Here is a 115,343-nt window from a genome sequence, read left to right as displayed (position 1 = left end):
GCATAGCCACCGGCCTCCACCAGCACCTCGCGGCGCACCAGCCAGTGCCGTGCCATCAGCGCCGGGTGGCTTTGCAGCAGGTCGAGGTTGAAGCCCGGACGCAACAGCTCACGCCAGGCACCATCGGCCTGACGCTGGATCTCGTCGACGGCGACCGCGCGGCAACCGCCAGCATTGCGCAGCTCCAGGCTGGCACGCAGCAATCCGGTAGCCGTGAACTCGTCGCCGGCCTCGGCCAGCAGCAGCCAGTCGCACGACGACTGCTGCGCCACCTGGTTGAGCTTGGCCACGTAGTCGTCCTTGCTCACCCGGACGAAATGCAGGGTGTTCTGTGCCGTAGTGAGCGTGGCCGGCACGCCGGTGGTGAACACGACAATGCGGAACGCCTTGCTCAGGCCACCGAGCAGGCTGTCGAAGGTGGCCTGGAGTTTTTCCTGGTTATTGTCGAGATCAAGCAGCAGCAGGCCGAACTGCGGCCCACCCTGGAACTGCGCCAGGTGCGCGTCGATCAGCGCCTGGGTGCCAGCCGCCGGACGTCGGTTGGCCAGCCAGTTCAACAGACGCCCGGAACGCATGCGGTCAAGCACGTCGCGGCTCTTTTCGATCGACACGGCCTCCAGGCGCTGGGCCCAGGCGAATAGCGGTGCGGCCTCATCCGGCTCACCGTGGTCGCGCAGGTGCTCGGCCAGCCGGCGTACCACGTCACGGTTGAAGGCGTTGGTTTCCAGCGCCTCCACCAGCCGGCCCTTGATCGTCGCCGGGGTGTCGGTGACGCGCACCTGCAGCAACTGCTCCTGATGCAGCAGTACTCCCTCCAGGCGCTGCAGTTGCAAGCGCCCGGCCGGCATGGCATGGATGAGGAATTCGAAGCGGGTCAGCTGGTCGAAGAACGCCTGGTTGTAGAACGGCATCTCGACGTACTGCACCGGCAGGAAACGCCGCGACGGCCCTGCCTCGATGTCGATCCAGCGCGAGGAGAATACGGTTTCCATGGTGAGCGACTTGCGCTGCCGCAGGCACTCGGCCATGGCCTGGAAACTATCCAGCGCCAACTGCCGCACCTGCGGCCCCTGCATACCTTCGATCAGCCCCGGCACGCCGGCCAGGAAGCCGGCGAAGTGTTCGCGCTCGGCCACCGACTTGGGGTCGGTGAAGCTGAGCACGAAGATCACTTCGGTCTTGTGCTCGGAAGTGCCGTAGTTGGCTTCGCGCACCGCATACGGGATCGGCAGGATCCGCGCCTTGGCCCGCGCCAGCAGGTAGAACACATGGCCGATTTCCTGCCATTCGAAACAGGTGCCCTCGGGCAGCAACTCGAACCAGTCGCGCAGCAGTTCGGTGCGGGTGACCGCGAAGAACGGCGGAATGAACTGGCCCATGTAATCGAGCACGCGCTGCGCACCGCTGTCGGCGGCGTAGTCTTCGCAGACCTTCTTGTCGCGACGGTAGTAGTTCACGTGGGTGGCTTCGGCCAGGTACATCATGCTGTAGCCATGGCACATGCCGTAGTCGGGGTTGGCTTCAAGGAAGGCCACCGACTGCCCAAGGGCATCGTGCAGAAGGAAGTCGTCATCGGCGGCAAAGGCCATGAACGGCGTGCGCACGCGCTCGACGCCGTACTTGAGCTTGGCCTGGAAGCCCAGGTAGGAGAACTGCGGCAGATGCAGGTACTCCACCCCCGGGAACTCGGCGGCGATCTGCGCGGCCGACTCGCTGGACGAGTCCAGCACCAGCAGCGTGCAGGGGAAATCGCGGTAGTACTGCAGTGTCCGACGCAGGAACGCCGGACGGTTGTGGGTCATCAGTACCAGCGTGAAACGCTCGCGCAGATCTGCCCCGTGATCAATTCCTGTAATGCCTTGCATAAACTTCCCCAGCACTGGCCGAACGCCCGATGAACTCAATTGAAGTGAAACGGCTCAGCGCACCCGGCGCAGGTAGCCATCCGGTGCCACGGTGACCAGCAGCTTGTGCTGCACTTGGTAGTCGATCTCGAAATCGCGGTTCTCTTCCAGGTAGGCCCAGACGGCGGTTTTCGGGTTGTCGCCCGGCCCCCATGGACGGTCCGGGAAGAACTCGGCCGGCATGTCTTCGACCACCGTGTCCATCACCACGCAATAGCTGCCCAGCGAGACCAGCGGTGCGTAGAGGCGCAGCTCTTCGAGCACGTGCTCGTGGGTGTGGTTGGAATCGAGGACCAGGATGACTTTTTTCCCGGCCGCCGCAGCACGCACCTGCTCGACGATGGCGGCGTCGATGCTCGAACCTTCGATCATGCTGATGCGCTTGCTCATCGGGTGCGACTCGATAGCCTCACGGTTGTGCGGGCGAATGTCACGGTCGATACCCAGCACTTCGCCATGGCCCTGCAGTTCCAGCAGCGAGGCGTAGTAGATGATCGAACCGCCGTGGGCGATGCCGCACTCGATGATCAGGTCCGGCTTGACCTGCCAGATGATCTCCTGCATCGCCATCATGTCCTGCGGCAGCTGGATGATCGGCCGGCCCATCCAGGAGAAGTGGTAGCTGTACTTGTGCTTGGCCGATTCGTTGAAGAATTCGCGGGCCAGGCCCTTGAGTTTTTCATCCTGGCCCTGCGCGGCGATTTCGGCCTGGCATTCGGCTTCGAAGGCTTTGATCGGAGTGTCGGTCATTGTTCGGTCTCTGCTTGCTGGTCAGTGAAAGTCGCGCTGTCGACGGCGTGATAGACATAGCGTCCGGCCGTCATGCGGCGAATTTCTTCGAGGTAGTTGGAATTCATCACGAACAGGTTGGCGCCCTCGGGCAGGGCGTCGAGCGCCTCCTGCGGCGAGGACACGCGCAGCCCGCTCAGCGGCAGGTAGCGCCCCTGCTTGGCCGGGTTGATGTCGACCACCCGATCGACAGCAGCCCCGGCCCGCTGCAGGAACAGCGAATAGATCACGCCCTTCGACGACGCGCCCCAGATGGCCGCAGCACGGCCGCTGTCGGCCTGGATGATCTGCACGGCACGCGCCAGGCTGGCGCTGAAGTCGTCGGGCAGGGTCAACGCTTGCCCCGGCGTGTGGTTCGGCGCGCGCAGGCTGGCCAGGTCGGCAACGATGTACAGGTACTGGCCACCGAACAGGTGACCGGCCTCCAGCACCGTACCGAACAGCCGTTGCAGGTCGGCCAGGCGGAAATAGTTGACGTGTTCGTAGAACAGGTCGAACCAGGCCTTGTGCTCGATGATCCAGTCCAGGCACGGCACTTCGATGTAGATCAGCCCGGCGCCACCATTGGCGGCCGCGATCTCGCCGAGGAAGCCCACCGGGTCGGCGATGTGTTCGAGCACATGGCGCAGCACGATGGCGTCGGCCGAGAGGTCCAGCGCACGGGTAAACGGCGCCTTGATCACCTGCGGGTTGTCGCCTTCGTAGGCCGGGTCGATGCCGGTGACCGCGTAGCCACGCTCACGCAGCAGCTCAAGGAAATAGCCTTTGCCGCAGCCGACTTCGATCAGGCTCTGCCCGCGAAAATGCCGGGCGACCAGCGCCTCGACATCGTCCAGGTGGCGCTGGAACTGGCCAGAATGCGCCTGCTCGTTCTGGTAGTCGCTGTCGTAGCTGAGCTTGGCGGCATCGAAGGCATCGTTGTACACCAGGCCAGTGTGCAGGTCCTGCACCAGGCGCATCTCGGCACTGGCCGAGGCCCGTGCACTCGCGGCGTCGGCAAAGGTGCGGTTCTGCAGCACCGGCAAGCCGGTGGCACGGTACAGCTCATGCTTCATGTTCTGCTCCCAGCAAGGCCTGCAAACGGCTGGCATCGCCCCAGAAGGCCATGGGTTCGTAGGTTGGATAAGGGTAGTGGCCGAGGTTCAGGGCCATCTCGACGCCACGCGCCGCACAATGCGCCTCGACCAGCCGGCGCACCGACACTGGCTGGCCGCTGCAGCAGTTCACGGTGCCGCTGAAGTCGTGCTGGAGCAGGTTGGCCAGGTAGCCGGCAGCACGCTCTATCGGCAGGAAGTCGCGCAGTTGCTCGCCGCCGGACATGTCGAACCGCGTCTGGCCGCTGTCGATCGCCCGATCGAGGGCGGCCAGCAGGCTGCTCGGGTTCTGCCCGCGGCCATGCAGGTAGAACAGCCGCACCCATTGCAGGGCGAACGGCATTTGCTCGCGCAAGGTTTCCAGGAACAGGTGCAGACTGTGCTTGGCCAGGCCGTACGGCGTATCCGGCTGGCAGCTCAGGGTTTCGCTCAGCGCACCACTGTGCTGGCCGTACTCCAGGCAGGTGCCGCTGACCTGCACCCGCGCGACCCCGGCTTCGACCGCGCGCTTGATGAAGGCGTAGTCGGCCATCAGGTTGTGTTCCAGATGGAACAGCCCGCGGTAGTTCGGCAAGCCCGGCCAGGCCAGGTGCACCAGCGCGTCGGCGCCGTCGCACAAGGCGCCGACGTCCAACTGCGGGTCGTGGATATCGGCAGCGACGAACTCGACCCGTTCGAACCAGCCCTGAGCCTGGGCCGGTGCCAGGCGCCGGGCCACGGCGCGCACCTCGCAGCCACGGGCCAACAAGGCGTCCACCACATGGCTGCCAACGAAGCCGCTGGCACCGGTGACCACTACTTTGCGCACCCTCACAGGACGGTCAGTTCCGGCACGGCGATCACCAAGCGCCCGCCCCACTCACGCACCTGCGCCTGCTGCTCGCCGACTTCCTTGAGCAGGTTCCACGGCAGCACCAGCACGTAGTCCGGTTGCTCCAGCGCCAGGCGCTCGGGGGCAACCACCGGGATCCGGCTGCCCGGCAGGTACTTGCCCTGCTTGTGCGGGTTGGCATCGGCGACCCAGGCCAGCAGGTCGGCTTTGACCCCGGCGTAGTTGAGCAAGGTATTGCCCTTGGCCGCCGCCCCATAACCAACCACACGCTTGCCTTCGGCCTTGGCCTGCAACAGGAAACGCAACAACTGATGCTTGATGCGCTCGGCGGCCGGCGCCAGGGTGCTGTAGAAGCCCGGCGTCGCAACCCCGACCTGGCGCTCGATACCAAGCAGGCGCTGCACCGCGGCGTCGATCGGCTGCGCGCCACCGCTGCGCTGCACCAGCACGCGCAACGAACCGCCGTGGGTCGGCAGTTCCTGCACATCGAAGATTTCCAGGCCGTTGCGCGCACAGAGGATGTTCACGGCCGTCAACGACAGGTACGAATAATGTTCGTGGTACAGCGTGTCGAACTGGTGTTCGGCTATCAGGCACAGCAGGTGCGGGAACTCGAAGGTAGCCACCCCGCTCGGCTTGAGCAGCGTGGCAAAGCCGCGCAGGAAGTCGTTGATGTCCGGCACATGCGCCAGCACGTTGTTCGCCGCCATCAGGTCGGCCGCCCAGCCCTCCTCGACCAGCGCCTGGGCGCTGTGCTCGCCGAAGAACACTTCGCGAATCTCCAGGCCCTTGTCGCGCGCGGCGGCAGCGGTACTGCGGGTCGGCTCGACGCCCAGGCAGGGAATGCCGCGCGCCGCCACGTACTGCAACAGGTAGCCGTCGTTGGCGGCGATTTCCACCACGCGGCTGTCGGCATTCAAGGCAAAGCGCTCGACCATCTCGCCCACATAGGCCTGGGCATGCGCCAGCCAGGACGACGAGTAGGAACTGAAGTAAGCGTAATCGGCGTCGAACAGTGCATCGGCGCGGGTGTAGTCCTCGGTCTGCACCAGCCAGCACTGCTGGCACACGGCGACCTTCAGCGGCACCCAGGCCTCGGCCTCGGCCAGTTGCGCTTCGCGCAGGTAGGCATTGGAAGGTGGCGCTGTACCCAGGTCGATCAACGGCAGACTCAGGCGCGTACCACAGCCACGGCAATTCATGGGTGCACTCCGGTGAAATGTGGGTCCAGCCAGGGATGGCCTGCATCCCGGGCCGACAGATTCTTGACAGCTAGCGGCCAGCGGATCGCCAGGCGCGGATCGTGCACCGACAGCCCGGCCTCGACACCCGGCGCGTAGTCGGCACTGTGCAGGTAAAGCAGCTCGGCTTCGGCACTGAGCACCTGGAAGCCGTGGGCGAAGCCGGCCGGGATCAACAGGCTACGGCCATCGCCGGCGCGCAGGTGCTCGGCATGCCAGTGCAGGAAGGTCGGCGACCCTGCACGCAGGTCCACCGCCACGTCCCAGACGTCACCGCGCAGGCAGGTGATCAGCTTGGCCTCGGGCTGCGCGCCGAGTTGGTAGTGCAGCCCGCGCACACTGCCCTCGCCGACAGTGTGCGAATGGTTGATCTGGCGCACATGGAACGGCGCACCAAGCGCGCCCAGGCTGCCTTCGCAGAAGAGCCGGGCGAAGCGCCCGCGGGCATCGCCATGCGCCTTGTGTTCGACGCTGAAGAGACCGTCCAGAGCCAGCGGATGCAGGTGCAGATCGCTCACGACAGCTCCGCATACAGGTTCAATTGATCGAGGCTGATCGCGCGCATGTCATCGCCACGCTTCCAGGCCAGGTGCCACTCAAGGGTGTGTTGCAGGCATTCAGCCAGCGACCAGCGCGTGCGCCAGCCCAGCAACTGGCGGGCCCGCGCACTGTCCAGACGAAGCAGGCCGGCTTCGTGCAGTTCGCTGGGCTCAACGCGCACGCCCGGCGCTTCCGGCCACTGCCGGGCGAGGCGCGCGACCACTTCGCCGACGCTGCACATGTCGCCCTCGCCCGGGCCGAAGTTCCACGCGCCGGCACTGGCCGGGCCTTCGCGGTACAGCCGCTCGGCCAGTTGCAGGTAGCCGGCCAGCGGCTCCAGGGCGTGCTGCCAGGGGCGTACTGCCTGCGGGTAGCGCAGGGTCACCGGCTCGTTGGCCGACCAGGCCTTGAGCACATCGGGAATCAATCGTTCCGGGGCGAAGTCGCCACCACCGAGGACGTTGCCGGCCCGCGCGGTCGCCAGGGCCAGACCGTGCTCGGCATAGTCCGCCGCCGGGAAGAACGACGCCGCATAGGACTGCGCCAGCAGCTCGCAACAGGCCTTGCTGCTGCTGTACGGGTCATGCCCGCCCAGCGCCTCGTTTTCGCGGTAGGGCCATGGCCATTCCTGGTTGGCGTAGACCTTGTCGGTGGTCACCAGTACGCACGCGCGCACGCCACCGACCTGGCGGATTGCCTCCAGCAGGTTGAGGGTGCCCATGACGTTGCTCGAATACGTACCGAGTGGGTCGCGGTAGGCTTCGCGCACCAGCGGTTGCGCGGCCAGGTGCAGGACGATTTCCGGCTGGGTGTCGGCCACCACGCCGAGCAAGGCGCCGAGGTCACGCAGGTCGCCGCGCACGTCGTTCAGGTCCTGGCCGACACGGGCCAGTTCGAACAGGCTCGGCTCGGTGCCGGGGTCCAGCGCGAAGCCGGTCACCTCGGCGCCAAGCTGGCGCAACCACAGTGCCAGCCAACTGCCCTTGAAGCCGGTGTGGCCGGTCAGCAGCACCCGCTTGCCACGCCAGAAACGCTCGCTCAGGCCCATTGCTTCCATGGGGCCTCCCCACTCTGCCACAGCTGTTCGAGGTGATTCTTGTCGCGCAGGGTGTCCATCGGGTGCCAGAAGCCGTCATGCTGGAACGCCTGCAACTGCGCCTCGGCGGCCAACTGGCCGAGCGGCTCGGATTCCCACGAAGTCTGGTCGTCGGCAATGTAGCCGAGCACTTTCGGCGACAGCACGAAGAAGCCGCCGTTGATCCAGCCGCCATCGCCGCGCGGTTTTTCGATGAAGCCACTGACGCGGTCGCCATCGCGCTCCAGGGCACCATAGCGGCCCGGCGGCTGCACGGCGGTGACGGTGGCCAGCTTGCCGTGCTGCAGGTGGAAGTCGACCAGGGCGCCGATGTTCAGGTCGGAGACGCCATCGCCATAGGTGAAGCAGAACGCCTGCTCCCCTTCCAGGTAGCGCGCGGCACGGCGCAGACGGCCGCCGGTCATGGTGTCTTCACCCGTGTCGACCAGGGTCACTCGCCATGGCTCGCTGTAATTCTGGTGCACGTCCATGCGATTGTTGCACATGTCGAAGGTGACGTCGGAGGTATGCAGGAAGTAGTTGGCGAAAAAATCCTTGATGGCGTAGCCCTTGTAGCCAAGGCAAATCACGAAATCATGGATTCCGTGCGCGGAGTACTGCTTCATGATGTGCCAGAGAATTGGCTTTCCACCGATCTCGATCATCGGCTTGGGCTTGAGATGCGACTCTTCGCTGATACGCGTGCCCAGTCCGCCGGCCAGAATTACCGCCTTCATGTCATCCCCTCTTGTTCGTCACCGGGCCTGCCGGGAGCAGACCCGCCGGATAAACCGAGACAGCGCTCGATTTATGGCGATATGACAGGGGACTAGCAGGAAACGGGCCAGCTCGCACGCGTCGAGCTGGCGTCGTGCAACCCCGGGGCTGACGCCCTCAGTCAGGCATCCAGCCGGTGTACCAGTGCTGGCAGTTGTCGGCGCGCAGCACGTAGTCGCGCAGCACTTCCTCGCGCAGACGATCGCCCATGCGGTAACTGGCATCGGGGTCGGCCAGGTGCATGCGGATCGCCTCCAGCCATTCCTCGGTGGTGTTGCGCTTGATCCGCGTGCACGGCAGGTAGCCACGGTACGCTGCGGTGTCGGTGACGATCACCGGGTAGCCGCAGGCGCCGTACTCGAGCAAGCGCAGGTTGCTCTTGCAGTCGTTGAAGATGTGGTACTCCAGCGGCGCCAGGGCCAGATCGAGGTTGAGGCTGGCAAGCTTGGCCGGGTACAGCTCCAGCGCCACCGGCGGATGGAACTCGTGCAGGTACGGCCGCAGCTCCGGCGGGCACATGCCGAAGAACACCCACTCCACCTCATGCGCCAGGGTCTTGACCACCTCGGCGATCACCTCTAGGTCGCCGGTGTGGCTGGTGCCGCCCCCCCAACCGATGCGCGGCTTGCGCGAGGTGCGGCGCTGGCTGCGCAGGTGGGTCCAGAGACGCTCGGCGAGCATGTTCGGCACCACGCGGATGTCGTGGTGGGTGTCGGCCAGGGCATCGGCCAGCGGCTGGGTCGACACCACCAGGCGGTCGCAGCGCGCGATACCGCGGCGCAGCGAGCCTTCGAGGTCACGCGGGGTGTGTTTGAGGTGGCCGTTCTTCTTCGGCACCTTGATCACATAGTCGTCCAGCTCGTAGATGCAGAAACCCTTGGAGTAGGTCTTGAGTCGCTCGATTTCCTTGACGAAGCCTTCGGTGTAGCGACCCTGCAGCACCACCACGTCCGGCGACGAACGCTCCAGCTCGACGCTGGTGGGGATCTCGAAGAACTGCTGCTCGGTTACCCAGCCGGCGGCCTCCAGCTCGACCAGCGGCTGGATCACCCGATAATGGCCGACCGCGGTCTTGTTCATCGGCAGGGCCAGCACATGCGGCAGCGAGCGCCCGACAAAGGGTTTCCAGCCAGCCTTCAGGCCAGGGTCGAGGCAGAAGCTCGAACCGTTCAGTGCCAGGTTGATGTTGTACGCCGGGTCGCGGGCGACCACCGGCATCCAGGTCTTGAAGAAGGTTTCATGCTGCTCGGCCAAGCGGCCCTGGCGCTCGGCCTCCTCCTGCGCATCGACGGCGCGCCCGGGCTGGCTGTCGAGCACCATCCGCGCCTCGGGCGTCCAGACCACCAGGTAGCCGGCGTCACGCAGGCGCAGACCAAGGTCGACATCGCTGAAAGCCAGGCTGTAGACGCTATCGTTCAGCCCGCCAAGGTCGAGGAACACCTGCTTGCGCACCAGCATGCAGTCGGCACCGACCACCGAATAGTTCTGCGCCACTTGCAGGCGCTGCATGTAGCCACCCGCCTCCAGCGCTTCGCCGACGAACGGCGAGCCGACCGCCCCGCGCAGGCCGAGCACACCACCGGCATGCACCACCAACCCCTCGGCGTTGTACAGCTTGGCGCCGACGATGCCGACTTCCGGCCGCTGCGCCTGACTGAGCATGGCGTCCAGCCACTCCGCCTCGGTGACCACGGTGGCCGGGTTGAGCATCAGCAGGTAATCGCCCTGGGCATGCCGCGCCGCTTCGTTCTGGATCGCAGCGAAACTGGTTTCCTGCGCCAGGCTCAGCACCCGCAGCTTGTCGCTGCTCAGCTGCTGCATCGCCGCCACCCAGGCACGGGCCGCCTCCCCTTGGCTGGCGTTGTCCACCACCAGCACTTCGTAATGCGGGTAGGCGGTCTTTTCCAGCAGCGCTTCCAGGCACCGCTCCAGCACCGGCAGTTGATCCTGGACAGCAATCACTACGCTGACCAGCGGCTGGCTGGCATGCAGGTAGCGCACGCGGTTGATCGGCCCCCCATGGTTATCCAGGCGATAGTTCACCCCCAGGCGCTGCAGGTGCGCATCGAGCAGGCGCGGGTTGTCCTCGCACACCGCCGCCGACGACAGCCAGGCGGCAAAGGTGCAGGACGACTCCACCAGCACTTCGGGAATATGCTCGATGGCCTGCGGGCCGTCGCGCTCCAGCAGTCGCCAGATCAGGTCGTGCGGCGCCAGCTCCTGATAGCCGGCACTCAGCCCGCCGAGCGCGAGGCAGCGCTCGCGGGAGAAGGCCAGTACCCGCCCGGTGTAGGGGTAGCCACGTAGCAGGTCGAGGTTGAAATCAGGCTTGAACACCGGCTCCACCGACTCGCCGTCGAGCAGCCCACCCTCGTCGCCGTAGCAGCAGGCCATCGCCGGAAGGCTGACAATGCGCTCGGCCAGCAACATCAGGCTGAACGCGCCAAGGCGGTCGCCGGCACGCAACAGGTAGAACCAGTCGCCGTCCAGTTGCTGCACCACCTCGTTGAGTTGCTGGCCCCAGTCGGCCTGCAACGCCTGCACCTGCAAGCGGCCATCGAGGCTCGACGGCAGGCGCGCAGTGGACAGTACCCGAATGGACTCGGCCGGATAGCTTTGCCCGGCCAGGCTGTCGAGGGTCAGTTGCAGCGCTTCGCTGTCGCCGTCGCGATCAATCACCACCGGCACGATGCGCGGGCGCCAGGCCCAATGCTGGCTCAGGCGCATCAACCGGGCCAGTACCAACGGGTCCTGGCGGCAGGCCAGCCATTGCCGGTACAGCTCGGCGAAACTGTCGCTGTGACTGCCCACCTTGGATTCCTGGATAGCCTGCAGGCCGCGCAGTACGTGCACTAGGAACAGGTTCTCCCAGACCCGCTCGACCGGCCCGGCATCGGGCTGGAAGATCTGGATACGCACCCAGCCGGAGAACGCGTCGCGCTCGCCCGTGCGCGCGGCGAACATCTCGCGCAGCCACTGCGCCTCGCCCGGCGCCACCGCCTGCACTTCCGGCTGGCGCCGCAACTGCGCAGGGTGCAGGCGCTCCATGCACAGCACTTGCGCGGTCACCAGCAGGTGACCACGGCGCAGCAGGCAGACGAACAGGACGAAGTCGAGCATGGCGACGAAGCCCTGCCCGACCTGGGCCAACGCCGGCAGCAGCTCGCGCAGATCGCTGGCGCGCAACAGCACCCCGCTCAGGCCGCCAATGAAGTTCAACTGGCGGGTCTCGAAGAAATCCAGCAGGTCGTCGCCGTTGAACAGCGTGTCGCCAAAGGTGAACGAGCTGTTCTCCAGGCGCTGCGGCAGAATGTGATCCTCGGCATCGATCAGGTGGCGCCGACAACCGACCAGGCTGACATCGGCATGCGCCTGGAACAGCTGCACCTGGCGGCTGACACAGTCGGCCAGCAAACGGTCGTCGTCGCAGAGAAACTTGACGTACTCGCCCTGGGCCTCTTCCAGGCCACGCAACAGGTTGCCGCTAAAACCCAGCGGTTGCGGGTTACGGTAGTAATACAGCGGGCAGCGCGCCTGCACGGCCAGTTCGTTGACCAGCGCTTCGATCTGCCCGTCGCGGCTGTCGTCGCAAACGATGATCTCGAGCGGATCGTAGTTCTGCGCCAGGGCACTGACCAGTGCGGCGCGGAAGAAGCGAGGGTTGCAAGCAGGGATGACGAGACTGACAAGAGGCGCTGGGTTCACGGGGATAACTCTCGACCGGCGACCGCCGCGCAAGGCGCGCAGCAGTCAGGACCGTAGGGAAAACTGCTCGCCGCGCCGCCAAACCCGGACGGGCTGGCGGCAACGGCGCGAAGGGCCATCAGAGGCGGTTGAACAGGCTAAGCTGACTGACCTTGCTGAAGGTCAGTTGCGAGGCCTGCAGCATGGCTTGCTGCAGGGTCAGGCGCACGGCCACTTCGGCCGGGTCCGAATCCCTGATCGAGGCGGCGGTGTTGGCGTTGGCGATGCCCAGGCTTTCGTTGGTCGCCTCCTGCACTTCCAGCGCCTTGCCGCGCGCACCGATCGAGGTGACGGTGGTGCCGACCTGTTTCATGCCACTGGAAATGTTGGCGATGGCCGAATCCAGGTCCGCGCGCAACTGCTGCTGCGCCGCCTCGCTACCATCGATCGGCCGCTCCAGCGCTTTGCGCAGTTGCGCAATGGTGTCCAGCGGGTTCTGGGTCTGATGCTTGTTGACCTGCACCGCGAACTGATCGCCGTCGGTTGGCAGCGGCGGGTTGCTGAAGGTGAACTCGACGCCAGCGGCCGTGATGGTCGAACCGCTGAGCGCACCAGTGGCCACTGGACGGCTGTCGGCGGTCATCGGCTGCGCATACAGCTCATAGTTGCCGCCGGTAGTGAACTTGACCACCGCACCACCGCCCGGGAACATCGCGTTGTACTTGCCAGCGTCAGTCACGGTAGCCCCGGTAACCTGCGACAGCGAGGTATTGCCTGGGCTGCGGCTGCCGCTGATGGTGTCCGGCTTGCTCTCCAGCTTGAAGCTGTACTGGTTGATGGTGGTGACGTCGTCGCCTTCCTTGCGGTTGATGTTCAGCCGCAGGTCGACGCCACGGAAGGTCACCATCGAGCCACCCGCGGTGTTCGGGTTGAACGTGCCGTTGCCGGTCGCCTCGCTGGTGCGATCGTTACCGTCCTTGTCGACGATCTTGAACTGGGTGTCGCTGACCATCTGCACGGTGTACGGCTCGCCGCTGCGGAAACGGTCGTTGTAATTGACGCTCTCCGAGACCTGGCCGTTGGACAGGTTGACCATGCCGGTGTCCGGGGTTGGCCCGCTGATCTGCGAGGTTTGCGAACGGCTGGTGTTCAAGGCCTGCTGGAAGGCGCTGAAGCCGCTGTCGTTGCTGGCCATGGTGAGCATGTCGCCGACCTGCAGTTGCAGCGTGGTCTGGTCGCCCTGGTAGCTGAACGAGCCATCGCTGTTACGCACGAACGGCTGGGTGTCGCTCTTGGAACCGGCAAACATGTACTGACCGCTTTCGTCGCGGCTGTTCATCAGGCTCAGCAGCTGCTCTTCGAGCTGGCCCAGCTCGGTGGCGTTGGCCTTGCGCTCGGCGTCGGTATAGCCGGCGTTGCCTGCACCCAGCGCCAGTTCGTTAACCCGCTGCAATACGTTGTTGATCGCGTTGAGCACCGACTCGGATTGCCCCAGGGCGTTCTTGACGGTGTTGGCATTGGTCTTGAACTGGGCCAGCATCGAGCTTTGCTGGTCGAGCTGCAACAGCCGCGCGGCACCGACCGGGTCGTCGGCGGCGGTGCGCACGCGCACATAGTCGGTGGCTTCTTCACTGGTCTTGACCAGGTTGCTGTAGTTGCGCTGGTAGCTGGCAGCGCTGGACTCGTAATACTGGGAAGTGGAAATACGCACGGTCTACGTCTCCTTAAAGCGCGCTGATCAGCGTGTTGAATGTGTCCTGGGCCGCCTTGATGATCTGCGACGAGGCCGTGTAGTACTGCTGATACTTGACCAGGTTGCCGGCCTCTTCGTCCAGCTGTACGCCCGACAGCGAGTCACGGGCACCCTTGGCCTGACTAAGAATGGCGCCGGTGGCCTGGCCATCCATCTGGCTCTGCTTGGTCTTGGCACCCACACCTTCGACCAGCTTGCCGTAGGCATCGGTAAGGCTCAGACCCTTGGTGGTGCCGACATCGACGGTCTGCTTGGTCTGCAGTTCGATGGTCGACAGCGCGTTACGGTTATCCATCGAGCCCGCGCCGGTCATGGCCACGGTGAAACTGTCGTTCTGCTTCGGCGCGCCGTTGACTTCCATGCTGAAGCTGAAGGTTTTCTGCACCCCGGCAGCGTCCTCGATCGGCGCCCCCGAGGCATCGACCATCGGCACGTTGATCTGCAGCTTGTTCGCCTGACCCGGCAGGAAGCTGCCAGTGCCGATCGAAGTACCCTTGGAATCGAACACTTCATAGGTTTGCGGGGTGACGGTTTCGTCGCCGAACACCAGGCGCACCGGGGTCGAGTACTTGATACCGGTTTGCAGTTCCAGACGCTGGGCCGGGTCGGCGATGTCGAACACCGAGGCGAGGTCGGGTTGCTTGATGATGCCAGTGCCGGTGTTGCTGCCACCCGTGGTGGCCTGCAGCGGTGCCGCCAGCGCCAGGCGCTTGGCGTCGGTCATGACCGTGTCGATGTCGCCGGCACCATTGCGGGTAGGGGTGATCTTGAAGCTGTCGCCGGCCTTTGGCGTACCGCCGTTGACACTGAGGCTGAAGCCGTCGATGACCGGCGGCGGACTCTGCGCCGGGTCGAAGGTGCCCATGTCGGTGCCGTCCGGCTGTTTCTTGACGTTGTAACGCAAGCCGCTCGGCGTGTTGATGTAGGTGACCTGGTAGTCGCTGGTGGTCAGCTTGCTGGTGTCGTTGATGGTCACATTGAGGTTGCCCGAGGCCGGGTCGTTGCCGGCCTTGGCAATGCTGCGCCCGGCCATGGCCGCGGCGCTGTTGATGTCGCTGAACAGCGCGGCGCCGAACTCGCCGTTCTTGTCGATGCCCTGGGCCAGCTGCGAGTTGATGCGCTCGGCCAGCACCATGGCGACCCGGCCCAGCTCGTTCATCGCCGGGTTGAGGGTTTCGCTGCGATAACGCAGCAGGCCGCCCATCTCACCGCCGGTGATGGAACTGGTGACGTCCATCGAGGTGATGCCGTTGTTGATCTTGACCGAGAACTGCGTCGGATCGGTCGGGCTCGGCGCGGTTTCCAGCTTGCCCAGGCTGTTGCCCAGCACCAGCGGCTGACCGTTCTTCAGGTAGATATCGATGCTGCCTTCGCGCTCGACAGCGTTCACCCCGACCAGTTCGTTGAGCTGGCGCACGGTTTCGTTGCGCTGGTCGAGCAGGTCGTTCGGCGCGCCGTTGACCACGCCGACCTTGGCGATCTGCTCGTTGTACTGGGCAATGGTCGCGGTCAGCTTGTTGACCTGCTCGGCCATCGCCGTGAGGTTGCCGTTAAGGTTGTTGTTCTGTTCCTTGAACTGCGACTGCAGGCTGTTGAAGCGGTTGCTCAGGGCTTCGGCGCTGCTCAGCAGCAATTGCCGGCCGGCGTCGTCGGTCGGCTTGGACGCCGCCCCTTGCATGGCCGAGAAGAAACTCTTCAGGGCGCCGGCGATGCCGGTGTTGGCATCGGAGAGCAATTCGTTGGTTGGCGTGATCTGCTTGAGGTACGCAGCCGAGTCGCTGTTGAGCGAGGTACTGGTGTTGAGCTGCGCATCGAGGAAAGCGTTGTATACCCGGCGCACATCGGCCAGCGTGGTGCCGGTGCCGATGAACACATTGCCGCTGCGGATCGAACCCGCGGTGGTTTGCACGTTCTGCTGGCGCGAGTAGCCGGCAACGTCAGCGTTGGCAATGTTGTTACCCGTGGTATGCAGACCGGACGAAGCGGCTCCCAGCCCCGACATCCCGATATTGATCAAACTCGCCATGGTTTACACCTTATAGTTTCGAAGTACTTGGGAGAGCCGCATAGCTCTCGTATGACTTCATCTGTTTTGCGATCTGAGAGATCTTGCTGGCGTAGTCCGGATCCGTCGCATAACCCGCCTTTTGTAGTTCACGCACGAACTGTTCTGGCTTATCGGCCGCTTTTACCGCTTCTTGATACCTTGAATTGTTCTGCAGCAGGCTGACCAGGTCATGGAAACTGTCCTGGTAGGAATCGTAGGAACGGAACGCCGCCGTTTCCTTGACGAACTGGCCATTGCGGAACTCGCTGGTGATCGCCCGCGCCTCCCCACCCTGCCAGTTGCCGGTGGCCTTGATGCCGAACAGGTTATGGCTGCTGCTGCCGTCGGCCTGACGCATCACCGACTTGCCCCAGCCGGTTTCCAGCGCGGCCTGGGCTACCAGGTAGCGTGGGTCGACACCGATGCGCTTGGCAGCCTGTTCGGCCATCGGCAGCATGGTAGCGACGAACTCGTCGCTGGAACCGAAGGCTTTCTTCGCCGGCGCCAGCGGCGGCTGGGCCACGGCACGGCCGTAAATGCGCATGCTGCCTGGCGCGGCAAAGGCCTGCGCCGGCTGCCAGTCGCCCTTTTGCGCGGCGTCGGTGATGGCCGTGGTGCGTTGCGGCAGCACTGCAGTGTTGGTGGTGGCGGCCTGCGCACCCGCCGTCGGCACGATCCCGGCCAGCAGGCGGTCGGTGAGCTTGCCCGGCAAGTTCAGGCGCCGCGAATTGAGTGCCGCCATGTCGTTGCGGGTGCTGGCGGTGCCGACCTCGCTGCGCACCGGCTCGGCGACCTTGGTCGCCCACAGTGCGCGCTGCTGCACATCAACCCGCGGGAACGGGCTGGTGTTCGGCACGGCACTGGCCTTCTGCTTGGACAACTGGCGCATCAGCACGTCTTGCAGGCCGATACCGCCACCCTCGCGGGACATGCTCACCGCCAGCTGCTGGTCGTACATCTGCTGGTATTGCTTGGTGGTCTCGGTATTGAGCGGGTTGTCCTTGGCCAGCACATCGCTGGCCGAACGCATCGACTTGAGCATTTCGTTGAGGAACAGCGACTCGAACTCCTGCGCCACCTTGCGCAGGTTGGCGTCGCTGTCCTTGTCGCCGACCTTCAGCGAGTTGAGCCGGTTGAGGTCGGTGTAGGCACCGCTGTCGGCCGCGTTGAAGCTGCTTTTAGGCATATCCATGGCCAGTGCCTCAGATCACGATCAGGTCGGCTTGCAAGGCGCCGGCCTGCTTGAGTGCTTCGAGAATCGCCATCAGGTCGCCGGGGGCTGCGCCCACCTGGTTGACGGCACGTACGATCTCGTCGAGCGTAGTGCCCGGACCGAACTTGAACATCGGCTTGGCTTCCTGCTCGGCGTTGACCCGCGAACGCGGCACCACGGCCGTCTCGCCATTGGAGAACGGCCCAGGCTGGCTGACGATCGGGTCTTCGGTAATGGTCACGGTCAGGCTGCCGTGGGTAACCGCCGCCGGCGATACCTTGACGTTCTGGCCGATGACGATGGTGCCGGTACGCGAGTTGATGATGACCTTGGCCACCGCCTGACCCGGATCGATTTCCAGGTTTTCCAGAATCGACAGGTAGTCGACCCGCTGACTTGGATCGAGCGGTGCAGTCACCCGCACGGAGCCGCCATCGACCGCCTGGGCAACGCCCGGGCCGAGCAGCTCATTGACCTTGTCGACCACCCGCTTGGCGGTGGTGAAGTCGGGGCGGTTGAGGTTCAAGGTCAGGCTGTTGCCCTGGTTGAAACCGCTCGGCACCGCGCGCTCTACCGAGGCGCCGCCAGGAATGCGACCGGCCGACGGGACATTGACGGTGATCTTCGAACCGTCGCGCCCCTCGGCGTCGAAGCCGCCGACCACCAGGTTGCCCTGGGCGATGGCGTAGACGTTGCCGTCGATACCCTTGAGCGGGGTCATCAACAGGCTACCGCCGCGCAGGCTTTTCGAGTTGCCGATGGACGAGACGGTCACGTCGACCACCTGCCCCGGCTTGGCGAACGGCGGCAGGTCGGCATGAATCGACACCGCTGCGACGTTCTTCAGTTGCACGTTGCCCGAACCCGGCGGCACCTTGATGCCGAACTGCGAGAGCATGTTATTGAAGGTCTGCAGGGTGAACGGGGTCTGGGTGGTCTGGTCACCCGTACCGTTGAGCCCCACCACCAGGCCGTAGCCGATCAGCTGGTTATTACGCACGCCGGAAATGCTGGCGATGTCCTTGAGCCGCTCGGCGTGGGCACCAAAGGCGGCGGAGATCAGGAGCGCGGCGGCAATCAGCTGCTTGAAGTTGAACATGGGCATCCGAACCTAGAAAGGCCAAAGCGGGCTGATGAAGAAGCGGTCCAGCCAACCGGGCTGGCTGGCATCGGCGAACGAGCCGGTCCCCGAATAGGTGATGCGCGCATCGGCGACGCGGGTCGACGGCACGGTGTTGTCCGTGGCGATGTCGTCGGCGCGAACCATGCCGGCAATCCGCACCAGCTCGTCGCCAGTGTTGAGGGTCATCCATTTTTCGCCGCGCACGGCGATGATGCCGTTAGGCAGAACGTCGGCCACGGTAACCGTGATCGAACCGGTCAGGGTGTTGCCCTGGGCCGCCTTGCTGTCGCCCTTGGTGGCGCGATCGCCTTCGTAGCCGGCACTGAGGCTGAGGTCGTTGCTGCCGATCGGGTTGTTGGTGACCATGCTCGAGCCGAACAGCGAGGTCAGGCCGATATCGGCCTTGCTGTTCTTGGCGATCTGCGAGTTGGCGTTCTTGCTCGCCTGGGTCCGCTCGTTCAGGGTGATGGTGATGATGTCACCGACCCGGAAAGCCTTGCGGTCGCTGTACAGGTTCTGTTCGAAACCGGCCTGGTAGATCGAGCCATTGTTGGCCGCCGCCGGCAACGGGGTACGCGGCAATACTGGCGCGTAGTACGGGTCGTTGGGCTTGGGCGTCGGCGCGACGCAACCCGCCAGCAACACCACCCCACCCAGGGCGAATACGGATAACAAACGGCTCATGACTCTGACCTCACGGTGTAACAGGCGCTGCAACAGCGACCTCGAAGACTTCACTTACAGGTTCTGGGTAACGAACGAGAGCATCTGGTCGGCGGTGGAAATCACCTTGGAGTTCATCTCGTAGGCACGCTGGGTGGTGATCATGTTGACCAGTTCTTCCACGGTGCTGACGTTGGAGTTTTCCAGGGTCTGCTGGGCGATGGGGCCGAAGCCGTTGAGGCCTGGGGTACCGATTTGCGGCGCGCCGCTGGCGGCGGTTTCCAGGAACAGGTTGCCACCCATGGCCTGCAGGCCGGCCGGGTTGATGAAGTCGGCGGTCTGGATGTTGCCGATGATCTGCGCGGCCGGGTTGCCGGCGGTGGTGATCGACACGGTGCCGTCCTGGCCGACGGTGAAGGTTTGTGCGTCTGGCGGCACCACAACGGCCGGCTCCAGGGCAAAGCCGTTGGCGGTGACCACCTGGCCGTCGGAGTTCAGGTGGAAGGTGCCGTCACGGGTATAGGAAACGGTGCCATCCGGCTGCAGGATCTGGAAGAAGCCACGCCCGTTGACCGCCATGTCCAGCGGGTTTTCGGTGGTCTGCAGGCTGCCGGTGCTGAAGTTTTTCTGGGTACCGACAATACGCACACCGGTACCGACCTGCAGGCCCGACGGCAGTTCGCTGTCCTGGGTCGACTGGGCACCCGGCTGACGCTTGATCTGGTACAGCAGGTCCTGGAATTCGGCGCGATCACGCTTGAAGCCAGTGGTCGAGACGTTGGCCAGGTTGTTGGAAATGGTGGTCAGGTTGGTGTCCTGGGCGGACAGGCCGGTTTTACTGACCCAGAGAGCCGGAAGCATGCTGTTCTCCTCGCGCGCCTGTTTTACGGCGCTACGTGTATGTGATTAGCCGATTTGCAAAACACGCGCCATGGCTTCGTCGCCTTCCTTGGCCGTGGTCATCATCTTGATGTGCAGTTCGAATTGCCGGGACAAGGCCAGCACCGAGGTCATCTCTTCGACGGCATTGACGTTGCTCGCCTCAAGGAAGCCCGAGACCACCTTGACGTTGGCATCGGCGACTGCCGGCTGCCCGTCTTTGGTGTGGATCATGCCGTCCAGGCCTTTGGTCATGGTCTTCAGGTCCGGGTTGACCAGCTTGATCCGGTCGACCTCGGCCATCACCCGCGGGCCTTCGCCCATGGCGCGGATGCTGATGGTGCCGTCATCGCCGATTTCGACCTTCTGCTCGGGCGGCACGGCAATCGGGCCACCGTTGCCCATCACCGGCATGCCGTTGCCGGCGCGCAGCACGCCGAGAGCGTCGATGTTCAGGCTGGCGGTGCGCACGTAGGCCTCACTGCCGTCCGGGGCCTGCACGGCAATGAAGCCGTCGCCGCCGATGGCGACATCGAGGTCGCGGCCGGTTTCCTGCAACGCGCCAGGGCTGAAATCGGTCGCCGGGCGCTCGGTCATCGCATAGGCGCGCGCCGGAAAGCTGTCACCGAACACCGGCATCGAGCGGGCCTGTTCCAGGTCACGCTGAAAACCGCTGGTGGAAATGTTCGCCAGGTTGTTGGCATGGGCCTTTTGCGCCAGCGCGTTCTGGCTGGCGCCGGTCATGGCCACGTAAAGCATCTTGTCCACTGTCATCCTCCGCTGCGCTGGCGAACACTTGCCGTCCGCCGCTGCTCTGGGCTGGCTGTAGCAATTTTCGAACCAAGTGTTGTCGGGCGCGACGAAGTGCCGTGTTTGCGGGGCTTTGTCGGAAGAGGCGGCGAATGCCGGGGGACAGGAAGACAATTTTTCGGCGGCAAACTGCCGCTGGCGGCAAATTTTCGCCTCGGCACTGAAGCTATCGCGGGACGAGTCGGGTCGCGATGGGGCCAGCAACGCTGGCCCCTGGTGTTGCATCAACTGATGGTGAAGGTATCACCGTTGTTGGTCTGGAACTGCTCGATGGTGTTCGAGCCGGCATACCAGTTGGCCAACATCACCCCACTGTCGAGCTGGCCAATGTTCCAGTTCAGCTTGGAGAAGATGTAGGCGTCGTTGCCGTCGCGATGCAGGTACACATCGTTGGCGGTCTGGATGTTCTTCAGCACCACCACGTCCTGGCCATTGTCGGTACCGCTGTCCTGGATCAGCACCATGGTCTTCGACAAGACGTTGTAGGTGTCGCCATGCTGACCACCGTCCGCGCCACCGCTGCCCATCAGGGTCAAGGTGTCCCAACCCGAACCGCCATACAGCTCGTAGCCCTTGCCGGTGCCGACCAGGTTGTCGTTGCCCAGGTCGCCATACGCCTTGCCGGCGGCCGTGCTGACGAAATCGTTGCCGGCATCGCCATGCAGGATCGAACCGCTATCGAAGCGGGTGCCACCAACGATCGAGTCGTCGCCATCGCCACCGTTGATGATGTCGCTCTGGATTACCCCGTTCTCGGCCCGCGCATACGCCCCGAAGACCTTCTCGGAGATACCGTCGCCGTAGAGGTTATCGTTGCCGGTACCGCCGTTGATGATGTCGTTGCCCTCGCCACCATAGATGCTGCTGCCGAAGTTCAGCGCGGTCAGCACGTCGTCATAGGCCGAACCGGCCACGCCCTCGATGCTGATCAGCACATCGCCGTCGGCGTCGCCGCCGCTGGCCGTCGCGGTCTGCAGGTTGACCTGCACGCCGGTGTGGTTGTTGATGTACCAGACCGCATCCCTGACCCCGCCACCGCCATTGATAGTGTCGGCACCGGCGCCACCGATGAAGTTCTCGTCCTTGTTACTGCCGACGAACGTGTCGTTGAAGGCTGTGCCTTCAAAGGTTTCGATGTTGGCGTAGGTGTCGCCGGCCGCGATGCCAACGATTGCCGGCTTGCTCATATCCAGCAGAATGCCCGTGGTTTCGCCGGCAAAGCTGACCGCGTCGACCCCAAAGCTACCGTCGAAATTGTCGGCGCCAGCGGTGCCAATGAACAGGTCACCGTCATTCGAGCCGATCACCTTCTCGATGCTGTGATAGACGTCGCCAACGGCCGCGCCACCATGCACACCGGTCTGCATGTTGATGAGCACCGACGTCGTGTCGGTATAAGAGGCCGTGTCGATGCCATCGCCACCGAAGAACTGGTCGGCACCCGCGCCACCGAGGAAGGTATCGTTGCCGACGCCTCCGATGATGATGTTGTCGCCGCTGTTGCCGTAGCCGGTGAAGTTCGCACTGCCGACATAAGTCAGGCGCTCGACTTCGTTGGCCAGCTTGAAGTTGCTGTTATTGGTGCGCACCTCATCGTCGCCGCCACCGGCCAGCTCGATGATCTGCGTGTTCGGCCAGGTGACCACATAGACATCGTTGCCCGCACCACCTTCGATGGCGGTGATGTTGGAGTGGGCGATGTTGAAGGTGTCGTTCTGCGCCGTGCCGATCAGCCGCTCGAAGTTGACGAAGGTATCGCCTTCGGCATCGCCGCCGGCGCCAACCCCCTTGGCGTCGGTGCCGACGGTCAAGGTCACCGCCTCTGCCGACCCCGAGTAATCCAGGGTGTCGGTGGCCGTGCCGCCATCGAAGTTGTGCGCGGTGGCGTCGCTGATGAACAGGTCGTCGCGACCGGTACCGACGAAGCGCTCGATACTGTCGAAGGTGTCGCCGGCGGCGATGCCGCCATGCACACCGGTCTTGAAGTTCAGGGTGATCGCGGCGTAGCTGGAGTCCCAGTAGGACACCAGGTCGTCGCCAGCCCCCCCGAAGAACTGGTCGGCACCCGCGCCACCGGACAACTGGTCGTTGCCGTTGCCGCCAACGATGATGTTATCCAGGGCGTTGCCATAGCCGATGAAGAAACTATTGCCAACATAGGTCATGCGCTCGACGCCATCGGCCAGGCGCAACTGGGTCAGTGTGGTCCGCACCTCGTCGACACCACCGTTCTGCGCCTCGACCACCACCGAACCGGCATGGTTGATGAAGTAGACGTCGTCGCCGGCGCCGCCTTCGAGGCGATAGGCGGTGGACGCCGAGGTGAAGGTGTCGCCCAGCGCGCTGCCGATCACCCGCTCGAATTGCGAGAAGGTATCGCCCTGGGCATCGCCGCCGCTACCGGTGGCCACGCCGGCGGCGTCGACGGTGATGTTCACCGCCTCGGCCGAGGTCGAGTAGTCCATGGTGTCGGTACCGGCGTTGCCGTAGAAGGTGTGCGCGGTGGCATCGCTGACGAAGGTGTCGTCGCTGCCAGAACCGACGAACAGCTCGATGCTGTCGAAGCTGTCGCCGGCAGCGATGCCGCCATGCACGCCAGTCTTGAAGTTCAGGGTCACGCCCTGGTTACCGGTGGCATCGAAGTACGACACCGTATCCAGGCCATTGCCACCGTAGAAACGGTCGCCGCCGGCCCCGCCATACAGGGTGTCGTTGCCGTTGCCGGCGGTGATGATGTTGTCGCTGGCATTGCCATAGGCCAGGAAGGTCGACGTGCCGGTGTAGGTCAGGCGTTCGACGTTGTCGGCCAAGCGATAACCGCCCAGCGCGGTGCGCACTTCGTCGTCGCCACCGCCTGCGGCCTCCACCACCAGCGAGCCGGTGTTGTTGATCACATAGACGTCGTCGCCGGCACCGCCCTGCAGGCGATAGCCGGTGGCACTGGAAACGAAGGTGTCGTTGAAGGCCGTACCGTTGACCTGCTCGAACAGGCTGAAGGTATCGCCTTCGGCATCGCCACCCCGGCCGCTGCCGGCACCGCTAGCGTCGATGGTGATGGTGACCGCGTCGGCCGAGGCCGAGTAGTCCAGCGTGTCGGCACCCGCGCCGCCGTTGAACTGATGCGCGGTGCCATCGCTGACGAAGGTATCGGCCAAGCCGGAACCGACGAACTGCTCGATGCTGTCGAAGGTATCGCCGGCGGCGATCCCACCGTGCACGCCGGTCTTGAAGTTCAGCGTCACGCCGGCAGCGCCAGAGTCGATGTAGGTGACGGTATCGTTACCGGCACCGCCGATGAACTGGTCGCCGCCAGCACCACCAGACAGGGTGTCGTTGCCGGCGCCGCCAGTGATGATGTTGTCGGAACGGTTGCCGACGCCATAGAAGTTGCCGTTGCCAACGTAGGTCAGGCGCTCGACGTCGGCCGACAGCGAATAGCTGGCCAGCGCCGTGCGCACTTCGTCGTTACCACCCATGGCCGATTCGATGACCTGGCTGTTGGCGTGGTTGATCACGTAGACGTCGTCGCCGTTGCCACCCTGCAGTTTGAAGGTCGTGGCCGAGGACACGAAGGTGTCGTCGAAGGCGCTGCCGATGACCCGCTCGAACTGGCTGAAGCTGTCGCCTTCGGCGTCGCCGCCAGTGCCGAGACCATTACCGGTGCTGTCGAGGCTGATGCTCACCGCCTGGGCCGAGGCGCTGTAGTCCAGGGTGTCCTGGCCGGCGCCGCCGATGAAGCTGTGGGCAGTGGCGTCGCTGACGAAGGTGTCGTCGTAGTTCGAGCCCATGAAGCGCTCGATGCTGTCGAAGCTGTCGCCGCCGGCAATGCCGGTGTGCACGCCGGTCTTGAAGTTCAGGGTGACCGCGCCGCTGCTGCTGTCGCCGTAGGACACGGTGTCGAGGCCGGCGCCGCCGAAGAACTGATCGCTGCCCCCACCGCCGAGCAAGGTATCGTTACCGTCGCCACCGCTGATGACGTTGTTGCTGGCGTTGCCGTAGCCGACGAAGTTGCCGGTACCGCTGAAGGTCAGTTTTTCCACTTCGGCCGACAGCGAGTAGCTGGCCAGCGCGGTGCGCACTTCATCGATGCCGCCACCCGCGCTTTCGATGACCTGCGAGCCGGCGTTGTTGATGATGTACACATCGTCGCCAGCACCACCCTGCAGCTTGAAGGTCGTCGCCGAGGACACGAAGGTGTCGTTGAAGGCACTGCCGATGACCTTCTCGAACTGGCTGAAGCTGTCGCCCTCGGCATCGCCGCCCGCGCCGCTACCGTTACCGCTAGCATCAAGGCTCACCTGCACGGCCGCTGCCGAGCCGGTGTAGTCCAGGCTGTCCTGGCCGGCGCCACCGATGAAGGTGTGGGCGCTGGCATCGCTGACGAAGGTGTCGTCGTAGTTGGAGCCGCTGAAGCGCTCAATGCTGTTGAAGGTGTCGCCGGCGGCGATCCCGCCGTGCTGGCCGGTCTTGAAGTTCAGGCTGATCGGGCCGCTGCTGGTATCGACGAAGGAGACGGTGTCGATGCCCGCACCACCGAAGAACTGGTCGGAGCCGGCGCCACCGAGAAGGATGTCGTTGCCGTCGCCGCCGCTGATGATGTTATTGCCGCTGTTGCCATAGCCCGTGAAGTTGCCAGTGCCGGTGAAGGTCAGTTTTTCCACTTCGGCTGCCAGCGTGTAGGTGTTCAGGCCGGTGCGCACTTCGTCGCTGCCGCCACCGACCGCTTCCACCACCTGCACACCAGCGTGGTTGACGATGTACACGTCGTCACCGGCGCCGCCCTGCAGGCGGTAGCCGCTGTTGGACGAGACAAAGGTATCGTTGAACGCGCTGCCGACGAACTTCTCGACCAGCGAGAAGCTGTCGCCCTGAGCATCGCCACCCGCACCGACGCCGGCGCCGGTGGCGTCGAAGGTCAGGTTGATGGCCTGGGCCGAGGTCGAATAGTCCAGGGTGTCGGTACCGGCACCGCCGACAAAGGTCTGGGCGCTGGCATCGCTGACGAAGGTATCGTCGTAGTTCGAACCAACGAAGCGCTCGATGCTGTCGAAGGTATCGCCCGCAGCGATACCGCTGTGCACGCCAGTCTTGAAGTTCAGGGTAATCGCCCCGGCACTGGTATCGGCATAGCTGGCCGTGTCGGTGCCGGCACCGCCCATGTGCTTGTCCGCGCCAGCCCCACCGTAGAGCACGTCGTCGCCGGCGCCGCCGTCGAGCACATCGTTGCCGCCCTTACCGTAGATCTGATCGCCTTCCGCGGTACCGACCAGATTGTCGGCACCTTCAGTTCCTTGAATAACCGCCATCGCTACTTCCTTTATTGCATCGTTGTTGAACAATCCTGTCCGTCACCCGGCTCCTGCGTGCGGGTGCTCAGCCTTCCCTGAAGGCACGTTGGGCGTGATCGCCGACCGGCTTGAGCAGGTACGACAGCACTGTGCGCTGGCCAGTCTGGATCATCGACTCGACCGGCATGCCCGGCAGCAGTGTCAGGCCCGACAGACGGCTCAGCTCGCCCGGGTTGATCTTGATGCCGGCGCGGTAGGAACCCTGCCCGGTCTGCGGATCGACCACCAGGTCGGCGGACAGCCGCGCGACGCTGCCGGCCAGTTCCGGGGTGGTACTGCGGTTGAAGGCGCTCAGGCGCAGCAGCACCGGCTGGCCGAGCATGATCTGGTCGATGTCCTGAGGATCGATGCGCGCCTCCACCAGCAGGTCTTCGTCCAGCGGCACGATCTGCATCAACGGCTCGGCCGGGGAAATCACCCCGCCCACGGTGTGCACCATCAATTGCTGTACGCGGCCCTTGCTCGGCGCACTGATGTCGATGCGCTTGAGCTGGTCATTGGCGGCGATCTCGCGTTCCACCAACTCGCCTTGCTGGGCCAGCAGGTCGCGCAGCTCAAGCGACACCTGTTCGCGGAACTTCTGGTCGACCTGCAACAGTTCCAGCTGGGTTTCGGCGATGCGCGCCCGCGCCTCGGCAATCGAGGCGACCAGTTGGCCACGCTCGCCGCGCAGCCGGGCGATGCCACGGGCCAGCGCGTTGACCCGGTCGATGGTCATCATGCCTTTGTCGAGCAAGGTTTTTACTGCGGTATATTCCTGCTCGATCAGGGCGATCTCCTCGGACTTGGTCCGCTGCTGCAGGTCATGGCCAGCAATGGTCTGTTTCAACTGCTCGATGCGCTCGCGCAGCTGCTTTTTCTGCCCTTCGCGCGATTGCTGGCGGTCAATGAACAACTGCCGCTCGCTGGCCATCACCGCCTGTGCTGGCTGCTCGCCCAGGCGTGTCAGCAGCACGGCCGGGGCCACCACTTGCGCAAGGTTGTCGCGCTCGGCCTCCAGCCGTGCCTGACGCGCCAGCGACTGCTCCAGTGCCTTGCTGACAATCGACTGGCTAGCCTGCTGCAGGGTCGCATCGAGGCGCAGCAGAACTTGCCCAGCCTCGACTTCCTGACCTTCGCGCACCAGCAGTTCGGCGACCACGCCACCGCTCGGGTGCTGCACCTTGCGCGTGCTGTTTTCCACCGCAACCACGCCGTTGGCGATCACCGCGCCGGACAGGTCGGTGGCCGCCGCCCACCAGAAGGCGCCACCGAGGGAAACCGCCAGCGCCAGCGCCCCCAGGCGCAAATGGCCGCTGAGCGAGGTCAACAGGCCTGCATCGGTATCCGGACGATTCATTGCGCAGCTCCTGCGGCGTTGATGGGGGCAACCCTGGCCAGCGGCGCCGGCCGCGCCAGCACGCTTTCTTTCGGCCCGAACGCGGCTTGCAGGCCTTGATCCAGCACCAGCACCTGATCCAGCACCGACAGAATCCCGGTGCGATGGGCAATCACCACCACCACGCCCCCACGCGCCTTGACCGCCAGGATGGCCTGGGCCAGGGCGCGTTCGCCCTCGGTGTCGAGGTTGGCGTTCGGCTCGTCGAGCACCACCAGGAACGGTTCGCCATACAGCGCCCGCGCCAAGGCAATGCGCTGGCGCTGGCCGGCCGACAGGTTGACGCCGCCCTCACCCACTGGCGTGTCGTAGCCTTGCGGCAATTGCAGGATCAACTCGTGCACCCCGGCTTGTCGCGCAGCGGCGATGATCGCCGCGTCGTCCGCCGCTGGGTCGAGCCGACCGATGTTCTGCGCCACGCTGGCGTTGAACAGGTCGACACTTTGCGGCAGGTAGCCGATCAGTCGGCCGCGGGCCTGTTCGTCCCACAGCGCCAGCGACGCGCCGTCGAGCCGCACCAGCCCGCGCGCCGGCTGCCAGGCGCCAACCAGCACCCGCGCCAGGGTGGACTTGCCTGAAGCGCTTGGCCCGACCACACCCAGCGCGGTACCGGCGGCCAGGTGGAAATTGATGTTCTGCAGGGTCAGGCGCGGCAGGCCCGGCGGCGAGGCAAACAGCCCCTCAACCTTGAGCTGCTGGTGGGCCGACGGCAGTTCGGTTTTAGCCGCTTGCGCCGGGAACAGCTCGAACACTGCGCGCAACTGCGCCCAGGCCAGTCGCGCCGAGACCAGGCTGCGCCAGGTACCGATGATCTGTTCGGCCGGCGCCAGGGTCCGGGCGACGATGATCGAAGCGGCAACGATGGTGCCGCCGCTCAACTCGCCGCGAATCACCAGGTAGGCACCCAGGCCGAGCGAGGCCGACTGGATCAGGTAGCGCAGGGCCTTGGTGATACCGCCGTAGAAGCTGCCGACGTCGCCGGCCTGGCGCTGCAGGGTGGTGAAGCGCGCGTGGTGCTGCTGCCACAATGCCGCCGCCCGCCCCCCCATGCCCATGGCCGCGAGCGACTCGGCGCTGGCATGGGTCTGCTGGCCGAGCTGGTTACGCGCGCTGAGCGCCTGAGCGCTGTCCTGCATCAGCTGGCGGGTCTTGCGGTCGGTGAGCAGGGTCAGGCCGACCATCACCAGGATCATGCCCAGGGTCAGCCAACCGAGTTGTGGGTGGATGTAGAAGCACACGGCCAGGTATACCGGCATCCATGGCAGGTCGAAGAAGGCGATCAAACCGGGGCCGGCAATGAAGGTGCGGATCTGATCGAGTTCCTGGGCGGGCTTTAGCGGGTCACCCGAGACCGGAATTTTCAGCGGAGCGCCGGCGATCACCTGGTACACCCGGGTCGACAACGCGGCATCCAGCGCGGCGGCGATACGCGCCATGACCCGCGAGCGAATGATGTCGATGAAACCGAATACGGCGTACACGCCAAGCACCAGCAGGCTTAGCGCCACCAGGGTGGGCACACTGCGGCTGGGGATCACCCGGTCGTAGACTTCGAGCATGAACAGGGGGCCGACCAGCGCCAGCAGGTTGATCACGCCACTGAACACTGCCGCACCTAGCAAACCTTTGCGCAAGGCCACAGCCAACTGCGCCGCGAGCACCGGAGTGCGGGCGCTATTCGCCTGTTTCATGTGAATGCTTTCCTTAGAAAAACGTCGACTTCCGTGTACCCGCAAGCACCAGGACGGGCTTGCGGAAAATGCTCTCGGATGGAGATTACAGACGTACGCAGCCTGCCCGAAAAGCGCGCCAATAATGGCGCAACGGCATTGTCTGTACAAGAGTGGCCGGCAGGCTTTTTAAGCAATTACTGTGGGAGCCAACGTTGCCGGCGAGGGGTGCTGGCTCCTGCCCCTCAGGGCCGGCAAGCACCATTGTTGAACGGCCCGGCAAAGCGCTTCCAGCCCTCCCCCGGCGACCACTGCGAACACACCAGGCGGCCATCGGCCTGACTTTCCCAGCTGTACCAGGCGGCCATATCGGCCCAGGCCAGCGCCGACACCGCCAGTGCCCCGAGCACGACCACCGTCAGTTTTTTCATCATGGGTTTCACCTCGAAAAAACGACAAACCCCTTCCGAGAAAGGGGCTTGCACGCATCGCGACGTCAGCAGCGCATCAGGTCATCTGAATGATGGTTTGCATGATGGTGCTTTCGGTGGAGATGGTCTTGGCGTTCGCCTGGTAGTTGCTCTGCGCCTTGATCAGCTCGACCAGCTCTTTGGTCAGGTTGACGTTCGAGGCCTCCAGCGAGTTCGACGAGATCGAACCCAGGGTGCCGGTTTTCGGTGCGTCGATGCCCGGGATGCCCGAAGAGAACGTCTCCTTCCAGCGCGTGCCGCCCATCTGCTCCAGGCCTTGCTCGTTGGCGAAGCTGGCAATCGCTACCTGGCCAATCGCACGCGACTGCTGGTTGCTGAAGCTGGCGAACATGACGCCGGTGGAGTCGATGCTCAGGTTCGACAGGATGCCGGTGGCATAACCGTCCTGCGACTGCGACAGACGCGTGGTTTCGGTGTTGTACGACGTGGTCGAGCCCATGGCCAGACGCATGCCGTCGGCGTTGCCTTCGGAACCGTTCGGGCCCCAGGTCTGGGTGACCGGGTTGTACACCGACGGTACCCAGCCTTTGAGGGAGAAGGTGTTGTTGGTGACCACGAAGTCGGTGCTTGGCGGCGTCCAGGACTCACTGCCGGTCATCTGCTTGACGCTGCCATCCGGGTTGAAGGAGATGGTGCCTTCATACGGCGTGGTCAGGGTGGCGTCCTTCGGGTTGCGACCGTCGACCAGGGTGTACATGGTCCACTGGTTGTCATCGGTCTTGCGATAGTACTGCTGGATAACGTGCTGGTTACCCTGACTGTCGTAGATCGGCGTGTCGAAGCGCTTGGTGTAGGTCGTTTCATCCAGCGGATCGAACGGCACTGGAAGGGTCCCACCCGGGTTGGCCGGGTCGGGCTTGGTCAGCGGAATACTGGGAGCCGACGAGTTCAGGTTGATACCCTGGTCGATCAGCGAGGTGGCCTTCGGGGCCAGCGCCGAGGTGTCGATCTTCAGGTCGGTGAGCACACCCTTGATGATCTTGCCGTTGGCATCGGCCGCGTAACCTTGCAGACGGACGCCGTCGGAGGTAACGACGTAGTTGTCCTTGTCGGTCTGGAATGCACCGGCACGGGTGTAGCTCAGCGAACCGTTGTCGCTCAGCACGAAGAAGCCCTGGCCGTTGATGCCGAGGTCGAGCACGTTGCCGGTGTTGTTGACATCGCCCTGGCCGAACTGCTGGGAAACCGCAGCCAGGCGCACACCGTTACCGATGGTCTTGCTGCCCACACCCAGCTTGCTGGCCGAGTACACGTCTTCGAATTCCGCACGGGACGATTTGAAACCGGTGGTCGCGACGTTGGCGATGTTGTTGCCGGTGACGTCCAGTTGTTTGCTGGCTGCATAGAGACCGCTAAGGCCGATATTGAATGACATCTTTCACTCCTTGTGCCGTTAGCCGGCTCTATATACCGATGGTTTGGACTTTGGACAGCGCAATGCTGCCCAGGCCGGCGAGGTTGAGCATCATCTCGCCGCCGGTCTGACTGATGGTCACGCTGCTGACGGTGGCCGGCAGCATGGTGTACATCTCGAGCGCCTTGCCTTCGACGGTGGTCGTGGCCTTGAACGTATAAGTGCCCGGGTCGACTTTCTCACCCGCATCGTTGGTGCCATCCCAGATAAAGTCGGCGTTGCCGGCTTTCTGTTCGCCCATCTGGATGGTCTTGATGGTTTTGCCGTCCTTGTCGGTGATGGTCACGGTGCAGTTGCTCAGCGACTGCGGCACGACCACCTTGCCGGTAAAGCTCTTGGTGGTGTCGACCACGGCCTTGTCGTTCACGGCGATCACCGAGCGACCGACCAGCGACGACGCCTGCAGCGCCTGCGACGACTTGAAGCTGCCGGCAATGGTGTTGACCGACTCGTTCAGCGTGGTAATACCTTCCAGGCTGCTGAACTGCGCCAACTGGGCGACGAACTCGCTGTTGTCCTGCGGATCGAGCGGATTCTGGTTCTGCATTTGGGTAACCAGCAACTGCAGGAACGCATCTTTGCCGAGGGCGTTCTTGTTGGCGCCGGTCTTGCTGTTGGTTGCCGAAGCAATGCTGCTGGTGTCCTCGGCTTTCTTCGACGACGCCTTGATCACGTCGTTGAGGTTCACCCCGGAGGTCGTATCGTTAACACTGGCCATTGGCTTGGTTCCTTATCACTGACCCAGGGTCAGAACCTTCTGCATCATGGTTTTGGCGGTGTTCATCAACTCGGCGTTGGTCTGGAACGAACGACTGGCCGAAATCATGTCAGCCATTTCCTCGACCACATTGACGTTCGGGTAGTAGACGTAGCCGTCCTTGTTCGCCGCCGGGTGGTTCGGCTCGTAGCGCGCCTCAAGGTTGCTCTGGTCCTCGACCACGCCGAGCACCTGCACGCCCTGGCCGGCCGCGCCCTGATCCTGGAACAACGACTGGCTGGCACCGGCCTGGGCCTGCTGGAAGGTAGTGGCGAACACCGGGTGGCGGGCGCGGTAGGTCTGGTCGATGCTCGAAGAGACGGTTTCGGCGTTGGCGATGTTCGATGCGACGGTGTTCAGACGGGTGGTCTGCGCGCTCATGCCGCTACCGGCGATGTTGAAAACACTGGCGAGGGACATGGATTACTCTCCGCGCAGGGCCGATACCAGCCCTTTGAATTTACTGTTGAGCAGCGTGAAGCTGGCCTGGAAGCCGACGGCGTTTTCGGCGTAGCTCGATTGTTCGAGCTGGGCGTCGACGGTGTTCTGGTCGATCGACGGCTGCATCGGCGTGCGGTACTGCAGGCTCTCGTCGGCCATCGCCAGGCCTTCGGCCTCGATATGGCGGCTGTTGGTGCGGTCAAGGGCGAAATGGCCGTTGGCGGTTTTCGCACTCTCGGCGGCGAGCACGGAGGAGAAGTCCATGTCGCGCGCCTTGTAGTTCGGCGTGTCGGCGTTGGCGATGTTGTTCGCCAGGACTTCGGCGCGCTGGGCGCGGAAGCCCAGGGCCTTTTCATGGATGCCGAGCGCTTTGTCGAAACTGATGCTCATATCGGGGAAACCTTGAAGGTTGACCAGAGGGTTCGTTGCCGAGGATAGAGCAAGCTCCGTGCCAGATTTTGAAAGTCAATGAATACGGGGGTTTGAGAGGATTTCCGCGGGCGGCAATGCCAGAAAAGCGGCAAAGGCTTTCCGCCGGGTGTCAGCAAAGCGGCAATTGCCGGCCCGAGGCGGCCGGGTTCGCCACCCTGCCCGGCCTTCGCAGCCCCCTCGCAAGCGCAACGCAGAAAAAAGGCCGGCATCTGTCGATACCGGCCTTTTTGCACATCACGTCAACTCACATCACTTCGCCTGGTAAATGATCCCCGGACTGCACTGCACCATCTGGTAATGATCCGGCAAGCCATTGAGCGCTTCCGACGCCCCCAGGAACAGATAACCACCCGGCTTCAGGGTGCTGTGAATGCGCATCAGGATGTCTTTCTTGACCTGCGCCGAGAAATAGATCAACACGTTGCGGCAGAACACGATGTCGAACTTGCCCAGGCTCGCGTAGCTGTCGAGCAAGTTGAACGAACGGAACTCGACCCGACTGCGGATCGGCGCCTTGACCGCCCAGCGCCCCGGCCCTTTCGGGTCGAAGTAACGCTGCAGGCGCTCCTGCGACAGGCCTCGGGCGATCGCCAGGCTGTCGTACTCGCCGGTTTTGCAGTTGGCCAGCATCGACCCGGAAAGATCGGTGGCGACAATCTGCGCCCCCATCTTCAACTGACCAATGTTGCTGCGCTCGAACTCGTCGATGGCCATCGAGATCGAATACGGCTCCTGCCCCGACGAACAGGCCGCCGACCAGATCCGCAGGCGCTGCCCCGGGTTGGCCTTGATCTGCTCCGGCAATACCTTGTTCTTCAACACCTCGAAGGGGTAGGTATCGCGAAACCACAAGGTTTCGTTGGTGGTCATGGCATCGACCACCATTTCGCGCAAGCCACTACGCGGCTGGCTTTGAATACGCTGCACCAGTTCGCTCAACGACTTGATGCCCTGCTGCTCCATCAGCTTGTTGAGACGGCTGGACACCAGGTATTGCTTATTTTCGCCCAGCAGGATGCCACAGGCTTTTTCCAGGAAGACCCGGAACTGTTCGAAATCCAAATTACCCGTAGACAATGATGCCGCCTCTTAAATCGTGTGTAACGCCAGGGGCCGGGCCCCTGGCCGTTAGTGCGTAGCCTTGATCCGGTCGACCACCCGCTGGGCGAGATCGTCCGGCCTGAACTTGGCGAGGAAGTCGTCCGCACCGACCTTCTTGACCATCGCCTGGTTGAATACCCCAGACAACGAAGTATGCAGGATGATGTGCAGCTTTTGCATGCGCGGGTCGCTGCGGATCTCTGCCGTCAGGGTGTAGCCGTCCATTTCCGGCATCTCGATGTCGGAAATCATCATCAGGAACTCTTCCTCCGGCCGCTTGCCCTCGTCGACCAGCTTGCGCAGGTAATCGAGCGCCTGCCGGCCATCGTTGAGCGCCACCACCTCGACCCCCACGGTCTGCAGGCAACGGCTGACCTGCTTGCGCGCCACCGACGAGTCGTCGACCGTCAGCACCCGCAGCAACACGGCCTTGTCCTGCACCTCGGCATCGACCACACCGGCGGAAATCGCCTCGGAGGTCGGCGCCACTTCGGCGAGGATCTTTTCCACATCGATGATTTCGACCATTTTGTTGTCAACCCGGGTCACTGCCGTCAGGTAGTGATCGCGCCCGGTGCCCTTGGGTGGCGGGTGGATCTCCTCCCAGTTCATGTTGACGATGCGCTCCACCGAATGCACCAGGAAACCCTGGGTCTTGGTGTTGTATTCGGTAATGATGACAAAACTCTTGCTGACGTCTTCACTGAGACCGGGCAACCCGGTCGCCATCGCCAGATCCAGGATCGGGATGGTTGCCCCTCGAATATTCGCGACACCGCGCACTACAGGGCTGGACTTGGGCATTACGGTCAGGTTCGGGCATTGCAGCACTTCCCGGACCTTGAACACGTTGATCCCGTACAGCTGATTGCCATTGAGGCGAAACAGCAGCAGTTCGAGACGGTTTTGCCCCACCAGTTGCGTGCGCTGGTTCACCGAATCCATTACACCAGCCATGCCAGACTCCTTCACCAACGCTTTGGGCCTTCGTACCGCTTAGTCGGCACGCGCCTTGCTTTTTTTAATCGTATGAACACGAAAACGACATTTTTCCGACGCCTGACCTGCCTGCCCGGCTTCCTTGCTGCGCTGTGCCTGCTGCTGACCCCTGGCGTTCGTACGCTGGCTGACGCTTTCACCTTGCCTGAACAGCTTATCGGTGTCACCCAGGGGTTTCTTGAATTCACCGTAGAAGACTATCTGGCCACCAGCCAGACCGAGGGTCGCTACGAGATCCAGGTCAATTCGCTCGACCCGCGCCTGCGCATGCCGTTATGCGACCAGCAGTTGGCCGCCTCGCTGGAGAGCCCTGCCCAACCGCTGGGGCGGGTGACGGTGCGGGTACGCTGCGACGGCAGCTCACCGTGGACGGTGTTCGTCCCGGCGCAGGTACGTTTATTTCGCAATGTGGTCACCGTCGCCCGCCCGCTCAAGCGCGAATCGGTGATCGGCGAACAGGATGTCAGCCTGCGCGAGCGCGACGTCGGCCTGCTCAACCAGGGCTACCTGACCTCACTGGACCAGGTCGTCGGGCAAAAACTGATCCGACCAACGGTCACCGACCAGGTCCTGACCCCACTGCACATCGAACAGGCCGAAATGATCCGCAAGGGCGATCACGTGGTGATCACCGCACGCACCGGCGCCCTCAGCGTGCGCATGCCCGGTGAAGCCCTGAGCAAGGGCAGCCTGAGCGAACAGATCCGGGTGAAGAACCTGAATTCCAGCCGCGTGGTCAAGGCCAGGGTCACCGGGCCGGGCCAGGTAGAAGTGGCCATGTGACAACTGAGGTAATGAAAGCTAGCGATCAGGAACTGCTTTTCCTAAACTGTGTCCCAGTTGGGTTGTCGGGCTTGCCGCGCGTACCACGATGTATTTGCGCCTAAAGTTTCTTTCGGGTTGGCCGAAAACAAGGCAAGCGTCCAAACACCCAGAGGTTTTCTGATCATGGTCATCGACTTTAGTCGTTTGAATAACTCCCCGTCCGTGACGGGCGGTGCCCGCACCGACAGTGCCAAGGCCAGCGCCAACAGCGCCGAGCCGGCAACTGCCGCCAGCGTCGGCAACGCCAGCCAGAGCGGTGAAGCCGTACACCTGAGCCACGAGGCCCAGCAGTTGCAACAGGTCAGCGACAAGCTGCGCGACCAGCCGATTGTCAACAGCGCCCGGGTGGCGGAGTTGAAACAGGCCATCGCCGACGGCAGCTACCAGGTCGACAGCGCCCGGGTCGCCAGCAAACTGCTTAATTTCGAAGCCCAGCGCTAGCCCCTGGCGCGCTGACTTCAGGACGCTAGAACCCAAGAGCCAGCCATGCACGACACTACTCTGCTGCACATGATCGAGAGCGATATTGCTCCAGCGCAACAACTGCTTGACCTGCTGCGCGAAGAAGCCATCGCCCTGCACGGTCGGGACATGCCTCTGCTTGAGGACATCCTGGCGCACAAGCAATCGCTGGTAGTTCTGCTCGATCAACAGGGTCGGCGTCGTAGCGAAGCGCTGGTCAGCCTCGGCCTGAGCCCGGACCGTGCTGGTTTCGAGGAGCTCGCCAGGCAGTCGCACCTGGGCCCGCAATTGCTTGAACAGCTGGAAATACTGGCAGGCATCATGAACGAGTGCCAGCTCGTCAACGAACGCAACGGCCACGCCATCCTGCTACAGCAGAGCACCACCGCCAACCAGATCAGAATCCTGCAGGGCGGCGAAGCGCCCACCCTGTACGACGCCCGTGGCGCCACTTCGCCACTGGCTCAGCATCGCGCACTCAGCCAGGCGTGAGCCCCTATCAAGACACGGAACATGCTGGCAGAATGCCGGCAATTGCGTGTGTCGTTTTTGCCTGGAGATTCATCAACCGTGTTCAATGACGTAGAAGCTCCGCAGCCTCCGAAGGTCTTCAGTACACCTTTGGAAATTGCCGCCAACTTGCGGATGCTGCAAGAGAGCCATGATCCGCTGATCATCACCTTCCATGAACGCAGCCAGCGTTTCCAGAGTTATGTGGTCGCGGTCGACCGCGACAGCAACAGCTTCGCCCTCGACGAGATGATCCCGCGCGACGGCGAGCGCTACCTTGAAAGCGGCGAGCCGTTTCGCATCGAAGGCTTCCACGATGGGGTAAGAATCGCCTGGGAATGCAACCAGCCGATGACCATCGACGCCTCGGGCGACACCCGCTGCTACCGCGGCGCGCTGCCCAGCGAAGTGACCTACCACCAGCGCCGTAACGCCTTCCGTGCCGCCCTGAAATTGACCCAACTGGTCGACGTGGCCTTTGACGGTGAAAAGCTCAAGGGCCAGGGCGCGATCAAGGGCAAGCTGCTGGATATCTCCGCAACCGGCTGCAAATTGCGCTTTGAAGGCGACATTGAAGAGCGCCTGCAGTTGGGCCAGGTCTATGAGAAGTTTTCTGCGGCGGCACCACTGGGCTTGTCCCATGTCATGGTCGAGCTGCGTCACCTGCATTTCGAAGAGCGCCTGAACGCGACCTTCGCCGGTGTGCGCTTCCATAACCTGAACGGCCAGATGCAACGCAAGATCGAGAGTTTTGTCTACCAGCTGCAGCGCGAAGCGCGGCGGTTCGACAAGGACGATTACTGAGTTCGACCCCAGGCCCTTTCGCGGGACGAGCCCACTCCCACAGGTCATGTGCTGTTCCTGTGGGCGCGGCCCGCTGCTACACCGAATCAGGCTTGACCGACTCTTCCGACACCAGCGTTTCTTCCCCCTCGGTATCTTCCCCACCCACCGGCGCGTGCATCTGGTCTTTCACCACCTGCTCGTCCACCCGTGGGTCCAGCGCCGCCGCCAATGGCGAGTTGGCTGCCGGCATCGCAACGTGGTGCAACGGCGCATCGTCGACCTGGTGCAAACCGGTAACCGCCTTCGGCCGGATCCGCCATACCAGCACCAGCGAGAAGAACACGAAGAACGCATACAGCATCTGGTCGCCCAGGGTCTTCATCAGCACACCTGCCACCAACGGGCCGATACTCGCGCCCACCCCGTAGGTCACCAGCAGCATCGCCGTCAGCGATACGCGCCGCTCGCCTTCGACGTGGTCGTTGGAAAACGCCACCGCCAGCGGATACAGGCAGAACTGCAACAGGGAGACGAGGAAGCCGGCGGCAAACAGCACCTGCAGCGGCACACTCGGCATGATCGCCAGCGGCAAAGCGGTGATCGCCAGCCCTACCGCCACGCTACGGATCAGTACCGCACGGTCGTAGCGGTCGGACAGCCAGCCCAGCGGCCACTGCACCAGCAACCCGGCAAAGATGCAGCAGCCCATGAAAATACCCACCTGCTCGGTGCTCAGGCCCTGCTTGGACGCATACAGCGGCGCCAAGCCATAGAACGAACCGACGATCAGCCCAGCACCCAGCACCGTGCTCAACGACTGCGGTACCCGCTTGATAAAGAAGCGTGGCTCCATCGGCGCCGGGCGCAACGGTGCCGGGTGGATGCGACGAGTCAGCGCCACCGGCACCAGGCACAAGGCAAAGCACATGGCCACCAGCATCAGCAGTTCAGGCCCTAGCTGCGGGTGCACCACCAGGATCAGCTGACCCAGCACCAACCCCAGGTACGAGGCAATCATGTAACCGCTGAACACCGCCCCCCGCTGCTTCGCGTCGGCCTGCTCGTTCAACCAGCTCTCGATGACCATGTACTGGCACATCATGCCAAGGCCGACGATCATCCGCAGAACGATCCAGGCCGGCAGCCAACTGCTCAGACCGTGGCCAAGTACCGCTGCACCGACAATGCCGGCGCAAGTGGCGTAAGCACGAATATGCCCGACTCGGGCAATCAACCGGTGACCGATCTTGCCGCCCAGGGCCAAACCGAAATAGTTCGCCGCCATCAACGCCCCCACCCACAGGCTGTCGACCTGATCGGCTGCCAGGCGCAGGGCCAGGTAGGTGCTCAACAGGCCCGAGCCGATCAACATCATCAGTGCGGCAAAATACAGCGCGCGAAAAGACTTCCAGATATTTCGCATGAGCGTCCCGAACGGCTCCTTGGGCAGGTGGAAAACTGCTTGAAAGCATAAGTGATAAATCTGCCGGCGCCGGACTTTAAACCGGCGCAGCCAGCACGCGGCGCTCCCAGGGGGTGATCTCGTCGAAGAAACTCGTCAGTTCCAGGGTCTTCGAGGCAATGTAGCCTTCGACGAACTCGCTGCCGAACAGTTCCCGCGCCAGCTGGCTGCGTTTCAGACGCTCCAGGGCAGCATGGAGGGTACATGGCAGGGAAAGATTCTCTGGCACCTCGAACTCGCCCTGAATAGCCGGCGCCGGCTGCAATTGCTGTTCGATGCCATAGAGGCCGGCAGCCAGGCTCGCGGCGATGGCCAGGTACGGGTTGGCGTCGGCGCCCGGCAGGCGGTTCTCGACCCGACGCGCGACCGGCGAGCTCGCCGGAATCCGCAGGCCGGCGGCGCGGTTATCCTCCGACCAGCAGGCATTGTTCGGCGAGGCATAGGGATGGCACAGCCGCTGGTAGGAGTTGACGTTCGGCGCGAACAGCGCGGTGAACTCGGCCATGCACGCCTGCTGGCCGCCAATGAAGTGATAGAACGCCGGTGTCGGCTGGCCTTGGGCGTCGCTGAAGACGTTCTGCCCGGTACCGCTGTCGACCACACTCTGGTGAATGTGCATCGAGCTGCCCGGGGTTTTCGCCAGCGGTTTGGCCATGCACACCACGGTCACGCCATGCTTGAGCGCGACTTCCTTGAGCAGGTGCTTGAACAGCAGGGTCTGGTCGGCCAGCAGCAACGGATCACCGTGCAGCAGGTTGATCTCGAACTGGCTCACGCCCATTTCGTGCATGAAGGTGTCGCGCGGCAGACCGAGCGCCGCCATGCACCGGTAGACCTCATTGAAGAACGGTCGCAGGCCGTTGTTGGAACTGACGCTGAAGGCCGAGCCGCCGTCTTCGCGGCGACCGTCCAGGCCCAGCGGCGGCAGGAACGGCTGGCGCGGGTCCGGGTTGGCGGCAAAGATGAAGAACTCCAGCTCGGTCGCCACTACCGGGGCCAGGCCCAGGGCGGCATAGCGAGCGATCACCTTCTTGAGCAGGCCGCGCGAAGACAGCCCGGAACTTTCACCATTGAATTCGACCGCATCGCAGATGGCCAGCGCGCGCGGCTCGTTGCTCCAGGGCAGACGGTGGATCTGCTGCGGGTCGGCCACCAGGGCCAGGTCGCTGTCGTCGCTGCCGTAGAACCGCGCGGGCGGATAGCCGCCCATGATGCACTGCAGCAGCACGCCACGGGCCATCTGCAGGCGCCGGCCGTCGAGGAAGCCTTCGGCAGTCATTACCTTGCCACGGGGCACGCCGTTGAGGTCTGGCGTGATGCATTCGATCTCATCAATGCCCGTCAATCGCTCGGCGAGTGAACATTGGCCATTGGTCGTCATGACTCTATCCTTTTTATTGTGCGCATGCCGGGGACGGCGACCTTCACAACATAGGCTGGAGGTGTTCATTATTTCAAGCATTTACGCACGATTTCGAGGCCTCATCGCAGGGCGAGTCCGCCCCCACAAAAGCGGCGAAAAACCTTGTGGGAGCGGGTTCGTCCCGCGATTGAGCGCGAAGCGCTCGTAACTTTTAATGCACAGCTATTCGCGCAGCGTCAGCCCATTGGCCGGCAACGGCAGCGCGGTCTTGTAGCGCACCTGCTTGAGGGCAAAGCTGGAACGGATGTTGGCCACCCCAGGCAAGCGCGTCAGGTAGTCGAGAAATCGCTCCAGCGCCTGGATGCTCGGCAGCAGCACGCGCAGCAGGTAATCCGGGTCGCCGGTCATCAAGTAGCACTCCATGACCTCGGGGCGCTCGGCAATCTCCTCCTCGAAGCGATGCAGCGACTGCTCCACCTGCTTCTCCAGGCTCACATGGATAAACACATTGACGTCCAGGCCGAGTACATCCGGCGCCAGCAAGGTTACCTGCTGGCGAATCACCCCGGATTCTTCCAGCGCCTTGACCCGGTTGAAACACGGCGTCGGCGACAGGTTCACCGAGCGGGCCAGCTCGGCGTTGGTGATCCGGGCGTTTTCCTGGAGGCTGTTGAGAATGCCGATATCGGTGCGATCAAGTTTACGCATGAGACAAAATCACCTGCTTCTTGTTCTTTTGCAGAATATTTATCCGCAAGGCCCGACAAAGGCAACGAACTTGAGAAAAATATTCTTCGGCGTCGCGAATATCATGTAGGACAAGACTGACTCTCTGGTCACAAGCCGGGTCTCAGTAGCGACCGCTTCAAAGCTCAACAAAAACACAAGACAGAGCGAGCGTAAAACAGCATGAACGAGTACGCCCCCCTGCGTTTGCATGTGCCCGAGCCTACAGGCCGGCCAGGCTGCCAGACTGATTTCTCCTACCTGCGGCTGACCGATGCCGGCCAGGTTCGCAAACCCCCTATCGATGTCGAAGCGGCCGATACGGCCGACCTCTCTTCCAGCCTGGTCCGCGTACTGGACGATAAAGGCAATGCCGTCGGCCCCTGGGCCGAGGACATCGGCCCGGACATCCTTCGCGAAGGCATGCGCACCATGCTCAAGACCCGGCTGTTCGACAGCCGCATGGTGGTGGCCCAGCGCCAGAAGAAAATGTCCTTCTACATGCAAAGCCTTGGCGAAGAAGCTATTGGCAGCGGTCAGGCGATGGCCCTGAACCGCAGCGACATGTGCTTCCCGACCTACCGCCAGCAGAGCATCCTGATGGCCCGCAATGTGTCGCTGGTCGATATGATCTGCCAACTGCTGTCCAACGAGCGCGACCCGCTCAAGGGCCGCCAGCTGCCGATCATGTATTCGGTACGCGAAGCCGGCTTCTTCACCATCAGCGGCAACCTGGCGACCCAGTTCGTCCAGGCCGTCGGCTGGGCCATGGCCTCGGCGATCAAGGGCGATACCAAGATCGCCTCGGCCTGGATCGGCGACGGTGCCACCGCCGAGTCGGACTTCCACACGGCCCTCACCTTCGCCCACGTCTACCGCGCACCGGTGATCCTCAACGTGGTCAACAACCAGTGGGCAATCTCCACCTTCCAGGCCATCGCCGGGGGTGAATCGACCACCTTCGCCGGACGTGGCGTGGGTTGCGGGATCGCCTCGCTGCGGGTCGACGGCAACGACTTCATCGCCGTCTACGCCGCCTCGCGCTGGGCCGCCGAACGTGCCCGCCGTGGCCTCGGCCCAAGCCTGATCGAATGGGTCACCTACCGCGCCGGCCCACACTCGACCTCGGACGACCCGTCCAAGTACCGCCCAGCCGACGACTGGAGCCACTTCCCGTTGGGCGACCCGATCGCCCGTCTCAAACAGCACCTGATCGCCATCGGCCACTGGTCGGAGGAAGAGCACCAGGCGGTCAGCGCCGAACTGGAAGCCGAGATCATCGCCGCACAGAAGGAGGCCGAGAAATACGGCACCCTGGCTGGCGGCCAGATGCCAAGCCCCGCCTCGATGTTCGAGGACGTTTACAAGGAAATGCCGGAGCACCTGCGCCGGCAGCGCCAGGAACTGGGGATCTGAGATGAACGATCACAACAACCAAATCCAGTTGGAAACCGCCATGGCGACTACCACCATGACCATGATCCAGGCCCTGCGCTCGGCCATGGACATCATGCTTGAGCGCGACAACAACGTCGTGGTCTACGGCCAGGACGTCGGCTACTTCGGCGGCGTGTTCCGTTGCACCGAAGGCCTGCAGGCCAAGTACGGCAAATCGCGGGTGTTCGATGCCCCGATCTCGGAAAGCGGCATCGTCGGCACCGCCGTCGGCATGGGCGCCTACGGCCTGCGCCCGGTGGTGGAGATCCAGTTCGCCGACTACTTCTACCCGGCCTCCGACCAGATCGTGTCGGAAATGGCCCGCCTGCGCTACCGCTCGGCCGGCGAGTTCGTGTCACCGCTGACCCTGCGCATGCCGTGCGGCGGGGGCATTTATGGCGGGCAGACACACAGCCAGAGCCCCGAAGCGATGTTCACCCAGGTCTGCGGCCTACGCACGGTGATGCCGTCCAACCCGTATGACGCCAAAGGCCTGTTGATCGCCTCGATCGAGAACGACGACCCGGTCATCTTCCTTGAGCCAAAACGCCTGTACAACGGCCCGTTCGACGGCCACCACGACCGCCCGGTAACCCCGTGGTCGAAACACCCGGCCGCCGCCGTACCCGAGGGCTACTACACCGTACCGCTGGACAAGGCGGCGATCACCCGCCCGGGCAAGGCGGTGACCGTGCTGACCTATGGCACCACCGTGTACGTGTCGCAAGTGGCTGCCGAGGAAACCGGCGTCGATGCCGAAGTCATCGACCTGCGCAGCCTCTGGCCACTGGACCTGGAAACCATCGTCGAGTCGGTGAAGAAGACCGGCCGCTGTGTGATCGTGCATGAAGCCACGCGCACCTGCGGTTTCGGTGCCGAGCTGGTGGCGCTGGTCCAGGAGCATTGTTTCCATTACCTCGAAGCCCCGATCGAACGCGTCACCGGCTGGGACACTCCCTACCCGCACGCGCAGGAATGGGCGTATTTCCCCGGCCCCTCGCGAGTGGGTGCGGCATTGAAACGGGTCATGGAGGTCTGAATGGGCACGCACGTCATCAAGATGCCGGACATTGGCGAAGGCATCGCACAGGTTGAACTGGTGGAATGGTTCGTCAAAGTCGGCGACACCGTTACTGAAGATCAGGTAGTCGCCGACGTCATGACCGACAAGGCCACCGTGGAAATCCCCTCGCCGGTCAGCGGCAAGGTGCTGGCCCTGGGCGGCCAGCCTGGCGAAGTCATGGCGGTTGGCAGCGAGCTGATCCGCATTGAAGTCGAAGGTGCCGGCAACCTCCAGGAGGGCACCAGCAAGCCCGCCGCTGCTCCGGCAGCAGCGCCGGTCGCCAGCCAGCCGCAGATACAACCGGCGCAGCCGGCTGTGGCCGCCAAACCGGCCGCGGCTGCCGCACCCGTCAGCGAACACCGCGTCGCGCCGATCGTGCCACGCGAAGCCAACGAACGCCCGCTGGCCTCGCCGGCGGTGCGCAAGCGCGCCTGGGATGCCGGCATCGAGCTGCGTTTCGTCCACGGCAGCGGTCCGGCCGGGCGCATCCTGCATGAAGACCTCGACGCCTTCCTGGCCCAGCCGACCACCCAGAGCCAGGCGGCACCCGGCGGCTACGCCAAGCGCAACGATGCCGAGCAGATCCCGGTAATCGGCCTGCGGCGCAAGATCGCCCAGCGCATGCAGGATGCCAAACGGCGCGTGGCGCACTTCAGCTACGTCGAGGAAATCGACGTGACAGCCCTCGAAGAACTGCGCGTACACCTGAACAAGAAACACGGCGACAGCCGCGGCAAACTGACCCTGCTGCCGTTCTTGGTGCGGGCCATGGTGATCGCTGCACGCGAATTCCCGCAGATCAACGCCACCTACGACGATGAAGCTCAACTGATCACCCGCCACGGCGCAGTGCACGTCGGCATCGCCACCCAGGGCGACAATGGCCTGATGGTTCCGGTACTGCGCCATGCCGAAGCGGGTAGCCTGTGGAGCAACGCCAGCGAGATCTCGCGCCTGGCCAACGCGGCGCGCAACAACAAGGCCAGCCGTGAGGAGCTGTCCGGCTCGACCATCACCCTGACCAGCCTCGGTGCCCTCGGCGGGATCGCCAGCACGCCGGTGGTGAACACCCCGGAAGTGGCGATTGTCGGCGTCAACCGCATCGTTGAACGGCCGATGGTGGTCAACGGCCAGATCGTCGTCCGCAAGATGATGAACCTGTCCAGTTCGTTCGATCACCGGGTGGTCGACGGAATGGACGCCGCGCTCTTCATCCAGGCCATTCGCGGCCTGCTCGAACAACCTGCCAGCCTGTTTGTGGAGTGACCATGCAGAACCTGACTACCACCCTGTTGATCATCGGTGGCGGCCCTGGCGGCTACGTGGCCGCGATTCGCGCGGGCCAGCTGGGCATTCCGACCGTGCTGGTCGAAGGCCAGGCGCTGGGCGGCACCTGCCTGAACATCGGCTGCATTCCCTCGAAAGCGCTGATCCATGTGGCCGAGCAGTTCCACCAGACGCAGCAGCACAGCCAGCACTCGAACCTCGGCATCAAGGTCTCGGCACCGAGCCTGGACATCACCCAGAGCGTGGCCTGGAAGGATGGCATCGTCGACCGTCTGACCAGCGGCGTCGCCGCCCTGCTGAAAAAGCATGGCGTGCAGGTGATTCATGGCTGGGCGAAGATCGTCGACGGCAAGCATGTCGAAATCGACGGCCAGGACATCCGCATCGAGTGCGAGCACCTGCTGCTGGCCAGCGGCTCCAGCAGCGTCGAGCTGCCCATGCTGCCGTTCGGTGGTGCGGTGATTTCTTCCACCGAGGCCCTGGCGCCGCGCAGCCTGCCCAAGCGACTGGTCGTGGTCGGCGCCGGCTACATCGGCCTGGAACTGGGTATTGCCTACCGCAAACTCGGCGTCGAGGTCAGCGTGGTCGAAGCGCGTGAGCGGATCCTGCCGACCTACGACAGCGAGCTGACCCAGCCGGTGGCCGAGTCGTTGAAAAAACTCGGTATCCAGCTGTACCTCCAGCACAGCGTCGAAGGCTTCGATGCCGCCAGCAACACCTTGCAGGTCCGCGCCCCGAGCGGCGAGACGCTGGCCCTGGCGACCGACCAGGTACTGGTTGCGGTTGGCCGCCGGCCGCGCACCCTGGGCTTCAACCTGGAAGGCCTGGCGCTGAAGATGAACGGTTCGGCAATTGCCATCGACGAGCGCTGCCAGACCAGCATGCGTAACGTCTGGGCGATCGGCGACCTGAGTGGTGAACCGATGCTTGCGCACCGGGCCATGGCTCAGGGCGAAATGGTTGCCGAACTGATCGCGGGCAAGCAACGCGCCTTCAATCCGACAGCCATCGCGGCCGTGTGCTTTACCGACCCGGAGCTGGTGGTGGCCGGCCTGACCCCGGAAACCGCGCAGCAGCAAGGGCTGGACTGCATCGTTGCGCAGTTCCCGTTTGCCGCTAACGGCCGGGCCATGACCCTGGAATCGAAAAGCGGTTTCGTGCGCGTGGTTGCACGCCGCGACAATCACCTGATTCTGGGCTGGCAGGCGGTCGGTGTGGGTGTATCGGAGCTGTCCACGGCGTTCGCCCAGTCGCTGGAAATGGGCGCACGCCTGGAAGACGTGGCGGGCACTATCCATGCCCACCCGACCCTCGGCGAAGCGGTGCAGGAAGCGGCACTACGTGCCCTTGGCCACGCCCTGCACCTGTAGCGCTTGAAACGCTGAAATGCAAAACGGCCGCCCATTGGGCGGCCGTTTTGCATTGCGTTACAGGCTCAGACGCGGAAGTAGCCCACGGAGGAGTCGAACGGCAAACGCTTGAGCTCGATCTTGTTCAGGTCGAGCACATCGCGCAGGGCAGCTGTTTCGCCCGGGAAGTTGCGATAGGCCACTTCGTCGAGTACCACGATGGCGCCCTTCGGCATGTACGGCAGGAAGGTTTCCAGCGCCACCTTGGTCGACGAGTACAGGTCGGTGTCGAGGATCAGCATGGCCACGACCAGGTCCGGACGGGTCTTGACGAAGGCCGGCACGGTTTCCAGGATGTCGCCCTTGACGATCTCGCAACGCGGGATGCGGTTGACCGGACGAATCAGGTCGTTGGCATCGATCATGTCCTGGATCAGCGACTCGTCGGTGTCGGAGAACATGCTTTCGTTGATGTCGCTCGGGTCTTCCTTGGCGTCGATGCTGGCAAAGCCCTGGAAGGTGTCGAAACCGATGATCGAACGGTTGATCGCATACGGTTCGAGGATCATCGACAGCTGCATGTAGAGCATCAGCGAGTTGCCTTTGTAGACACCGCATTCAACGATGGCGCCTGGAATGTCCTGGACCATCTTGAACAGCTCGATGCGCGACAGCGCAGCGGTGACCGCGATCCGGTTGGCGAACACGAAAGGCGCATCGGCGACGTATTGGGCGTCGACGCGGCTCAGCACACTGGCGCGCTTTTCGTTGTACTCGACCTCGGCAGCGGTCAAACGACGCTTGGTCATGGGTTAACTCCCTGGAATTGCGAAAAGTCGCTGGCGTGGAAAAAGTCTTTGAAGCCGGCGTGGCCGTCGACGCAACCGTTGTCGACGTTCGGCGCACCGCGCTTGCTCATCAGGTCCTGCAGGTGCATCAGGCGGAAGTCCACGCTGAAACGCACCTTGTCGGTGAAGTTGGCGACTGTACCGTGCAGGTGCGAGCCAGAGAAGATCAGCATTTCGCCACTATTGGCGGCAACGCGGATTTCCGACTGGTTGTCGATCTCTTCCAGGGGCACCGGGTGCACGCGGGCTTCCTGGGTAATGTTGTCCTTGGCCTTGTGCCGCTGCACGTTGATCCAGTCGTTCAGGCTCCAGCTCGACGAACTGTTGTGCACCGGGCGCTCGAAGTAGCCCGGATTGATCATCATGGTCTGCTCGGGCTCGATGGTGTACACCGGCATCCAGGTGTTCAACTGGCAGTCCGGGCTGCCGTACCAGGTGTCGCGGTGCGCCTTGTAGGCATAGCTGACGCCGGCGTGCAGGTAATCGTAGTTGGGCACCACGCGCACCCGTGGCACGTCGAAGATGTAGTCCTGCGGATCGGCACCGATTTCACGGATGAAATCGCGGATCAACGCCTTGGCTTGCGGGCCATTGGTGAACTGACGCTTGAGCGCGGTAACGCGCTCGACGAAGGTTTCCACCGGCATCATCTTGTGCAGCGACTGGTGGTCGGTTTCGCCGTCGAAGGCGGCGGTGATGCTGTGACGTGCCAGGGCGCAGAGTTCATGTGCGGTGCGCTGGCTGGTTTCGAGGAAGATATCGCCCTTGTAGACCGCTTCCCGGAACGCCGGCTTATGTTGCACCTGATTGACGTAAAAATTCATGTTTGCCCCTTCATGTATCCATGGAGAGCGGTCCTCGCCACAGCCGGCGTCTTCGGCTGACGATACGCGCAATTAAGTGGACGCAAGGCGACGCGGTCCTGTCACGCAGACAGTGACTTCAAATTTTTTGCGATTCGCTGAACAAGCCTGAATCGAGTGACAGATTGATCGGCCTGGGCGCGGGAAACTTTAGGTGCCGGTGTACCGATCGTCCGGCCAGGGCCCACCCGGTTGCCGCTGGCGGCAAGCAAATGCCCCCGCGAGGCAATCGGCAGCAGCAGTATGCCCGCTCGCCCACGGCGCGTATGCCCGGCCCGACGGCACGCGGCGGCTTTTTCGACAGCTGGCACAGGAGTTGCTGCCCTCCCCTGGCAATTACCCTGCATCCCATCAAGGAGAACGATCAGGTGAGTATCGTCAATGCCAATGGCTGGCCGCCAGCACTGGTGACCCAACCCCGCCAGGTCAGCGCGCTTGCGCCGGCCGAGCCCGCTGCCACTTACGTGCCACAACACGCCTCGGCGGTCGCTTCGGCGTCGAACACCCAGGCTGGCAACAGCACTTCGCAGCAGTCCTACCAGGATGCCGAAGACGAAGCCTTCGCCAAGCTCAAGGTAGCCCTGCAGAACCCGGGCAAACTGCAGGAGTCGGAATCGGCAGACACGCCAAAGACCGCTGCGCAGGAATTCCGCGAGTACATGGCGCTGTCGCCAGAGGAAAAAATCCGCCAGAAAATGCTCAATGAGCTCGGCCTGACCGAGGAGGCGTTCAAGGCGCTGCCGCCGGAAGAGCAGTACAAGGTCGAGCAGAAGATCACCCAGCGCATGAAAGAGGAAACCGAGCAGGAATCCCTGGCCAACCTTCAGCCACAGCTGGAGGCGATGATGGCCTCGCAGAAGATACTGGCCGCAATGACTAGCGAGCAGGCCGGCAGCGTCAGCCGCCAGGCGCCGCAGTGGAAAGACCCGCACGACATCGAACAGGCCGCAAGCTGACACGACAAGGCCCGGGCAGCAATGCCCGGGCCTTGCTCATTCAGCGCTCAAGCGACGATCAAGGTCGCCGGATCGGCTGCCGCCCAGGCACGGTGCAATCAACGCACGCCATCCGCCTCGCCTTCTTGCCAGCCCTTGGCAACAGCAACCTCTTCGTTCGCCCCTTGTATAGGCATAGGGGGTATGCCTATCATGACCAAAACATAGGTAGTGGGGGTATATTTTGGGCCATATAGCAGCCAACAAAGACGCTCTTCTCAAGCGAGTCAAACGTATTGCCGGACAAATCCAGGCCATTGAGCGGGCACTGGAATCGGATCTCGATTGCGCCAATACCCTGCACCTCGTTGCGGCTACTCGCGGCGCCATTAACGGCTTGATGGAAGAAATCATCGAGGACCACGCGCGCGCGCATGTCGCGAACCCTGCGCTCAGCGAAGAGGAGCGCAACAAGGGTGTCGAAGAGCTTCTCGAAGCCATCCGTCGCTATTCCAAATGACAGCATCCAGGAATACCCCCATGAGCAGCCCCCACAGCAATCACACACATAGCCACCTGTTCCTTGGCTCAGCGCACGACCAAAATGCCAACCGTACGCTTTGGGTGGTAGCACTGACCGTGGTGATGATGGTTGGCGAGATCACCGCCGGCTATATCACCGGCTCGATGGCGCTACTGGCCGATGGCTTTCACATGGCGACGCATGCAGGTGCATTGGGCATCGCCGCGGCCGCCTACGGCTACGCAAGACGGCACGCTTGCAACCCTCGCTACAGTTTCGGAACCGGAAAGGTTGGCGACCTGGGCGGGTTCGCCTCGGCGCTGATTCTCGGCATGGTCTCCCTGGGCATCGGCATCGAGTCTGTCCTGCGCCTCTTGCAGCCAACGACAGTCGACTTCGGCACCGCCACGCTCATTGCCATCGCCGGTTTGATCGTCAACATTGTCAGTGCCCTACTGCTGGGCCACGGACACAGCCATGAACATGGCCATGCCGATCACAGGCACGGCCACGACAACAACCTGAAATCGGCCTATGTCCACGTCATCGCAGACGCGCTGACTTCAGTCCTGGCAATTGTTGCGCTGCTCTGCGGCCGGTATCTCGGCTGGGTATGGCTGGACCCGGCAATGGGCATCGTCGGCGCCATTGTCATTGCACGCTGGGCATGGACCTTGATGGGCGCCAGCGCAGCTGTACTGTTGGATCAGACCGACGCACACGTTGCCGAGGAAATCCGCGAACGGGTCGAGACCCCGGGAGATGCCACCATCACGGACCTGCACGTTTGGCGGGTTGGACCGGAAGACCACGCGGCCATCGTCAGTGTGCTTGGTCAGGCAACTGTAAACGCCGACAGCATTCGTGAGCGCCTCAAACCTGTGCACGAAATCGGCCATCTGACGGTCGAGTTTCGCACAGCCTGATTCATCGGCGCTTAGGCGCCTGGCAATACCCACTTTGGGCTGGAGAGGTGGTGACCAAACAGAAGCAGCAAGGAATCAGGCGAAAAAATCGCTGACCCATTGATAATATTGGTGTCCCAGGGCAGGTTCGAACTGCCAACCTTCCCCTTAGGAGGGGGATGCTCTATCCAATTGAGCTACTGAGACACAAGGCCCGCGACAGGCGCCGCGCGGCAAGGGAGGCGTGCATGTTACCGAGCACACCGGTATTTGTCATGTCGTCCATCGGGCTTTTTGCCTGCCGACATCTGCCGACAGTGCAGACGAATCGTGCATTCTGCAACACGGCTTAATGACATCATTGCAGAATGCATGGACAGCACCCTCAAAAAACATCATAAACCATTGTTTTTAAAGCAATTTATAAAAAAAGAAACCTGGCATGAGGACTGCTTTTTAAAAAGAAAGCATACCGCTGCCGGAGCTCACAGACCATGAACCGCGCCCTCCTCGCCCTGAACGCTATTGCCCTCGCTGCCGTTGTCGGCCTGAACATGCTGCCGGACAGCGGATCGCGCCTGAATACGGCGGCCCACGCCGCAACGTCGATGCAGGCCCGTCCAGCCGTGTTCAACCAGGTCACCGGCGCCAGCCTGCAACTGATGAGTGGAGACGCTGCGCAGATAGAGCATCGCGAGCGGTTAGTGTTCTAGCCCTCCACCACCCCGACCTGTTCCAACAAGGCGAGCAAGCGCTGCACGGCGTCTTCAAGCGTCGTGGAGTTGTCCAGCAGGTGAATGTCGGCACCGCTCACCTGCGCGACGCGCTGGTTACGCGCCAGGCGTTGCTCGATTTCCTCGCCACATTCCCGTCCACGCGCCAGCAAGCGTTCGCGCAAGACCGGCAAGTCAACTGTCAGCAGGATCGGCACAAGGCCCGGGTAGCGCGTCTGCGCTTGCTCAAGGTAAGCCCGCGAGCCATTGACCAGCACGCAACGCCCATGCGCCAACCACTGATCAATCTGCACCGGTATTCCGTAAGCCAGGCCATTGGCCCGCCAATGCAGGGCGAACGCTCCCTGCGCCTGCAGAGCATCGAATTGCTGCGTCGAAACGCCATGCGCGTCCTCACCCACCGCCTCGGCGGAGCGGGTGATCACGCGGCGCGTAATCTCTATACCACGCGCCTCTAGCGCAGCCCGGGCGGCAACAATGAGGCTGTCCTTTCCCGACCCCGATGGCCCCATCAAATAGATCAACCTGCCAGGCCTGGCTGCCGGGCCGCTGTCGCTTGCGTCATACTGCATAGCCACTATGCTCATAGGTAGGAAAGCCCGCGCATTCTAGGCGTTTTCCAAAGCCTTTTCCGCCTGTTCTAGTCAGTAGGCGCTCACGGCGAGCTGAATCGGGTCAGCTGAAGAAATGAAAACTTTTCAAACCAGTGCTCATTTCTGATAATTGGTACTGGCAATAAGCCGCCATCCGGTTCAATATTTGTCACAGAATTGACGCCAAGGAACCGGCGACAATGAGGCATCATGATGACCTCATTCACAATTCAGGTTGAACATTTTGTCGCAGCGATGGTCGTAACAATCATCGTGCGGCCGATTTCGAGAACCGCTTCCCCCTGAACTAATCCGGTCAATTATATGCGCCCAATGAAACAGGCTATTTACTCAAGCCGCACCGCTGACAAATTCGTCGTCCGCCTGCCCGACGGAATGCGTGAGCGCATTGCCGAGGTTGCGCGTAACCATCACCGCAGCATGAACTCGGAAATCATCGCACGCCTAGAGCAGAGCCTAATCCAGGAAGGAGCCCTGGGTGATGAGCTGAGCATGCGCCTGGACAGCCCGGAATTGTCCCTGCATGAACGCGAACTGCTACAGCGCTTCCGCCAGTTGTCCCATCGCCAGCAAAACGCCCTGGTCGCCTTGATCGCCCACGACGTAGAGATGGCCGCGGACGCTTCCTGATCCCGCCACCGCTCATAAAAAAGCCAGCTGATGCTGGCTTTTTTTGTGTCCGCTGTCGCGACTTCAGAGCAGGAAGATAGTCGCAAGGCCAAGGAAGATGAAGAAACCGCCGCTGTCGGTCATCGCCGTGATCATTACACTGGCCCCCATCGCCGGGTCACGCCCAAGGCGCGCCAGCGTCATCGGGATCAACACCCCCATCAGCGCCGCCAGCAACAGGTTAAGCGTCATCGCCGCCGTCATCACCACCCCGAGCGACCAACTGCCATACAACAGGTAGGCAACCACACCGATCACCCCTCCCCACACCAAGCCATTGATCAGGGCCACGGCCAATTCCTTGCGCATCAGCCGCGAGGTGTTGCCTGGACTCACCTGGTCCAGCGCCATGGCACGAACGATCATGGTAATGGTCTGGTTACCCGAGTTGCCGCCAATACCCGCGACGATCGGCATCAGTGCGGCCAGGGCCACCAGTTTCTCGATCGAACCTTCGAACAGACCAATCACCCGCGAGGCGACAAACGCCGTGATCAGGTTGATTGCCAGCCAGGCCCAACGGTTACGCAGCGAACGCCAGACCGACGCGAAGATGTCTTCCTCTTCGCGCAGACCGGCCATGTTCAGGACTTCGGTTTCGCTCTCTTCACGAATCAGGTCGACCATCTCGTCGATGGTCAGACGGCCGATCAGCCGACCGTTCTTGTCTACCACCGGCGCCGATACCAGGTCATACCGTTCGAAGGCCTGAGCCGCATCGTAGGCGTCCTCTTCCGGGTGGAATACCACCGGATCATCGGCCATCACATCGGCAACGCGCTTCTCCGGGTCGTTGACCAGTAGACGCTTGATTGGCAGTACGCCCTTGAGAATGCCGTCGTAATCGACCACAAACAGTTTGTCGGTGTGTCCCGGCAGCTCTTTGAGCCGGCGCAGGTAACGCAGCACCACTTCCAGGCTGACGTCTTCGCGGATGGTCACCATCTCGAAGTCCATCAGTGCACCGACCTGCTCCTCGTCATAGCTCAGCGCCGAGCGAACACGCTCGCGCTGCTGAGCATCGAGGGTTTCCATCAGCTCGTGAACAACGTCGCGCGGCAGTTCAGGGGCGAGGTCGGCGAGTTCGTCGGCATCCATCTCCTTGGCAGCCGCGAGCAACTCATGATCGTCCATGTCGGCGATCAGGGTTTCCCGCACCGAGTCGGAGACTTCCAAGAGGATATCGCCGTCGCGCTCAGCCTTGACCAACTGCCAGACCGTTAGACGATCATCGAGTGGCAGGGCCTCAAGGATGTAGGCGACGTCGGCGGAGTGCAGGTCATCGAGCTTGCGTTGCAGCTCGACCAGATTCTGCCGGTGGACCAGGTTCTCGACCAGGTCGTGGTGGTGGCCCTCCTGACGGTGAGTCAGGTCTTCGACCACGCGCTGACGCTGCAGCAGTTCGACCACCTGGGCCAGGCGATCCTGCAAGCTTTCCTGCGTCTTTTTTACTTCTACTTCAGTCATAGGCGAACTCCACTCCCAGCAGCGGAGCACGCCGGGAGATTCAATCAGGCAAATCTTGATTGGTATATCGAGCGTTTAAGTAACTACTGGGTAAGTCCATGGTGGTATTCCACAAGCCCCGGCGGGGCTGACGGGCGCAATCATACACCGCCTGAGCTGTCAGGGGGCTGAAATCTTGGCGAGAACAATCGTTTGCGAGACAACGCTAGGACAACGTTCAGGTCCATCAGTGCGACGGCGAACCCGAGAAAAAAAACACATTCACCGATAAAAATTAGCACGCAGGCAGCATCGCAGCGATGACAGTTTATTCATCGCGCTTTACCGAAAAATGAAATCGCAGACAGCAAAAAGCCCGCCTTGGAGGGCGGGCTTTTCGTTGTATGGTGCACTCGACAGGATTCGAACCTGTGACCGCTCGGTTCGTAGCCGAGTACTCTATCCAGCTGAGCTACGAGTGCAGGGTTGGCGCTTGATAGACCAGCTCACCTCTGGTTGAAGCAGAGGTTAATTCCAGAAACTGAAAACAACCTCGTATATGGTGCACTCGACAGGATTCGAACCTGTGACCGCTCGGTTCGTAGCCGAGTACTCTATCCAGCTGAGCTACGAGTGCAGGGTTGGCGCTTGTTAGACCAGATCACCTCTGGTTGAAACAGAAGTTAATTTCAGTGACTGAAAACAACTTCTTATATGGTGCACTCGACAGGATTCGAACCTGTGACCGCTCGGTTCGTAGCCGAGTACTCTATCCAGCTGAGCTACGAGTGCATTTGATGCCGCGCATTATAGCCCGCTCAATCTCTATATCAAGCACTTTTTCGTTTAGTTTCAATAACTTAGCGAAGAAGCCAGATTGCAGCGTGCTATTTGAATAATGGCGGAGAAGGGGGGATTCGAACCCCCGATACCCTTGTGAGGTATACTCCCTTAGCAGGGGAGCGCCTTCGGCCACTCGGCCACCTCTCCGCAACACGGGGCGTATAATAACCAGAGCTTTCCCCGTTTGCAAACTCTTTTTTGAAAAAAACTCGATAAAAATTAAAGGCTTGGTTCTTCGTCCTTCTCTTTCTTGATCCGAAGGTAGATTTCCTCACGGTGCACGGCCACTTCCTTGGGCGCATTTACGCCGATCCGCACTTGATTTCCTTTGACGCCGAGCACGGTCACGGTGATTTCGCCATCGCCTATGATCAGGCTCTCTGCGCACCGACGAGTCAGAATCAACATACCTTTCTCCTCACGCATTTCAGTTCAGGGACAACAGTCTGCAAAAAAAAGGGCTTCAACCTACAACCAGGACGGTTGTCGACCTAAGCCTAAGTATTGACCAGCGCGCGTAAAAGAACAGATCACCCACGCCAGCCAGAAAAACGAAGGGCGCGGCAAAGCCGCGCCCCAGGTGCAACGCGTTACTCGCCCTGACGGGACGGCGCGTCGAGTTCGAAGGCGGTGTGCAGGGCGCGCACTGCCAGCTCCAGGTACTTCTCTTCGATCACCACCGACACCTTGATTTCGGAGGTGGAGATCATCTGGATATTGATGCTCTCTTTAGCCAGGGCTTCGAACATGCGGCTGGCGACCCCTGCGTGGGAACGCATGCCAACGCCGACGATCGAGACCTTGGCGATCTTGGTGTCGCCGATCACTTCGCGCGCACCGATTTCGCTGGCGGTGTTTTCCAGCACCTGCTGGGCCTTGGCGTAATCGTTGCGGTGCACGGTGAAGGTGAAATCAGTGGTGTTATCGTGCGAAACGTTCTGCACGATCATGTCGACTTCGATATTGGCGGCGCTGATCGGGCCGAGGATCTTGAAAGCAACGCCCGGGGTATCCGGTACGCCACGAATGGTCAGCTTGGCTTCATCGCGGTTGAAGGCGATGCCGGAAATGATCGGCTGTTCCATGGATTCCTCTTCATCAATAGTAATGAGGGTACCCGGACCCTCCTGGAAGCTGTGCAGCACGCGCAGCGGAACGTTGTACTTGCCGGCGAACTCGACGGCACGAATCTGCAACACCTTGGAACCGAGGCTGGCCATTTCCAGCATCTCTTCGAAGGTGATCTTGTCCAGCCGCTGAGCCTGGGACACCACACGCGGGTCAGTGGTGTAGACACCATCGACGTCGGTGTAGATCTGGCACTCGTCGGCTTTCAGGGCAGCCGCCAGGGCCACACCAGTGGTATCGGAACCACCACGCCCGAGGGTCGTGATGCTGCCGTTCTCGTCGACACCCTGGAAACCGGCGACCACCACCACGCGCCCGGCCTTGAGGTCGGCACGGATCTTCTGGTCGTCGATCTGCAGGATGCGCGCCTTGTTGTGCGCACTGTCGGTGAGAATCCGTACCTGATTGCCGGTGTAGGAAACCGCCGGCACACCACGCTTCATCAATGCCATGGCGAGCAAGGCGATAGTCACCTGCTCGCCGGTGGAGACGATCACATCCAGTTCGCGCGGAACCGGCTGATCGCTGATCTGCTTGGCCAGCTCGATCAGGCGATTGGTTTCCCCGCTCATGGCCGACAGCACAACCACCAGGTCATCGCCCGCCTCGCGGAATTTCTTGACCTTGTCGGCAACCTGCTCGATTCGCTCGACTGTGCCGACCGAAGTACCGCCAAATTTCTGTACGATCAACGCCATTTCAAAGCCGCCTCAGCCCGTGAAGGGCACCCAATAAACGAATCAATCAACGCCAGGGCCCGCCACTAGACGACGGGCCACAAGCGCCTCAGACACCCTGCTCTACAAATGGCACGGTCAGGGCCAGTGCAGCGTCCAGCGCTGCGGCATCCACGCCACCGCCTTGCGCCATGTCCGGACGTCCACCGCCCTTGCCGCCCACCGCCGCAGCGGCTTGCTTCATCAAATCACCGGCTTTGAGTTGGCCAGTCAGGTCTTTGGTTACACCTGCAACCAGAACGACCTTGTCTTCGTGGACACTGCCGAGCAGGATCACTGCGCGGCCGAGTTTGTTCTTCAGCTGATCGACCAGCGCCAGCAGCGCCTTGCCGTCCTGACCATCCAGACGTGCCGCCAGCACCTTGACACCCTTAACATCGACAGCGCTGTTGGACAGATCGTCGCCCGCCGCACTGGCGGCCTTGGCCTGCAACTGCTCCAGCTGTTTTTCCAGCAGACGGTTGCGCTCCAGCACTGCCGAGAGCTTGTCGATCAGGTTGTCGCGACTGCCCTTGACCAGTTGCGCGGCTTCCTTGAGCTGCTCTTCGGCAGCGTTCAGGTAAGCCAGGGCCGCAGCGCCGGTGACCGCCTCGATACGACGGACACCGGAGGCCACGCCACCTTCGCTGATGATCTTGAACAGGCCGATATCGCCGGTGCGCTTGGCATGGATGCCGCCGCACAGCTCAACCGAGAAGTCGCCACCCATGCTCAGCACGCGCACGCTGTCGCCGTACTTCTCGCCGAACAGCGCCATGGCGCCCTTCTGCTTGGCGGTCTCGATATCGGTCTCTTCGGTTTGCACCTCGGAGTTGTTACGCACTTCGCGGTTGACGATGTCTTCCAGGGCCTTGATCTGCTCCGGTTTGACCGCCTCGAAGTGACTGAAGTCGAAACGCAGGCGCTGGCTGTCGACCAGCGAGCCTTTCTGCTGAACGTGATCGCCGAGCACCTGGCGCAAGGCCGCGTGCAGCAGGTGGGTCGCCGAGTGGTTCAGCGAAGTGGCGTGCTGGACGTCGGCATCGACCTGGGTCTGCAGCTTGGCGCCGACGCTGAGGCTACCGCTGGCCACCACACCGTGGTGCAGGAAGGCACCGCCGGTCTTGGTGGTGTCGCGCACGTCGAAACGCACGGCGCCAGCCTGCAGGTAGCCCGTGTCGCCGACCTGGCCGCCGGACTCGGCGTAGAACGGCGTGCGATCGAGGATGACCACACCCTCCTCGCCTTCGCCGAGCTGCTCGACCGCCTGGCCATCCTTATAAAGTGCAACCACGCTGGCGTCGCCTGCGGTGGCGCTGTAACCGGTGAACTCGGTCGCCACGTCAACCTTGACCAGGCTGTTGTAGTCCAGGCCGAAGGCGCTGGCCGAACGCGCGCGCTCACGCTGGGCTTCCATTTCCCGCTCGAAGCCGGCTTCGTCCAGAGTCAGGTTGCGCTCTCGGGCGATATCGCCGGTCAGGTCCATCGGGAAGCCATAGGTGTCGTACAGCTTGAACACCACATCGCCAGGCACCACGTCGCCCTTGAGCTCGGCCAGGTCCTGCTCGAGGATCTTCAGGCCCTGCTCCAGGGTCTTGGCGAACTGCTCTTCTTCGGCCTTGAGCACGCGCTCGATGTGCGCTTGCTGGGACTTCAGCTCAGGGAAGGCTTCGCCCATCTCGCCAACCAGGGCGGCAACGATCTGGTAGAAGAAGCTGCCCTTGGCGCCGAGCTTGTTGCCGTGACGACAGGCGCGACGAATGATCCGACGTAGCACATAGCCACGGCCTTCGTTGGACGGCAGCACGCCGTCGGCAATCAGGAAGCCGCAAGAACGGATATGGTCGGCCACCACTTTCAGCGACGGCTGGGCGTCGTTGCTGCAACCGATAGCCTTGGCCGCTGCACTGAGCAGGCTCTGGAACAGGTCGATCTCGTAGTTCGAATGCACATGCTGCAGCACGGCGCTGATCCGCTCCAAGCCCATGCCGGTATCCACCGACGGCGCTGGCAACGGGTGCAGCACGCCGTCGGCGGTGCGATTGAACTGCATGAAGACGTTGTTCCAGATCTCGATGTAACGGTCGCCGTCTTCTTCCGGCGAGCCGGGTGGGCCACCCCAGATGTCGGCGCCGTGATCGTAGAAGATCTCGGTGCAAGGACCGCACGGGCCGGTATCGCCCATGGTCCAGAAGTTGTCCGACGCGTACGGCGCGCCTTTGTTATCGCCGATACGGACCATGCGCTCGGCTGGTACACCGATTTCCTTGGTCCAGATATCGTAGGCTTCGTCATCGCTGGCGTAGACGGTGACCCAGAGCTTTTCCTTGGGCAGGTTCAGCCACTTGTCGCTGGTCAGGAAATTCCACGCGTAGGTGATTGCGTCGCGCTTGAAGTAGTCGCCGAAGCTGAAGTTGCCCAGCATCTCGAAGAAGGTGTGGTGACGCGCGGTATAACCGACGTTTTCCAGGTCGTTGTGCTTGCCGCCGGCACGCACGCACTTCTGGCTGCTGACCGCACGGGTGTAAGCACGTTTTTCCTGACCAAGGAAACAGTCCTTGAACTGGTTCATCCCCGCGTTGGTGAACAGCAGGGTCGGGTCGTTACCCGGAATCAAGGAGCTGGAGGCAACTCGGGTGTGTCCCTGCTCTTCGAAGAAGCGAAGGAAGGCTTCACGGATTTCTGCGCTTTTCATAGGTTCTTCCACGGAAACGGCGGCCTGAGGCAAATGCGTGCGTCAAATTGACGAAACGACGGCAAAGGGCCGCATTATATCGGTCCTGCATTAACGGTGCAGTGTGTTTATACGATAGAAACCGTCAATTGGACGGCCTGTTACACGATAGACAGGCAAAAGCGTCATGTTCGCGCATTGCGTTGCACCGGATGCTAGCGGCAGCCTGGTTCCACTGACAAGGCATTAGTGCCGGCGCAACGGGAAATTGGCAAGTACGGGCGGATGAAAAGCCGTTCATCTACGACCAATTAGTTAGCACCCTATACACCTGCGCGACGACTGTGCTACAAAGTCCGCGCCGCCATCGTCTGGCGGCAACGTTCTCAGGGCGGGGTGCAATTCCCCACCGGCGGTAATTGCGCGCAATGCGCATAGCCCGCGAGCGCTTGCCGGCTTGCCAGCAAGGTCAGCAGACCCGGTGTGATTCCGGGGCCGACGGTCATAGTCCGGATAAAGAGAGAGCGGGATCGGCGCGCGAGCGTCTGTGGCTGCACGCCTGCGTGACAGCAATCCCCTTCGATCCAGCTGCCCTGTTTTTCACACAAACAGGAGTCCGTTTCAATGCAACCTACCCCGATTGACAGCAAAGCCCACGGCGCAGAGCGCATCGCATTCGTGCAGGCGTGCTGGCACAAAGATATTGTCGATCAGAGCCGCAAGGGTTTCGTCGAAGAGATGGCGCGCCAGGGTTACTCGGCCAGCGACATCGACTTCTATGAAGTCGGCGGCGCGTTCGAGATCCCGCTACACGCCAAACTGCTGGCTCGCAGCGGCCGTTACGCTGGCATTGTTGCCGCCGGCCTGGTAGTCGATGGCGGCATCTACCGCCACGAGTTCGTCGCCCAGTCGGTGATCAGCGGCCTGATGCAGGTTCAGCTGGAAACCGAAGTACCGGTGTTCTCGGTCGTGCTGACCCCGCACCACTTCCATGCTGGCGAAGAACACCAGACGTTCTTCTTCGAGCACTTCGTGCACAAAGGCGAAGAGGCGGCAAAGACCTGCGCCGATACGCTGCTGAAGCTACGCGCGCTGCGCCGCAGTGAAGTGCCGCAGAAGATGGTTGGCTGATCAGTCATCGCCGACAAGGCCGGCCCCCATAGAGGTTACGTGAACCCCTGTGGGGGCCGGCCTTGCCGGCGACTCGCCTTCAGCCCAACGATTCGGCCGAAGCCGGCACGATCAGTATCCCCGCGCGCAGCCCGTTCTTGACCTTGGGATTGGGGAAAATAATCCGCGCGCCCTCCTCCTCGACCACCCAGCGGGTCTGCGCCAGGTCCTCGGCCAGCAGATAACCGCGGGACAGTTCCGAAAAATTCTCGATGTCCGCCGGCAGGTGCAGGTGGAAGCTATCGCTGTGCTTGATGATCTCGCGCGCCACACTGAACAGTTGCAAGCCGTCCAGCTTATCGTCGGCGAACTCGGGCTCGTTGCCTTCGACGATCTGCTTCAAGCGGGTTTCCAGCGGCTCCAGGTTCACCTGCTGGTTTTGCCCGAACGGCCGCGCCTTGCCCAGCTCCAGGGTGAAGGCCTCGGCATCCAGGGTTTCGTAGGTAAAGGCAGTGAAGGTCGTCGAGGTCTTGCTCTGCAACAGCACCGCTTCCATCCCCGCAGCACGCAGTCGGGCCAGTTCGCGACGCGAATGCTGGCGACCCTCCTTGTACGGGTACAGCGCGAACTGCTCGATCTTCGACCCGCGAATCGCCGTGTGCAGGTCGTAATGCAGCCGGTTACGCCCCGGCACGCTGAAAAAGGTCATGGCCAAACGCTCCAGCTCGCCGGCGCGCATGGCCTCCGAACCGCTGGACATCTCGTGACGGCCATTGAACAGGCGGTTGACGTCCTGCTCCAGGTAACGCTCACCCCTACGGATCGCTTCGGGGTTGCCGAACAGGAACAACACCCGCGCCCGTGGCTTGATGTCGCCACGGGCAATACCGTGCAGCAACTCGTCAAGTAACTCGATCGGTGCGGTTTCATTGCCGTGAATGCCAGCCGACAACAGCAGGTCCAGGCCGTTATCGCAGCCTTCGGGCGGCCGCACTTCAAGCGCGCCCTCGCCCAGCCAGCGCATGCGCACGCCTCCGACAGTCAGCTGGGTCTTCTCCGCCGGTTCACGACCGGCGAGGGTCAGTTCAAGCAGTTTGCCGAGGGCGAGCATGGCCTGTTTCCTTAGTGTTTATGGCCGCAGTCGGGACCATGAACGTGATCGTCGTCTTCGCCAGCATCCGCCGGCTCCATTTCCAGCTGCAGGCTGACCAGGTTGGTCGCCAGCGGACGCAGCAGCAGGTTGGCGTACTCGGCGTCGCCTTCTTCGACGTCGACACCGATCAGCAGCTGACCGCGGCCATCTTGCTGAATCCAGACTTCCTTGCCCTGCCAGACCACGGCAAAGCGGGTGCAGGAGGTTTCCAGCTGGGTGCCGTCATCGTCTTCAAGGATCAGCTGCAGGGTGTCGGACATAATCGAATGCTCTCTCAAGGTTGGAGTTGGAACGGATAGACCGAACCCAGTTTGAGGATCTGGGTCAGTTCATCCAGTGCCGTGCGACACTCCAGCAACAGCTGCGGGTCAGCCAGGTCGCTTTCGCTCAGGCGATCGCGATAGTGCTTGTCGACCCACTGCGTCAGGGTGTCATACAGCGGCGCCGTCATGATAACCCCTGGATTCACCGCCGCCAGCTCCGTTTCGTTCAAGGCCACGCGCAAGCGCAGGCAAGCCGGGCCACCGCCGTTCTGCATGCTCTGCTTGAGGTCGAACACCTTGACCTCTTTTACCGGCCCGCCCGATGCCGTCAAGGCCGACAGGTAGGCCCAGACCCGCTCGTTGTTGCGGCACTCCTCCGGCACGATCAGCAGCATAGAACCGTCGGCACGGCTCAACAGCTGGCTGTTGAACAGGTACGAGCGCACGGCGTCTTCGACGGCAACCTGGGCACGCGGCACGCAGATGGCCTGGAAGCTGCCCCCACGCTTAGCCAGTTTAGCCTGCAGCTCGGCGAGCATTGCCTCGGTCTCGAGGAAGGCGTCCTCGTGGTAGAACAGCACTTCGCCATTGCCTACCGCGATCACATCGTTGTGGAACACGCCCTGATCGATCACCGCTGGATTCTGCTGAGCATAGACCACACCGTCGGCGCTCAGGCCGTGCAACCGGGCGACCGCCTGCGAGGCTTCCAGGGTCTGGCGCGCCGGGTACTTCTGCGGTGCCGGGTAGCGCGTATCGAAGGCACTGCGACCGAACACGAAAAACTCGACACCGGCCTGACCGTAGCTCTTGCAGAAGCGTGTGTGGTTGGCCGCGCCTTCATCGCCGAACTGTGCCACCGCCGGCAACGCCGCGTGGTGGGCAAAGTGCTTCTGCTCGGCGAACATCGCGCCGAGCACGCGGCTGGTGGTCGGGTGCTCGATGCTGCGGTGGTATTTGCAGTTGAGGTTGGCGGCGGTGAAATGCACGCGACCATCGGCGGTGTCGGCACTGGGGCTGACCGTGGCTGCGTTGGCCACCCACATGCTCGACGCCGAACAGCTGGCGACCAGCAATGGCATGGCTTCCCTGGCCGCGCGCTCGATGACCTGGGCATCGCTACCGGAAAAGCCGAGACGACGCAGTGCCGCCACATCCGGGCGCTCCTGCGGGGCCAGCACGCCCTGCTGGAAGCCCATCTCCATCAGCGCCTTCATTTTCGCCAGGCCCTGACGCGCCGCTTCACGCGGGTTGGACCCCTGCTGGCTGTTGCTCTGCGAGGCCACGTTGCCGTAGGACAGGCCGCCGTAGTTGTGCGTCGGTCCCACCAGACCATCAAAATTCACTTCAAACGATTTCATCGGCAAGGCTCCGTGAAGCTGTTGTTATAGGGAGACGCCGGGCGTCAGCGTGCCAGGCAGGACCAGGCTGGCGGTTTCCAGCGAGGCCACCGGGTACGCGCAATAGTCGGCCGCGTAGTAGGCGCTGGCGCGGTGGTTGCCACTGGCACCGACACCGCCGAACGGCGCGCTGCTGGCAGCGCCGGTCAGTTGCTTGTTCCAGTTGACGATACCGGCGCGGCTTTCCAGCCAGAAACGCTGGTAGCGCGCGTTGGAGTCGGACAACAAGCCGGCGGCCAGGCCGTACTGGGTGTTGTTGGCCTCGGCAATCGCCGCATCGAAATCGCTGTAGCGAATGACCTGCAGCAGCGGACCGAAGAACTCCTCGTCCGGCCGTCCGGCCACGGCGGTAACGTCGATGATGCCCGGGGTCAGCAGCGCCGCCGTAGCGTTCGGCTGGGTCATTTCCAGCAGTGCCGTGGCCCCGTTGCCAAGCAACTGTGCCTGGGCATCGAGCAGCGCCTTGGCCGCCGCCAGGGAAATCACCGAGCCCATGAACGGCGCTGGCTGCTGATCGAACGCACCGACCGCGATGGTCTTGCTGACTTCAACCAGCCGCGCCAGCAGCTGATCGCCCCAGGCGCCTTGCGGCACCAGCAGGCGACGGGCACAGGTGCAGCGCTGCCCAGCGGAAATGAACGCCGACTGAATAATGGTGTACACCGCGGCGTCGAGGTCCTGGACCTGATCGACCACCAGCGGGTTGTTGCCGCCCATTTCCAGGGCCAGAATCTTGTCCGGGCGCCCGGCGAACTGCTGGTGCAGCAGGTTGCCGGTACGGCTGGAACCGGTGAAGAACAGGCCGTCGATACCGCTGTTGGCGGCCAGTGCCACGCCGGTTTCCCGTGCCCCCTGCACCAGGTTGAGCACGCCAGCCGGCAGGCCGGCGTCGATCCAGCACTTGACTGTCAGTTCGGCGACTTTCGGCGTCAGCTCGCTGGGCTTGAACACCACTGTGTTACCCGCCAGCAGCGCCGGCACGATGTGCCCGTTGGGCAGGTGCCCAGGGAAGTTGTACGGACCGAACACCGCGACCACGCCATGCGGCTTGTGCCGCAGCACGGCGGTGGCGTCGGCCAGCGGGCCACTTTTTTCGCCGGTGCGTTCACGGTAGCTCTGCACCGAAATGGCAACCTTGTTGACCATGCTGGTCACTTCGGTGCTGGCTTCCCACAGCGGCTTGCCGGTTTCTTCACCGATGCAGTGCGCCAGCGCCTCGGCGTTGTCCTTGAGCTTGGCGGCGAAGGCTTCGAGCACGGCGATGCGCGTATCCAGCGATTGCCGCGCCCAGCTCGGGAACGCCTGACGGGCCGCCTGCACGGCCTGCTCGACCTGTGCCGCATTGGCACCCTGGCCGTGCCAGACAACCGTCTGGCTCACCGGATTGAGCGATTCGAGCGCGTCGCCGGCGCCCGCCTGCCATTGGCCTGCGATGTAATGCGTAGTCATTATTTGCTCTCCCGGGCAGCGGACAGCGGCACGGCACGCACCTGGTCACCGGCATTCAAGCGCAGGCGCTTGGCAGTGTGCGGATCGACCACCAGGGTACCGGCCGCCAGGCGCGCAGGTGCTGCGGCGATGCGGCAGTCTTCGCGCTTGCGGTTGTGGATGATGAACGGCGTGGCATCGTCGCCCGGCGTACCAATGGCCAATACCAGTGCCTGGCTGTCGTGCACCGCGCGAATCTTCGCGGTTTCGCACTCCACGGCCGGGCCGGCGTCGAAGATGTCGACATAGCCCTGGTAGCTGAAGCCTTCGCCCTTGAGCATGGCCAGCGCCGGCTCGGTGTCGGTGTGCACGCGACCGATGACGTTGCGCGCGGCTTCCGAGAGGAAGCAGGTGTACAGCGGGAACTTCGGCATCAGCTCGGCAATGAAGGCCTTGTTGCCGACACCGGTGAGGTAGTCGGCCTGGCTGAACTCCATCTTGAAGAAGTGCCGGCCGAGGCTTTCCCAGAACGGCGAACGGCCCTGTTCGTCGGACATGCCGCGCATCTCGGCGATGATCTTCGGCCCGAACAGCTCGGGGAACTCGGCGATGAACAGCAGGCGCGCCTTGGCCAGCAGACGACCGTTCAGGCCGCTGCGCTGGTCGGCGCGCAGGAACAGCGAGCACAGCTCGGAGTTGCCGGTGAGGTCGTTGGCCAGGAACAGGGTCGGAATTTCCCGGTAGATGTCCAGCTCCTGCGAGGCGCTGACGGTGAGCCCGACGCGGTAGTTGTACCAGGGCTCGCGCAAGCCGACGGCGCCGGCAATGGCGGAAATCCCGACCACGACGCCGTCGTCGTTCTCAAGCACGAACAGGTAGTCGGCATCGCCCCGCCCGGCTTCGCCGCGGAAGGTTTTCTCGGCCCAGCCCACGCGATGGGCCAGGCGCTCTTCGTTGGCCGGCAACGTGGTAAGGCCAGTGGTGCCGGTGCTGCGCGCCAGCTCGATCAGCGCGGGTAAATCGCTGCTGCGTACGGGACGAACGATCATGCTATCTCCTCGGGCAGGCGCCGTCTGGCCCCTGCGAAACTCGACCTGGGGTTCTCAGGTATCACACCGCAACCAGGCGCACGCTGGCACCTTCGCCAACGCCCAGCGCTTCGGCGGCTTCAGGGCTCAGGTACACCGGCTTGCCCGGCACCCAGTCCAGCTCCAGCAACACGGCGCGGTAGTCCTGCAACTGGCCGTTGGAAACCAGGTACTGGCGCCCGCCCTTGATCGGCTGCTCCTGCAGCTTCACCGGCACGACCCGGCTCTGGGCAATCGAACGGATCCCGGACACCCGCGCATGCAGGGTCGGGCCGCCGTCGAAAATATCGATGTAGTGATCGGTCTCGAAGCCTTCGCGCATCAGGATGTCGAAGGTGATCTGTGCCCGCGGATGAACCTGGCCCATGGCCTCCTGCGCAGCATCCGGCAGCAACGGCACATAGATCGGGTAGTGCGGCATCAGCTCGGCCAGGAAGGTCCGGCTTTTCAGCCCGCACAGGCGTTCGGCGGCGGCGTAGTTGAGGTCGAAGAAGTTGCGGCCGATGGCGTCCCAGAAGGGCGAGTCGCCATTCTCGTCGCTATAGCCGACAATCTCGGTCACCACCGAATCGGCGAAACGCTCAGGGTGCGCGGCCATGAACAACAAGCGGCCACGCGAGTTGAGCTCGGACCAGGCGGTGCCGACCAGCTCGGGCTTGACATAGAAACTGGTCAGCAGGCTGTTGCCGGTAAGGTCGTGGCACTGCGACAGCACGTGGATCTTGTTGTGGATCTTCAGCTCGCGCGAAGCGTGCACGAAGGTCTCGTTACGGAAGCTGTAGAACGGCTCCGAGTAACCGGCCGAGGCGACGATGGCGGAACAGCCGACCAGCTTGCCGCTGGTGCTGTCCTCGAGCACAAAGAAGTAGCTCTCTTCGCCATTGAAGCTCACTTCGGCAGCAAACGAGGTTTCCGACGCGGCAATCTTGTCGCTCAGGCGACCGGCATCGTCCGGCAGGGACGTAACACCAATGGGACTGTCCGCAGCCAGACGCTGTACTTCTTCCAGGTCAGCCATTTGCGCGGGGCGCATCACCAGCATGGTGTCACTCCTTTCGGGAAAACAGGCCGACCGCTGTCGGCACAGAAAAAGCGGCGCGTACACACTGGCACACGCCACAGAAAATCAGCTTCGCTGGCCACCAGGGCCAGCGAAGGACGACCGGCGCTTATCAGGCCTGGGTCAGTTTTGCCGCAGCACGCTCGAAGCGGTCCAGACCTTCGTCGATGTCGGCGTCTTCAACCACCAGGCTCGGGGCGAAGCGCACTACATCCGGGCCGGCCTGCAGGACCATCAGGCCCTCTTTTTCGGCAGCGTTGAACACGTCCTTGGCCTTGCCTTTCCAGGCGTCGGTGAGGACGCAGCCGATCAGCAGGCCGATGCCACGGACCTGGCTGAACAGACCGTATTGCTGGCCGATTTTTTCCAGGCGGGCCTTGAAGCGCTGGTGCTTGGCCGTGACCCCGGCCAGCACTTCAGGGGTGTTGACCACGTCGAGCACCGCATTGGCAACGGCACACGCCAGCGGGTTACCGCCGTAGGTGGTGCCGTGGGTGCCGACGGCCAGGTGCTTGGCCAGGTCTTCGGTGGTCAGCATGGCGCCGATCGGGAAACCGCCACCCAGGCTCTTGGCACTGGAGAGGATGTCCGGGGTCACGCCGTAGTGCTGGTAGGCGAACAGCGAGCCAGTACGGCCAACGCCGGTTTGCACTTCGTCGAAGATCAGCAGGGCGTTGTGCTTGTCGCACAGTTCGCGGGCGCCTTGCAGGTAGGCCACATCGGCCGGAACCACACCGCTCTCGCCCTGGATCGGTTCGATCACCACGGCGCAGGTCTTGTCGGAGATCTGTGCTTTCAGGGCTTCGAGATCGTTGTACGGCACATGGCTGATGCCGGTGATCTTCGGGCCGAAGCCGTCGGAGTACTTCGGCTGACCACCGACGCTCACGGTGAACAGGGTACGACCGTGGAAGCTGTTAACGGTGGCAATGATTTCGTGCTTTTGCGCACCGAAACGGTCGTGGGCAACGCGCCGGGCCAGCTTGAAGGCGGCCTCGTTGGCTTCGGCGCCGGAGTTGCAGAAGAACGCGCGGTCGGCAAAGGTGGCGTCGACCAGCTTGTGCGCCAGGCGCAGGGCCGGCTCGTTGGTGAAGACGTTGGACACGTGCCACAGCTTGTTGGCCTGTTCGGTCAGTGCGCCGACCAGTGCCGGGTGGGCATGCCCCAGGACGTTAACGGCGATGCCGCCAGCGAAATCGATCAGTTCGCGTCCCGACTGGTCCCAGACGCGGGACCCGGCACCACGCACGGGAATGAATGCCGCCGGTGCGTAATTGGGGACCATAACCTGGTCGAAATCGGCGCGTTGCACCGGAGCTTGCTCAACGGACATCGGAGTCTCCTGAAGAGGAACGCCTGCCTGGAACTGGCGAGCGATGGGGGGATTGTAAGGACAGAACGGCGCCCGACCTTGCCGCCAAGCGACAACTTCTTATAGCGCCAAACCCTGTTTTACCAAGGCTTTCGGCAATGCGACAAATAGGGTCGCAAAGGCGCAGTTTAAACGGTGCGGGGATGGGGTGGGGAGAATCTGTTCGGCGGCGGGAGCACGTTGAAAAACAAAGCCCAGGAGCGCACATAACTGTAGCCGCTGGCTTGCCTGCGAACTGTCGCGAAGCGGCAGCGGACACAGCGCGCGCGGTGCGCCAGAAAAATTGCAGACTCAGGATTTACGAGCGCTGCGTCCGAACGCGGCCCGACTCGATCGCAGGCAAGCCAGCGCCTACAAGAACAGGAGCCAGCAGACAACTTTCAACCGCGCTCGGCAGGCACCGAGGACAGTTCGAACGGGCTGCTGCTGCGGCGCTGGTTGCGGTCTTCGCGCGGCGTGGCGCCGAAGAAGTTGCGGTACGCACTGGAGAAGTGCGGCCCCGACGAGAACCCGCACGACAAGCCGATCTGGATGATCGATTTGCTGGTCTGCATCAGCATTTGCCGCGCCTTGTTCAAGCGCAACTCCAGGTAGTACTGGCTCGGTACGCGGTTGAGGTACTGCTTGAAGATCCGCTCCAACTGCCGACGCGACACGCACACATGCTGGGCGATCTCGTCGGTGGTCAACGGCTCTTCGATATTGGCCTCCATCAACAGTACCGCCTGGGTCAGCTTCGGATGACTCGAGCCCAGCCGGTTCTGCAGCGGAATGCGCTGACGCTCACCACCTTCGCGAATCCGCTCCACCACCAATTCTTCCGACACCGCCCCCGCCAGCTCCGCACCATGATCGCGGGCCAGCACCGCCAGCAGCAGATCGAGCACCGACAGGCCACCACAGGCGGTCAGCCGATCGCGGTCCCAGTCGAACAGGTGACTGGTGGCAATGACCTTGGGAAAACGCTCGGCGAAATCGTCCTGCCAGCGCCAGTGCACCGCCGCCCGATAGCCATCGAGCAAGCCCAGCTGCGCCAACGGATACACCCCCGCCGACAACCCACCCACCACACAACCGGCACGCACCAGCTGCTTGAGCGCGCTACCCAGCGCGGCACCCACCGCCTGCGGTGGCTCGTCGGCCATCAGGAACAGCTTCTGGAAACCTTCGAGCTTGCCATTCCAGGCCTCGCCAGGGAGTCGCCAGGCACCCTCGGCAAGCGGCTCGGCATGCAGAAACTGCAGTTCGTAGACCACGTCCGGGTGAACCTTCTGCGCCACCCGCAAGACCTCTTCAGCCAGCGCCAGGGTCAGGGCTTTGGTGCTGGGCCAGATGAGAAAACCGATTCGCTGGGTGGTCATGAGGTAAGGTCCGAAACCTGAGGTGTGGCTGGAGGTGGAACGTCGATCGAGGCGCAGCATGCCCTATTCTGGTGCAAAGCGGCAGCCTCGATGTGTAACACGGCAGGTTACTTCAAGCTACCAGAGAGGAACTGCTGCAAACGCTCGGACTGCGGGTTGACCAGCACTTCGCGCGGGTTGCCACTCTCTTCCACCAGGCCCTTGTGCAGGAACACCAGCTGGTTCGACACTTCACGGGCAAAGCCCATTTCGTGGGTGACCACGACCATGGTGCGGCCTTCCTGAGCCAGCGACTGCATGACCTTGAGCACGTCACCCACCAGTTCCGGGTCGAGCGCCGAGGTCGGCTCGTCGAACAGCATCACTTCCGGCTCCATGGCCAGCGCCCGGGCAATCGCCACGCGCTGCTGCTCGCCACCGGACATATGCCCAGGGTAGGCGTCCTTGCGGTGCGCCACACCGACCTTGTTCAGGTAGTGCTCGGCTTTTTCCAGGGCGTCTTTCTTGCTCATGCCGAGCACGTGAACCGGCGCTTCGATGATGTTTTCCAGCGCCGTCATGTGCGACCACAGATTGAAGTGCTGGAACACCATCGACAGACGCGAACGCATGCGCTGCAACTGCTTCGGATCGGCGGCTTTCAGCGCGCCGTCCTTGTTCGCCACCAGCTTGAGCTCTTCGTTGTTCAGCAGGATCTTGCCGGCGTGCGGCTGCTCGAGCAGGTTGATGCAACGCAGGAAGGTACTTTTGCCCGAACCGCTGGAGCCGATGATGCTGATCACATCGCCCGCCTTCGCCGCCAGGGACACACCCTTGAGCACTTCGTGACTGCCATAGCGTTTATGCAGGTCTTGGACTTCGAGTTTGTACATGCTGTCGGTTCTCACAAAGCGTTCAGTCTTGAGCTCGCGCCCAGGGCCTAAAAATTTGCCGCAGGCCTCAGCCCTTGCGCGGCGCCAGGTAGCCGAGCCAGCGGCGTTCGGCAAGCTTGAACAGGCGGACCAGGATGAAGGTCAGGCACAGATAGAACACGCCGGCGGTGATGTAGGCTTCGAACGGCAGGTAGTACTGGGCGTTGACGGTTCGCGCGGCACCGGTGATGTCGATCAGGGTCACGATCGACGCCAGGCTGGTGGTTTGCAGCATCATGATCACTTCGTTGCTGTACTGCGGCAGCGCCCGGCGCAGGGCCGACGGCAGCAGGATGCGACGGTACATCTGGAAGCGCGACATACCGACCGCCTTGGCCGCCTCGATCTCGCCATGTGGCGTGGCCTTCAGGCTGCCGGCGATGATTTCCGCGGTATAGGCGCTGGTGTTGATGGCAAACGCCAGGCACGCACAGAAGGTGGCACTGGACAGCCACGGCCAGAGGAAGCTTTCGCGCACCGCCTGGAACTGGGCCAGGCCGTAGTAAATCAGGAACAGTTGCACCAGCATCGGCGTGCCGCGGATCACATAGGTGTAGAGCCAGGCGGTCATGTTCACCAGCGGCTGCTTGGACACGCGCATCAGGCCCAGCGGGATGGCCGCCAGCAGACCGAACAGCAACGACAGCGCCAGCAGCTTGAGGGTGGTCAGCAGGCCACCGAGGTACAGCGGCATGGCCTCCCAGATGACGTTGTAATCGAAAATCATAGATCAGCCGCCTTTACGCCAACCGAATAGCGCTTCTCGAGGTAACGCAGGGCCAGCAGCGAGACGCTGGTGATCACCAGGTACATCGCCGCCACCGCCAGGAAGAAGGTGAAGGGCTCGCGGGTGGCATCGGCCGCCTGCTTGGCCTTGAACATCATGTCCTGCAGGCCGACCACCGAAATCAGTGCCGTAGCCTTGGTCAGGACCAGCCAGTTGTTGGTGAAGCCGGGAATCGCCAGGCGAATCATCTGCGGCACCAACACCCGGAAGAAGATCTGCAGGCTGCTCATGCCATAGGCCATGCCAGCTTCGGCCTGCCCCTTGGGAATGGCCATGAACGCGCCGCGGAAGGTTTCCGACAGGTAGGCACCGAAAATGAAGCCCAGGGTACCGATACCCGCCATCAGCGGATTGAGGTCGATGTAGTCATCGTAGCCGAGTAGCGGTGCGATGCGATTGAGCAGATCCTGACCGCCGTAGAAGATCAGCAGGATCAGCACCAGGTCGGGTATCCCGCGGATCACCGTGGAGTACAGGTCGCCCAGCCAGGCCAGCCAGCGCACTGGCGACAGGCGCAGGGCCACACCGATCAGGCCGAGTACGATGGCCAGGGCCATGGACGACAAGGCGAGCTGTAGCGTCAGCCACGCTCCATCGAGGATGACTGCCCCGTAGCCTTTCAACATGTTGAGGTCCTCGACCTTAGGGATGAAAAAATGGTGCAAACCTCAGAGTCTCTGCTGCTTGCACCATTTACAGGTGAAACGACGACGATTTACTTGGCTTCTGGGCCGTAGATGTCGAAGTTGAAGTACTTGTCCTGGATCGCCTTGTACTTGCCATTGGCGCGGATGGCCGCGATGGCCGCGTTGATGCGGTCCAGGTTTTCCTTGTCGCCTTTACGTACGGCGATACCGACGCCGTCGCCGAAGTATTTCACGTCGGTGAACGACGGGCCGACGAAGGCGTAGCCTTTGCCGGCATCGGTTTTCAGGAAACCGTCTTCCAGAAGGGTAGCATCGGCAACGGTGCCATCCAGGCGACCAGCAGCGACGTCCAGGTAGATTTCGTTCTGGGTGCCGTAAGGAACGATAGTGGCGCCTTGCGGGGCCAGCACTTCCTTGGCGAAGCGGTCGTGGATCGAACCACGCTGCACGCCGATCTTCTTGCCTTTGAGTTCAGCCAGGCTGTCGCTGACGGCGGTGCCTTCCTTCATCACCAGGCGCGCTGGGGTCAGGTAGTACTTGCCCGTGAAGTCGACCGACTTCTTGCGGTCGTCGGTGATCGACATGGACGACAGGATGGCGTCGATCTTGCGCACTTTCAGCGCCGGGATCAGGCCGTCGAACTCTTGCTCGACCCAGGTGCACTTGACCTTCATCTCTTCGCACAGGGCGTTGCCGATGTCGTAGTCGAAACCGACGATACTGCCGTCCGGGGCTTTCGAGGCGAACGGTGGGTAGGCAGCCTCGATCCCGATTTTCAGCGGTTTCTCATCAGCCAGCGAAGCCAGGGAAAACACGGACAGCGCCAGTGCGCCAAGCAGTGCGAGTTTCTTCATCTGGGAACTCCATCGGTAAAGGGCAATACGAGGCAGGACGACTGCCCGATATGCGAATGGGTACAACGCGAACTGCGCGGCCCCGAGAAGGTCGGTACGCCACGAGCGAGTGATCGGCATTTTAGCGACAGCTCCGAAGCCGATATTTCTTCAATGCGACAACTAGTTACAGAAGCGCAGGAAGTACAGCCCGGAGATATTGACAGCTTTCGCAAGATATGCAAAAGCGACAGACAAATAACCTATCAGTGAAGCAATAACCGGGCCTATTATTGGCAAAGCCTTATGATCCGGCAAGCGCAGCGTTTAAGCAGGTTAAAATTGCTGTGGGATCTGCCCTAAAAATGGGCGACAGCGTTTCCCTTTGCCCCGTTTTTAGCCGGAAAAGGGTTACCGATGAATGTCGGGTAACAAAACGCCCAAGGCCCCGCTGACGGGGTCAGGCGGGGCCTTGGCATTGAACGCAATGGCGGGACGAGTCGTCCCGCGATGCTTTTTTTAGGCCGACGCCTTCTCCATATCCTTGTGCGTGTCGATCAGGTGTTGCACCACCCCTGGATCCGCCAGCGTCGAGATATCGCCCAGGCCGTCGTACTCGGCGGTCGCGATCTTGCGCAGGATGCGCCGCATGATCTTGCCCGAACGGGTCTTCGGCAGCCCCGGGGCCCACTGAATGACATCCGGCGAAGCAATCGGACCGATCTCCTTGCGCACCCAGTTCTTCAGCTCCAGGCGCAGCGCCTCGCTCGGCTCCTCGCCACCATTGAGGGTCACGTAGACATAGATGCCCTGCCCCTTGATGTCGTGCGGCACACCCACTACCGCCGCCTCGGCGACTTTCGGGTGGGCAACCATCGCGCTCTCGATCTCGGCAGTGCCCATACGGTGGCCCGACACGTTGAGCACGTCGTCGACCCGGCCGGTGATCCAGTAGTAGCCGTCCTCGTCGCGACGGGCACCGTCGCCGGTGAAGTACATGCCACGGAAGGTCTTGAAGTAGGTATCGACGAAGCGGTCGTGATCGCCAAACAGCGAACGCGACTGGCCCGGCCACGAATCGAGGATCACCAGGTTACCTTCGGCCGCACCGTCGATCAGGTTGCCGAGGTTATCCACCAGCGCCGGCACCACACCGAAGAACGGCCGGGTCGCCGAGCCAGGCTTGAGCGCGGTCGCGCCTGGCAGCGGGCTGATCAGCACACCACCGGTTTCGGTCTGCCACCAGGTGTCGACAATCGGGCAACGCTCCTTGCCGACAGTCTTGTAGTACCAGTTCCAGGCTTCCGGGTTGATCGGCTCACCCACCGAGCCGAGCAGACGCAGACTTGAACCGTCGGCACCGGCAACCGCCGCCTGCCCTTCGGCCATCATCGCGCGGATCGCGGTCGGCGCGGTGTAGAGGATATTGACCTTGTGCTTGTCGACGATCTTCGACACGCGGGTGATGTCCGGGTAGTTCGGCACGCCTTCGAACAACAGCGTGGTCGCGCCATTAGCCAGCGGGCCGTAGACAATATAACTGTGGCCGGTCACCCAGCCGACATCGGCGGTGCACCAGTAGACTTCGCCCGGACGGTAGTCGAACACCCGCTCATGGGTCAGCGCGGCATACACCAAGTAACCGCCGGTGGTGTGCAGCACCCCCTTCGGCTTACCGGTGGAACCGGAAGTGTAGAGGATGAACAGCGCTTCTTCGGCGCCCATCTCTTTGGGCGCGCAATGGCTGGAAGCAACCTTCATCAGGTCTTCGTACCAGATGTCGCGGTGCTGGTGCCAGGCGATGTCGCCACCGGTGCGCTTGCAGACGATGATCTTCTGCACGCTGCTGGTTTCCGGGTTGGTCAGCGCCAGGTCGACATTGGCTTTCAGGGCAGTGCGGCGACCGCCACGCAGGCCTTCGTCGGCGGTAATGACGATTTTCGACTTGCAGTCGATGATGCGCCCGGCCAGGGCTTCCGGCGAGAAGCCACCGAATACCACCGAGTGGATCGCACCGATGCGGGCACAGGCCAACATCGCCACCACAGCCTCGGGGATCATCGGCATGTAGATGGTGACCACGTCACCGCGGTGCACATCCTGACCACGCAAGGCGTTAGCGAATTTGCAGACCTGCTCGTGCAGCTCGCGGTAGGTAATGTTGCGGTGCTCGGAAGGGTCGTCGCCTTCCCAGATGATTGCCAGTTGATCGCCACGCTCGGCCAGGTGACGGTCCAGGCAGTTGTAGGAAACGTTCAGAGTGCCGTCGGCAAACCACTTGATATCGACATGGTGATCGTCGAAGGAGGTCTGTTTGACCTTGGTGAAGGGCTTGATCCAGTCGAGGCGCTGCGCTTGCTCGCGCCAGAAGCCGTCCGGGTTGATCACCGACTGCTGGTACATGGCCTTGTAGGTCGCCTCGTCAGTCAGCGTGGTGGCCGCAACCTCGGGACGAACGGGATACAGGGGAGCCGCACTCATCTTTGTTACCTCGGTGTAATAGTTGTTTTTGTATGACCTCGTTTTAACTGTACCAGAGCGATAAAGACCATTCGACGTTGGTAGTAACAGCTGCGACTTTTCGCCCACCCCTCTAGAACACCAGCTCTAGGACGGGCGTCTCAGATCGGAATCGGCAGAAAAATTAATTTCCCCCCGGGCAAAAACCACGATTGTTACAGTTTCTGCCAACAGTGTTTATCAAAACCCACTCTGTTTCAGCCGGACCCGGCTGCCTAAAATTCACCTCGCCAGCAACGGCAACGCGATCAACTTCCGCAACAGCCCCCACGAAGGCAATTAGTTGTTAATAGCGTGCACACACCAACGACACCGTGATTTACACGCAGCGTCATAAGCACTGCGTGCCCCTTACGACCTTAGACAGGTAAATTAAAGATGAAAGCTTTACTGGCATTGGTACTCGGTACTGTTTGCGCTTCGGCCCTGGCCGATGAAGTTGCAAATACGTCGGCCGAGCAGATTCCGGTTGAACAGTACAGTTACTCGCAACATCTGGATATCGCCAAAGTCATTTCCATGAGCGAAATCCCGAATGTCTGCGAAGTGGTTCCGGCCCGCATGACCTACGAAGATTCGCAGGGCCAGAAACACATCCTCGAATACCGCGTCATGGGCAACGGCTGCTCTAACGGCTGATCCCTCAAGGCCTGCGCTTCCTGCCCGTCCGCACGAAGCGCGGCGTAAATATCTAGCGCCTGCGACCACGCCCCGCTCGTAATACTCGCCCGCTCTCCCGCAGCACGAGCCCAGGCGAATGTCCCCTTCAAAACCCACGCTTCTGCATACCCGCTTAATGCAACTGAGCGATGAAACGTTCCTTGCTCAAGTGTTAATTGCCGTGTCGATAAGTGCCGAGTCTGACAACACACTCGATCACACTATTCCTGCGACTCCGGACATACCTGCCAGCGCCCCTGCCTCAGCGTATCTATATTTCCAGGCAGCACGCCTGACACTTCGGTACTTGCTCGGCGACGATATCACGTTCCCTGGCAACGCCGATGTACCGTCGCGCAAACTGCTCGACCTGTATTGCAGTCGCGCCACCCATGAATTGATTGCCGAGCTACTGGAAGTTGCTCCGCAGGCTATCGAACCGCGCCTGGTACATGCGTTTTTTGCCCGCCTGGCCTGGATCGACGATGCGCCGATCACCTCGCCTGAAGCCCGGCTCCAGCTTGAAGACTTGCTCTACCGGACGTCCCCCCTAAGCAATCAAGCCTCGCGGCTTGGTACAGGTGAATTCTCCGAACTGGGCAGCTTGCTTGAACCGGTTCCCGAAGACCTGCAGATGTGGATGTTGCAATTCAAGCACGGCCTGCACTGGGAGGCCGCTGCAGAGTGGCTGACACACTGCCCCATCGGCGCCTTGCAGCACGGACTGAGCCGCTGCGAACCGAACCCACCACAGAACGCACTGGCCGCACTGGCAAGCGTGATCGAACGCCTGCTGCCCAGCGCAGCCGACTATCGCGACAGACCGCTGGCCGATTCGCTGGCCCGGCAATTGCCCGCCGAAGCGACCCAGCAGTTCATCCACCAGTTGATCCTGGCCAGCCTCGGCAATGAGCCGGTCGGGCAAGCGCGGCAGATCGAGTGGAGCCCCTCCCTGGACGCGACCACCTGCCGCCAGTTGTTCACCCGGCTTGCCCTCGCCACCCTGGGCGCCAACGACGAGCCCTGGCTGGCACTGGCCCTGCACATGGCCGCCCAGGCGCCTGAAGTACAAGCCTTCTCCTTCGCCACCCAGTTGATCCGGCGGCACCCGCAACTGAGCAGCCAGTGCTGCCTGCGGCTGGGTTCGCTGCTGCTGACAAATACAGCGCAACAGAGCGCCCCACCCCTCGAACCGTTATCGAGTGCCCAAAGGCTGTGCGAGCAGCTCCCGGCATTTGCCGAGTGGTGCCCGTACACCTCGCCCGACGACCTGTTCGGCGCGATCGGCCTGACGCTGCTCTGCGAAACCAGCAGCGGCAACCAGCAACTGCGCGTCCCGGCTCATGAGGCCTGGCAAGCGATGATGCAGTCCTGCCATTTCGTCCCGCTGTTCCAGCCCTTGCTGCGCAAGGTTGGCTGGTACGCTGGCGATCATGACCAGGCCACCTCCCCGCGCGCCACCCAGGCGCTGGCCGCACGAGCGATCAGCGAGCGCTTTCTCGGCCCCTGGCAGCGCTCGGCGCGTTCGATCGCACGGGACTTTCGCGACCGCTGGGCGACCGAACTCAGCCACCAGGAACTGCTGGAGCAGATCGACCGGGAAATCGTCGAGCGCAACCCGGGCATTTCGCCCGCCGCCGCCCGCCTGCTCGAATACCTGCTGCTGCGCGACATGGCTCCGGAGCTGCTGGTCAACCGGGTGCCTGGCTGGCTCTACTATGGCCGCTCCCTGCAAAGCGTTGCCTTGATCCATGGCGCCAGGCTACTCGAAGCCATTTTGCCGGGCGCGGCCTGCCACGCCGTGTTTGATGAACTGGTTGCCTTGCCGCGAGCACTGAGCAGCAGCCAGGACCCGGAGATCCGCCGGCTTTGGAGCCAGACGCTGATCATCCCGGCCCTGCGCTACGCCATCGCGCACGACGCGATCGGCAGCGTGGCCGAACGCGACCTGCACACCGCCAGCAGCACACAGATCGAGGCCGCGCTCGCCTTCCTCAAACGGCAGCAGGAGGCATTCTCCAGTGATGCCAAACAACTGAGTGCGAGCGTACCGGATCGCCAGCGTCTGGCCGAAGAACAACTGAGCCAGGCCGGCGTTAACCGGGTCTACTGGAACAAGCGCATTACCGGCCATGAGACATGGGCCTACCTGCAACGCTGCGGCCTGGAGAAGTCCTCACGCTATGCCTGGGACTTCGTCCGGTCAATCCCCGGCAGCAGCGGCGACTATGGCTCGCCCAGCCCGCCGCCCATCACCATGAACCTGCTGCAACTGGTCACCATGGGCGACATCTACCGGACCGGATTGCCGACGGTGCCTGAGCTCTACGACAGCGCGTTCCGCGCCTACCAGGCCAGCTGGCTGCATACCAACAGTCGCATCATCGGGCGCCTGCTCGAGGAACTGCCGGCACGCCATCGCGCCCGCCTGCATGCCGCCACCTGCGAAGCCAACCTGGTGACCTTTGCCAGCAAAACCAGCGACAACGGCCTGCTCCTCCGCTGCCTGAGCGGTGACCACCGAGAGGACTTCGACGAACACAACGCGGCCTCCGAACATTACTTCGAGATCATCCCGGGCGCCGGCATCGTCCGGCCTTGCCAGCAGCAGTTCCACTACAGGGTGGAGCCCACTGGCGGCTTTAGCGGTAACCTCGGCGAAACCATCGCACGCCTGCAACGGTATGAGGACGCCAAGCGCCGGGCGCGGCAGACCCCCTTACTCCCCTTCGACAGCGATGCCTACCTGACAGGAACCCCTTCGCGCCGCCAGCCGTTCAACACCCCGCTCAAGGGCACACTGATACCTGCCGCCACGCAGGTATATGGCGCCGAACAGGATGAGCGCGCGTTTCTGCTGACGCTGGCAAAGGCTGCAGCCGCTCACCTGTACGAGACGCCGCTGACAACACTTCGGCAAGCCCATACCCACCCCACCACCTGGGAAGAACTGAACAACCAGGACAAACAGGTCGGCACCCTCATCGCCCGCCTACTGCTGCCGCTTTACGGCTGCATCAACGACCTGGCCGACGGCGATCACTCTGTCGGCGTGATTGCCGGCTGCGTGGTGGACACCCTGGCCGTGCTGATTCCCACCGGGGTATTTGCCCGCTCCATCCTCAACATTGTCAAAAAAGCCGGCAAACTGACCTTTAGCGCCACGTGCAGCGCGATGACCGGCGCCCTCGGCGAACTGGTTCTGGGCCTCGCCCGACAGAGCCCGGCAATGATATTCAAGGACCTGGCACGCGGCTTCTTCTGGCTGTCGCGCAATACCTGGACGCTGCTGAAAGACCTCAGCGGCACCTGGCTCAACAGGCTGCTGCACAAACTCCCGTTGCTGCGCCTGACCGGCGATGGCAAATACTGCCTACCGCCGGCGGCATTGCATGACTGGCTCGACCTGCATGAGCTACAGACGCTGGCCAACGTCGACGCAACCGCGAATGTGCTGGTGCACAACCTGGCCACGGCCGAACGTTCCAGCTACCGGTTACTCGACCCGCACAGCAACAAACCTTTCGGCCCGCTGCTGGTGCCCGTTTCACCTGCGGAACCTTCGACGCTTACAGCACTGAGCCACGCCAACTGGCTCGGCGCAGGCAGCTACCCGGCCCATATCGCCTATGAGCTGTCCCCCCGCGGCACCCTCAGCATCGCGCTCCCGGCAGAGAGCGTCGTACACCTGCGCTACAAGGGGCGGGGCGTGTACGACATCGGTATCGATGGCCATACCTATCGCCTAGACACCACCCGCAGCGACAGTTGCCTGACCCGGTTGTCCGAAGCGCCAGTCGGCGACCTGTCGACACTCGAGGAAGAGACCATGCTTTGCCGGCCGATACGCGAGCTGACCGAGCCTGACCCCTGCTCCGCGTTCACCCGCCTGGTCAGCACCCCCATCGAGGGTCTACCTTCGGTCGACAGCTCGCTGAACCTCGGCCGCGAGGCCGGCCTGGCCTTCGAATGCCGGGAGTTCCATCTTGATCGGCGGCTGATCGCAGCCTCGGCAGAGACCGCCGAGCGCACCCTCGACGTGTTCGTTCACGAGGAAAAGTTCTGCAAATGGGACTACCAGATCATCCCCGCCAGGGGGCGCCGACGCGCGACCCTGTCGCCCCACAAGAAGATCATCCCGCTCAACGCCGAGGAACGCGCAGTGCTAGGGCTGCCCGAGCAGCCACGCTACTTGCCGCAGATCAGCGGGCGCATGTCGGACAAACGCAAGTTCGGCTTGTTGCCAGACACCAGTGCAAACAAGGCGAAACTGCTCAACCCGCAAATACCGACCGTGGAACTGGACAGTATCGTCGCGGGCGTTGCCGACAAGCGCATCCTGCGCGGCGTGCGCTACGAGACGGGTGGCCGCAACGTCATCTATGTCGAAGTCGACGCGGGGCATTTCTACAAGGCCGTGCAAGGCCCCGGCAGGCTTACCTTCGTTCCGGTTACCGATATCAGCGAAATCAACGAATACCTGCGTCTGTCCGAACAGTTCCGCTTTGTCACCGAACGCCCTTACAACCTCAAGGACCGGGAAAACATTGCCAAGCTGCTGTTCAACGTCGCCGTGCACAAGAACGACCCGGACATTAAGACCTGGGTACTGCACTCGGCCGGCAGCAAGGACTATGCGAGCTATGCGCAGTGGTGCAGCGCGAGCCAGGCAGAAAACCGGTTTCTGCACTTTGCGGAAAACATCCTTTCTTCGGAAAGCAGCCAGATCAACCTGATCGAGGAAGCCAAGTCCATCATTCCCGACTGGCAACAGGTGGGCGGGCGCTCATCAGCCGAGCGCCTGCACATCGCCGGCATCCTCAACAACCTGTTTCCCGTTCATGCCGGCAAGGTGCCATGGCCGCACCTGAACTTCTCTAGCCTCAGCAACGCCACAGCCAGCGCCGAGGTCATCGGCCAGCAGCTCAAGGGCAGCAACCTGGCGTATGCCGCGATCCGCACCAGGGCCGGTGAGCACTATGTGGTCTACGCGCTGTCCGGCGGGCAAAAGTACAAGAACCTGCACCTCAAGCCCCACCTGCCTGGGCAGACCAGCAGACGCCTGGGCAATGTGACCTACATCGACGCTGGCGCGCTGATGCACGGCCGCGCGCCAGACCCGGACTTCACCGACCTGCCGGTGCTACGCAGCAGCGACAGGCTGCATGTGGTCGAGCATGATCGGCGAGTCGATTCGGAACGCCTGATCGCCACGATCATCAAGGAAACCTTTGCGCAAAAGGACATCGCCACCCTACAGGTCTTCACCCGCTACAACACCTGTCGTTCCTGCGGTGGCGTGGTCCTGCCGCAACTGAAGATCGAGTTTCCCGGCAGCGACTTTTCCGTGACCTACCTGCAGCACTACGACGCCTGGTAGCGTCACTCGGCCTTGCCCACACCATACTGGCGCAGCTTGTTGGCAATCGTCGTGTGCGACACGCCGAGTCGCTTGCCCAGGGCGCGACTGCTCGCATGGTCGACGAGCAGCCGCTCCAGTACAGCCTTTTCGAAGCGGCCGACGATCTCCTCAAGCCCCCCCTCCAGGGAGAACTCGCCCAGCGGCTGGCGCCCGCCGTAATCCGGCAGGCGGATATGCTCCGGCTTGACCACGCCGCCCTCGCACAGGGAAACCGCCTGGAACAGCACGTTCTCCAACTGACGCACGTTGCCCGGCCAGTGGTATTGACTCAACCGCTCCAGCACGGCCGGGGCCAGCCGCGGCAAGGCACAGCCGATCTGCCGGCTAGCCTGGTCGAGGAAGTGCTCGACCAGCGGTGCCAGGCCATCGAGGCAATCGCGCAACGGTGGAATGTGCAGCGACAGCACATTGAGCCGGTGATACAGGTCCTGACGGAACTCACCGCGCGCGCACAACTCGGACAAATCGACCTGGGTCGCGCAGATCACCCGCACATCCAGGTACACCTCTTCGTCGCTGCCGACCCGCCGGAAGCAACCATCCTGCAGGAAGCGCAGCAGCTTCACCTGCAAGCGCGGGCTCATCTCGCCGACGCCGTCGAGGAACAGCGTACCGCCGGCGGTCAACTCCAGCAGGCCCAGCTTGCCTTCGGCACGGGCCCCCTCGAAAGCGCCGGGGCCATAGCCGAACAGTTCGGTCTCGGCCATCGACTCGGGCAAGCCGGCGCAATTGAGCGCCATCAGCGGCGCCTGGCCGCGCGGGCTGGCCAGGTGACAGGCGCGGGCCAGCAGTTCCTTGCCAGTACCGGTTTCGCCCTCGATCAGCAGCGGTGCATCCAGCGGTGCCATGCGTCGCGCTTCGCGCACCACTGCGGCCATCACTTTCGAGCTCTGGAAGATGCTGTCGAAACCGCGCAGCTCCTGTTTGCGCACGTTATAGATACGCTCGCCGATACGATCGGCGCGGTGCAGCGTCAGTACCGCGCCTGCCAGCGCTTCGCTGTCGTCGTGCTCAGACTGCAACGGGGCGATGTCGGCGAGGAACACATCGCCCTTGACCTTGACCCGCAGCCCATTGATCCGCGACTTGTTCGCCCGCACCAGCTCGGGCAGGTCGAAGTCCTCGGCGTAGCGCGATAGCGGAATGCCCGGCACCTCGTCCACGCGCACCCCGAGCAACTGCGCCGCCGCGCGGTTGGCCGCGACGATGGAGCCGCCCATGTCGATCGACAGCACCGGGAAATCCAGCGCGCCGAGCAAGGCATTCAGTTCCATGTGCCGACGCTCGCTGGGCATCAGCCCGACCCGCTTGACCCCGAACACCCCGGTAATCGCCTCGAACTTGGGTCGCAGTGCCTGGAACTGCAGGTTGATCAGGTTCGGGCAGTGCAGGTAGATGGCATTGCCGTGGTCGCCGCCGACTTCGCCACGGGCCACGTTGATGCCGTACTCCACCAACAGGGTGAGGATGTCCCGCAGAATGCCGATGCGGTTCTGGCAATGCACTTTGATACGCATGAAAGGTCCTACAAATAGGCTAAACAGAGGAACTATCTGAATAATCGTCCGAATTTTCGTAAAGAATACGTTACAAAATCAGCCTTTCACAGTCGCGAATGTCGCCTATATTTCAGAAGCCCGGCGGATTCGTAAAATTTGCGTTACAGATTTCACCCGCCAAAGCGGCTGGCGGCGCTCCTGCGGGTAGTGCGCCGGGCCGTATAACCGGCTATCTCTAGGGCCATGGCTTGTGCCACTCACATAACAAAAAAGGCCCTCACCAGGAGAGCAGCATGAAACAGACGCAGTACGTGGCCCGCGAGCCCGACGCGACAGGTTTTATCGACTACCCGGCGCATGAACATGCCGTGTGGAACACCCTGATCACCCGCCAACTGAAAGTGATCGAGGGGCGCGCGTGCCAGGAATACCTGGACGGCATCGAACAGCTGAACCTCCCCCACGACCGCATTCCGCAGCTCGCTGAAATCAACAAGGTGCTTGGCGCCACCACCGGCTGGCAGGTCGAGCGCGTCCCGGCGCTGATCCCGTTCCAGACCTTCTTCGAACTGCTGGCGAGCAAGCGTTTCCCGGTGGCCACCTTCATTCGTACCGAAGAAGAACTCGACTATTTGCAAGAGCCGGACATCTTCCACGAGATCTTCGGCCACTGCCCACTGCTGACCAACCCCTGGTTCGCCGAATTCACCCACACCTACGGCAAGCTGGGCCTGGCAGCGACCAAAGAGCAGCGCGTGTACCTTGCCCGCCTGTACTGGATGACCATCGAGTTCGGCCTGGTCGATACCCCGCAAGGTCGCAAGATCTACGGCGGCGGCATCCTCTCCTCGCCGAAAGAGACCGTCTACAGCCTGTCCGACGAGCCCGAGCACCAGGCCTTCGACCCGCTCGAAGCCATGCGCACGCCATACCGTATCGATATCCTGCAGCCGCTGTACTTCGTGCTGCCAGAGCTCAAGCGCCTGTTCGAACTGGCCCATGAAGACATCATGGGCATGGTCCAGCGTGGCCAGCAACTGGGCCTGCATGCGCCAAAATTCCCACCGAAGGTCGCCGCTTGAGCGACCCTTGCAAACCAATAACAAACTACTTGCGGAAGAACCTATGAACGCCTTGAACCAAGCCCACTGCGAAGCCTGCCGTGCCGATGCCCCACAGGTCAGCGACGAAGAACTGCCGGTACTGATCAAGCAGATCCCGGATTGGAACATCGAAGTCCGCGACGGCATCATGCAGCTGGAAAAAGTCTTCCTGTTCAAGAATTTCAAGCATGCCCTGGCCTTCACCAACGCGGTCGGTGAAATCTCCGAGGCCGAAGGCCATCACCCAGGCCTGCTGACCGAGTGGGGCAAAGTCACCGTGACCTGGTGGAGCCACTCGATCAAGGGCCTGCACCGTAACGACTTCATCATGGCCGCGCGTACCGACGAGGTCGCCAGCACCGCCGAAGGTCGCAAGTAATGCACTTCGGCGCGATCGCGCGCGTACCGGGCGACCCGATCCTGGGGCTGATGGAGGCGTATGCCAAAGACAGCAACCCGAACAAGTTCGACCTCGGTGTCGGCGTGTTCAAGGACGCCCAGGGCCTCACGCCGATTCCAGCTGCGGTCAAGCAGGCCGAACAGCGCCTACTGGCCAGCCAGGCCAGCAAAAGCTACGTCGGCGGTCACGGCGATGCGGCCTTCCAGCGCCTGATCAGCGAGCTGGTGATGGGCGGCGAATCGTCGCTGATCGCTGCGCAACGGGTCGGCGCCACGCAGACCCCCGGTGGTACCGGCGCGCTGCGCCTGGCTGCCGAGTTCATCGAACAGTGCCTGCCGGGGCGTGGTATCTGGCTGAGCGACCCGACCTGGCCGATCCATGAAACGATCTTCGCCAGCGCCGGGCTCAAGGTGAACCACTACCCTTACGTGGGTGCCGACAATCGCCTGAACGTCGCCGGCATGCTGGCTGCGCTGGAAGCGGCACCGCTAGGCGACGTGGTACTGCTGCACGCCTGCTGTCACAACCCGACTGGCTTCGACCTGGCGCAGGCCGACTGGCTGGCAGTGCTGGAGGTGGTGCGGCGGCGCGAGCTGCTGCCGCTGATCGACTTTGCCTACCAGGGCTTTGGCGATGGCCTGGAAGAAGATGCCTGGGCGGTACGGCTGTTCGCCGAACAACTGCCTGAGCTGCTGGTCACCAGTTCCTGCTCGAAGAACTTCGGCCTGTACCGCGAACGTACCGGCGCCCTGCTGGTGTGCGCGCAGGATGCCCAGAAGCTGCTGGATGTACGCAGCCAACTGGCCTTGCTGGCCCGCAACCTGTGGTCGACGCCGCCAGACCATGGTGCGGCGGTAGTCGCCGAGATTCTCGGCGATGCGGCGCTCAAACGCTTGTGGGTCGAGGAAGTCGAGGCCATGCGCCAGCGCATTGCCGAGCTGCGGGTCGGCCTGGTGGCGGCCTTGGCACCGCATGGCTTGAGTGAGCGCTTTGCACACATTGCTGCACAACGCGGAATGTTCTCCTACACCGGGCTGTCACCGGAGCAGGTCAAACAACTGCGAGAGCAGCACAGCGTGTACATGGTCGGCACCGGCCGGGCCAACGTCGCCGGCGCCGATGCGGCACGCCTGGCGCTGTTGGCGGCGGCGATTGCGGACGTCTGCTAAAAGCATCGCGGGACGCACCCGCTCCCACAGGAACGGCATTCGCCGAATCCTTGTGGGAGCGGGCGCGTTCCGCTATCCGGTGCTAACACCCCACCAGCACATTCCCGCCAATCGGCAGGAAAATTCATACTGTCATCCAGACTCCTGTATCCTGCCCGAGCTTTCCTGAAGCCACGCGCGCCTTGCGCAGCCTTTCCACCTTTAAACTTGCGAGGAACGACGAGATGCATGAAATCCCGAATCTTCCCTTCCCAAGCCTGAACCACGCCGAGCAGGCCCCTGCTCCCCAGAGCGCCGAGCCAGCCCAAGCGGCTGACACCCAAGGCGACGAAAACCCCAGCGCCGACCAGGAATAACCGCGCCGTACAGGACGTGTGAAAACCGCGCTAACAGGGGGCTCCCCCACTCACGGGTTTTCACACGGCTCCAGCCCCCTGCCAGATTTCATCAGAACCGGTCGATTTGCCCCGGCCTTCCTGCTCGCGGCGCATGTTCACGACATTCAGTAATCGATCTTGCCGCGCCCAGCCTTGATCGCACCGCGCTTGCTCTTGGTATCCAGCCGTCGGGTTTTCGAACCCAGGGTCGGCCGTGTTGGCCGGCGCGCCTTCTCGACCTTGGTTGCCGCCAGGATCAGCTCGCGCAGACGCTCCAGGGCATCGCTGCGATTCTGCTCCTGGGTCCGGTACTGCTGGGCCTTGATGACCACCACGCCGTCGGCAGTAATCCGGCTGTCGCGAAACGCCAGCAGGCGCTCCTTGTAGAACGCCGGCAGCGACGATGCCTGGCTGTCGAAGCGCAAGTGCACGGCACTGGAAACCTTGTTGACGTTCTGCCCGCCCGCACCCTGGGCGCGAATCGCGTTGAGCTCGATCTCGTCGTCGGGAATGTGCACTGCATGGGAGAGGATTAGCATGGGCCTGGCTTTGAAAAGGAGCAGGCGCACAGGATACGCCGGCCATCCGGTAAAACCAAAAAGCCCGGCACTGGGCCGGGCTTTTCGTGGTGACGCCAAGCCTTACTTGGCCGTTGCGCCGACGCCCGGCGCCAGGCCATTGGCGACAGTGCGCTTGCTCTTGAGCTGGTAGCACACCCACATCACCACGACCCACACCGGAATCGCGTACACCGAAACGCGGATGCCATCCATCAATAGCATGATGCCCAGGATAAACACCACGAAGGCCAGGCACAGGAAGTTGCCGTACGGGTACCACAGGGCCTTGAACAGCGAGGTCTGGCCAGTGCGGTCCATGTGCTGACGGAACTTGAAGTGCGAGAAGCTGATCATCGCCCAGTTGATCACCAGGGTCGCGACCACCAGCGACATCAGCAGCTCCAGCGCGCTGTGCGGCATCAGGTAGTTGAGCAGCACAGCCACCACGGTCACCGCGGCCGAGGCCAGGATCGAACGCACCGGCACGCCGCGCTTGTCGATCTTCGCCAGGCTCTTCGGCGCATCGCCCTGTTCGGCCATGCCATAGAGCATACGGGCGTTGCAGTAGGTGCCGCTGTTGTACACCGAGAGTGCCGCGGTCAGGACCACGAAGTTCAGGATATGCGCAGCAGTATTGCTACCGAGCAGCGAGAACACCTGCACGAACGGGCTGGCGCTGTAGGCGTCGCCGCCGGAGGTCAGGCTGGTAACCAGGCTGTCCCATGGGGTCAGCGACAGCAGTACGACCAGGGCGCCGATGTAGAAGATCAGGATGCGGTAGATGACCTGGTTGATCGCTTTCGGGATCACGGTTTTTGGCTTGTCGGCTTCAGCGGCGGTGAAACCGAGCATTTCCAGGCCGCCGAAGCTGAACATGATCACCGCCATGGCCATGACCAGGCCGCTGACACCGTGCGGGAAGAAGCCGCCGTGCGCCCACAGGTTGCTTACCGAGGCTTCCGGGCCGCCGCTGCCGCTGACCAGCATGTAGCTGCCCAGGCCGATCATGCCGACAATCGCCAGGACCTTGATGATGGCGAACCAGAACTCGGCTTCGCCGAAGACTTTGACGTTGGCCAGGTTGATTGCGTTGATCAGCAGGAAGAAGGCTGCCGCCGAGACCCAGGTAGGGATTTCCGGCCACCAGTAGTGGACATACTTGCCGACGGCGGTCAGCTCCGACATGCCGACCAGAATGTACAGGATCCAGCAGTTCCAGCCCGACAGGAAACCGGCGAAACCGCCCCAGTACTTGTGGGCGAAGTGGCTGAAGGAACCGGCAACCGGCTCTTCGACGATCATTTCGCCGAGCTGGCGCATGATCAGGAAGGCGATGAAACCGCAGATGGCGTAGCCGAGGATCATCGACGGCCCGGCCGATTGCAGCACGCCGGCCGAACCCAGGAACAGGCCGGTACCGATGGCACCGCCCAGCGCGATCAGCTGGATGTGACGGTTTTTCAGGCCGCGCTTGAGCTCACCTGAATGCGAGTTTTGTCCACTCATGAACGAAGTCACCTGTTTGTTTTTATCTGTGACGGAATCGGACCCACCGCGCTCGTGGCGCAGCGGAATTAACAAGGTGGTTGCCTTGGGAGTCTTGGACTAGAGCTGTTCAGCTCGGGCGGGAACCCGGACGGATCAGCCTGGCGTCAGCAAGGTTGCGCGGTACGCATTAGGGTCACAGTTAAAACGCGGCGCATTGTATACCCTTGCTTTGACGCAGGGGTCAACACGTTGCGTAACTGTCTGACGACGAGACGCAGCGATCCGGCGGGAGAGATGAAGCCTGGGGACGTGTACGGCGTGCATGGCGCCTCCATTTGTTCTTATGTTTTACCTGGCTCTGCGGCCGGGCTGTGCACGATGGCAATGGGCACATATCACCGTTGTCTGCGGGCTGGAGCAAGGCCTTGACGTGAGCGTAAAGCAGTTCGCCGACGGGGTTTCGGCAAGGTTTGTTTACGCGGACTGCGGCGCTGAGGATTTGACTGGCAATTGCGCGGGAATTTGTAACGATATTTTTACAATGCGGTGTAAATGCTTTACAACCCTTGATCTAGAGCGTCTGCTATGGCCTCATCGCGGGACGAGCACCGAACGCCAGACCAAAAAAAGCCACCCCGAAGGATGGCCTTTTCACACTCACACCACTCAGTCAGCCTTTGGCGGCTTGCCACGGCTGCTACCCGGGCGCTTCGGCGCCGGACGGCGTTGCTTCATGTCGCTCGGACGCTCGGCGACCGTGCTGCGCCCTTTACGGCCGGCAGCGCCTTCATCGCGCGGCTGACGCGCCGGGCGCTCGCTCGCACCCTCCTTCGCCGGACGCAACGAACGCACGCGCTCGCCACGGCCAATCGGCTTGGACGACTTGCGCTGCATACGCTCGGCCTTTTCCTTGTCCTTGCCCTTGACCGCTGGCAACGCGACCGGGGCCAGGCCCACTTCGCCGGCGAGGATGTTGACTTCGCCCTGGCTCATTTCGCGCCAGCGGCCCATCGGCAGGTCGGAATTGAGGAACACCGGGCCGAAACGCACGCGCTTCAGGCGGCTGACCACCAACCCCTGGGATTCCCACAGGCGGCGAACTTCACGGTTGCGCCCTTCCATCACCACGCAGTGATACCAGTGGTTGAAACCTTCACCGCCAGGCGCTTCCTGGATATCGGTGAAACGCGCCGGGCCGTCTTCGAGCACAACGCCAGCCTTGAGGCGGGCAATCATGTCTTCGTCGACTTCACCGCGGACACGTACGGCGTACTCGCGGTCCATTTCCGACGACGGGTGCATCAGGCGGTTGGCCAGCTCACCGTCGGTGGTGAACATCAGCAGGCCGGTGGTATTGATGTCGAGACGGCCGACGTTGATCCAGCGGCCTTCTTTCGGCCGTGGCAGGCGGTCGAACACGGTCGGGCGGCCTTCCGGGTCGTCACGGGTGCAGATCTCGCCATCAGGCTTGTTGTACATGATCACGCGGCGTACGGTTTCGGCGGCTTCTTCGCGCTTGATCAGGCGACCGTCGACGGAAATCGCATCGTGCATGTCGACGCGCTGACCGAGGGTAGCGGCAACGCCGTTGACCTTGATCCGGCCTTCGCCGATCCAGGCTTCAACGTCGCGACGCGAGCCGACGCCAATGCGCGCCAGGACTTTTTGAAGTTTTTCGCCAGCGGGGCGTGGCGGGGTGTCTTGCAGGTCTTGCTCACTCATCTGGGCACCTCCCGGTGTAAGTAGTGTTTGAATTCGGGTTTCTGGCGAACGGGCGCCAAAAAGGTCGCAAATCATACGCTGAACGCGCCATGAACGCACCACAGACTAGTCGATATTCCTCGGCGCAACGGGTTTTTCTGCCCGAAGGCCGGCTCAGTCGCGCGGCACCGCCGGCAACGCTTCAAGGTCTTCGTCGTCGGTGCTGACCTCTGGCGTGTCCGGCAGCAGATCGTCGAAGTCGATCTTCAAGCCCTCCTCCATCGAGTCCAGCTCCACCAGCAGGCTGCGGAAGCTGGTCTCCTCGACCACTGGCGGTTCTTCGGCGCTTGCATCGGCCAGCGCCTGCAGGTGCGCCGGCACCGGCGCATCGTCCAGCTCCAGCAGCGGCTCGGGCTCCATTTCGCGCAGTTCGGCCAGCGACGGCAGGTCGTCGAGGTTCTTCAGGTTGAAGTGGTCGAGAAACGCCTTGGTGGTGGCGAACATCGCCGGCCTGCCGGGGACTTCGCGGTAGCCGACGATGCGCACCCACTCGCGCTCGAGCAGGGTCTTGATGATGTTGGTGTTCACCGCCACGCCGCGCACATCCTCGATCTCGCCACGGGTAATGGGCTGGCGGTAGGCAATCAGCGCCAGGGTTTCGAGCAAGGCCCGGGAGTAGCGCTGCGGGCGCTCTTCCCACAAGCGGCCGACCCAGGGCGCGTAGTCTTCGCGAATCTGCAGGCGATAACCCGAGGCGACTTCCTTCAGTTCGAAGGCACGCCCCGCGCAGGACTTGCGCAGCAGTTCAAGGGCCTTCTTGAATACCGCCGCTTCCGGGCGCTCGGCTTCCTCGAACAGTTCGAAAAGGCGCTCCAGCGATTGCGGTTTACCCGAGGCCAGCAGAAAGGCCTCCAGCAGGGGCGCGAGGTCGCGCGGATCGGTCAGGTTCATCGATGGGCTCGTGGAGGTTACTCGGCGCGGGCGCGCACGTGGATCGGGGCAAACGGCTCATTTTGCACCAATTCCACCAGCGATTCCTTGACCAGCTCAAGAATCGCCATAAAGGTCACCACCACGCCGAGCTTGCCTTCTTCGGCCGTAAACAGCTCGACGAAGGGCACGAAACCGCCACCCTTGAGCCGTTCCAGCACCTCGCTCATGCGTTCGCGGGTCGACAGCGCCTCGCGACTGACCTGATGGCTTTCGAACAGATCGCCACGGCGCATCACTTCGGCCATCGACAGCAGCACTTCTTCCAGGCTGACATCCGGCAACAGCTTGCGCGCCTTGGCCTGCGGCGCGTCGAGGCGCGGCACGATGATTTCCCGGCCAACCCGGCTGAGGCCGTCGATGCCTTCGGCAGCGGCCTTGAAGCGCTCATATTCCTGCAGGCGACGGATCAGTTCGGCACGCGGATCGTCCTCTTCCGCCTCGACCTCGGCGGAGCGCGGCAAGAGCATGCGCGACTTGATCTCGGCGAGCATGGCGGCCATCACCAGGTACTCGGCGGCCAGTTCCAGGCGCACTTCCTTCATCAGCTCGACGTAGCCCATGTACTGCCGGGTAATTTCCGCCACGGGAATGTCGAGGATGTCGACGTTCTGCTTGCGGATCAGGTACAGCAGCAGGTCGAGCGGGCCTTCGAAGGCTTCGAGAAAGACTTCCAGCGCATCCGGCGGGATGTACAGGTCCACCGGCATTTCGGTGAGCGCCTGACCGTAGACCAGCACCAGCGGCAGTTCCTGCTGGGCACCGGCCTGGGGATCGACAACCGCTTCGACGCTTGACGCCTGGCTCACGCTTCGACCATGAACGGGGCCGGATCGCCACAACCGACGCGGATCACCTCGGGCTCGTCGCCCGACAGGTCGATCACAGTGGAGGCCTTGAGATCGCCGAAACCGCCGTCGATGATCAGGTCTACGTGATGCTCCAGAGCCTGGCGGATCTCATAGGGATCGGTCATCGGCTCGGTTTCGCCGGGCATGATCAGGCTCACGCTCATCAGCGGCTCGCCGAGTTCCTCCAGCAGGGCCAGGGCAATCGGGTTGGACGGCACGCGCAGGCCAATGGTACGGCGCTTGTCGTGCAGCAACAGGCGTGGCACTTCGCGGGTGGCGTTGAGGACGAAGGTATAGGGGCCGGGCACATGGGCCTTGAGCAGACGGAAGTTGGCCGTGTCGATCTTGGCGAACAGGCCCATCTGCGACAGGTCGCAGCACAGCAGGGTGAAGTTGTGGTTCTTGTCCAACTGCCGCAGGCGGCGAACCCGCTCGACGGCGTTCTTGTCACCGATCTGGCAACCCATGGCGTAGGCCGAGTCGGTGGGGTAGACCACCACCCCGCCCTTGCGGATGATTTCGACCGCCTGTTTGATCAGGCGCGCTTGCGGGTTCTCCGCATGAATCTGGAAAAATTGACTCACTTGTCCTTCCTGTTCAGACGGCCGCGATAGGCTGCTCATGTTTGAACCGACGCCACAGCGGCGGCAGATCCTCCGGCAGAGGTCGGTGCACCCCGATCTCGGACCAGGTGCCCGGGCCATGAAAATCGCTGCCGGCACTGGCCAGCAGGCCAAATTCGCGGGCCAGGATCGACATCGTGCCGACCTGCTCGGCCGGCATCATGCCATTGACCACTTCCAACGCCTGCCCGCCCGCTTGAATATAGTCGGCAATCAGCCGACGGCGCTTGCTGCGGGTGAAATCATAGTGCATCGGGTGCGCCAGGCTGACCCAGGCGCCGGCACTGCGCAGGGTCTGGACGGTGTCTTCGAGCGTCGGCCAGTGCAGTTTCACATCGCCCAGCTTGCCGGCGCCGAGCCACTTGCGAAACGCCTCGGCGCGGTCCTTGACGTGGCCGGCCTGGATCAGGAAGTCGGCGAAATGCGGCCGCGCCGGCGCGTTGCCGCTGTCGCCCAGGGCTTGCTGGATCGCCCGCGCGCCGTCCAGCGCCCCGGGCATGCCCTTGGCCGCCAGGCGCCGGCCGATTTCCTCGGCCCGCAACCAGCGCCCTTCGTGCAGCGACTGGACCGCGGCGACCAACGGGGGTGCGTCGAGGGCGAAATCGTAGCCAAGAATATGGATGGTGGCACCGGCCCAGGTGCAGGACAGTTCGACCCCGCTGACCCAGCGCATGCCCAGCACCTGGGCCGCTGCGCGGGCCTCGGACAGGCCGTCGAGGGTATCGTGGTCGGTCAGCGACAGCAGCTGCACGCCGCGCTCATGAGCACGCGCAACCAGCGCCGTAGGCGTCAAAGAGCCATCGGAGGCGGTGCTGTGGCAGTGCAGATCAACATTCATAGGTGACGCTTTCGCTCTCATTGATGTTTGTTATTATGCCGGCACATCCTGCTTCTGGCTGCCACTGTGAAACAATTCATCGATTTCATCCCGCTGTTGCTGTTCTTCATCGTTTACAAACTCGACCCGCGCACCGTCGACGTTGCCGGCCAGTCCTTCACCTTCGGCGGCATCTACAGCGCTACGGCGATGCTGATTGCCAGCTCGCTGGTGGTCTATGGCGCGCTGTTCATTCGTCAGCGGCGCCTGGAAAAAGGCCAATGGCTGACCTTGGTCGCCTGCCTGGTGTTCGGCGGCCTGACCCTGGCCTTCCACAGCGAAACCTTCCTCAAATGGAAAGCCCCGGTGGTCAACTGGCTGTTCGCCCTGGCCTTCACCGGTAGCCACTTCATTGGCGACCGGGTGTTGATCAAGCGCATCATGGGCCACGCCCTGAGCCTGCCGGACGCGGTCTGGACGCGCCTGAACATCGCCTGGATCGGCTTCTTCCTGTTCTGCGGCGCGGCCAATCTGTTCGTCGCGTTCACCTTCCAGGACTTCTGGGTCGACTTCAAGGTATTCGGCAGCCTCGGCATGACCGTGCTGTTCCTCGTCGCCCAGGGTGTCTACCTGTCGCGCCACCTGCACGACAGCGACCCGACCACCCCAAAAACCGAGGACTGACATGCTCTACGCAATCATCGCCACCGACGTTGCCAATTCCCTGGACGCGCGCCTGGCCGCCCGCCCGGCGCATCTGGAGCGCCTGCAGCAACTCAAGGCCGAAGGCCGCGTGGTGCTGGCCGGTCCGCACCCGGCCATCGACAGCAACGACCCGGGTGCCGCCGGTTTCAGCGGTAGCCTGATCGTCGCCGAGTTCGACTCGCTGAACGCCGCCCAGGCCTGGGCCGACGCCGACCCGTACATCGCTGCGGGCGTTTATGCCAACGTGATCGTCAAGCCGTTCAAGCAAGTCCTGCCGTAACCTGCAACAAGGGCGCACCGGGCAAAACCGGGGCGCCTTTCGCCGTTTTCACACCTTGTTGCTCATTATTCCTGCCTGGCTGCCGACATTCTCCTGAATACTCGTTTGGAATCAGGAGTTCCGATGCGTCAAGGTCCGTTGTCCATGCTGCTGTGCCTGTTGCTGCTGACCCCGCTGGCCCAGGCTGAAGAGCCCCAGGCGAGTACCCCGCTGTCGTTGAGCGCCGGGAGTCAGATCACCGAACTGCAACAGCGACTGAAAGAAAGCGAAACCCAGCGCGAAGCGCTGAGCCAGCAACTGCAAAATGCCGACAGCGAGCGCGAGAGCGCCCAGCTGACCCGTTTGCGCCAGGAGAACCAGCGCCTCAAGCTGCAACTCAAGGAAGCCCAGGCCAGTGGCCTGCCACGCCTGCTGACCGATCAGCAGCAGTGGTTCCTGATTGGTGGCGGGGTTGCCCTGTTGGCGGCGGTGTGCGGTATCTTAGCCAGCGGCACCTTCAGACGGCGCCGCCAATGGTTGAATTGAGTGAGACATGAGCGAGCTGTTACTGATTGATGACGACCAGGAACTCTGCGAACTGCTCGGCAGTTGGCTGAGCCAGGAAGGTTTCCAGGTACGCGCCTGCCACGATGGCGAGAGTGCCCGCCAGGCCTTGGCCAGCAGTACTCCTGCGGCCGTCGTGCTGGACGTGATGCTGCCCGACGGCAGCGGCCTTGAGCTGCTCAAGCAGTTGCGCAGCGAGCATGCCGAGTTGCCGGTGCTGATGCTCTCGGCACGTGGCGAACCGCTGGACCGGATTCTCGGCCTGGAGCTGGGCGCCGATGATTACCTGGCCAAGCCGTGCGACCCGCGCGAGCTGACCGCGCGCTTGCGCGCGGTGCTGCGCCGCAGCCACCCGGCGCCAGCGCCAACCCAGGTGGAAGTCGGCGACCTGAGCTTCAGCCCGACCCGCAGCGTGGTCGACATCGATGGTCGCGAGCTGACCCTGACCCTGTCCGAGAGTCGCATTCTCGACGCATTGCTGCGCCAGCCCGGCGAACCGCTGGACAAGCAGGAACTGGCGCAAATTGCCCTGGGCCGCAAGTTGACCCTGTATGACCGCAGCCTGGACATGCACGTGAGCAACCTGCGCAAAAAGATCGGCCCGCACCCGGATGGCCGCCCGCGCATCGTCGCGCTGCGCAGCCGTGGTTACTACTACAGCCTCTGAGTCAATACGGGGAGATCGGTGGGGTTTGTGGGAGCGGCCGCCGGAAAGGTTTGTCAGCCCTTCCCCCCACCCTCTTTACCCAAGCTTTACCCTTGCCTGACGGCCCTTGACCTTGCGCTCCCTAAACTGGGCACATCCGGTAACGACCGGCCCCTGAAAGGAGAGAGACCATGCGCAAGACCCTTATCGCCCTGATGTTCGCTGCCGCCCTGCCGACGGTTGCCATGGCCATGCCTGACGGCGGCCCGCGCCACGGCGAGCACCACCGCGGTGACGCGCCTTTCGCCCAACTGGACCTGACCCGCGAACAGCGCCAGCAGATCGGCAAGCTGATGGGCGAGCAGATGAAGAGCCGTCACGAGATCACCGAGCGCTACCTGGCCAAGCTGCCCGCCGCCGATCAGAAAGCCATGAACGACGAGATCAAGGCCAAGCATGACAAATCCCAGGCCGAGATTCGCGCGCTGCTCAAGCCGGAACAGCAGAAACAGTTCGACGAACTGGCGAAGCAACGCGAAGAACGCCGTGCCGAATGGGCCGAGTTCAAAGCCTGGAAAGCTGAAAAAGCCACCAAGGCCCAGTAAGCTGTCCTTCTCCCGCCCGGCCTGCCAGCGCAGGCCGGGCTTCTTGGCTTCGAGGTAAATGCCCTTGCGTTCACTGTTCTGGCGCATCCTGGCCAGTTTCTGGCTGGCCATCGCCCTGGTCGCCGGGCTGTCGATCCTGCTCGGGCACATGCTCAACCAGGATGCCTGGATCCTCAGCCGTCATCCGGGCCTCAATACCCTGGCTAAAAACTGGACGCAGCGTTACGAAGAGCAAGGTCCGGAAGCTGCCCAGCGTTACCTGGAACTGCGCAAGCGGCGCTACAACATCGACGTGCAGGTGCTCAACGACAGCGGCGAAGCGGTGGTCCCGGGCACCTTTCCGCGCCGTGCGGCGGCCTTCGAAGCGCGCCGGCACAACGACGACCGGCAATTGCCGTGGCGACGCCTGACCGAGGAATACACCAGCCCCAAGACCCGCGACACGTACCTGCTGATCTATCGCATCCCACACCCGGAACTCGACGCCTGGCATCGTGAAAGCCTGCTCTGGCCGTTGAGCGCGCTCGGCATCGCCCTCGTGGTGCTGACCGTTTTCAGCCTGTTCGTCACCCTGTCGATCACCCGCCCGCTGAGCCGCCTGCGGGGGGCGGTGCATGACCTGGGGCAAACCAGTTATCAACAGAACAGCCTGGCCCGCCTGGCCAACCGTCGCGACGAATTCGGCGTGCTGGCCAATGACTTCAACCGCATGGGTGCGCGGTTGCAGAGCCTGATTGGCAGCCAGCGCCAACTGCTGCGCGATGTCTCGCACGAACTGCGCTCGCCATTGGCGCGCTTGCGCATTGCCCTGGCCCTGGCCGAGCGCGCCGCGCCGGAGCAGCGCGACGCGTACTGGCCGCGGCTAACCCGTGAGTGCGATCGACTGGAGGCGTTGATCAGCGAGATTCTGGTACTGGCACGGGTCGACGCCGAACAGGCACATGCCGAGCCGGTGGACGTGAACGCGGTGCTTGCGGCGGTGTGCAAGGACGCCCAGTTAAGTGCGCCGGAGCAGCCGCTAGTACTGCGCGATACGCCGGGGTTGCATCTGCAGGGCTGGCCGACCTTGCTTGAGCGGGCGCTGGACAACCTGCTGCGCAACGCCTTGCGCTTCAGCCCGGCGGGGCAGCCGATCGAAATTACCGCGAGCCAGGACAGCGAGCGCATTGTGCTGAGCGTGCGCGACCATGGTCCGGGGGTGGCGGCGGAACACCTGGCACAGTTGGGTGAACCGTTCTACCGGGCACCGGGACAGAGCGCGCCAGGACATGGCCTGGGTTTGGCGATCGCCCGCCGCGCGGCGGAGCGCCACGGCGGCAGCCTGGTGCTGGAGAACCATCCGCAGGGCGGGTTTGTGGCGATGCTGGAGTTGCCGTTGGTGCCGAGCGCCTGAACCCCAGGAACACCAACACCTGTAGGCGCTGGCTTGCCTGCGCCTACCAGTGCGCATCCAGGCCCGGACTCAACCCCAAGCTTTCACGAATTCCTCAGTCGCCAACACCGGCGCCTGGCGCGGTTCGTTCACTGGCGTGCCAACGTAGAGGAAGCCGATCACCTCCTCGCCCGCCGCCAACCCCAGGCCCTCGGCCACCTGCCGGGTGTACGACAGCTCGCCTGTGCGCCACACCGCGCCGATACCCTGTGCATGCGCCGCAATCAAAATACCGTGCGCCGCACACCCGGCCGCAATCAGTTGCTCGGCCTTCGGCACCTTGAAGTGCTCCTGCAAACGCGCAATCACCACGATCAGCAACGGCGCGCGCAGCGGCATCGCCCGCGCCTTGTCCAGCGCCGCCTGGCTGGCATCGCCCTTGGCCTGCGCCGCCGCTACCAGCAACTCACCGAGTTTTTCCCGCGCCGCGCCCTCGATGGTGAGGAACCGCCAGGGCCGCAGCTGACCATGGTCCGGCGCGCGCAAGGCGGCCTGGAACAGCGCTTCGCGCTGCGCGGCATTCGGTGCCGGCTCCACCAAGCGTGGAACGGAAACACGGTTGAGCAACGCGTCGAGAGCCTCCATCGGCTACCCCTTGTCGAGAAATGTGCAGCTATTCTAGCGTTTACTTAGAGAGGTCCATAGGTAGAATGGCGCCCTTCCGTTTCGAGTCAGAGCAGATCACATGGCGTTGCCGACCTTAAGGATCATTGGTTTCATCATCGGCATCTTCCTGATCACCCTGGCGATCAGCATGGTCGTGCCCATGGCCACGCTGGTCATCTACGAACGCACCGACGACATGCCGTCGTTCCTCTGGTCGAGCCTGATCACCTTCATTGGCGGCCTGGCCCTGGTCATTCCAGGGCGCCCCGAACACGTGCACCTGCGCCCGCGCGACATGTACCTGCTCACTGTCAGCAGTTGGCTGGTGGTGTGCATCTTCGCGGCCCTGCCGTTCCTGCTGACCCAGCACATCAGCTACACCGATGCCTTCTTCGAAAGCATGTCCGGCATCACCGCCACCGGCGCCACCGTGCTCAGCGGCCTGGACAACATGTCGCCGGGGATCCTCATGTGGCGCTCGCTGCTGCACTGGCTCGGCGGCATCGGCTTCATCGGCATGGCGGTGGCCATTCTGCCGCTGCTGCGCATCGGTGGCATGCGCCTGTTCCAGACCGAATCCTCGGACCGCTCGGAAAAGGTCATGCCACGCTCGCACATGGTCGCCAAGTCGATCGTGGCGGTCTATGTCGGCATTACCGCGCTCGGCGGGCTGGCCTTCTGGCTGGCCGGCATGAGCGTGTTCGACGCGATCAACCACGCCATGTCGGCGATCTCCACCGGCGGCTTCTCCACCTCCGACCTGAGCCTGGCCAAGTGGGACCAGCCGGCTGTGCACTGGGTTGCCGTGGTGGTGATGATCTGCGGCAGCATACCGTTCACCCTCTACGTGGCGACCCTTCGCGGTAACCGCCGCGCGCTGATCAAGGACCAGCAAGTACAGGGTCTGCTCGGCCTGCTGGTAGTGACCTGGCTGGTGCTTGGTACCTGGTACTGGGCCACCACCAACCTGCACTGGCTGGATGCCCTGCGCCATGTGGCGCTGAACGTCACCTCGGTGGTTACCACCACCGGCTTTGCCCTCGGCGACTACAGCCTGTGGGGCAACTTCTCGCTGATGCTGTTCTTCTACCTGGGCTTCATTGGCGGTTGCTCGGGCTCGACTGCCGGCGGGATCAAGATCTTCCGCTTCCAGGTCGCCTACATCCTGCTCAAGGCCAGCTTGAACCAGCTGATTCACCCACGTGCCGTGATCAAGCAAAAGTACAACGGGCACCGGCTTGACGAAGAGATCGTGCGCTCGATCCTGACCTTCTCGTTCTTCTTTGCCATCACCATCTGCGGTATCGCCCTGTTGCTGTCGTTGCTTGGTGTGGACTGGATGACTGCACTGACCGGCGCCGCCAGCACCGTGTCGGGCGTCGGCCCAGGGCTGGGCGAGACCATCGGCCCGGCCGGCAACTTTGCCAGCCTGCCGGATGCCGCGAAGTGGATTCTGGCCGGCGGCATGCTGCTCGGCCGGCTGGAGATCATTACCGTGCTGGTGCTATGTATGCCGGCGTTCTGGCGTCACTGAGGTCGACCGGCGCCACCCTGGCGTCGCGTTGCGGCTCGCTCATCCGCGTCCGGTATTCACCGGGCGTCACGTCGAACCAGCGGCGGAACGCCCGAAAGAAGTTGCTCGGGTCGGCAAACCCCAGCAGGTAGGCGGTTTCCAGCAGGGTCATGTTCGGCTGCGCCAGGTACTGCTCGGCCAGCTCGCGGCGGGTGTCATCGAGCAGGATCTGGAAGCTGGTGCCCTCCTCCTGCAAGCGGCGCTGCAAGGTGCGCTGCGACAGGTGCAGGGCCTGAGCGATGGTCTCGCGCTTGGGCTCGCCCTGCGGCAGCACCCGGCACAGCACCTGGCGGGCGCGGTGGGTCACCCGGCTTTCGGAAAAGCGCGCCAGGTACTCCCCGGCAAAGCGGTCGTGCAAGGTGGCCATGGCCTCGTTGGCGGTCGGCAACGGCGCTTCCATGTCGGCCCGCTCGAACACCAGCGCATCGTGCGCGGCGCCAAACACCAGCGGGGCATGGAAAGCGACCTTGTAGGGTTCCGGGTCGGCCGGTTGCGGGCCTTGAATCAGCACCCGCCGTGGCTGGATAACCCGCCCGCTCAGCCAACTGCACAGCGCCAGGGCGCAGGCCAGCGAGGCCTCCGAACTGTGTCGGGTGGGTGGCAGGTGGTCGCCATGCACGGTAAGAATCAGCGAGTAGCCTTCTGCGCCCAGGCGAAAGCTCAGGTCGGAGCTTTCGGCGATGATCCGCTGATAGCGCACCAGGCGCTCGAAACCTTCGGCCAGGGTGCGGCTCGACATCAGTGCATAGCCGACCACATGAAACGACGCTGGACGCACCACCCGCGCCATGTTCAGGCCGATGGCACGGTTGCCCGAGAGTTCCTCGGCGCGCAGCCAGAGGCGGGTCATCGAGTCCTGGGTGAAGCGGGCATCGGGGTCATCCAGCGCGGCGAAGTCCAGCCCAAGCTGCTGAAACAGGGCACGGCAGTCGAGCCCCTCCAGTTCAAGTGCCTTGACGATCCCCGAAGCCCAGCTTGCAGATGTGGTTCGTTCGCTCATGGCGGCTTCTTCATGGGTAGAACGCGAAGGATACTAAAGTGGCGCCTATTGTCACTGGCCGATCCTGACACCCAACTCTAGACTGAGATCAGGCTCCACGCCGTGCGTGTTCGTCATTTCCGTCAAATCAGGGAGCAACGCAGTGACCAGCCCCCCACATTTCAACAGTTTTGCCGAGTTCTACCCCTACTACCTCGGTGAGCACAGTAACCCCACCTGCCGGCGCCTGCACTTCATCGGAACCAGCCTGGTCATCGCCCTGCTCGCCTATACCGTCGCCAGCGCCAGCTGGGGCGTGCTAATCGCCCTGCCGTTTGCCGGCTACGGGTTCGCCTGGGTCGGGCATTTCTTCTTCGAGAAAAACCGCCCGGCCACCTTCAAGCATCCGCTGTACAGCCTGATCGGCGATTTCGCCATGTACCGCGACATGCTCCGCGGCAAGGTGGCGTTCTAGGCTTGCCAAGGGCGGTGTGGATCAATCAGTAGGCCGCCTCGGCGGCGGCCGGGGTACCGCGCAACTGTGCTTCGGCCAGGCGAAACAGCTCGATATGGCCGTCCCAGTGTTCGATCAGCGCCGTGCAGGACTCCACCCAGTCCCCGCAATTGAGGTAGTCCACTTCGCCAACCTTGCGGATCTCGGCATGGTGGATGTGCCCGCACACCACGCCGTGGTAGCCCTGCCTGACGCATTCGTGGGCGATGGCTTCCTCGAAGTCGCTGATGAAGTTCACCGCGCTCTTGACCTTGTGCTTGAGGTACGCCGACAGCGACCAGTAGCCATAGCCGTAGCGGGCCCGCCAGTAGTTGAGCCAGCGGTTGAGGGTAAGGGTGAGCGCGTAGGCCGAGTCGCCGAGGAAGGCCAGCCAGCGGTGATAGCGGGTGATCACGTCGAACTGGTCGCCATGGATCACCAACAGGCGACGACCGTCGGCGGTGAGGTGTTCGGCCTGGTCGACCAACTGGATATTGCCCAGTACCAGCTTGGAATAGCGGCGCAGGAATTCATCGTGGTTGCCGGTGACGTAGATCACCTCGGTACCGCGCTTGCTCATGGTCAGCAAGCGGCGGATAACGTTGCTGTGCGCTTGAGGCCAGTACATACCACCGCGTAGCTTCCAGCCGTCGATGATGTCGCCGACCAGGTAAATGCGATCGGCCTGGTAGCCCTTGAGAAACTGCGAGAGGTGCTCGGCCTGGCAATCGCGGGTGCCCAGGTGCACGTCGGAGATCCACAGGGTACGTACACGCTGCTTGCGCGAGGGTTTGACAAGCTCGGCATGGGTCATCGGCAGGCTCCGGTAGGCTTTTGCGCAGCTTGCCGGTCAGCGGTTAAGTGGTTGTGACCGTGCGGTTGCCGCTTGGTGACAGGCTACGAACCGTAGTTGCGCGTTACACTGGCGCCCTGCCCCGCGAGGACCCCAGCATGAGCGCCCACTCGATTCTTTCCCTGCGCCATTACCGCGACGAACTGATTGCGCACACGCACGAGCACCCGCAACTGGTGTTCGGCCTGCGCGGACGGCTGGACTTCGAGCTCGACGGGCGCGGCCTGCGGGTCGACCGTCAGGCGCTGATGGTGGTACCGGCGGGCGCCCACCACACCTGCGGCAGCAGCGCTGGCAGCCATTGCCTGGTGCTCGACGTGCCGCCGGGGCACTGGCTGGCGAATAGCCTGGGCGCCCATGCCGATAGCTGCCAGCGCTTGCTTGACCGCCCTGGCCCGCTGCAGTTGGACCCGCGCCAGCAGCAGTTGGTCGACTGGCTGGCGGCCGGCGAAGTGGCCGACCCGCTGATGGCCGAGCAAGGCGCGGTGCTGCTGCTGGCCAGCCTCAACCAGCGGCCGGCGGCGCTGGCAGCCAAGGGCCTGCCATATGCGGCGTTCGACGCGCATATCGAGCAGTACGCCGCGTATCCGCTGCAGGTCGCCGACCTGGCCCGGCTGGCCGGGCTTTCCGTGGCCCGGCTACATGCGCGGTTTGTCAGCGAGCGCGGCATGACTCCAATGGATTACATCCGCGAGCGCCGTTTACAGCGCGCACGCCAGTTGCTGGAGGCGACACTGCTGCCTATCGGCGAGGTCGCCAACCGGGTGGGCTACAGCTCGCAAAGCGCGTTTGCGGCGGCAATCCTCAAAGCCTTCGGCCGCAGCCCTGGGGCGTTGCGACGCGAGCCTGACGACAATTAACGGGAGTCTGACGACAGACAGGTAGCCGACAAGGCTTTTAAACTGGCTGCATCCAGTCGCGGGACAAGCACGCACCCACAACGGCTCTGAAATTTACTGTGGGAGCAGGCTCGTCCCACGATGAGGCCCGCCCATACCCTTCAAGGCCCCCCCATGAACCACCGCACCGCCCTCGGCGCCCTGCACATCGGCGCGCTGTTCTTTGGCCTGACCGGCGTTTTCGGCAAGCTCGCCCAGACCAGCCCCGGCGTCATCGTGTTCGGCCGCGCGGCCTTCGCCGTGCTCGCCCTCGCCCTCTTCACCGGCATCGCCCGCCAAGGCTGGCAACGCCTGCAGGCACAGGACTGGCGCCGCCTGGCCCTCGGCGGTGGGCTGCTGGCCGGGCACTGGGTGAGCTTCTTCATCGCCGTCAAAGTCGCCGGCGTGGCTATCGCCACCCTCGGCTTTGCCAGCTTCCCGGCCTTTACCGTGCTGCTCGAAGGCCTGCTGTTCCGCGAACGCATCCGCAGCAACGAAGCCATCCTGGTGCTGCTGGTCAGCGTCGGCCTGGTGCTGGTCACCCCAGACTTCGACCTGGCCAGCCAGGCCACCGGCGGGCTGCTCTGGGCCCTGCTCTCGGGGCTACTGTTCTCGCTGCTGTCGCTGACCAACCGCGCCGGCTGCGGACGCCTTCCGGCGGTGCAGGCGGCGCTGTGGCAGAACGCCGTGGTCGCGCTGTGCCTGCTACCGTTCGCCGCCCCGCAACTGGCCGAGGGGCGCCCTCTGGACTGGCTGTGGATCGCCCTGCTCGGGGTGTTCTGTACCGCTGTCGCACACAGCCTGTTCGTCGCCAGCCTGGCGGTGATCAAGGCGCGCACCGCCGCCGTGGTGTTCGCCATGGAGCCGGTCTACGGCATCGCCGTGGCCTGGCTGGTGTTCGCCGAGCAGCCGACGCTACGCATGCTCCTCGGCGGCGTGCTGATCATCCTCGCCATTGTCATCTCCAGCCGCATGGCCGCCAGCCAGGCACCACGCAAGGCGCCGGCCGCCGAAGGCTGTTGAGCTCAAGCGCGGTCGTTGTGGCCGAGGTCGCGCTGCGGGTCGATCTGGTCGCGAACCCGCTGTTTGAGCACCTTGGCCTCGGGGAAACCACCATCGGCCTTGCGCTCCCAGAGCTGCACGCCGTCGCAGGTAATCCGAAAGGCACCGCCGCTGGCCGGTTCCAAAGCCACCCGGGCAAGATCGTCGCCGAACGTGCTGAGCAGTTCCTGGGCCAGCCAGGCAGCGCGCAGCAGCCACTGGCACTGGGTGCAATAGGTGATAACGATTTCTGCTTTCGGCGAACTCATTCGCGTGCACTCTGCTGTGGGAAGGCGCGCTTATACTAGCGGTCTTTCGCCTTTGCTCCGAGTGCCACGATGCAACGCCTGCTGTTGTGCCTGCTGCTGTTCCTCACCTCCTTCACCCTCGCTGCCGCCGAGGCCACCCGGCCCAAGGTCGGCCTGGTGCTGTCTGGCGGCGCGGCCCGCGGCCTGGCGCATATCGGCGTGCTCAAGGCCTTGGAGGAGCAAGGCATCAAGATCGATGCCATCGCCGGCACCAGCATGGGGGCCGTGATTGGTGGCCTGTACGCCTCCGGCTACAAGATCGACGAACTGGAAAAACTCGCCCTGTCGATCGACTGGCAACAGGCGCTGTCCGACGCCCCGCCGCGCAAGGACGTGCCGTTCCGGCGCAAGCAGGACGACCGCGACTTCCTGGTGAAACAGAAGCTGAGCTTTCGCGACGACGGCAGCCTGGGCCTGCCGCTGGGGGTGATCCAGGGACAAAACCTGGCGCTGCTGCTGGAAAGCCTGCTGGCCCACACCAGCGACACCCGCGACTTCGACAAGCTGCCGATCCCCTTCCGCGCCGTGGCCACGGATATCGCCAGCGGCGAAAAAGTGGTGTTCAAGCGCGGCCACCTGCCCCAGGTGATCCGCGCCAGCATGTCGATCCCGGCGGTGTTCGCTCCGGTCGAGCTGGACGGGCGGCTGCTGGTCGATGGCGGCATGGTCGACAACATCCCGCTGGATATCGTCCGGGAAATGGGCGTCGACATTGCTATCGTGGTCGACATCGGTACGCCACTGCGCAACCGCAAGCAACTGGCAACCGTGGTCGACGTGCTCAACCAGTCGATCACCCTGATGACCCGGCGCAACTCCGAGGAGCAGTTGGCCGCGCTGCACCGCGACGACATCCTGATCCAGCCGTCGCTGGCGAGCTTCGGCGTGACCGATTTCGGCCGCGCCACCGAGATGATCGAGGCCGGCTACCGTGCCACCCAGGTACTCGACGCACGCCTGGCCACGCTGCGCCAGCCACAGGGTAGCGCTGGCGAGCTGGCCCAGGCACGCTCGCCGGGCCAGCGTACCCCGGTGATCACCGCGATCCGCATCGAGAACGACTCCAAGGTCAGCGACGATGTCATCCGCTACTACATTCGCCAGCCGCTCGGCGAGCCGCTGGAAATGGACCGCCTGCAAACCGACATGGGCACCCTGTACGGCCTCGACTACTTCGACCGCGTGCAATACCGCGTGGTACACAAGGGCAACGACAATACCCTGGTCATCAATGCCCGCGGCCGCAGCGGCGGCACCGATTACCTGCGCCTGGGCCTGAACCTGTCGGATGACATGCGCGGCGACAGCGCCTTCAACCTCGGCGCCAGCTACCGGGTCAACGGCATCAACCGCCTCGGGGGCGAATGGCTGACCCGCGCGCAGATCGGCGACGAGCAGGAGCTCTACAGCGAGTTCTATCAACCGCTGGATGTCGGTTCGCGCTACTTCGTGGCGCCGTACCTGGCGCTCGGCTCGCAAAATATCGAAGCCACCCTGGACAACGACCCGATTGCCGAATACCGCCTGGAGCGCTACGGCTTCGGCCTGAACGTCGGCCGGCAGATCGGCACCAGCGGTGAAGTGCGCCTGGGCGTCGGTGAAGCCTGGGGCAAGGCGCAGGTGCGGATCGGCGAGCAGGACCTGCCCGACGTCAGCTTCAACGAGGGCTTCTACGAGCTGAAGTATTCCTTCGACACCCTGGACAACGTGTACTTCCCGCACAGTGGCGAAGACATCAACCTGACCCTGCGCCAGTTCGAGCCAAACCTGGGCTCGGACGAACGCTACCGGCAATGGGACCTGACGCTGGACAAGGCGCTGAGCAGTGGGCCGAACACCTGGGTGTTCGGTGGCCGCTACGGGCGCACGCTCGACGATGCCGAGGTGGTGACCTCAAGCTTCGTGCTGGGGGGCGCGCGGCAGTTGTCGGGCTTCCGCCAGAACTCGGTGTCGGGGCAGAACGTCAGCCTGCTGCGGATGGTCTACTACCGTCGCCTGACCCCACGCGCCTACCTGCCGCTGGACTTCCCGCTGTACCTGGGCGGCTCGCTGGAACGCGGCCGCGCCTGGAACAACGACAACGAATTCGACAGCGGCTACATCAATGCTGCGAGCATTTTCGTCGGTTTCGATACACCACTGGGGCCACTGAACTTCAGCTATGGCGTGAACGACGAGGACGAAAAAGCGGTGTACCTGAACCTGGGGCACACCTTCTGAGGTCGATCAGGATTTTTCCAGGTTGGCGAGGATCCGCGCGTGCACCCGCATGCAGGTGCGCAGCTCTTCCTCGTCGACGCCGGTGAACAGCTCGACGCGCAAGGCGTTGGCGATGGTTTCGATCTGCTCGATCAACGGTTTGGCCGGTGGGCAGAGCAAGATTTTTTTCGCCCGGCGGTCTTCCAGTACCGCCTGACGGCGGACCAGGCCCTGGGCTTCGAGGCTGTCGAGCAAACGGGCCAGGGTTGGCCCCTCTACCCCGACGCTTTGCGCCAGCTCGCGCTGGGTGGGGGCTTCATCGAAACGGGCCAGGTGCAGCAGCACCAGCCAGCGCGCCTGGGACAGGTTCAGCCCGGCCAGGCGGCGGTCCAGTTCGGCACGCCAGCCACGCGACATGTGGGCCAACTGCATCCCGAAGCGGTGTTGATCGGTCAACGGCATAGGTAACTCATCATCAGATCTAATTAATAGGCAGCTAACCATGCCGTTGCACTCTAGGCAAGACGCCTGCCCATGGCGTTTGTCGCGCAATTGTTAGAAATGATGGCTGTGAGGAACCCTTACATCTCGAATTCGGCCGCCAGTGCCGCCCGCACGCAGTACAGCACGCCCTCTGGCACGCGCGCGCCGAACTGCGCGGCGATGGCCGAAACCGGTGGCAGCTCGCCTTCGCCGTCGAGGAAAGCGTCCTGGATTTCGCCCATCAGCGCCTCCGGCAGGTCGAGCGCCTGGTCCAGCGCCAGTTGCTGACGGCCAATGGCTTCGGCGAGCAGGCTGTAGACGTTCTTTTCACTGCAATTGAGCTGCCCGGCGATCTGCAGCGGGGTCATCCCGGCGCGGGCCAGGCTGATCAGTTCGTGGCGCAGGTCGGTAACCAGCGCCTCGACCTTGGCCTCGCCGCCAAGCACTTCGAGGAAGGCCTGGCCATAACGCTCCAGCTTGCGCGCACCGACGCCGCTGACGCTGGCCATGTCGCTAAGGCTGCTGGGCTGGCTGCGGAGCATTTCCAGCAGCGTCGAGTCGGGGAAGATGACATACGGCGGCACACCATGCTCTTCGGCCAGCTTGCGCCGTAGCGCGCGCAGGGCGTCCCACTGTTCGCGCTCTTCGCCACGTACCAGCTGGCTGGCCGGGCTGCCGGAACTGCTGCTCTTGCTGCTGGTTTGCGGCTTGAGGTCGCGACGCAGTTCCAGGGTTACTTCACCGCGCAGCAGTGGCCGGCAGCTGTCGGACAGGCGCAGGCCGCCGTAGCCCTCCAGATCGATATCGGCCAGGCCACGGGCCACCAACTGACGGAACAGTGAACGCCACTCAGCCTCGGCACGGCTTTTGCCGACGCCATACACGGCGAGTTTCTCGTGTCCGAAGTTACGGATTTTTTCGTTGTCCTTGCCCAGCAGTACATCCACCAGATGGCCGACGCCGTAGCGCTGACCGGTGCGGTAGATGGCCGACAGCGCCTGACGCGCGGGCTCGGTGGCGTCCCAGGTTTGCACGCCGTCGACGCAGTTGTCGCAATGGCCGCAGGGCTGCGGCAGTTCTTCATCAAAGTAGTTGAGCAGGGTTTGCCGGCGGCAACGGGTTTCTTCGCAGAGCGCGAGCATGGCGTCGAGCTTATGCTGCTCGATGCGCTTGTGCCGCTCGTCACCTTCGGAGTTCTGCAGCATCTGCTTGAGCATCACCATGTCCTGCAGGCCGTAGGCCATCCAGGCATCCGAGGGCAGGCCGTCACGGCCGGCGCGACCGGTTTCCTGGTAATAGGCTTCAAGCGACTTGGGCAGGTCGAGGTGAGCGACGAAGCGCACGTTGGGCTTGTCGATGCCCATGCCGAAGGCGATGGTGGCGACCATGATCAGGCCTTCCTCGTTGAGGAAGCGGCGCTGGTTCGAGGCGCGGGTTTCGGCCGGCAGCCCGGCGTGATACGGCAGTGCCGGGTAGCCCTGCTCGCAGAGGAACGCGGCGACGTCGTCGACCTTCTTGCGCGACAGGCAATAAACGATGCCGGCGTTGCCGCGGCGCTCGCTGAGGAATGCCAGCAACTGCTTGCGCGGCTGTTCCTTGGGCACGATGCGGTAGAAGATGTTCGGCCGGTCGAAACTCGACAGGAAGCGCTCGGCGTCGTGCAGGTGCAGGCGGTTGACGATTTCTTCGCGGGTGCGCATGTCCGCCGTGGCGGTCAGGGCGATCCGTGGCACCTGCGGGAACAGTTCGGCCAGTTGGCCCAGTTGCAGGTATTCGGGGCGGAAGTCGTGGCCCCATTGCGATACGCAGTGGGCTTCGTCGATGGCGAACAGGGCGATGTCGAGTTCGCGCAGGAAGTCGAGCATGCGCGGTTGTACCAGGCGTTCCGGGGCCAGATACAGCATTTTCAGCTCGCCGCGACGGATGCGCCCGGCCAGCTCGCGCTGCTGTTCGGCGCTGAGCGTGGAGTTCAGCGAAGCGGCAGCCACACCCAGTTCGTCGAGGGTGGCGACCTGATCTTCCATCAGTGCGATAAGGGGAGAAACCACCACCGCCAGGCCCTCGCGCAGCAGCGCCGGAACCTGGAAGCACAACGACTTGCCGCCGCCGGTGGGCATCAGGACCAGCGCGTCGCCGCCCTTGGCCACGCGTTCGATGATCGCGCCCTGGCGACCCCGGAAGCTGTCGTAGCCGAAGATGTCCTTGAGGACGCGCTGAGCCTGTTCGAGCATAAAAACTCCATAAATCGCAAAACCATCCTGGCCACAGGCTGGATGAAAACCTTCCCCGCTACACCTGAAAATGCGTAAACGGCTTTTACCGGGCCGGCCTCTGCGGCACGACCGGGCACAAAAGGCCGGCAGTATACCCGAGCGTTGCGCTATGCAGGGCGCTCTGCGATAGGCGTCATCCTTTGCCTTGCAGGTGCTGCAAGATGCTAGAATTCGTTCATCGTTTATTCCCAAGGTAGCCCTGTAATGTCCTTCGCTGAGCAATTGACCCGCCTGCAAGCCTTCCTCGACGCCGACGAGCTGCACGAGGAAGCGCTGGACTACGTTGCCGCCCACGGCTACCTGACCGCTTTGTCGATTGGTGCCGAGGCCGTTCCCGAGCGCGAATGGATCGATGCCCTGTTCGCCGAAGCCCCGCATTACAAGGACGACGCACAGCGTGAAGAGATCGAAGCCACGCTGATCCAGCTCAAGGCGCACATTGCCCGTCAGTTGGCCAGCGACGAGGAGTTCGAGCTGCCGTGCGACCTGGACCTGGGCGACGAGCCGGACGACTCCGACCTGCGCGGCTGGTGCATCGGCTTCATGGAAGGCGTATTCATGCGTGAAGAGGCCTGGTTCGAGACGGCCGAAGACGAAGTCAGCGAGATGCTGCTGCCGATCATGGTGGGTTCGGGTCTGTTCGATGAGCAGCCGGAGTTCGAAGACATCGCCAAGGATGCCAACCTGATGGACGACATGATCGTGCAGATTCCGGAGGCGCTGACCGCGCTGTACCTGCTGCTGCACGCGCCAGACGAGAAGCCAGCACTGCTCAAGCCGCGTCACCACTGAGTTTGCGGCGGTGCGCTACCTGCTGCTGGCAATCGGCTGGCTCAGCGTCGCGCTTGGGGTGATCGGTATTTTCCTGCCGGTGTTGCCGACCACCCCGTTCCTGCTATTGGCCGCTGCGTGTTTTGCACGTAGCTCGCCACGCTTTCACCACTGGCTGGTGAACCATCCGAAGCTTGGCCCATGGATTCGCGACTACCTCAGTGGCGAAGGGATTCCACTCAAGGGCAAGGTTTACGCTATTGGGCTGATGTGGTTGAGCATTGGCTTTTCCTGTTATCTGGTGCCGTTGCCGTGGGCTCGCGGGTTCATGCTGACCAGCGCAGTGCTGGTGACAATCTATATCCTGCGGCAGAAGACGTTGCGGCGGCCTTCCTGAGGCGCGACCTGGATTTTCCGGGATTTGCTCTATGGGGCGCTGGCAATACTCTGTGCTCTGCGGTGTTCTGGCTTGTTCGTCAACGTGGTTCCGGAGGCGCACTGAACGATGCCTGGACCAGCTCGGCAGCTACTTCGACCTGAAAGATCGCAGCGCGAACCAATGTCATGCTGGGCGTATCAGGGTTGACTGCCTGTTTGGCAATATTAACGGCGCAATTCAGATGCTCAGCAGCATGAGCCAGAGCCTCTGTACGAGACAAACCACGGCGTACACTGAGTACAGGGGGATCGGGGACGCGTTTTTTCATGGCGGATTCCTGTAACTAATGGAACTGCCACGGATTCGCTGTCAAACAAATGGGTGGCAGCTATACGCGGGTTGACAGACCAGGGGATACAGGAAACCCGGCGCACACGGATGTGCCCCACGCACAGCTGCCATAAAGCGAGCTGATGCGGTGCTTGTATCCTATTCGGTCTGTCAAAACCGGCCGCTGATTTGCCAGCGACCGCCGAAGACTAGGTGCGGACCAGATAGGACGCAATGGCGCAAAGTATGCTTGGGAAATGGACTACATGGAATTAGGAAACCCCAATCCGACTTGTAGGATACTGCCGAACACAGCTGTTGATCTTGATCCACCTGCCCCGTTAACCCGAGGCCGAGTGGAGCCTGCGATCTGTGGGGTGAGGCCCAAGGTGAAGTGGCCTCGCTCACTGAGATAAAGAGCATCGCCGGCAAGGCTGGCCCCCATGGTGCAGAGCCAGCTCCCAACGTTGCGGGAGCTGGCTACCCTAGCGATCCCCGCCTTACACCGTATCAACTTTCAACGAATGATCATTCAGCATGCCATTAATGATCGTCGCCGTATCCTGGCCTGCCGCAATCACCCCACCGGCCCCGGCGGTCACCCCGTAGTGCTGAGCCAGGTCCACCCCGGCCAGGTCGATCGTCTGGGTCGGCGCGGCCCCCGCCACGGCACTCACCTCGATGGTGGAAACCACACTGGCCCCACTCCCCGTCACCTTGAAGTGCAGATAATCATCCAGCGACGCGGTCGTCGTGTTCTCCCCTTGCAGCAGTTGCGACAGATCCAGCCGATCCGTTCCGGGGGTGAAATCGGTCACCACATCATGCCCATTGTTGCCCTGCTGCCAGAGGAAGGTATCTGCCCCCGCCCCGCCGGTCAGGGTGTTATCGCCCAGCCCGCCGATCAGCGTGTCCTCCCCGCCCCCGCCCACCAGCGTGTCGTTGCCTTTGCCGCCCATCAACAGGTTGGCGTTGTTGTCCCCGGTCAATGTGTCGTTATAGTCCGAGCCGATCAGGTTCTCGATCGACACCAGGGTGTCCAGCCCGCCACCACCGGTGTTCTGCTGCCCGGCGAGATTCAGGTTGACCGTCACCGCAGTCGCCGCACTGGCATAGCTGGCGGTATCGATGCCCGCCCCACCGTCAAGCAGGTCGTTCCCCAAGCCACCAATCAACAGGTCGTTGCCATCGCCGCCGTACAGCGAATCGTTGCCACTGCCCCCCACCAGCACATCGTTGCCATCGCCAGCGTTGAGCGTGGTCGCTGTGTTGCCGGCAATCAACGTGTCGTCATGGCTAGTACCGGTCAGTACGCTGCCCGCCTGGTAACTGATGTCCACCGCACCGGAGCCAGTGCCGCCATGGCCATCGCTGACGGTGTAGGTGCCGTTGTACTGCGGCGTGTCATCCTGCGCCCCGGCATAGTTGATGCTCATGGTCAGCTGGTAGTTCTCGGCGTTGCTGGTGTTGCCGCCACTGGTGTTGACCTGGTTGATCAGGTGAATGGTGTACACCCCGTCATGCGCGGCGGTGAAGCTGCCGCCATCAGCGATGGTCTGGTAGCTGCCGCCGGCATCCTTCCACTCCATCAGCAGGTTGTTGGACGCTGCCAGGTTGTGATCCAGGGTCAGTTTCTCGCCCGCCTTGAGGGTGACCGTGATCAGGTCCTCGTCGTTGGCGTTGGCGTTGCTCACCGCGCCCAGGTAACCGGCCACTACCACCGCCGCGGTCATCGACGCCGCCGTGCCGGTGAACGCGCTGCGCGCAACGCCCAACTGCTGGTTGGCCAGCACGTTGTTGGTCCCGCTGAAGGTAATGGTCGGCGTGCTGCTGCCCACCGTGAAGTCCGCCCCGCGCGCCGCCCAGCCGGTGTTGAAGGTGATCGGCGCGGCTGTCAGGCGATCGTTGTTGGCATCGCTGTCGTTGGCCAGCAACGCTTCGGCCGGCACCGTAATGCTGCCCGACAGGATGTTGGTGATGACATGATCGGCACCCGCCACTGGCGCGGCGTTGGAGTACACATTGATCGCCAAGGTGGCACTGCTGGTGTCGCCATCGTTGTCGCTGACCACGAAGCCGATCTGCTCGATCTGATTGCTGCCGCTGTCCTTCGGCGGTGTGTAGGTAAATTCGCCGGTATCCATGTCGACCACAATGCTGCCACCCATGGCGGTCTTCACCGTGATGCTGTTGGTGCCGGTGTCGAATACGCCAAGGTCGGCGCCGCCGCTGAAACTGTAGGCACCCTGCCCGGCATTGCCCTTCGGATCGTAGGTGTAGGTGGCACCGTCGATCACCAGCGACTTGATGAACCCACCATCGGCGCCAAACACCCCGCCACTCATCAGGCTGCCAGTGATCGGCGCGCCCTGCACCGTGCCCGACAGCACCGAATTGAGCTGGTTGAGGTCGGTAACGATGGTCGCATTGGTGTCGGTGTGGGTACTGCCGTCATAGGCCAGCGGGTTCAGGTTGCCGGCATTCACACCGCTGCCCAGGCCAATGGCATAGGACTTGATCCCGTTGCTATCAAGGAAGGTTTCCCACTGGGTTTCCCGCACTGCAGTAATCGAGTGGCCCGAGGTCGGCTCACCGTCGGAGAAGAAGTAGACGATGTTCTGCGCCCCGGTAATCTTGCCGCCAGTGGTGTAGGCGCTTTGCGCCGAGTTGATCGCCGAGTCGTAGTAGGTCGAACCGCCGGCACTCAGGCCATTGACCAGGGTCTTGGCCTGATCGACGGTCAGCCACACCGCCGATGGCGCATTGGCACCGCTTGAGAAGGTGACGATCTGCACCTTCACATCACCCATGTCGTCGTACTTGTCGAGCAGCGCATTGATCGCCTGCTTGGCCAATTGCAAACGCGTCAGGCCGGGCACGCCGGAAGCGTCGTTCATGCTGCCGGACACGTCGATGACCAGCAGCAGGTTCGAATCCACCTGCCCCGGCGTCACCGAGCGCTGCGCATCGACTGCCTTCGGCACATCGTCGACGATATTGATGACGATGGTGCTTTGCGAGGTGTTGCCCAGGGCGTCGGTAGCCTTGTAGGTAAAGGTTTCGGTCAGCACGTTCGGCCCGTCGTTCGGGCTGCCCGGGGTTTTCGGCGCCGAGCTCAGGGTGTAGGTGTAGGTGCCGTTGGGGTTGAGTTGCAGTTGCCCGTAGGCACCCGCCGCGTTACTCACCAGGCTGTAGCTGAGCGCACCGGAACCACCGGTAACCGCCCCCACCAGGGTGCCGCTGGCCGTTTCGCCAGTATTGCCCGGATCACTGCCAGTGACGGTACCGGCCGCCAGGTCGAGACCATCCTTGTTCAGGTCCAGGGCTTTTTCGTACACAGTGATGTCGTTGTCTGGGCTGGCGACCGGCGAGCTATCCTGCACGTTGATGGTCAGCGTGGTGGTGTTTTCGTCGCCATCGGCATCGCGGATGGTGTAGGTGAATACGTCCTGCGCACCGGGCGGGGCCACCGAGTTCGGGTTGGCGTGGTAGGTGGCGTTACCGGCGGCATCCAGCACCAGGGTACCGAAACTGCCGGCGACGCTACTGTTCACCGAGCCGCTGGCCGAGGCGAAGGTGCCGGCGCGCACGCCAACCACTACGTTGTTGCCGGGGTCGTCGGCGCCCTTGGTGTCGTTGCTCAGCACGTTGAGCACCACGGTGCCGCCTTCAAGCACCGAGCCGCTGTCGGCGCGCGCCGTTGGGACGTCGTCGACGATGGTCACATCGAGGCTGCCGCTGGCGTTGCTGCCGTCGCTGTCCACCGCGTTGACGGTGAAGCTTTCGGTCAGGTTGTTGATGCCGTTACCGCTCGGGTGCGCTTCGTTATCCAGCAGTTTGTAGGAATAGCTCACCACGCCGGTCGTGGCGTTGTAGCCAGTAACCGTCAGGGTGTTGCCGAGCAAGGTGGTGACCGACTGCGGGAAGCCGTTGACCACCCCGCCACTGACCACGCTGATACCGCCCACGGTGAGGGTTTGCAGGCCATCGGGCGCCGACACGGTAAAGGTCCCGGTCTGGGTCAGCGCCCCGGTGTTCGGGCTGCTGCCGTCGCTGAGGTTCTTCTCGAACACGGTCAGCTCGCCGCCGTTGACGTTCAGGCCATTCAGGGTGACCGGATCGTTGAGGTTGCTGACCTTCAGCACCAGGTTGGCGGTGCTGACATCGCCGTCGGCGTCGGTCAGGGTGTAGCTGAAGGTCTCGGTTCCGTTGCCACCACCGTGCAGGTCATAAAACGCCTGCCCGGCCGGGTTGAGGGTGTAGGTGTAGGCACCATTCGCCGCCAGGACCAGGGTGCCGTAGGTACCGGTGAAGGTACCAGCCGTGATCGGGCCAGAGGTGACGCGATCCGCACCTTGGGTATCGTTGGTCAGCACATTGCCGGTGAGGGTCAATTGCTGCTCGGTCGCAGTCGTCGCGTTGCTATCGGCCACGGCCGTCGGTACATCGTCGACGATGGTCACGTCGAGGCTACCGCTGGTGTTGCTGCCGTCTGTGTCCACCGCGTTGACGGTGAAGCTTTCGGTCAGGTTATTGATGCCGTTGGCCGTTGGGTGCCCTTCGTTGTCCAGCAGGGAGTAGGTGTAGGTCACCACGCCGGTCGTGGCGTTGTAACCGGTTACCATCAGGGTGTTGCCGAGCACAGTAGTGACCGACTGTGGGAAGCCGTTGGCCACCCCGCCACTAACCACGCTGATGCCACCAACGGTGAGGGTTTGCAGGCCATCGGGCGCCGACACGGTAAAGGTCCCGGTCTGGGTCAGCGACCCGGTGTTCGGGCTGCTGCCGTCACTGAGGTTCTTCTCGTAGACGATCAGTTCGCCGCCGTTGACGTTCAGGCCATTCAGGGTCACCGCGTCGTTGAGGTTGCTGATGTTCAGCACCAGGTTGGCGGTGCTGACATCACCGTCGGCGTCGGTCAGGGTGTAGCTGAAGGTCTCGATGCCGTTGCCGCCGCCATGCAGGTCATAAAACGCCTGCCCGGCCGGGTTGAGGGTGTAGGTGTAGGAACCATCCGCCGCCAGGACCAGGGTGCCGTAGGTACCGCTGAAGGTGCCGGCCGTGATCGGGCCAGAGGTGACGCGATCCGCACCTTGGATATCGTTGGTCAGCACGTTGCCGGTGACGGTCAGTTGCTGCTCGGTAGCAGTCGTCGCGTTGCTATCGGCGACCGCCGTCGGCGTGTCATCAACGATGTTCACATCGATGCTACCGCTGGCGCTGCTGCCATCGGTGTCGGTGGCAACCACCGCAAAGCTTTCGCCGAGGCTGTTGGCACCGTTGGCGTTCGGGTGCGCCTCGTTATCCAGCAAGGTGTAGGTGTAAGTGACTACGCCGGTCGCCGGATTGTAGCCAGTGATGGTCAGGGTGTTGCCCAGACCGCTGGTAGCCGATTGCGGGAAGCCATTGGCCACCCCGCCACTGACCACGCTGATACCGCCCACGGTCAAGGTCTGCAAACCATCCGGGGCGTTGATCGTGAAAGTACCGCTCTGCGTCAGTGCTGGCGTGTCCGGGTTGCTGCCGTCACCAAGGTTCTTCTCGAACACGGTCAGCTCGCCGCCGTTGACGTTGAGACCGTCGAGCGTCACCGCGTCGTTGAGGTTGCTGATGTTCAGCACCAGGTTGGCGGTGCTGACATCACCGTCGGCGTCGGTCAGGGTGTAGCTGAAGGTCTCGATGCCGTTGCCGCCGCCATGCAGGTCATAAAACGCCTGCCCGGCCGGGTTGAGGGTGTAGGTGTAGGAACC

98 protein-coding genes, 5 tRNA genes and 1 riboswitch (1 of these 104 running past the window's edge) are annotated in these 115,343 nt (G+C 63.0%); of the genes, 33 read left to right on the top strand and 70 right to left on the bottom strand.

Going from position 1 to position 115,343, the window contains the following annotated elements; translation table 11 throughout:
* From DCO48_RS09690 to DCO48_RS09565, 26 genes are all read right to left on the bottom strand, one after another.
* Positions 1 to 1,865: the 5' portion of a TIGR00180 family glycosyltransferase gene (locus DCO48_RS09690; RefSeq protein ID WP_116550382.1), read on the bottom strand. 1,039 nt of this gene lie to the left of the window's left edge; 1,865 of the gene's 2,904 nt are visible here — the first part of the coding sequence; the start codon lies at positions 1,863 to 1,865; its stop codon lies off the left edge, out of view.
* 54 nt (positions 1,866 to 1,919) lie between these two features.
* Positions 1,920 to 2,654, bottom strand: coding sequence for a cephalosporin hydroxylase family protein (locus DCO48_RS09685; protein WP_116550381.1), 735 nt, complete (start codon positions 2,652 to 2,654; stop codon positions 1,920 to 1,922).
* A complete protein-coding gene (locus DCO48_RS09680; RefSeq protein WP_116550380.1) occupies positions 2,651 to 3,748 on the bottom strand; it encodes a class I SAM-dependent methyltransferase in 1,098 nt (365 codons plus the stop codon). Before DCO48_RS09680 ends, DCO48_RS09685 begins: the two co-directional genes overlap by 4 nt.
* Positions 3,738 to 4,601, bottom strand: a complete 864-nt coding sequence (locus DCO48_RS09675; protein ID WP_116550379.1) for an NAD(P)-dependent oxidoreductase — start codon at positions 4,599 to 4,601, stop codon at positions 3,738 to 3,740. The genes DCO48_RS09680 and DCO48_RS09675 overlap by 11 nt, the downstream gene beginning before the upstream one ends.
* The gene (locus tag DCO48_RS09670; protein WP_116550378.1) at positions 4,598 to 5,821 is read right to left on the bottom strand and encodes a class I SAM-dependent methyltransferase; all 1,224 of its coding nucleotides are present in this window, start codon (positions 5,819 to 5,821) and stop codon (positions 4,598 to 4,600) included. The genes DCO48_RS09675 and DCO48_RS09670 overlap by 4 nt, the downstream gene beginning before the upstream one ends.
* Positions 5,818 to 6,378 carry a dTDP-4-dehydrorhamnose 3,5-epimerase family protein gene (locus DCO48_RS09665; protein WP_116550377.1) on the bottom strand — a complete coding sequence of 187 codons (561 nt, stop codon included), beginning with the start codon at positions 6,376 to 6,378 and terminating at the stop codon, positions 5,818 to 5,820. Before DCO48_RS09665 ends, DCO48_RS09670 begins: the two co-directional genes overlap by 4 nt.
* A complete protein-coding gene (gene rfbG / locus DCO48_RS09660) occupies positions 6,375 to 7,457 on the bottom strand; it encodes a CDP-glucose 4,6-dehydratase (RefSeq protein ID WP_116550376.1) in 1,083 nt (360 codons plus the stop codon). Before rfbG ends, DCO48_RS09665 begins: the two co-directional genes overlap by 4 nt.
* Positions 7,439 to 8,212, bottom strand: a complete 774-nt coding sequence (gene rfbF, locus DCO48_RS09655) for a glucose-1-phosphate cytidylyltransferase (RefSeq protein ID WP_116550375.1) — start codon at positions 8,210 to 8,212, stop codon at positions 7,439 to 7,441. Before rfbF ends, rfbG begins: the two co-directional genes overlap by 19 nt.
* A 157-nt stretch (positions 8,213 to 8,369) precedes the next feature.
* The gene (locus DCO48_RS09650; RefSeq protein WP_116550374.1) at positions 8,370 to 11,957 is read right to left on the bottom strand and encodes a glycosyltransferase; all 3,588 of its coding nucleotides are present in this window, start codon (positions 11,955 to 11,957) and stop codon (positions 8,370 to 8,372) included.
* 118 nt (positions 11,958 to 12,075) lie between these two features.
* Positions 12,076 to 13,647 (bottom strand): flagellar hook-associated protein 3, encoded by a 1,572-nt coding sequence (locus DCO48_RS09645; protein ID WP_116550373.1) that lies wholly within the window; start codon positions 13,645 to 13,647, stop codon positions 12,076 to 12,078.
* 13 nt (positions 13,648 to 13,660) lie between these two features.
* On the bottom strand, positions 13,661 to 15,715 hold the full coding sequence (gene flgK, locus DCO48_RS09640) for a flagellar hook-associated protein FlgK (protein WP_116550372.1): 2,055 nt from the start codon (positions 15,713 to 15,715) through the stop codon (positions 13,661 to 13,663).
* 10 nt (positions 15,716 to 15,725) lie between these two features.
* Entirely contained in the window at positions 15,726 to 16,928 is a 1,203-nt protein-coding gene (flgJ, locus tag DCO48_RS09635) for a flagellar assembly peptidoglycan hydrolase FlgJ (RefSeq protein WP_116550371.1), read from the bottom strand.
* 10 nt (positions 16,929 to 16,938) lie between these two features.
* Entirely contained in the window at positions 16,939 to 18,048 is a 1,110-nt protein-coding gene (locus DCO48_RS09630) for a flagellar basal body P-ring protein FlgI (protein WP_116550370.1), read from the bottom strand.
* A gap of 12 nt (positions 18,049 to 18,060) precedes the next feature.
* Positions 18,061 to 18,756, bottom strand: a complete 696-nt coding sequence (gene flgH / locus DCO48_RS09625; protein ID WP_116550369.1) for a flagellar basal body L-ring protein FlgH — start codon at positions 18,754 to 18,756, stop codon at positions 18,061 to 18,063.
* 54 nt (positions 18,757 to 18,810) lie between these two features.
* On the bottom strand, positions 18,811 to 19,596 hold the full coding sequence (gene flgG, locus DCO48_RS09620; protein ID WP_116550368.1) for a flagellar basal-body rod protein FlgG: 786 nt from the start codon (positions 19,594 to 19,596) through the stop codon (positions 18,811 to 18,813).
* A 45-nt stretch (positions 19,597 to 19,641) separates the two neighbouring features.
* Positions 19,642 to 20,382: a flagellar basal body rod protein FlgF gene (locus DCO48_RS09615; RefSeq protein ID WP_116550367.1), complete on the bottom strand. Its 741-nt coding sequence runs from the start codon at positions 20,380 to 20,382 to the stop codon at positions 19,642 to 19,644.
* Positions 20,383 to 20,648: 266 nt separating this feature from the next.
* Entirely contained in the window at positions 20,649 to 25,730 is a 5,082-nt protein-coding gene (locus tag DCO48_RS09610) for an S-layer family protein (protein ID WP_116550366.1), read from the bottom strand.
* Positions 25,731 to 25,797: 67 nt separating this feature from the next.
* Entirely contained in the window at positions 25,798 to 27,111 is a 1,314-nt protein-coding gene (locus tag DCO48_RS09605) for an HlyD family type I secretion periplasmic adaptor subunit (protein WP_116550365.1), read from the bottom strand.
* Positions 27,108 to 28,841, bottom strand: a complete 1,734-nt coding sequence (locus tag DCO48_RS09600) for a type I secretion system permease/ATPase (protein WP_116550364.1) — start codon at positions 28,839 to 28,841, stop codon at positions 27,108 to 27,110. Before DCO48_RS09600 ends, DCO48_RS09605 begins: the two co-directional genes overlap by 4 nt.
* 224 nt (positions 28,842 to 29,065) lie before the next feature.
* Positions 29,066 to 29,251 (bottom strand): hypothetical protein, encoded by a 186-nt coding sequence (locus DCO48_RS09595; protein ID WP_116550421.1) that lies wholly within the window; start codon positions 29,249 to 29,251, stop codon positions 29,066 to 29,068.
* A gap of 76 nt (positions 29,252 to 29,327) precedes the next feature.
* Positions 29,328 to 30,686 (bottom strand): flagellar hook protein FlgE, encoded by a 1,359-nt coding sequence (gene flgE, locus DCO48_RS09590; protein WP_116550363.1) that lies wholly within the window; start codon positions 30,684 to 30,686, stop codon positions 29,328 to 29,330.
* A gap of 28 nt (positions 30,687 to 30,714) precedes the next feature.
* Positions 30,715 to 31,443 (bottom strand): flagellar hook assembly protein FlgD, encoded by a 729-nt coding sequence (flgD, locus tag DCO48_RS09585; RefSeq protein ID WP_116550362.1) that lies wholly within the window; start codon positions 31,441 to 31,443, stop codon positions 30,715 to 30,717.
* Between the two features lie 15 nt (positions 31,444 to 31,458).
* Positions 31,459 to 31,902: a flagellar basal body rod protein FlgC gene (gene flgC, locus DCO48_RS09580; protein WP_116550361.1), complete on the bottom strand. Its 444-nt coding sequence runs from the start codon at positions 31,900 to 31,902 to the stop codon at positions 31,459 to 31,461.
* Positions 31,903 to 31,905: 3 nt separating this feature from the next.
* Complete coding sequence (flgB, locus tag DCO48_RS09575; protein ID WP_116550360.1) at positions 31,906 to 32,313, bottom strand: flagellar basal body rod protein FlgB; 408 nt, start codon at positions 32,311 to 32,313, stop codon at positions 31,906 to 31,908.
* Positions 32,314 to 32,604: 291 nt separating this feature from the next.
* The gene (gene cheR / locus DCO48_RS09570; RefSeq protein ID WP_116550359.1) at positions 32,605 to 33,432 is read right to left on the bottom strand and encodes a protein-glutamate O-methyltransferase CheR; all 828 of its coding nucleotides are present in this window, start codon (positions 33,430 to 33,432) and stop codon (positions 32,605 to 32,607) included.
* A 51-nt stretch (positions 33,433 to 33,483) separates the two neighbouring features.
* Positions 33,484 to 34,413, bottom strand: coding sequence for a chemotaxis protein CheV (locus DCO48_RS09565; protein ID WP_116550358.1), 930 nt, complete (start codon positions 34,411 to 34,413; stop codon positions 33,484 to 33,486).
* A gap of 72 nt (positions 34,414 to 34,485) precedes the next feature.
* On the opposite strand from DCO48_RS09565, the gene flgA reads away from it, so the two are divergent.
* The 4 genes from flgA (at position 34,486) to DCO48_RS09545 (ending at position 37,056) form a co-directional block, all read left to right on the top strand.
* A complete protein-coding gene (gene flgA / locus DCO48_RS09560) occupies positions 34,486 to 35,238 on the top strand; it encodes a flagellar basal body P-ring formation chaperone FlgA (RefSeq protein ID WP_116550357.1) in 753 nt (250 codons plus the stop codon).
* Positions 35,239 to 35,403: 165 nt separating this feature from the next.
* On the top strand, positions 35,404 to 35,721 hold the full coding sequence (gene flgM / locus DCO48_RS09555; RefSeq protein ID WP_116550356.1) for a flagellar biosynthesis anti-sigma factor FlgM: 318 nt from the start codon (positions 35,404 to 35,406) through the stop codon (positions 35,719 to 35,721).
* A 45-nt stretch (positions 35,722 to 35,766) separates the two neighbouring features.
* A complete protein-coding gene (locus DCO48_RS09550) occupies positions 35,767 to 36,234 on the top strand; it encodes a flagella synthesis protein FlgN (protein ID WP_116550355.1) in 468 nt (155 codons plus the stop codon).
* 78 nt (positions 36,235 to 36,312) lie between these two features.
* On the top strand, positions 36,313 to 37,056 hold the full coding sequence (locus DCO48_RS09545) for a flagellar brake protein (protein ID WP_116550354.1): 744 nt from the start codon (positions 36,313 to 36,315) through the stop codon (positions 37,054 to 37,056).
* Between the two features lie 76 nt (positions 37,057 to 37,132).
* Here the strand turns inward: DCO48_RS09545 and DCO48_RS09540 are convergent, their stop codons facing one another.
* The 3 genes from DCO48_RS09540 to bkdR form a co-directional block, all read right to left on the bottom strand.
* Positions 37,133 to 38,461: an MFS transporter gene (locus tag DCO48_RS09540; RefSeq protein ID WP_116550353.1), complete on the bottom strand. Its 1,329-nt coding sequence runs from the start codon at positions 38,459 to 38,461 to the stop codon at positions 37,133 to 37,135.
* A gap of 76 nt (positions 38,462 to 38,537) precedes the next feature.
* Positions 38,538 to 39,779, bottom strand: coding sequence for a glutamine synthetase family protein (locus tag DCO48_RS09535; protein ID WP_177410600.1), 1,242 nt, complete (start codon positions 39,777 to 39,779; stop codon positions 38,538 to 38,540).
* A gap of 306 nt (positions 39,780 to 40,085) precedes the next feature.
* Positions 40,086 to 40,571 carry a Bkd operon transcriptional regulator BkdR gene (gene bkdR / locus DCO48_RS09530; protein ID WP_116550351.1) on the bottom strand — a complete coding sequence of 162 codons (486 nt, stop codon included), beginning with the start codon at positions 40,569 to 40,571 and terminating at the stop codon, positions 40,086 to 40,088.
* A gap of 201 nt (positions 40,572 to 40,772) precedes the next feature.
* Between bkdR and DCO48_RS09525 the strand changes: the two genes are divergently transcribed.
* The 4 genes from DCO48_RS09525 to lpdA are packed head-to-tail and all read left to right on the top strand — an operon-like array spanning position 40,773 to position 45,746.
* Positions 40,773 to 42,005: a 3-methyl-2-oxobutanoate dehydrogenase (2-methylpropanoyl-transferring) subunit alpha gene (locus DCO48_RS09525; protein WP_116550350.1), complete on the top strand. Its 1,233-nt coding sequence runs from the start codon at positions 40,773 to 40,775 to the stop codon at positions 42,003 to 42,005.
* A gap of 1 nt (position 42,006) precedes the next feature.
* Positions 42,007 to 43,065 carry an alpha-ketoacid dehydrogenase subunit beta gene (locus DCO48_RS09520; protein ID WP_116550349.1) on the top strand — a complete coding sequence of 353 codons (1,059 nt, stop codon included), beginning with the start codon at positions 42,007 to 42,009 and terminating at the stop codon, positions 43,063 to 43,065.
* Complete coding sequence (locus DCO48_RS09515; RefSeq protein WP_116550348.1) at positions 43,066 to 44,355, top strand: dihydrolipoamide acetyltransferase family protein; 1,290 nt, start codon at positions 43,066 to 43,068, stop codon at positions 44,353 to 44,355.
* A gap of 2 nt (positions 44,356 to 44,357) precedes the next feature.
* On the top strand, positions 44,358 to 45,746 hold the full coding sequence (gene lpdA / locus DCO48_RS09510) for a dihydrolipoyl dehydrogenase (protein ID WP_116550347.1): 1,389 nt from the start codon (positions 44,358 to 44,360) through the stop codon (positions 45,744 to 45,746).
* A gap of 65 nt (positions 45,747 to 45,811) precedes the next feature.
* Here the strand turns inward: lpdA and DCO48_RS09505 are convergent, their stop codons facing one another.
* The gene (locus DCO48_RS09505; RefSeq protein ID WP_116550346.1) at positions 45,812 to 46,534 is read right to left on the bottom strand and encodes a TylF/MycF/NovP-related O-methyltransferase; all 723 of its coding nucleotides are present in this window, start codon (positions 46,532 to 46,534) and stop codon (positions 45,812 to 45,814) included.
* Positions 46,531 to 47,397, bottom strand: coding sequence for a hypothetical protein (locus DCO48_RS09500; RefSeq protein WP_116550345.1), 867 nt, complete (start codon positions 47,395 to 47,397; stop codon positions 46,531 to 46,533). Before DCO48_RS09500 ends, DCO48_RS09505 begins: the two co-directional genes overlap by 4 nt.
* Before the next feature lie 407 nt (positions 47,398 to 47,804).
* On the opposite strand from DCO48_RS09500, the gene DCO48_RS09495 reads away from it, so the two are divergent.
* The 3 genes from DCO48_RS09495 (at position 47,805) to dmeF (ending at position 49,820) form a co-directional block, all read left to right on the top strand.
* Positions 47,805 to 48,392, top strand: coding sequence for a hypothetical protein (locus tag DCO48_RS09495; RefSeq protein ID WP_116550344.1), 588 nt, complete (start codon positions 47,805 to 47,807; stop codon positions 48,390 to 48,392).
* A 223-nt stretch (positions 48,393 to 48,615) separates the two neighbouring features.
* On the top strand, positions 48,616 to 48,891 hold the full coding sequence (locus tag DCO48_RS09490; RefSeq protein ID WP_116550343.1) for a metal/formaldehyde-sensitive transcriptional repressor: 276 nt from the start codon (positions 48,616 to 48,618) through the stop codon (positions 48,889 to 48,891).
* Between the two features lie 20 nt (positions 48,892 to 48,911).
* Positions 48,912 to 49,820, top strand: a complete 909-nt coding sequence (gene dmeF, locus DCO48_RS09485) for a CDF family Co(II)/Ni(II) efflux transporter DmeF (protein WP_116550342.1) — start codon at positions 48,912 to 48,914, stop codon at positions 49,818 to 49,820.
* Between the two features lie 109 nt (positions 49,821 to 49,929).
* Here the strand turns inward: dmeF and DCO48_RS09480 are convergent.
* Positions 49,930 to 50,006 (bottom strand) — tRNA-Arg (locus DCO48_RS09480).
* A gap of 287 nt (positions 50,007 to 50,293) precedes the next feature.
* Here DCO48_RS09480 and DCO48_RS09475 point away from each other — a divergent pair.
* Positions 50,294 to 50,512, top strand: coding sequence for a hypothetical protein (locus DCO48_RS09475; protein WP_116550341.1), 219 nt, complete (start codon positions 50,294 to 50,296; stop codon positions 50,510 to 50,512).
* Here DCO48_RS09475 and phnN read toward each other — a convergent pair.
* Complete coding sequence (gene phnN, locus DCO48_RS09470) at positions 50,509 to 51,105, bottom strand: phosphonate metabolism protein/1,5-bisphosphokinase (PRPP-forming) PhnN (protein ID WP_116550420.1); 597 nt, start codon at positions 51,103 to 51,105, stop codon at positions 50,509 to 50,511. The two genes, DCO48_RS09475 and phnN, sit on opposite strands and share 4 nt — an antisense overlap.
* A 345-nt stretch (positions 51,106 to 51,450) precedes the next feature.
* Here phnN and DCO48_RS09465 point away from each other — a divergent pair, with 345 nt between their 5' ends.
* Entirely contained in the window at positions 51,451 to 51,777 is a 327-nt protein-coding gene (locus tag DCO48_RS09465) for an Arc family DNA-binding protein (RefSeq protein WP_003254499.1), read from the top strand.
* Between the two features lie 63 nt (positions 51,778 to 51,840).
* Here the strand turns inward: DCO48_RS09465 and mgtE are convergent, their stop codons facing one another.
* The 8 genes from mgtE to alaS form a co-directional block, all read right to left on the bottom strand.
* A complete protein-coding gene (gene mgtE, locus DCO48_RS09460; RefSeq protein ID WP_116550340.1) occupies positions 51,841 to 53,283 on the bottom strand; it encodes a magnesium transporter in 1,443 nt (480 codons plus the stop codon).
* A 384-nt stretch (positions 53,284 to 53,667) separates the two neighbouring features.
* Positions 53,668 to 53,744 (bottom strand) — tRNA-Arg (locus DCO48_RS09455).
* A 78-nt stretch (positions 53,745 to 53,822) separates the two neighbouring features.
* Positions 53,823 to 53,899: transfer RNA gene (locus DCO48_RS09450), tRNA-Arg, on the bottom strand.
* A gap of 78 nt (positions 53,900 to 53,977) precedes the next feature.
* Positions 53,978 to 54,054: transfer RNA gene (locus DCO48_RS09445), tRNA-Arg, on the bottom strand.
* A gap of 107 nt (positions 54,055 to 54,161) precedes the next feature.
* A tRNA-Ser gene (locus tag DCO48_RS09440) sits at positions 54,162 to 54,252 on the bottom strand.
* Positions 54,253 to 54,324: 72 nt separating this feature from the next.
* The gene (gene csrA, locus DCO48_RS09435; RefSeq protein WP_003175645.1) at positions 54,325 to 54,513 is read right to left on the bottom strand and encodes a carbon storage regulator CsrA; all 189 of its coding nucleotides are present in this window, start codon (positions 54,511 to 54,513) and stop codon (positions 54,325 to 54,327) included.
* Between the two features lie 182 nt (positions 54,514 to 54,695).
* Positions 54,696 to 55,931, bottom strand: a complete 1,236-nt coding sequence (locus DCO48_RS09430) for an aspartate kinase (RefSeq protein WP_116550339.1) — start codon at positions 55,929 to 55,931, stop codon at positions 54,696 to 54,698.
* A gap of 88 nt (positions 55,932 to 56,019) precedes the next feature.
* Positions 56,020 to 58,644 carry an alanine--tRNA ligase gene (gene alaS / locus DCO48_RS09425; RefSeq protein ID WP_116550338.1) on the bottom strand — a complete coding sequence of 875 codons (2,625 nt, stop codon included), beginning with the start codon at positions 58,642 to 58,644 and terminating at the stop codon, positions 56,020 to 56,022.
* A 357-nt stretch (positions 58,645 to 59,001) separates the two neighbouring features.
* A riboswitch (FMN riboswitch) is annotated at positions 59,002 to 59,153 on the top strand.
* A gap of 94 nt (positions 59,154 to 59,247) precedes the next feature.
* Between alaS and DCO48_RS09420 the strand changes: the two genes are divergently transcribed.
* Positions 59,248 to 59,754 carry a 6,7-dimethyl-8-ribityllumazine synthase gene (locus tag DCO48_RS09420; protein ID WP_116550337.1) on the top strand — a complete coding sequence of 169 codons (507 nt, stop codon included), beginning with the start codon at positions 59,248 to 59,250 and terminating at the stop codon, positions 59,752 to 59,754.
* 79 nt (positions 59,755 to 59,833) lie between these two features.
* On the opposite strand, the gene astE is transcribed toward DCO48_RS09420, so the two are convergent.
* The 13 genes from astE to acs all read right to left on the bottom strand — a co-directional run bounded on the left by astE (position 59,834) and on the right by acs (position 74,517).
* Complete coding sequence (gene astE / locus DCO48_RS09415) at positions 59,834 to 60,844, bottom strand: succinylglutamate desuccinylase (RefSeq protein ID WP_116550336.1); 1,011 nt, start codon at positions 60,842 to 60,844, stop codon at positions 59,834 to 59,836.
* A gap of 11 nt (positions 60,845 to 60,855) precedes the next feature.
* Complete coding sequence (locus DCO48_RS09410) at positions 60,856 to 61,146, bottom strand: topoisomerase II (protein WP_116550335.1); 291 nt, start codon at positions 61,144 to 61,146, stop codon at positions 60,856 to 60,858.
* Between the two features lie 14 nt (positions 61,147 to 61,160).
* Positions 61,161 to 62,510, bottom strand: a complete 1,350-nt coding sequence (astB, locus tag DCO48_RS09405) for an N-succinylarginine dihydrolase (protein WP_116550334.1) — start codon at positions 62,508 to 62,510, stop codon at positions 61,161 to 61,163.
* A gap of 24 nt (positions 62,511 to 62,534) precedes the next feature.
* The gene (gene astD / locus DCO48_RS09400) at positions 62,535 to 64,001 is read right to left on the bottom strand and encodes a succinylglutamate-semialdehyde dehydrogenase (protein WP_177410599.1); all 1,467 of its coding nucleotides are present in this window, start codon (positions 63,999 to 64,001) and stop codon (positions 62,535 to 62,537) included.
* Positions 63,998 to 65,026 (bottom strand): arginine N-succinyltransferase, encoded by a 1,029-nt coding sequence (gene astA / locus DCO48_RS09395; RefSeq protein WP_116550332.1) that lies wholly within the window; start codon positions 65,024 to 65,026, stop codon positions 63,998 to 64,000. Before astA ends, astD begins: the two co-directional genes overlap by 4 nt.
* 61 nt (positions 65,027 to 65,087) lie before the next feature.
* On the bottom strand, positions 65,088 to 66,107 hold the full coding sequence (aruF, locus tag DCO48_RS09390; protein WP_116550331.1) for an arginine/ornithine succinyltransferase subunit alpha: 1,020 nt from the start codon (positions 66,105 to 66,107) through the stop codon (positions 65,088 to 65,090).
* A gap of 130 nt (positions 66,108 to 66,237) precedes the next feature.
* Positions 66,238 to 67,458 (bottom strand): aspartate aminotransferase family protein, encoded by a 1,221-nt coding sequence (locus tag DCO48_RS09385; RefSeq protein ID WP_116550330.1) that lies wholly within the window; start codon positions 67,456 to 67,458, stop codon positions 66,238 to 66,240.
* A 419-nt stretch (positions 67,459 to 67,877) separates the two neighbouring features.
* Positions 67,878 to 68,858: a transcriptional regulator ArgR gene (gene argR / locus DCO48_RS09380; protein ID WP_116550329.1), complete on the bottom strand. Its 981-nt coding sequence runs from the start codon at positions 68,856 to 68,858 to the stop codon at positions 67,878 to 67,880.
* A gap of 107 nt (positions 68,859 to 68,965) precedes the next feature.
* Entirely contained in the window at positions 68,966 to 69,730 is a 765-nt protein-coding gene (locus DCO48_RS09375; RefSeq protein ID WP_116550328.1) for an ABC transporter ATP-binding protein, read from the bottom strand.
* A gap of 67 nt (positions 69,731 to 69,797) precedes the next feature.
* Positions 69,798 to 70,496, bottom strand: coding sequence for an ABC transporter permease (locus DCO48_RS09370; RefSeq protein WP_116550327.1), 699 nt, complete (start codon positions 70,494 to 70,496; stop codon positions 69,798 to 69,800).
* Positions 70,493 to 71,182, bottom strand: coding sequence for an ABC transporter permease (locus tag DCO48_RS09365; RefSeq protein WP_116550326.1), 690 nt, complete (start codon positions 71,180 to 71,182; stop codon positions 70,493 to 70,495). The genes DCO48_RS09370 and DCO48_RS09365 overlap by 4 nt, the downstream gene beginning before the upstream one ends.
* Positions 71,183 to 71,271: 89 nt before the next feature.
* Positions 71,272 to 72,057 carry an ABC transporter substrate-binding protein gene (locus tag DCO48_RS09360; protein WP_116550325.1) on the bottom strand — a complete coding sequence of 262 codons (786 nt, stop codon included), beginning with the start codon at positions 72,055 to 72,057 and terminating at the stop codon, positions 71,272 to 71,274.
* A gap of 498 nt (positions 72,058 to 72,555) precedes the next feature.
* Positions 72,556 to 74,517, bottom strand: a complete 1,962-nt coding sequence (gene acs / locus DCO48_RS09355) for an acetate--CoA ligase (RefSeq protein ID WP_116550324.1) — start codon at positions 74,515 to 74,517, stop codon at positions 72,556 to 72,558.
* Between the two features lie 417 nt (positions 74,518 to 74,934).
* Between acs and DCO48_RS09350 the strand changes: the two genes are divergently transcribed.
* Together DCO48_RS09350 and DCO48_RS09345 are read left to right on the top strand one after the other, a co-directional pair.
* Complete coding sequence (locus DCO48_RS09350; protein WP_116550323.1) at positions 74,935 to 75,195, top strand: DUF2790 domain-containing protein; 261 nt, start codon at positions 74,935 to 74,937, stop codon at positions 75,193 to 75,195.
* Between the two features lie 328 nt (positions 75,196 to 75,523).
* Positions 75,524 to 80,596: a deaminase domain-containing protein gene (locus DCO48_RS09345; protein WP_165840756.1), complete on the top strand. Its 5,073-nt coding sequence runs from the start codon at positions 75,524 to 75,526 to the stop codon at positions 80,594 to 80,596.
* A 2-nt stretch (positions 80,597 to 80,598) separates the two neighbouring features.
* Here DCO48_RS09345 and DCO48_RS09340 read toward each other — a convergent pair whose 3' ends face one another.
* Positions 80,599 to 82,155 carry a sigma-54-dependent transcriptional regulator gene (locus DCO48_RS09340; RefSeq protein WP_116550321.1) on the bottom strand — a complete coding sequence of 519 codons (1,557 nt, stop codon included), beginning with the start codon at positions 82,153 to 82,155 and terminating at the stop codon, positions 80,599 to 80,601.
* 275 nt (positions 82,156 to 82,430) lie between these two features.
* On the opposite strand from DCO48_RS09340, the gene phhA reads away from it, so the two are divergent.
* The 4 genes from phhA (at position 82,431) to DCO48_RS22950 (ending at position 85,165) form a co-directional block, all read left to right on the top strand.
* Positions 82,431 to 83,219 carry a phenylalanine 4-monooxygenase gene (gene phhA / locus DCO48_RS09335; protein WP_116550320.1) on the top strand — a complete coding sequence of 263 codons (789 nt, stop codon included), beginning with the start codon at positions 82,431 to 82,433 and terminating at the stop codon, positions 83,217 to 83,219.
* A 43-nt stretch (positions 83,220 to 83,262) separates the two neighbouring features.
* Positions 83,263 to 83,619: a 4a-hydroxytetrahydrobiopterin dehydratase gene (locus DCO48_RS09330; RefSeq protein WP_036994257.1), complete on the top strand. Its 357-nt coding sequence runs from the start codon at positions 83,263 to 83,265 to the stop codon at positions 83,617 to 83,619.
* On the top strand, positions 83,619 to 84,809 hold the full coding sequence (locus DCO48_RS09325; RefSeq protein WP_116550319.1) for an amino acid aminotransferase: 1,191 nt from the start codon (positions 83,619 to 83,621) through the stop codon (positions 84,807 to 84,809). Before DCO48_RS09330 ends, DCO48_RS09325 begins: the two co-directional genes overlap by 1 nt.
* A 224-nt stretch (positions 84,810 to 85,033) precedes the next feature.
* Positions 85,034 to 85,165: a hypothetical protein gene (locus tag DCO48_RS22950; RefSeq protein WP_256584046.1), complete on the top strand. Its 132-nt coding sequence runs from the start codon at positions 85,034 to 85,036 to the stop codon at positions 85,163 to 85,165.
* 146 nt (positions 85,166 to 85,311) lie between these two features.
* Here DCO48_RS22950 and arfB read toward each other — a convergent pair whose 3' ends face one another.
* The 7 genes from arfB to DCO48_RS09290 form a co-directional block, all read right to left on the bottom strand.
* On the bottom strand, positions 85,312 to 85,725 hold the full coding sequence (arfB, locus tag DCO48_RS09320) for an alternative ribosome rescue aminoacyl-tRNA hydrolase ArfB (RefSeq protein WP_116550318.1): 414 nt from the start codon (positions 85,723 to 85,725) through the stop codon (positions 85,312 to 85,314).
* A gap of 102 nt (positions 85,726 to 85,827) precedes the next feature.
* On the bottom strand, positions 85,828 to 87,252 hold the full coding sequence (locus tag DCO48_RS09315; protein ID WP_116550317.1) for an amino acid permease: 1,425 nt from the start codon (positions 87,250 to 87,252) through the stop codon (positions 85,828 to 85,830).
* A gap of 648 nt (positions 87,253 to 87,900) precedes the next feature.
* The gene (gene rluB / locus DCO48_RS09310) at positions 87,901 to 88,956 is read right to left on the bottom strand and encodes a 23S rRNA pseudouridine(2605) synthase RluB (RefSeq protein ID WP_116550316.1); all 1,056 of its coding nucleotides are present in this window, start codon (positions 88,954 to 88,956) and stop codon (positions 87,901 to 87,903) included.
* A 153-nt stretch (positions 88,957 to 89,109) separates the two neighbouring features.
* Positions 89,110 to 89,886 (bottom strand): SMC-Scp complex subunit ScpB, encoded by a 777-nt coding sequence (scpB, locus tag DCO48_RS09305; RefSeq protein ID WP_116550315.1) that lies wholly within the window; start codon positions 89,884 to 89,886, stop codon positions 89,110 to 89,112.
* Positions 89,887 to 89,903: 17 nt separating this feature from the next.
* Positions 89,904 to 90,602, bottom strand: coding sequence for a ScpA family protein (locus tag DCO48_RS09300; protein WP_165840757.1), 699 nt, complete (start codon positions 90,600 to 90,602; stop codon positions 89,904 to 89,906).
* Positions 90,603 to 90,730: 128 nt separating this feature from the next.
* Positions 90,731 to 91,360: an L-threonylcarbamoyladenylate synthase gene (locus tag DCO48_RS09295; protein WP_116550313.1), complete on the bottom strand. Its 630-nt coding sequence runs from the start codon at positions 91,358 to 91,360 to the stop codon at positions 90,731 to 90,733.
* 13 nt (positions 91,361 to 91,373) lie between these two features.
* A complete protein-coding gene (locus DCO48_RS09290) occupies positions 91,374 to 92,237 on the bottom strand; it encodes a PHP domain-containing protein (protein WP_116550312.1) in 864 nt (287 codons plus the stop codon).
* A gap of 66 nt (positions 92,238 to 92,303) precedes the next feature.
* Here DCO48_RS09290 and DCO48_RS09285 point away from each other — a divergent pair, with 66 nt between their 5' ends.
* The 6 genes from DCO48_RS09285 (at position 92,304) to DCO48_RS09260 (ending at position 96,388) form a co-directional block, all read left to right on the top strand.
* Complete coding sequence (locus DCO48_RS09285; protein ID WP_116550311.1) at positions 92,304 to 92,900, top strand: septation protein A; 597 nt, start codon at positions 92,304 to 92,306, stop codon at positions 92,898 to 92,900.
* Position 92,901: 1 nt separating this feature from the next.
* The gene (locus DCO48_RS09280) at positions 92,902 to 93,201 is read left to right on the top strand and encodes a YciI family protein (RefSeq protein WP_116550310.1); all 300 of its coding nucleotides are present in this window, start codon (positions 92,902 to 92,904) and stop codon (positions 93,199 to 93,201) included.
* A 123-nt stretch (positions 93,202 to 93,324) separates the two neighbouring features.
* On the top strand, positions 93,325 to 93,726 hold the full coding sequence (locus DCO48_RS09275; protein ID WP_116550309.1) for a translation initiation factor 2: 402 nt from the start codon (positions 93,325 to 93,327) through the stop codon (positions 93,724 to 93,726).
* Between the two features lie 7 nt (positions 93,727 to 93,733).
* Entirely contained in the window at positions 93,734 to 94,411 is a 678-nt protein-coding gene (locus DCO48_RS09270; RefSeq protein WP_116550308.1) for a response regulator transcription factor, read from the top strand.
* Between the two features lie 170 nt (positions 94,412 to 94,581).
* Positions 94,582 to 94,995 (top strand): Spy/CpxP family protein refolding chaperone, encoded by a 414-nt coding sequence (locus DCO48_RS09265; RefSeq protein ID WP_116550307.1) that lies wholly within the window; start codon positions 94,582 to 94,584, stop codon positions 94,993 to 94,995.
* Positions 94,996 to 95,053: 58 nt separating this feature from the next.
* Entirely contained in the window at positions 95,054 to 96,388 is a 1,335-nt protein-coding gene (locus DCO48_RS09260; RefSeq protein WP_116550306.1) for a HAMP domain-containing sensor histidine kinase, read from the top strand.
* Between the two features lie 69 nt (positions 96,389 to 96,457).
* Here the strand turns inward: DCO48_RS09260 and DCO48_RS09255 are convergent, their stop codons facing one another.
* Positions 96,458 to 97,012 carry a nitroreductase family protein gene (locus DCO48_RS09255; RefSeq protein WP_116550305.1) on the bottom strand — a complete coding sequence of 185 codons (555 nt, stop codon included), beginning with the start codon at positions 97,010 to 97,012 and terminating at the stop codon, positions 96,458 to 96,460.
* A gap of 100 nt (positions 97,013 to 97,112) precedes the next feature.
* Between DCO48_RS09255 and DCO48_RS09250 the strand changes: the two genes are divergently transcribed.
* Positions 97,113 to 98,567: a TrkH family potassium uptake protein gene (locus DCO48_RS09250; protein WP_116550304.1), complete on the top strand. Its 1,455-nt coding sequence runs from the start codon at positions 97,113 to 97,115 to the stop codon at positions 98,565 to 98,567.
* On the opposite strand, the gene DCO48_RS09245 is transcribed toward DCO48_RS09250, so the two are convergent.
* Positions 98,524 to 99,606 carry an AraC family transcriptional regulator gene (locus DCO48_RS09245; RefSeq protein ID WP_116550303.1) on the bottom strand — a complete coding sequence of 361 codons (1,083 nt, stop codon included), beginning with the start codon at positions 99,604 to 99,606 and terminating at the stop codon, positions 98,524 to 98,526. The genes DCO48_RS09250 and DCO48_RS09245 overlap by 44 nt on opposite strands.
* Before the next feature lie 142 nt (positions 99,607 to 99,748).
* Between DCO48_RS09245 and DCO48_RS09240 the strand changes: the two genes are divergently transcribed.
* On the top strand, positions 99,749 to 100,060 hold the full coding sequence (locus tag DCO48_RS09240; protein WP_116550302.1) for a DUF962 domain-containing protein: 312 nt from the start codon (positions 99,749 to 99,751) through the stop codon (positions 100,058 to 100,060).
* Positions 100,061 to 100,085: 25 nt separating this feature from the next.
* Here the strand turns inward: DCO48_RS09240 and DCO48_RS09235 are convergent, their stop codons facing one another.
* Positions 100,086 to 100,892 carry a UDP-2,3-diacylglucosamine diphosphatase gene (locus DCO48_RS09235; protein WP_116550301.1) on the bottom strand — a complete coding sequence of 269 codons (807 nt, stop codon included), beginning with the start codon at positions 100,890 to 100,892 and terminating at the stop codon, positions 100,086 to 100,088.
* Between the two features lie 137 nt (positions 100,893 to 101,029).
* Here DCO48_RS09235 and DCO48_RS09230 point away from each other — a divergent pair, with 137 nt between their 5' ends.
* Both DCO48_RS09230 and DCO48_RS09225 read left to right on the top strand, forming a co-directional pair.
* Positions 101,030 to 101,791, top strand: coding sequence for an AraC family transcriptional regulator (locus tag DCO48_RS09230; protein WP_116550300.1), 762 nt, complete (start codon positions 101,030 to 101,032; stop codon positions 101,789 to 101,791).
* Between the two features lie 153 nt (positions 101,792 to 101,944).
* Entirely contained in the window at positions 101,945 to 102,832 is an 888-nt protein-coding gene (locus DCO48_RS09225; RefSeq protein WP_116550299.1) for a DMT family transporter, read from the top strand.
* A 2-nt stretch (positions 102,833 to 102,834) separates the two neighbouring features.
* Here the strand turns inward: DCO48_RS09225 and DCO48_RS09220 are convergent, their stop codons facing one another.
* On the bottom strand, positions 102,835 to 103,119 hold the full coding sequence (locus DCO48_RS09220) for a SelT/SelW/SelH family protein (protein WP_116550298.1): 285 nt from the start codon (positions 103,117 to 103,119) through the stop codon (positions 102,835 to 102,837).
* Between the two features lie 69 nt (positions 103,120 to 103,188).
* On the opposite strand from DCO48_RS09220, the gene DCO48_RS09215 reads away from it, so the two are divergent.
* Positions 103,189 to 105,378, top strand: coding sequence for a patatin-like phospholipase family protein (locus tag DCO48_RS09215; RefSeq protein ID WP_116550297.1), 2,190 nt, complete (start codon positions 103,189 to 103,191; stop codon positions 105,376 to 105,378).
* 6 nt (positions 105,379 to 105,384) lie between these two features.
* On the opposite strand, the gene DCO48_RS09210 is transcribed toward DCO48_RS09215, so the two are convergent.
* A complete protein-coding gene (locus DCO48_RS09210) occupies positions 105,385 to 105,819 on the bottom strand; it encodes a MarR family transcriptional regulator (protein ID WP_116550296.1) in 435 nt (144 codons plus the stop codon).
* 119 nt (positions 105,820 to 105,938) lie between these two features.
* The gene (gene recQ / locus DCO48_RS09205; protein WP_116550295.1) at positions 105,939 to 108,071 is read right to left on the bottom strand and encodes a DNA helicase RecQ; all 2,133 of its coding nucleotides are present in this window, start codon (positions 108,069 to 108,071) and stop codon (positions 105,939 to 105,941) included.
* A gap of 246 nt (positions 108,072 to 108,317) precedes the next feature.
* Between recQ and DCO48_RS09200 the strand changes: the two genes are divergently transcribed.
* On the top strand, positions 108,318 to 108,905 hold the full coding sequence (locus DCO48_RS09200; protein WP_116550294.1) for a YecA family protein: 588 nt from the start codon (positions 108,318 to 108,320) through the stop codon (positions 108,903 to 108,905).
* 10 nt (positions 108,906 to 108,915) lie between these two features.
* Positions 108,916 to 109,281 (top strand): YbaN family protein, encoded by a 366-nt coding sequence (locus DCO48_RS09195; protein ID WP_116550293.1) that lies wholly within the window; start codon positions 108,916 to 108,918, stop codon positions 109,279 to 109,281.
* A 79-nt stretch (positions 109,282 to 109,360) separates the two neighbouring features.
* Here DCO48_RS09195 and DCO48_RS22605 read toward each other — a convergent pair whose 3' ends face one another.
* Both DCO48_RS22605 and DCO48_RS09185 read right to left on the bottom strand, forming a co-directional pair.
* Positions 109,361 to 109,591, bottom strand: coding sequence for a hypothetical protein (locus tag DCO48_RS22605; protein WP_133247607.1), 231 nt, complete (start codon positions 109,589 to 109,591; stop codon positions 109,361 to 109,363).
* Between the two features lie 502 nt (positions 109,592 to 110,093).
* On the bottom strand, positions 110,094 to 115,343 hold a 5,250-nt coding region (locus DCO48_RS09185; protein WP_116550291.1), incomplete at its 5' end, for an S-layer family protein.

It is taken from the genome of Pseudomonas sp. SDI, assembly GCF_003105155.1.
GTDB lineage: Bacteria > Pseudomonadota > Gammaproteobacteria > Pseudomonadales > Pseudomonadaceae > Aquipseudomonas.
The sequence above is the reverse complement of the archived record's forward strand: the minus strand, read 5'-3'. Positions and strand labels throughout refer to the sequence as shown.

What these genes read in the sequence shown, in the direction of transcription:
- DCO48_RS09385 (WP_116550330.1), bottom strand. Translation starts at nt 67,458, where the DNA reads ATGTCCGTTGAGCAAGCTCCGGTGCAACGCGCCGATTTCGACCAGGTT.
- DCO48_RS09225 (WP_116550299.1), top strand. Translation starts at nt 101,945, where the DNA reads ATGAACCACCGCACCGCCCTCGGCGCCCTGCACATCGGCGCGCTGTTC.
- DCO48_RS09505 (WP_116550346.1), bottom strand. Translation starts at nt 46,534, where the DNA reads ATGACCAAGCGTCGTTTGACCGCTGCCGAGGTCGAGTACAACGAAAAG.
- acs (WP_116550324.1), bottom strand. Translation starts at nt 74,517, where the DNA reads ATGAGTGCGGCTCCCCTGTATCCCGTTCGTCCCGAGGTTGCGGCCACC.
- DCO48_RS09230 (WP_116550300.1), top strand. Translation starts at nt 101,030, where the DNA reads ATGAGCGCCCACTCGATTCTTTCCCTGCGCCATTACCGCGACGAACTG.
- bkdR (WP_116550351.1), bottom strand. Translation starts at nt 40,571, where the DNA reads ATGCGTAAACTTGATCGCACCGATATCGGCATTCTCAACAGCCTCCAG.
- DCO48_RS09360 (WP_116550325.1), bottom strand. Translation starts at nt 72,057, where the DNA reads ATGAAGAAACTCGCACTGCTTGGCGCACTGGCGCTGTCCGTGTTTTCC.
- DCO48_RS09475 (WP_116550341.1), top strand. Translation starts at nt 50,294, where the DNA reads ATGAACCGCGCCCTCCTCGCCCTGAACGCTATTGCCCTCGCTGCCGTT.
- DCO48_RS09290 (WP_116550312.1), bottom strand. Translation starts at nt 92,237, where the DNA reads ATGAATGTTGATCTGCACTGCCACAGCACCGCCTCCGATGGCTCTTTG.
- rfbF (WP_116550375.1), bottom strand. Translation starts at nt 8,212, where the DNA reads ATGAAGGCGGTAATTCTGGCCGGCGGACTGGGCACGCGTATCAGCGAA.
- rluB (WP_116550316.1), bottom strand. Translation starts at nt 88,956, where the DNA reads ATGAGTGAGCAAGACCTGCAAGACACCCCGCCACGCCCCGCTGGCGAA.
- DCO48_RS09540 (WP_116550353.1), bottom strand. Translation starts at nt 38,461, where the DNA reads ATGCGAAATATCTGGAAGTCTTTTCGCGCGCTGTATTTTGCCGCACTG.
- flgE (WP_116550363.1), bottom strand. Translation starts at nt 30,686, where the DNA reads ATGTCATTCAATATCGGCCTTAGCGGTCTCTATGCAGCCAGCAAACAA.
- recQ (WP_116550295.1), bottom strand. Translation starts at nt 108,071, where the DNA reads ATGCTCGAACAGGCTCAGCGCGTCCTCAAGGACATCTTCGGCTACGAC.
- DCO48_RS09430 (WP_116550339.1), bottom strand. Translation starts at nt 55,931, where the DNA reads ATGGCGTTGATCGTACAGAAATTTGGCGGTACTTCGGTCGGCACAGTC.
- DCO48_RS22605 (WP_133247607.1), bottom strand. Translation starts at nt 109,591, where the DNA reads ATGAAAAAACGCGTCCCCGATCCCCCTGTACTCAGTGTACGCCGTGGT.
- DCO48_RS09525 (WP_116550350.1), top strand. Translation starts at nt 40,773, where the DNA reads ATGAACGAGTACGCCCCCCTGCGTTTGCATGTGCCCGAGCCTACAGGC.
- DCO48_RS09410 (WP_116550335.1), bottom strand. Translation starts at nt 61,146, where the DNA reads ATGTCCGACACCCTGCAGCTGATCCTTGAAGACGATGACGGCACCCAG.
- flgA (WP_116550357.1), top strand. Translation starts at nt 34,486, where the DNA reads ATGAACACGAAAACGACATTTTTCCGACGCCTGACCTGCCTGCCCGGC.
- alaS (WP_116550338.1), bottom strand. Translation starts at nt 58,644, where the DNA reads ATGAAAAGCGCAGAAATCCGTGAAGCCTTCCTTCGCTTCTTCGAAGAG.
- DCO48_RS09235 (WP_116550301.1), bottom strand. Translation starts at nt 100,892, where the DNA reads ATGACCCATGCCGAGCTTGTCAAACCCTCGCGCAAGCAGCGTGTACGT.
- mgtE (WP_116550340.1), bottom strand. Translation starts at nt 53,283, where the DNA reads ATGACTGAAGTAGAAGTAAAAAAGACGCAGGAAAGCTTGCAGGATCGC.
- DCO48_RS09260 (WP_116550306.1), top strand. Translation starts at nt 95,054, where the DNA reads ATGCCCTTGCGTTCACTGTTCTGGCGCATCCTGGCCAGTTTCTGGCTG.
- astE (WP_116550336.1), bottom strand. Translation starts at nt 60,844, where the DNA reads ATGCTCGCCCTCGGCAAACTGCTTGAACTGACCCTCGCCGGTCGTGAA.
- DCO48_RS09610 (WP_116550366.1), bottom strand. Translation starts at nt 25,730, where the DNA reads ATGGCGGTTATTCAAGGAACTGAAGGTGCCGACAATCTGGTCGGTACC.
- DCO48_RS09420 (WP_116550337.1), top strand. Translation starts at nt 59,248, where the DNA reads ATGCAACCTACCCCGATTGACAGCAAAGCCCACGGCGCAGAGCGCATC.
- DCO48_RS09275 (WP_116550309.1), top strand. Translation starts at nt 93,325, where the DNA reads ATGCGTCAAGGTCCGTTGTCCATGCTGCTGTGCCTGTTGCTGCTGACC.
- DCO48_RS09630 (WP_116550370.1), bottom strand. Translation starts at nt 18,048, where the DNA reads ATGTTCAACTTCAAGCAGCTGATTGCCGCCGCGCTCCTGATCTCCGCC.
- DCO48_RS09685 (WP_116550381.1), bottom strand. Translation starts at nt 2,654, where the DNA reads ATGACCGACACTCCGATCAAAGCCTTCGAAGCCGAATGCCAGGCCGAA.
- phnN (WP_116550420.1), bottom strand. Translation starts at nt 51,105, where the DNA reads ATGCAGTATGACGCAAGCGACAGCGGCCCGGCAGCCAGGCCTGGCAGG.
- DCO48_RS09465 (WP_003254499.1), top strand. Translation starts at nt 51,451, where the DNA reads ATGCGCCCAATGAAACAGGCTATTTACTCAAGCCGCACCGCTGACAAA.
- astA (WP_116550332.1), bottom strand. Translation starts at nt 65,026, where the DNA reads ATGATCGTTCGTCCCGTACGCAGCAGCGATTTACCCGCGCTGATCGAG.
- DCO48_RS09270 (WP_116550308.1), top strand. Translation starts at nt 93,734, where the DNA reads ATGAGCGAGCTGTTACTGATTGATGACGACCAGGAACTCTGCGAACTG.
- phhA (WP_116550320.1), top strand. Translation starts at nt 82,431, where the DNA reads ATGAAACAGACGCAGTACGTGGCCCGCGAGCCCGACGCGACAGGTTTT.
- DCO48_RS09670 (WP_116550378.1), bottom strand. Translation starts at nt 5,821, where the DNA reads ATGAATTGCCGTGGCTGTGGTACGCGCCTGAGTCTGCCGTTGATCGAC.
- DCO48_RS09515 (WP_116550348.1), top strand. Translation starts at nt 43,066, where the DNA reads ATGGGCACGCACGTCATCAAGATGCCGGACATTGGCGAAGGCATCGCA.
- DCO48_RS09535 (WP_177410600.1), bottom strand. Translation starts at nt 39,779, where the DNA reads ATGACTGCCGAAGGCTTCCTCGACGGCCGGCGCCTGCAGATGGCCCGT.
- DCO48_RS09375 (WP_116550328.1), bottom strand. Translation starts at nt 69,730, where the DNA reads ATGTACAAACTCGAAGTCCAAGACCTGCATAAACGCTATGGCAGTCAC.
- DCO48_RS09365 (WP_116550326.1), bottom strand. Translation starts at nt 71,182, where the DNA reads ATGTTGAAAGGCTACGGGGCAGTCATCCTCGATGGAGCGTGGCTGACG.
- flgG (WP_116550368.1), bottom strand. Translation starts at nt 19,596, where the DNA reads ATGCTTCCGGCTCTCTGGGTCAGTAAAACCGGCCTGTCCGCCCAGGAC.
- DCO48_RS09500 (WP_116550345.1), bottom strand. Translation starts at nt 47,397, where the DNA reads ATGAATTTTTACGTCAATCAGGTGCAACATAAGCCGGCGTTCCGGGAA.
- DCO48_RS22950 (WP_256584046.1), top strand. Translation starts at nt 85,034, where the DNA reads ATGCATGAAATCCCGAATCTTCCCTTCCCAAGCCTGAACCACGCCGAG.
- csrA (WP_003175645.1), bottom strand. Translation starts at nt 54,513, where the DNA reads ATGTTGATTCTGACTCGTCGGTGCGCAGAGAGCCTGATCATAGGCGAT.
- DCO48_RS09565 (WP_116550358.1), bottom strand. Translation starts at nt 34,413, where the DNA reads ATGGCTGGTGTAATGGATTCGGTGAACCAGCGCACGCAACTGGTGGGG.
- DCO48_RS09215 (WP_116550297.1), top strand. Translation starts at nt 103,189, where the DNA reads ATGCAACGCCTGCTGTTGTGCCTGCTGCTGTTCCTCACCTCCTTCACC.
- flgC (WP_116550361.1), bottom strand. Translation starts at nt 31,902, where the DNA reads ATGTCCCTCGCCAGTGTTTTCAACATCGCCGGTAGCGGCATGAGCGCG.
- DCO48_RS09520 (WP_116550349.1), top strand. Translation starts at nt 42,007, where the DNA reads ATGAACGATCACAACAACCAAATCCAGTTGGAAACCGCCATGGCGACT.
- DCO48_RS09370 (WP_116550327.1), bottom strand. Translation starts at nt 70,496, where the DNA reads ATGATTTTCGATTACAACGTCATCTGGGAGGCCATGCCGCTGTACCTC.
- DCO48_RS09280 (WP_116550310.1), top strand. Translation starts at nt 92,902, where the DNA reads ATGCTCTACGCAATCATCGCCACCGACGTTGCCAATTCCCTGGACGCG.
- aruF (WP_116550331.1), bottom strand. Translation starts at nt 66,107, where the DNA reads ATGCTGGTGATGCGCCCCGCGCAAATGGCTGACCTGGAAGAAGTACAG.
- DCO48_RS09250 (WP_116550304.1), top strand. Translation starts at nt 97,113, where the DNA reads ATGGCGTTGCCGACCTTAAGGATCATTGGTTTCATCATCGGCATCTTC.
- DCO48_RS09255 (WP_116550305.1), bottom strand. Translation starts at nt 97,012, where the DNA reads ATGGAGGCTCTCGACGCGTTGCTCAACCGTGTTTCCGTTCCACGCTTG.
- DCO48_RS09550 (WP_116550355.1), top strand. Translation starts at nt 35,767, where the DNA reads ATGCACGACACTACTCTGCTGCACATGATCGAGAGCGATATTGCTCCA.
- argR (WP_116550329.1), bottom strand. Translation starts at nt 68,858, where the DNA reads ATGACCACCCAGCGAATCGGTTTTCTCATCTGGCCCAGCACCAAAGCC.
- DCO48_RS09265 (WP_116550307.1), top strand. Translation starts at nt 94,582, where the DNA reads ATGCGCAAGACCCTTATCGCCCTGATGTTCGCTGCCGCCCTGCCGACG.
- flgB (WP_116550360.1), bottom strand. Translation starts at nt 32,313, where the DNA reads ATGAGCATCAGTTTCGACAAAGCGCTCGGCATCCATGAAAAGGCCCTG.
- DCO48_RS09315 (WP_116550317.1), bottom strand. Translation starts at nt 87,252, where the DNA reads ATGAGTGGACAAAACTCGCATTCAGGTGAGCTCAAGCGCGGCCTGAAA.
- DCO48_RS09605 (WP_116550365.1), bottom strand. Translation starts at nt 27,111, where the DNA reads ATGAATCGTCCGGATACCGATGCAGGCCTGTTGACCTCGCTCAGCGGC.
- flgH (WP_116550369.1), bottom strand. Translation starts at nt 18,756, where the DNA reads ATGAGCCGTTTGTTATCCGTATTCGCCCTGGGTGGGGTGGTGTTGCTG.
- DCO48_RS09330 (WP_036994257.1), top strand. Translation starts at nt 83,263, where the DNA reads ATGAACGCCTTGAACCAAGCCCACTGCGAAGCCTGCCGTGCCGATGCC.
- arfB (WP_116550318.1), bottom strand. Translation starts at nt 85,725, where the DNA reads ATGCTAATCCTCTCCCATGCAGTGCACATTCCCGACGACGAGATCGAG.
- rfbG (WP_116550376.1), bottom strand. Translation starts at nt 7,457, where the DNA reads ATGGAAGCAATGGGCCTGAGCGAGCGTTTCTGGCGTGGCAAGCGGGTG.
- lpdA (WP_116550347.1), top strand. Translation starts at nt 44,358, where the DNA reads ATGCAGAACCTGACTACCACCCTGTTGATCATCGGTGGCGGCCCTGGC.
- dmeF (WP_116550342.1), top strand. Translation starts at nt 48,912, where the DNA reads ATGAGCAGCCCCCACAGCAATCACACACATAGCCACCTGTTCCTTGGC.
- DCO48_RS09680 (WP_116550380.1), bottom strand. Translation starts at nt 3,748, where the DNA reads ATGAAGCATGAGCTGTACCGTGCCACCGGCTTGCCGGTGCTGCAGAAC.
- scpB (WP_116550315.1), bottom strand. Translation starts at nt 89,886, where the DNA reads ATGAACCTGACCGATCCGCGCGACCTCGCGCCCCTGCTGGAGGCCTTT.
- DCO48_RS09350 (WP_116550323.1), top strand. Translation starts at nt 74,935, where the DNA reads ATGAAAGCTTTACTGGCATTGGTACTCGGTACTGTTTGCGCTTCGGCC.
- flgM (WP_116550356.1), top strand. Translation starts at nt 35,404, where the DNA reads ATGGTCATCGACTTTAGTCGTTTGAATAACTCCCCGTCCGTGACGGGC.
- DCO48_RS09245 (WP_116550303.1), bottom strand. Translation starts at nt 99,606, where the DNA reads ATGAGCGAACGAACCACATCTGCAAGCTGGGCTTCGGGGATCGTCAAG.
- flgK (WP_116550372.1), bottom strand. Translation starts at nt 15,715, where the DNA reads ATGGCGAGTTTGATCAATATCGGGATGTCGGGGCTGGGAGCCGCTTCG.
- DCO48_RS09595 (WP_116550421.1), bottom strand. Translation starts at nt 29,251, where the DNA reads ATGAAAAAACTGACGGTGGTCGTGCTCGGGGCACTGGCGGTGTCGGCG.
- DCO48_RS09200 (WP_116550294.1), top strand. Translation starts at nt 108,318, where the DNA reads ATGTCCTTCGCTGAGCAATTGACCCGCCTGCAAGCCTTCCTCGACGCC.
- astB (WP_116550334.1), bottom strand. Translation starts at nt 62,510, where the DNA reads ATGAAATCGTTTGAAGTGAATTTTGATGGTCTGGTGGGACCGACGCAC.
- DCO48_RS09210 (WP_116550296.1), bottom strand. Translation starts at nt 105,819, where the DNA reads ATGCCGTTGACCGATCAACACCGCTTCGGGATGCAGTTGGCCCACATG.
- flgD (WP_116550362.1), bottom strand. Translation starts at nt 31,443, where the DNA reads ATGGCCAGTGTTAACGATACGACCTCCGGGGTGAACCTCAACGACGTG.
- DCO48_RS09340 (WP_116550321.1), bottom strand. Translation starts at nt 82,155, where the DNA reads ATGCGTATCAAAGTGCATTGCCAGAACCGCATCGGCATTCTGCGGGAC.
- flgJ (WP_116550371.1), bottom strand. Translation starts at nt 16,928, where the DNA reads ATGGATATGCCTAAAAGCAGCTTCAACGCGGCCGACAGCGGTGCCTAC.
- DCO48_RS09325 (WP_116550319.1), top strand. Translation starts at nt 83,619, where the DNA reads ATGCACTTCGGCGCGATCGCGCGCGTACCGGGCGACCCGATCCTGGGG.
- DCO48_RS09600 (WP_116550364.1), bottom strand. Translation starts at nt 28,841, where the DNA reads ATGAAACAGGCGAATAGCGCCCGCACTCCGGTGCTCGCGGCGCAGTTG.
- DCO48_RS09220 (WP_116550298.1), bottom strand. Translation starts at nt 103,119, where the DNA reads ATGAGTTCGCCGAAAGCAGAAATCGTTATCACCTATTGCACCCAGTGC.